Annotated in this window: 90 protein-coding genes; 63 read left to right on the forward strand and 27 right to left on the reverse strand. The window is 49.9% G+C overall.

The genetic code is table 11. From position 1 onward, the window contains the following. Nucleotides 1–264: 264 nt before the first annotated feature. From KNP78_RS12900 to KNP78_RS12910, 3 genes are all read right to left on the reverse strand, one after another. On the reverse strand, nt 265–450 hold the full coding sequence (locus tag KNP78_RS12900) for a hypothetical protein (RefSeq protein ID WP_214753760.1): 186 nt from the start codon (nt 448–450) through the stop codon (nt 265–267). A gap of 129 nt (nt 451–579) precedes the next feature. Further along, nucleotides 580–1560 carry an aldo/keto reductase gene (locus KNP78_RS12905; protein ID WP_214824672.1) on the reverse strand — a complete coding sequence of 327 codons (981 nt, stop codon included), beginning with the start codon at nt 1558–1560 and terminating at the stop codon, nt 580–582. A gap of 13 nt (nt 1561–1573) precedes the next feature. Beyond that, complete coding sequence (locus KNP78_RS12910) at nt 1574–1819, reverse strand: hypothetical protein (RefSeq protein ID WP_214824674.1); 246 nt, start codon at nt 1817–1819, stop codon at nt 1574–1576. Nucleotides 1820–1975: 156 nt separating this feature from the next. Between KNP78_RS12910 and KNP78_RS12915 the strand changes: the two genes are divergently transcribed. Both KNP78_RS12915 and KNP78_RS12920 read left to right on the forward strand, forming a co-directional pair. After that, nucleotides 1976–2857, forward strand: a complete 882-nt coding sequence (locus KNP78_RS12915; protein WP_021066189.1) for an AraC family transcriptional regulator — start codon at nt 1976–1978, stop codon at nt 2855–2857. Nucleotides 2858–3004: 147 nt separating this feature from the next. Continuing rightward, nucleotides 3005–3841 carry a Cof-type HAD-IIB family hydrolase gene (locus KNP78_RS12920; protein ID WP_214714409.1) on the forward strand — a complete coding sequence of 279 codons (837 nt, stop codon included), beginning with the start codon at nt 3005–3007 and terminating at the stop codon, nt 3839–3841. A gap of 22 nt (nt 3842–3863) precedes the next feature. Here the strand turns inward: KNP78_RS12920 and KNP78_RS12925 are convergent, their stop codons facing one another. Beyond that, nucleotides 3864–4298, reverse strand: coding sequence for an Rrf2 family transcriptional regulator (locus KNP78_RS12925; RefSeq protein WP_058764740.1), 435 nt, complete (start codon nt 4296–4298; stop codon nt 3864–3866). A 148-nt stretch (nt 4299–4446) separates the two neighbouring features. Between KNP78_RS12925 and KNP78_RS12930 the strand changes: the two genes are divergently transcribed. Then, complete coding sequence (locus KNP78_RS12930) at nt 4447–5307, forward strand: SDR family oxidoreductase (protein WP_214824682.1); 861 nt, start codon at nt 4447–4449, stop codon at nt 5305–5307. Nucleotides 5308–5464: 157 nt separating this feature from the next. Continuing rightward, on the forward strand, nt 5465–5641 hold the full coding sequence (locus tag KNP78_RS12935) for a hypothetical protein (protein WP_021066193.1): 177 nt from the start codon (nt 5465–5467) through the stop codon (nt 5639–5641). Nucleotides 5642–5676: 35 nt separating this feature from the next. Here the strand turns inward: KNP78_RS12935 and KNP78_RS12940 are convergent, their stop codons facing one another. Beyond that, entirely contained in the window at nt 5677–7203 is a 1527-nt protein-coding gene (locus KNP78_RS12940; protein WP_214824685.1) for a methyl-accepting chemotaxis protein, read from the reverse strand. A gap of 113 nt (nt 7204–7316) precedes the next feature. Continuing rightward, the gene (locus KNP78_RS12945) at nt 7317–7964 is read right to left on the reverse strand and encodes a TVP38/TMEM64 family protein (RefSeq protein ID WP_214824687.1); all 648 of its coding nucleotides are present in this window, start codon (nt 7962–7964) and stop codon (nt 7317–7319) included. A gap of 208 nt (nt 7965–8172) precedes the next feature. Here KNP78_RS12945 and KNP78_RS12950 point away from each other — a divergent pair, with 208 nt between their 5' ends. The 4 genes from KNP78_RS12950 to KNP78_RS12965 all read left to right on the forward strand — a co-directional run bounded on the left by KNP78_RS12950 (nt 8173) and on the right by KNP78_RS12965 (nt 12340). Continuing rightward, a complete protein-coding gene (locus KNP78_RS12950; protein ID WP_214824689.1) occupies nt 8173–9882 on the forward strand; it encodes a methyl-accepting chemotaxis protein in 1710 nt (569 codons plus the stop codon). A gap of 141 nt (nt 9883–10023) precedes the next feature. Further along, complete coding sequence (locus tag KNP78_RS12955; RefSeq protein ID WP_034779131.1) at nt 10024–10464, forward strand: hypothetical protein; 441 nt, start codon at nt 10024–10026, stop codon at nt 10462–10464. Next, nucleotides 10461–11681 (forward strand): ABC transporter permease, encoded by a 1221-nt coding sequence (locus tag KNP78_RS12960; protein WP_214824691.1) that lies wholly within the window; start codon nt 10461–10463, stop codon nt 11679–11681. Before KNP78_RS12955 ends, KNP78_RS12960 begins: the two co-directional genes overlap by 4 nt. Beyond that, nucleotides 11678–12340 (forward strand): ABC transporter ATP-binding protein, encoded by a 663-nt coding sequence (locus KNP78_RS12965; protein ID WP_214824693.1) that lies wholly within the window; start codon nt 11678–11680, stop codon nt 12338–12340. The genes KNP78_RS12960 and KNP78_RS12965 overlap by 4 nt, the downstream gene beginning before the upstream one ends. A gap of 53 nt (nt 12341–12393) precedes the next feature. On the opposite strand, the gene KNP78_RS12970 is transcribed toward KNP78_RS12965, so the two are convergent. After that, complete coding sequence (locus KNP78_RS12970; protein WP_214756153.1) at nt 12394–12816, reverse strand: DUF1801 domain-containing protein; 423 nt, start codon at nt 12814–12816, stop codon at nt 12394–12396. Next, entirely contained in the window at nt 12816–13172 is a 357-nt protein-coding gene (locus KNP78_RS12975) for a DUF2200 domain-containing protein (protein ID WP_029594746.1), read from the reverse strand. The genes KNP78_RS12970 and KNP78_RS12975 overlap by 1 nt, the downstream gene beginning before the upstream one ends. 142 nt (nt 13173–13314) lie before the next feature. Here KNP78_RS12975 and KNP78_RS12980 point away from each other — a divergent pair, with 142 nt between their 5' ends. Continuing rightward, nucleotides 13315–13767: a MarR family winged helix-turn-helix transcriptional regulator gene (locus tag KNP78_RS12980; protein WP_058764715.1), complete on the forward strand. Its 453-nt coding sequence runs from the start codon at nt 13315–13317 to the stop codon at nt 13765–13767. Between the two features lie 8 nt (nt 13768–13775). Continuing rightward, nucleotides 13776–14297 carry a spermidine/spermine N(1)-acetyltransferase gene (paiA, locus tag KNP78_RS12985; protein WP_214824869.1) on the forward strand — a complete coding sequence of 174 codons (522 nt, stop codon included), beginning with the start codon at nt 13776–13778 and terminating at the stop codon, nt 14295–14297. Here paiA and KNP78_RS12990 read toward each other — a convergent pair. Next, entirely contained in the window at nt 14272–14958 is a 687-nt protein-coding gene (locus tag KNP78_RS12990; protein ID WP_214824695.1) for a haloacid dehalogenase type II, read from the reverse strand. The genes paiA and KNP78_RS12990 overlap by 26 nt on opposite strands. 107 nt (nt 14959–15065) lie before the next feature. Here KNP78_RS12990 and KNP78_RS12995 point away from each other — a divergent pair, with 107 nt between their 5' ends. From KNP78_RS12995 to KNP78_RS13025, 7 genes are all read left to right on the forward strand, one after another. After that, on the forward strand, nt 15066–15662 hold the full coding sequence (locus tag KNP78_RS12995) for an FMN-binding negative transcriptional regulator (protein WP_214824697.1): 597 nt from the start codon (nt 15066–15068) through the stop codon (nt 15660–15662). Between the two features lie 226 nt (nt 15663–15888). Further along, nucleotides 15889–17022: an RNA-guided endonuclease TnpB family protein gene (locus KNP78_RS13000; RefSeq protein ID WP_214824699.1), complete on the forward strand. Its 1134-nt coding sequence runs from the start codon at nt 15889–15891 to the stop codon at nt 17020–17022. Nucleotides 17023–17087: 65 nt separating this feature from the next. Further along, nucleotides 17088–17996 carry a glycoside hydrolase family 32 protein gene (locus KNP78_RS15830; protein ID WP_214824701.1) on the forward strand — a complete coding sequence of 303 codons (909 nt, stop codon included), beginning with the start codon at nt 17088–17090 and terminating at the stop codon, nt 17994–17996. A gap of 161 nt (nt 17997–18157) precedes the next feature. Next, the gene (locus KNP78_RS13010) at nt 18158–18649 is read left to right on the forward strand and encodes a hypothetical protein (protein WP_214824704.1); all 492 of its coding nucleotides are present in this window, start codon (nt 18158–18160) and stop codon (nt 18647–18649) included. Nucleotides 18650–18817: 168 nt separating this feature from the next. Beyond that, a complete protein-coding gene (locus tag KNP78_RS13015; RefSeq protein WP_214824707.1) occupies nt 18818–19855 on the forward strand; it encodes an iron-siderophore ABC transporter substrate-binding protein in 1038 nt (345 codons plus the stop codon). A 10-nt stretch (nt 19856–19865) separates the two neighbouring features. Then, the gene (locus tag KNP78_RS13020; protein WP_371816335.1) at nt 19866–20879 is read left to right on the forward strand and encodes a FecCD family ABC transporter permease; all 1014 of its coding nucleotides are present in this window, start codon (nt 19866–19868) and stop codon (nt 20877–20879) included. Further along, nucleotides 20876–21907 carry a FecCD family ABC transporter permease gene (locus KNP78_RS13025; protein WP_029594756.1) on the forward strand — a complete coding sequence of 344 codons (1032 nt, stop codon included), beginning with the start codon at nt 20876–20878 and terminating at the stop codon, nt 21905–21907. The genes KNP78_RS13020 and KNP78_RS13025 overlap by 4 nt, the downstream gene beginning before the upstream one ends. A 46-nt stretch (nt 21908–21953) precedes the next feature. Here the strand turns inward: KNP78_RS13025 and KNP78_RS13030 are convergent, their stop codons facing one another. Beyond that, on the reverse strand, nt 21954–22703 hold the full coding sequence (locus tag KNP78_RS13030; RefSeq protein ID WP_058764679.1) for an SDR family oxidoreductase: 750 nt from the start codon (nt 22701–22703) through the stop codon (nt 21954–21956). Between the two features lie 138 nt (nt 22704–22841). Here KNP78_RS13030 and KNP78_RS13035 point away from each other — a divergent pair, with 138 nt between their 5' ends. Both KNP78_RS13035 and KNP78_RS13040 read left to right on the forward strand, forming a co-directional pair. Beyond that, nucleotides 22842–23399, forward strand: coding sequence for a TetR/AcrR family transcriptional regulator (locus KNP78_RS13035; protein ID WP_214824872.1), 558 nt, complete (start codon nt 22842–22844; stop codon nt 23397–23399). A gap of 122 nt (nt 23400–23521) precedes the next feature. Continuing rightward, nucleotides 23522–23920: a cytidine deaminase gene (locus tag KNP78_RS13040; protein ID WP_021066236.1), complete on the forward strand. Its 399-nt coding sequence runs from the start codon at nt 23522–23524 to the stop codon at nt 23918–23920. Nucleotides 23921–23956: 36 nt separating this feature from the next. Here KNP78_RS13040 and KNP78_RS13045 read toward each other — a convergent pair whose 3' ends face one another. Next, nucleotides 23957–24673, reverse strand: a complete 717-nt coding sequence (locus KNP78_RS13045) for a polysaccharide deacetylase family protein (RefSeq protein WP_214824710.1) — start codon at nt 24671–24673, stop codon at nt 23957–23959. Between the two features lie 129 nt (nt 24674–24802). Beyond that, nucleotides 24803–25561, reverse strand: a complete 759-nt coding sequence (locus KNP78_RS13050) for an MBL fold metallo-hydrolase (RefSeq protein ID WP_214824713.1) — start codon at nt 25559–25561, stop codon at nt 24803–24805. A gap of 118 nt (nt 25562–25679) precedes the next feature. Here KNP78_RS13050 and KNP78_RS13055 point away from each other — a divergent pair, with 118 nt between their 5' ends. After that, nucleotides 25680–26087 carry an Lrp/AsnC family transcriptional regulator gene (locus KNP78_RS13055; RefSeq protein ID WP_214753810.1) on the forward strand — a complete coding sequence of 136 codons (408 nt, stop codon included), beginning with the start codon at nt 25680–25682 and terminating at the stop codon, nt 26085–26087. A 38-nt stretch (nt 26088–26125) separates the two neighbouring features. On the opposite strand, the gene KNP78_RS13060 is transcribed toward KNP78_RS13055, so the two are convergent. Then, complete coding sequence (locus KNP78_RS13060; RefSeq protein ID WP_029594765.1) at nt 26126–26845, reverse strand: GntR family transcriptional regulator; 720 nt, start codon at nt 26843–26845, stop codon at nt 26126–26128. Nucleotides 26846–26991: 146 nt separating this feature from the next. Here KNP78_RS13060 and KNP78_RS13065 point away from each other — a divergent pair, with 146 nt between their 5' ends. Both KNP78_RS13065 and KNP78_RS13070 read left to right on the forward strand, forming a co-directional pair. Beyond that, nucleotides 26992–28341: a 6-phospho-alpha-glucosidase gene (locus KNP78_RS13065; RefSeq protein ID WP_214824716.1), complete on the forward strand. Its 1350-nt coding sequence runs from the start codon at nt 26992–26994 to the stop codon at nt 28339–28341. Nucleotides 28342–28412: 71 nt separating this feature from the next. After that, nucleotides 28413–29966, forward strand: a complete 1554-nt coding sequence (locus tag KNP78_RS13070; RefSeq protein WP_214824720.1) for a PTS transporter subunit EIIC — start codon at nt 28413–28415, stop codon at nt 29964–29966. Between the two features lie 51 nt (nt 29967–30017). Here KNP78_RS13070 and KNP78_RS13075 read toward each other — a convergent pair whose 3' ends face one another. Both KNP78_RS13075 and KNP78_RS13080 read right to left on the reverse strand, forming a co-directional pair. After that, on the reverse strand, nt 30018–30290 hold the full coding sequence (locus tag KNP78_RS13075) for a hypothetical protein (protein ID WP_214824724.1): 273 nt from the start codon (nt 30288–30290) through the stop codon (nt 30018–30020). Between the two features lie 84 nt (nt 30291–30374). After that, on the reverse strand, nt 30375–31265 hold the full coding sequence (locus KNP78_RS13080) for a helix-turn-helix transcriptional regulator (protein WP_251128557.1): 891 nt from the start codon (nt 31263–31265) through the stop codon (nt 30375–30377). Between the two features lie 75 nt (nt 31266–31340). On the opposite strand from KNP78_RS13080, the gene KNP78_RS13085 reads away from it, so the two are divergent. After that, the gene (locus KNP78_RS13085; RefSeq protein WP_214824736.1) at nt 31341–31859 is read left to right on the forward strand and encodes a dihydrofolate reductase family protein; all 519 of its coding nucleotides are present in this window, start codon (nt 31341–31343) and stop codon (nt 31857–31859) included. A 36-nt stretch (nt 31860–31895) separates the two neighbouring features. Here KNP78_RS13085 and gntK read toward each other — a convergent pair whose 3' ends face one another. The 3 genes from gntK to gnd (KNP78_RS13100) form a co-directional block, all read right to left on the reverse strand. Beyond that, nucleotides 31896–33395 carry a gluconokinase gene (gntK, locus tag KNP78_RS13090; protein WP_214824738.1) on the reverse strand — a complete coding sequence of 500 codons (1500 nt, stop codon included), beginning with the start codon at nt 33393–33395 and terminating at the stop codon, nt 31896–31898. Between the two features lie 17 nt (nt 33396–33412). Further along, nucleotides 33413–34756, reverse strand: coding sequence for a GntT/GntP/DsdX family permease (locus KNP78_RS13095; RefSeq protein WP_034779082.1), 1344 nt, complete (start codon nt 34754–34756; stop codon nt 33413–33415). Between the two features lie 84 nt (nt 34757–34840). After that, nucleotides 34841–35725 (reverse strand): phosphogluconate dehydrogenase (NAD(+)-dependent, decarboxylating), encoded by an 885-nt coding sequence (gene gnd / locus KNP78_RS13100; RefSeq protein ID WP_214824741.1) that lies wholly within the window; start codon nt 35723–35725, stop codon nt 34841–34843. Nucleotides 35726–35851: 126 nt separating this feature from the next. Here gnd (KNP78_RS13100) and KNP78_RS13105 point away from each other — a divergent pair, with 126 nt between their 5' ends. The 3 genes from KNP78_RS13105 (at nt 35852) to KNP78_RS13115 (ending at nt 38998) form a co-directional block, all read left to right on the forward strand. Then, nucleotides 35852–36700, forward strand: a complete 849-nt coding sequence (locus tag KNP78_RS13105; protein ID WP_034779080.1) for a MurR/RpiR family transcriptional regulator — start codon at nt 35852–35854, stop codon at nt 36698–36700. Nucleotides 36701–36962: 262 nt separating this feature from the next. Continuing rightward, entirely contained in the window at nt 36963–37346 is a 384-nt protein-coding gene (locus tag KNP78_RS13110; protein ID WP_034779079.1) for a hypothetical protein, read from the forward strand. A gap of 59 nt (nt 37347–37405) precedes the next feature. Continuing rightward, a complete protein-coding gene (locus KNP78_RS13115) occupies nt 37406–38998 on the forward strand; it encodes an FMN-binding glutamate synthase family protein (RefSeq protein WP_214824744.1) in 1593 nt (530 codons plus the stop codon). 6 nt (nt 38999–39004) lie between these two features. On the opposite strand, the gene KNP78_RS13120 is transcribed toward KNP78_RS13115, so the two are convergent. Both KNP78_RS13120 and KNP78_RS13125 read right to left on the reverse strand, forming a co-directional pair. Beyond that, nucleotides 39005–40204, reverse strand: coding sequence for an MDR family MFS transporter (locus KNP78_RS13120; protein WP_214796773.1), 1200 nt, complete (start codon nt 40202–40204; stop codon nt 39005–39007). 186 nt (nt 40205–40390) lie between these two features. Beyond that, nucleotides 40391–41377, reverse strand: coding sequence for a metallophosphoesterase family protein (locus KNP78_RS13125; RefSeq protein WP_214824747.1), 987 nt, complete (start codon nt 41375–41377; stop codon nt 40391–40393). Between the two features lie 121 nt (nt 41378–41498). Between KNP78_RS13125 and KNP78_RS13130 the strand changes: the two genes are divergently transcribed. Next, nucleotides 41499–42113: a flavodoxin family protein gene (locus KNP78_RS13130; RefSeq protein ID WP_214824750.1), complete on the forward strand. Its 615-nt coding sequence runs from the start codon at nt 41499–41501 to the stop codon at nt 42111–42113. Nucleotides 42114–42144: 31 nt separating this feature from the next. Here the strand turns inward: KNP78_RS13130 and KNP78_RS13135 are convergent, their stop codons facing one another. The 3 genes from KNP78_RS13135 to KNP78_RS13145 all read right to left on the reverse strand — a co-directional run bounded on the left by KNP78_RS13135 (nt 42145) and on the right by KNP78_RS13145 (nt 44154). Next, nucleotides 42145–42678, reverse strand: coding sequence for a hypothetical protein (locus KNP78_RS13135; RefSeq protein WP_214824753.1), 534 nt, complete (start codon nt 42676–42678; stop codon nt 42145–42147). 320 nt (nt 42679–42998) lie between these two features. After that, entirely contained in the window at nt 42999–43880 is an 882-nt protein-coding gene (gene gnd, locus KNP78_RS13140; protein WP_214824756.1) for a phosphogluconate dehydrogenase (NAD(+)-dependent, decarboxylating), read from the reverse strand. 61 nt (nt 43881–43941) lie between these two features. Beyond that, complete coding sequence (locus KNP78_RS13145; RefSeq protein ID WP_034779072.1) at nt 43942–44154, reverse strand: hypothetical protein; 213 nt, start codon at nt 44152–44154, stop codon at nt 43942–43944. A gap of 434 nt (nt 44155–44588) precedes the next feature. Between KNP78_RS13145 and KNP78_RS13150 the strand changes: the two genes are divergently transcribed. The 5 genes from KNP78_RS13150 (at nt 44589) to KNP78_RS13170 (ending at nt 49245) form a co-directional block, all read left to right on the forward strand. Beyond that, entirely contained in the window at nt 44589–45542 is a 954-nt protein-coding gene (locus tag KNP78_RS13150; protein ID WP_214824758.1) for an LCP family glycopolymer transferase, read from the forward strand. A 61-nt stretch (nt 45543–45603) separates the two neighbouring features. Then, nucleotides 45604–46458, forward strand: a complete 855-nt coding sequence (locus KNP78_RS13155) for a YihY/virulence factor BrkB family protein (RefSeq protein WP_371819215.1) — start codon at nt 45604–45606, stop codon at nt 46456–46458. 103 nt (nt 46459–46561) lie between these two features. Beyond that, nucleotides 46562–47485, forward strand: coding sequence for an LCP family glycopolymer transferase (locus KNP78_RS13160; RefSeq protein ID WP_214824760.1), 924 nt, complete (start codon nt 46562–46564; stop codon nt 47483–47485). An 84-nt stretch (nt 47486–47569) separates the two neighbouring features. Beyond that, entirely contained in the window at nt 47570–48769 is a 1200-nt protein-coding gene (locus KNP78_RS13165; protein ID WP_214824762.1) for an alpha-amylase family glycosyl hydrolase, read from the forward strand. Nucleotides 48770–48894: 125 nt separating this feature from the next. Further along, nucleotides 48895–49245: a hypothetical protein gene (locus tag KNP78_RS13170; RefSeq protein ID WP_214824764.1), complete on the forward strand. Its 351-nt coding sequence runs from the start codon at nt 48895–48897 to the stop codon at nt 49243–49245. 24 nt (nt 49246–49269) lie between these two features. Here the strand turns inward: KNP78_RS13170 and galE (KNP78_RS13175) are convergent, their stop codons facing one another. Both galE (KNP78_RS13175) and KNP78_RS13180 read right to left on the reverse strand, forming a co-directional pair. After that, nucleotides 49270–50286, reverse strand: coding sequence for a UDP-glucose 4-epimerase GalE (galE, locus tag KNP78_RS13175; protein WP_214824766.1), 1017 nt, complete (start codon nt 50284–50286; stop codon nt 49270–49272). A 32-nt stretch (nt 50287–50318) separates the two neighbouring features. After that, the gene (locus KNP78_RS13180) at nt 50319–51551 is read right to left on the reverse strand and encodes a hypothetical protein (protein ID WP_214824769.1); all 1233 of its coding nucleotides are present in this window, start codon (nt 51549–51551) and stop codon (nt 50319–50321) included. Between the two features lie 196 nt (nt 51552–51747). Between KNP78_RS13180 and KNP78_RS13185 the strand changes: the two genes are divergently transcribed. From KNP78_RS13185 to KNP78_RS13260, 16 genes are all read left to right on the forward strand, one after another. After that, nucleotides 51748–52473, forward strand: a complete 726-nt coding sequence (locus tag KNP78_RS13185; protein ID WP_214824772.1) for a YveK family protein — start codon at nt 51748–51750, stop codon at nt 52471–52473. Further along, nucleotides 52466–53182, forward strand: coding sequence for a CpsD/CapB family tyrosine-protein kinase (locus tag KNP78_RS13190; RefSeq protein WP_214824775.1), 717 nt, complete (start codon nt 52466–52468; stop codon nt 53180–53182). The genes KNP78_RS13185 and KNP78_RS13190 overlap by 8 nt, the downstream gene beginning before the upstream one ends. Nucleotides 53183–53196: 14 nt before the next feature. Continuing rightward, nucleotides 53197–53964 carry a tyrosine-protein phosphatase gene (locus KNP78_RS13195; protein ID WP_214824777.1) on the forward strand — a complete coding sequence of 256 codons (768 nt, stop codon included), beginning with the start codon at nt 53197–53199 and terminating at the stop codon, nt 53962–53964. Between the two features lie 218 nt (nt 53965–54182). Beyond that, nucleotides 54183–55079, forward strand: coding sequence for a UTP--glucose-1-phosphate uridylyltransferase GalU (galU, locus tag KNP78_RS13200; protein ID WP_214824780.1), 897 nt, complete (start codon nt 54183–54185; stop codon nt 55077–55079). 17 nt (nt 55080–55096) lie between these two features. Next, complete coding sequence (locus KNP78_RS13205) at nt 55097–55771, forward strand: sugar transferase (RefSeq protein ID WP_371819217.1); 675 nt, start codon at nt 55097–55099, stop codon at nt 55769–55771. A gap of 82 nt (nt 55772–55853) precedes the next feature. Further along, nucleotides 55854–56942 carry a glycosyltransferase family 4 protein gene (locus KNP78_RS13210; protein ID WP_214824783.1) on the forward strand — a complete coding sequence of 363 codons (1089 nt, stop codon included), beginning with the start codon at nt 55854–55856 and terminating at the stop codon, nt 56940–56942. Nucleotides 56943–56987: 45 nt separating this feature from the next. Further along, on the forward strand, nt 56988–58100 hold the full coding sequence (locus KNP78_RS13215) for a glycosyltransferase (protein ID WP_214824786.1): 1113 nt from the start codon (nt 56988–56990) through the stop codon (nt 58098–58100). A 436-nt stretch (nt 58101–58536) separates the two neighbouring features. Beyond that, complete coding sequence (locus tag KNP78_RS13220; RefSeq protein ID WP_214824789.1) at nt 58537–59409, forward strand: O-antigen ligase family protein; 873 nt, start codon at nt 58537–58539, stop codon at nt 59407–59409. 1 nt (nt 59410) lies between these two features. Beyond that, a complete protein-coding gene (locus tag KNP78_RS13225) occupies nt 59411–60325 on the forward strand; it encodes a glycosyltransferase (protein WP_214824791.1) in 915 nt (304 codons plus the stop codon). A gap of 49 nt (nt 60326–60374) precedes the next feature. Beyond that, complete coding sequence (locus tag KNP78_RS13230; protein ID WP_214824794.1) at nt 60375–61811, forward strand: MATE family efflux transporter; 1437 nt, start codon at nt 60375–60377, stop codon at nt 61809–61811. Nucleotides 61812–61863: 52 nt separating this feature from the next. Beyond that, complete coding sequence (rfbA, locus tag KNP78_RS13235; RefSeq protein WP_214824798.1) at nt 61864–62742, forward strand: glucose-1-phosphate thymidylyltransferase RfbA; 879 nt, start codon at nt 61864–61866, stop codon at nt 62740–62742. 17 nt (nt 62743–62759) lie between these two features. Continuing rightward, nucleotides 62760–63326 carry a dTDP-4-dehydrorhamnose 3,5-epimerase gene (rfbC, locus tag KNP78_RS13240; protein WP_214824801.1) on the forward strand — a complete coding sequence of 189 codons (567 nt, stop codon included), beginning with the start codon at nt 62760–62762 and terminating at the stop codon, nt 63324–63326. Further along, nucleotides 63323–64186 (forward strand): dTDP-4-dehydrorhamnose reductase, encoded by an 864-nt coding sequence (gene rfbD, locus KNP78_RS13245; RefSeq protein ID WP_214824804.1) that lies wholly within the window; start codon nt 63323–63325, stop codon nt 64184–64186. The genes rfbC and rfbD overlap by 4 nt, the downstream gene beginning before the upstream one ends. After that, nucleotides 64176–65171: a dTDP-glucose 4,6-dehydratase gene (rfbB, locus tag KNP78_RS13250; protein ID WP_214824806.1), complete on the forward strand. Its 996-nt coding sequence runs from the start codon at nt 64176–64178 to the stop codon at nt 65169–65171. Before rfbD ends, rfbB begins: the two co-directional genes overlap by 11 nt. Then, a complete protein-coding gene (locus KNP78_RS13255; protein WP_214824813.1) occupies nt 65168–66184 on the forward strand; it encodes an NAD-dependent epimerase in 1017 nt (338 codons plus the stop codon). Before rfbB ends, KNP78_RS13255 begins: the two co-directional genes overlap by 4 nt. A 22-nt stretch (nt 66185–66206) precedes the next feature. Beyond that, entirely contained in the window at nt 66207–67373 is a 1167-nt protein-coding gene (locus KNP78_RS13260; protein ID WP_214824815.1) for a nucleotide sugar dehydrogenase, read from the forward strand. A gap of 43 nt (nt 67374–67416) precedes the next feature. On the opposite strand, the gene KNP78_RS13265 is transcribed toward KNP78_RS13260, so the two are convergent. Both KNP78_RS13265 and KNP78_RS13270 read right to left on the reverse strand, forming a co-directional pair. Next, entirely contained in the window at nt 67417–68292 is an 876-nt protein-coding gene (locus tag KNP78_RS13265; protein ID WP_214824818.1) for a tyrosine-type recombinase/integrase, read from the reverse strand. A gap of 5 nt (nt 68293–68297) precedes the next feature. After that, on the reverse strand, nt 68298–68750 hold the full coding sequence (locus KNP78_RS13270) for a sigma factor (protein WP_214824822.1): 453 nt from the start codon (nt 68748–68750) through the stop codon (nt 68298–68300). 266 nt (nt 68751–69016) lie between these two features. Between KNP78_RS13270 and KNP78_RS13275 the strand changes: the two genes are divergently transcribed. The 15 genes from KNP78_RS13275 (at nt 69017) to KNP78_RS13345 (ending at nt 86853) form a co-directional block, all read left to right on the forward strand. Continuing rightward, complete coding sequence (locus KNP78_RS13275) at nt 69017–69880, forward strand: NAD-dependent epimerase/dehydratase family protein (RefSeq protein WP_214824825.1); 864 nt, start codon at nt 69017–69019, stop codon at nt 69878–69880. Nucleotides 69881–69963: 83 nt separating this feature from the next. Continuing rightward, a complete protein-coding gene (locus KNP78_RS13280; protein ID WP_214824827.1) occupies nt 69964–70902 on the forward strand; it encodes a hypothetical protein in 939 nt (312 codons plus the stop codon). A gap of 188 nt (nt 70903–71090) precedes the next feature. After that, nucleotides 71091–72242 (forward strand): ROK family transcriptional regulator, encoded by a 1152-nt coding sequence (locus tag KNP78_RS13285; protein ID WP_131472968.1) that lies wholly within the window; start codon nt 71091–71093, stop codon nt 72240–72242. A gap of 168 nt (nt 72243–72410) precedes the next feature. Further along, on the forward strand, nt 72411–72857 hold the full coding sequence (locus KNP78_RS13290; protein WP_214824828.1) for a hypothetical protein: 447 nt from the start codon (nt 72411–72413) through the stop codon (nt 72855–72857). A 19-nt stretch (nt 72858–72876) separates the two neighbouring features. Next, a complete protein-coding gene (locus KNP78_RS13295) occupies nt 72877–74178 on the forward strand; it encodes an ABC transporter substrate-binding protein (RefSeq protein ID WP_251128559.1) in 1302 nt (433 codons plus the stop codon). A gap of 66 nt (nt 74179–74244) precedes the next feature. Continuing rightward, on the forward strand, nt 74245–75198 hold the full coding sequence (locus tag KNP78_RS13300; RefSeq protein WP_214824840.1) for a carbohydrate ABC transporter permease: 954 nt from the start codon (nt 74245–74247) through the stop codon (nt 75196–75198). Between the two features lie 12 nt (nt 75199–75210). Beyond that, nucleotides 75211–75996 (forward strand): carbohydrate ABC transporter permease, encoded by a 786-nt coding sequence (locus KNP78_RS13305; protein ID WP_214824843.1) that lies wholly within the window; start codon nt 75211–75213, stop codon nt 75994–75996. An 18-nt stretch (nt 75997–76014) separates the two neighbouring features. After that, nucleotides 76015–78003 (forward strand): beta-galactosidase, encoded by a 1989-nt coding sequence (locus KNP78_RS13310; protein WP_214824846.1) that lies wholly within the window; start codon nt 76015–76017, stop codon nt 78001–78003. Beyond that, on the forward strand, nt 78000–80066 hold the full coding sequence (locus tag KNP78_RS13315) for an alpha-galactosidase (protein ID WP_214824848.1): 2067 nt from the start codon (nt 78000–78002) through the stop codon (nt 80064–80066). The genes KNP78_RS13310 and KNP78_RS13315 overlap by 4 nt, the downstream gene beginning before the upstream one ends. A gap of 31 nt (nt 80067–80097) precedes the next feature. Next, nucleotides 80098–81273, forward strand: coding sequence for a galactokinase (locus KNP78_RS13320; RefSeq protein ID WP_214824883.1), 1176 nt, complete (start codon nt 80098–80100; stop codon nt 81271–81273). Beyond that, complete coding sequence (gene galE, locus KNP78_RS13325; protein ID WP_214824849.1) at nt 81270–82277, forward strand: UDP-glucose 4-epimerase GalE; 1008 nt, start codon at nt 81270–81272, stop codon at nt 82275–82277. The genes KNP78_RS13320 and galE (KNP78_RS13325) overlap by 4 nt, the downstream gene beginning before the upstream one ends. Continuing rightward, a complete protein-coding gene (locus tag KNP78_RS13330; RefSeq protein ID WP_214824858.1) occupies nt 82274–83788 on the forward strand; it encodes a UDP-glucose--hexose-1-phosphate uridylyltransferase in 1515 nt (504 codons plus the stop codon). Before galE (KNP78_RS13325) ends, KNP78_RS13330 begins: the two co-directional genes overlap by 4 nt. A 14-nt stretch (nt 83789–83802) precedes the next feature. Next, nucleotides 83803–84774, forward strand: a complete 972-nt coding sequence (locus KNP78_RS13335; RefSeq protein WP_371819216.1) for an aldose epimerase family protein — start codon at nt 83803–83805, stop codon at nt 84772–84774. 167 nt (nt 84775–84941) lie between these two features. After that, nucleotides 84942–86324, forward strand: coding sequence for an AAA family ATPase (locus tag KNP78_RS13340; protein WP_214824863.1), 1383 nt, complete (start codon nt 84942–84944; stop codon nt 86322–86324). Continuing rightward, nucleotides 86314–86853: a hypothetical protein gene (locus KNP78_RS13345; protein WP_214824866.1), complete on the forward strand. Its 540-nt coding sequence runs from the start codon at nt 86314–86316 to the stop codon at nt 86851–86853. The genes KNP78_RS13340 and KNP78_RS13345 overlap by 11 nt, the downstream gene beginning before the upstream one ends. Nucleotides 86854–87252: the final 399 nt, after the last annotated feature.

Raw genomic sequence — 87252 nt, forward strand, 5'->3', positions numbered from 1 at the left:
GAAAAGGGGCTCGGGCAGAGCGCCTAAAGGCCCGAAAACGACAAAGTCACGTTTCAGTTCGCCTGAAACGTGACTTTGTCTACAATCTGAACCGAGGCGAGCGCCTCGGTTTAGTTTGTTGGCTAGACGTCCGGTTCATCTACATTCGAGATATGATTCACTTGAGAGGCTAGCACGTCTCCTTAGCGATTCGCTCAAGGTGGTCTCGTCTGTACAGAAATTAGTGCTCTTGAAAACGGATTGCTTTGTTCCAGTCCCGATTCCTCACTTTTTAGGCTTTTGGAATTGATTCAGAACGCCTTTGACTTTGTCCGCTAAAGAGTCGGAATGGCCGTCGTTGCGTTGATGAGTCGATTTGTCATCATTCATTTTCCCAGTTATTTCTTTCGCCTTGGCTGCAACTTGGTCAATGATGTGGTCATACTTACCGTTTTGTTTGTGATCAGACATAAGTCTAATTCCTCCTCGTATCAGGTCTTTATTAAAGTGTTAACCAATTTTGAAGAAGGATAAAATTTTAAGGTCGAAAGAACTTATTTTCACATATTGTTAGCTCGGAAAAAATCAAAGTGATATTGATCATAACGCACCGACGACCGCGTGTGGGATGTACGGTTCTTCGAGCGAGGCCATCTCTTCTTGTGTCAACGTGACGGCCAACGCACCGACCGCCTCGTCCAAATGACGCTGCTTCGTGGCACCGACGATTGGCGAGGTGACCGTGTCTTGTTGCAAGAGCCAGGCGAGAGCGACTTGTGTCCGGGTAATTCCCCGCGTCTCAGCGATGGCGGCGACCCGCTCGATGATGAGCCGGTCGGCGTCCATCGTCGCGTCATACTTCGAACGTTGAATCACGTCCGTCTCAGAGCGGTGGGTCACGGTCGACACGTCGCGTGTCAGGCGCCCCGAGGCGAGCGGACTGTACGGTGTGACCCCAATTTTCTCTTCCCGGCAGAGCGGCATCATTTCACGCTCTTCTTCCCGATAAATCAAGTTCAAATGGTTTTGCATCGACACGAACCGGGTCCAGTTGTTCCGTTCCGCCACGTGGAGCGCTTTTTGGAACTGCCAGGCGTACATTGCCGATGCACCGATATAGCGGGCCTTCCCGGATTTGACGACGTCATGGAGCGCCTCCATCGTCTCTTCGATCGGTGTGTCATAGTCCCAGCGGTGGATGATATACAGGTCGACGTAATCGGTGCCGAGCCGTTTCAAACTATGCTCGATTTCCGACAGAATCGCCTTCCGCGACAAGCCGCCGCCGTTCGGACCGTCGTGCATTCGACCGTGAACTTTTGTTGCGAGAACGATCTCGTCCCGGTTCGCATAATCCCGAAGCGCACGTCCGACGTATTCCTCGCTCGTGCCTTTCGAGTAGATGTTTGCCGTGTCAAAGAAGTTGATACCGAGGTCGAGTGCTTGTTTGATAATCGGACGGGTCGCCGCCTCATCGAGTACCCAGTCATGAATCCATCGGTTCGCGTCGCCAAAGCCCATACAGCCGAGACAGAGCCTTGAGACATCGAGTCCCGTATTGCCAAGTTTTACGTATTCCATGAAAATGCCTCCTTCAAAGTTGATACGTGGAGAGGAACCGTTCGAACTCATCCACGGTGCTGTCATCGTTGACGGTCAATCGTAATTCGGTATGGGTGCCGATCGGAAGCGCCAGCGCCTCGACAAGTGCCTCCGGCGTCGGTTCGAGTCGGAATGAATCGAGCCGAATCACCACGTTATGGGCAAGTGCGAAATGCGCACAACGGGTGAGCAATGTCGCGAAGCCGCGTTCGACCGCCACGTGATACGTCTTTTCCATGTCGATTCCCCTCCTTTGCCATCAGTATGACGCGGGAAGCAGGGCGAGCGTTAGCGCGTTCATGTCGTGTTTTTGCCTAATCCTCTCAACAGGTTGGACAGGGCTCGTCCAAGAAAACAATCTACCGTATACTGAAGGGGAGAATCCAGAGGGAGGGTGAACGACATCGAGACACGACTGCAACTGATTGACGTCATCACACGACACATACCGGGGGACGGGGTGCATCCGACGATCGTCCCGGCGATGACGTTCATTCATGAATCGATGGTGACCGAACCGATCACACGCGTCAATGAACCGTCATTTTGCCTAATCCTGCAGGGGGGGAAAGAGATGTTGTTCGGTGACGAACGGCTCGTCTACGAGGGCGGACATTACCTCGTTGCCTCGGTCGACTTGCCTGTGACGGGACAAGTGACGAAAGCGAGCGCAGACGTCCCATACGTGGCGTTGAAACTCGAGTTGACGATTGACGACTTGATCGATGCCGTCGGGCACGTCGAGCTGACTGAGCCGCGTGAACCGAAACGAGGCATGTATATCGCCGATGCCGACGAGGCGTTGTTCGATGTCGCGCTCCGTCTCGCCCGTCTCGTCGATACACCGGATCATGTGGCACTCGCGCCGCTTTATAAGCGCGAACTCCTGTATTGGGTGGCGCAAGGGTCGAACGGGGAGATGCTGCGGCAGTTGGCGTTCGAGGGGAGTCAGGCGTTCCGGATTAAGCGCGTCATCGACCACATCATCGCGAACTTCAACGAGACGATTCGGAGTGAAGAGTTGGCCCGCGTCGCCAATATGAGCGTCTCGACGCTCCACCGTCATTTCAAGGAAGTGACGGCGATGAGCCCGCTCCAATTCCAAAAACAGTTACGGCTCCAAGAGGCGAGACGGCTGTTGCTCATGCAGGCGACGGACGTGGGCGAGGCGGCGTTCCAAGTCGGCTACGAGAGTCAATCGCAGTTCAGCCGCGAGTATGCCCGGTTGTTCGGGCTGTCGCCACGGGCCGACGTGCGGCAACAACGACAGCTTTGACAAACGAAATGCGCGAGCGGTATGCTTGAGGGGAAAACGACATACATTAGGATTGTTACTGAATCATCAGGCAAAACCTAAACTGGGCGCACGTGTTGCGTCTGGTTTAGGTTTTTCTTGTGTTCAGGACAAAAAAAGGAGGATATTATGCGACACATCATCTTTCTAGACGTCGACGGCACGCTCGTCGATGACCACGGCAACATCCCGGAATCGGCAAAGGAGGCCGTCCGACAGGCGCGACAGAACGGCCATCTCGTCTTCTTGTCGACCGGGCGCTCGAAGGCGGAGCTGTTTTCGGACATTCTCGACGTCGGCTTTGACGGCATCATCGGGGCAGCCGGGGGCTACATCGAACTCGAGGAAGAAGTGTTGTACCATCAACAAGTCTCCGTCGATGATTTGAGCCACCTCATCTCCTTCTTTACGGAACACGGCATCGATTTCTATCTTGAGTCGAACGACGGCCTGTTCGCCGGCGGCAACGCTAAGGCACGGGTGGCGACGATGATTGACGAGTTGATGGCGAACAATCCGGAGGCGAGTGCGACAATCGAGCGCGGCTTGAAGCCGTTCCATGACGCGATGATGGAAGGGGTCGACCTCGTCCGTCCCGACGTGAACAAAATCTCGTTCCTCGGCTCATCCGTCCCGCTCGACGTCATCCAACAAGAGTTCGCATCCCGCTTCACCGTCATCCCGAGCACGGTCGCTGTATTCGGGGCTAACAGCGGGGAGCTCTCCATCCCGGGCGTCAACAAAGCGACGGCGATTGCGACGTTGCTCGAACATCTAGGTCTCGAGCGAGCGCAGACGTTCGCCTACGGGGACGGGTTGAACGACATCGAGATGCTCGAATACGTCAAGGTCGGTGTCGCCATGGGCAATGCCAAACCCGAGGTCAAGCGTGTCGCCGACGATGTGACGGACGCCTGTGACCAAGACGGGCTTGCGAATAGCTTCAAAAAGTATCGACTCATCTGAAAAAAAGCCAAGCAACCTCTCTTCAGGTTGCTTGGCTTTTCGTCGCGACATCGTTCACGACATCGGCGAGGGTCACATGCTTCAATACCGATTCCATCGCCGATTGGGCATGGATGAAAATCGGCTCGATCGTCGCTTGGATATGTTGGCCGACAGGACACGCCGGGTTCGGGTTGTCATGGATACTGAACAGCTCGTTCTCCTCGACGACACTGACAGCGCGATAGACGTCATAGAGCGAAATCTCGGTCAAGTCTTTCGTCAGTTTGGCTCCGGCGACGCCAGGCTTCACTTCAATCAAGTCGGCCTTCTTCAACATCGCCATGATTTTTCGGATCAAAGCCGGGTTCGTGTTGACACTGCCGGCCAAAAAGTCAGACGAGGTGACGCCGTCCTGATTGACCTCGATCAACGTCAAGATATGAATGCCGACCGCGAAACGGCTACTGATGGACATAGGCTACCACCTTTCTGCACAAGTCATGTAAGTGAATTGGTTACATCTTCAGTATAACAGGGAACAAACAATTGACAAACGAAGATGCTGTAACTATGATGATTACATGTAACCGATTTAATTACAGGTTAAAAGGAGGAAATGATTTATGAAATACTTAGTCACAGGTGCAACCGGGAAACTCGGTTCGAAAATTGTCGATGTGTTACTCAAGTCGGTACCCGCAAGTGAACTCGCGGTCAGCGTCCGCAATCCGGAGAAAGCGGAAGCACTGAAAGCGAAAGGTGTCGATGTGCGACACGGCGACTTCGACAAGCCTGATACGCTCGATGAAGCGTTCAAAGGTGTCGAACGATTGCTCATCATCTCGGCGGACGGGGACAACGACACGCGCATCCGTCAACATGCGAACGCTGTCGAGGCGGCCGAACGCGCAGGCGTATCGTTCATCGCCTATACGAGTCTCGCCGACGCGACAGACAGCCAAAACTTGATGGCCCCGCCACATGTCGAGACGGAAGGCGCAATCGAGCGGACGGGAATCCCTCACGCGTTCTTGCGCAACAACTGGTACTTAGAAAACGAACTTGGTAGCATTCAAGGAGTGCTTGCCGGCGCACCTTGGGTGACGGCAGCCCGTGACGGGAAGGTCGGTTGGGCGCTACAAGAAGATTACGCTGAAGCGATTGCGAACGTCCTGATGGCGGACGATTTCGAACAAGACATCTTCGAATTGTCAGGTCCGCTCTATACGCAAGCCGAACTCGTCGAGGCGCTCAGTGAAGTGCTCGGGCGTGAAGTGACCCTTCAAGAAGTGAGTACTGACGCTTATGCTGGCGTCATGCGCGGCGCCGGGGTGCCGGAAGGAGCGATTCCGATCGTCGTCGGCATTCAAGACAGCATCCGCAACGGCTCGCTCGAGGTCGAGTCGAATGATTTCGAGTTGGTGCTCGGTCGTCCGGTGACACCGCTCAAAGAGGCGCTTCAAAAGCTCGTATCAACGTTATAAACGATAATAGTGACGTCACGTTTTCGATGATTGAGAACGTGACGTTTTTTGATGAATATTAGTGATTTGTCTTCACATATTTGTGAACACGTCATCCCCATCCGTTATACTAACAATAAATGGATAATCATAGATGTACATAGGAAGGATCGATTACATGAAAAACATGATGTTCTTAATCGGCGTCGTCTTAGGATTAGGATTATTGTTCGGGCTGAGATATGAATTCAATGTCATCGGGGATACGGGCTTTAGAATCGCGGCCATCCTCATGCTCATATCGGTACTCATCATTCGGTCGACTGCAAAAATTTCATTCTTCAGCCATTCATAAAAACAGACCGCGAATCCACATTCGCGGTCTGTTTTTTAGTTCGCTCGGGCTTCGAGCTGACCGGTCACGTCTTCTAACGTGCTCGCGGTCGAGGCGAGGCGGTCCGACATGTGGCTCAACTCTTTTTGGATGGCGACTTGTTCTTCGGTCGCGGCGGCGACGTGCTGAATTTGTTGCTGCAGTTCGCTCGCCGCTCGTTTCGTCGTCGCAAGGCGCGCCTCGAGCGTCTCCATCTGAGACGTCACGCGTTGACGTGTCTCTTGAATCGAACTGATTTGACCGTCGATTTCAGAGACGTCTTCGGTCAGGCGATGGAACACGGCCGTCACATCGGCCGAGACGGTTTGACAGTTCTCGGTCGCGCGTTTGAATAACTGTGCCGAATCGCGGACGACGATCGTATCGTCCATCAGTCCACCGAGAACGCGGGTCATCTCGGCTGCATAATCTCGGGACTGGACGGCGAGCTTGCCGACCTCAGAAGCGACGACGGCGAAACCACGACCGGCATCACCCGCCCGTGCGGCTTCAATCGAGGCGTTCAAAGCCAGCATGTTCGTCTGGTCGCTGATTGTCTCGACGTGCTGCAGGATGGCTTGAATTTCGGTCGATCGGTTCGACATCGTCGTGACCACGCGTTCGAGTCGTTCCGATTCGCTAATGATTTCTTCGACTTTCGCCTCCATCCGTCGCATGTCGCCGTCCCCGGCGATGGCGTCGGCCGCAATCCGTGACGAAGCGGCAGCTGTTTGGGCCATCCGTTCTTGGATGAGCGCCGTGAGGGAGCGAATCGATTGAATCTCCTCGGCCCCGTGGTTCATCGACGTCTCTTGCTCGGTCGCGTGGGCGACGATCGGATCGACGGTGACGGCGATTTGTTCCCCGGACTGGAGCGACTGGTTGGCTGCCGTCTCGAGTTCGGTCGCATGTGTCTTCAATGTCATGACGAGTTGACTGGCGTCGGTGACGGCCTGCTGTAACAGACGGCGCGTCTCATCTTCCTGTACTTTGACACGCGACGACTCGAGGTTACGGAAGTGGATTTGCGCGATGAGCACGGCGCTCAGTAGGATGAGATAGATCGCATGGACGAGCAACAGGCTGAACGGATAATCCGCTGTTCCACAAATGATTTCAGGAACCAAGAAATATCCAGCGAGATGTTGCACGGCGAAGATGACCGTACTGTAGACGATCAAATCGATGCGGCGCATGAACGACAAAATCGCCAAGACGACGAAAATCGAGAAATGATATTCGACGAGCCCTTGCCCACCGGCGACGGTCGAGATGCTCGCGAACGTGAGCGTCAGCATCATCAAGTACGGGAAAAGATGTGGTTTTACGCGCTGGCTGACGACCATGGCGATCAATAGTACGATTGGGACTGCAAACAGGACCCATGTCGCGATGGGATATGCGTAGCCGACGGCACCGTTTCGGAGCACGGTGTACGTATAGGCAAAATCCGTGAAGCGGTGGAGCAGATGGACGATGACAGACGTCAAGACGATGACGAACGTGGTGACGAGCATCAATTGATTGCGTTTTTCAGAACTCATGCAGATTCCTCCTGATAATAGGTCGATATAGCTACTAGAGTATCGTCCGATTGGCACGAATGTTTATCGTTTTTACACGCCGAAGCAAAAAAAAGAGAAGCGGATGCGCTTCTCTAGTCTGACGTGAGCCCGAGCCACCGTTTGACGGGTTCCCGGAAATAATAAGTGACACCAATCAACGTGACGAAGACGAGGGCGGCGATGACGACCAAAGTGATGCTTCCCGAGGCGAGACTCGCTCCGAGAAAACTGTAGGCGAGTGTCCCGGGAATCATGCCTAGGACGGTCGCGAGGATAAACGACCGGAACCGGACCTTAGCAATTCCGCCCGCGTAACTGAGCAAATCGAAGCTGACGAGCGGGATGAGCCGCAAGACGAATACGTATAGGAAGCCGCGTTGCTCCATCTGTGTGAACAGCTTCTCCGACCACGGATAGCTCTCGACCTTGAGCACGGACCTGCCGAACAGTCGGGCCATGACGTAACCGGTCACGGCCGCCGCCGTCGCCCCGAACAAGATGTAGAGGACACCGGGCCAAACCCCGAAGGCGAGACCGGCCCCGAGTGACAGCACCGACGTCGGCAAGAAGATGATTGGTCCGATTGCATAGATGAGGAAAAAGACGACAGGACCCCACCAGCCGAACGACAGGACGCTGTCACGGACGTCAGACGGACGGAGTTCATAGTGGAAATGAGTGATGTAGAAGATACTCCCGAACACAATGAGCATGAGACTAAGTTTGAGCGGGCGTGGCACGGGAATCATTCCTTTCGTATCGATCAGTCTTTTATTTATCGTAGCGCATTTTTCGTCTGAATGAAGGTGAACCAGCTTACAAATCGGTGCCCAATGTGCGAATTAAGCGCTTGACCTATCAGAAAATGGAAACATAGGTCAACGCATGTGTAAAGTCACTTCATTTCAAGCCTCTTTCCTACGATAAATCAGGTAGGGAGGGATCATCGTGAAAAATTTGAAGATGTCTAAAAAACTGACAGTACTGATCAGCGTATTCATCGCGACACTCGTTCTCGTCGCAGCACTCAGCCACGTCTTCATGGGACGCATGGCCGATGCGGGAGAATCGATTTATGAAGATCGGTTATTGCCGATTCGCGCCCTCGGTCAAATCCGGACGGATAACCGTGCCTTGGACGGGTATTTGCTCGAATTGATGCTGACGACGGATGCGTCTCGAAATGAAGAACTAGAGGCAAGTATCGAGGAACGGCGTGACAGCATCGGGACGAACCTCGAACTGTTCAACGAGACGTTCGCCTCAACAGATGCCGAGATGCAAGGTCGAGTCGAAGACTTGAATGCCGAGATTGCAGCCTATCTCGAAGGGACCGAGCTCGTGCTTCAGCCGGTGCTTCGGAATGAGAACACGGCGGCCTATCGCGTCTATATGAGTGACTTGCGACCGGTCCGTCAAGACTTGGTCGAGACGGCAACGGTCGTCATGGACGGCATCAATCAAGAAGCCGAGACGGCAAGCACGACGATGCAGAACGAGCGGACGGAATCGGTCACGTTGTTCTGGGCGCTTGTCGCCATCGGGGCACTCATCTCAATCGGGCTCGGCGTCTACATCACGCGCCTCATCGTCCGTCCGGTCCGTGAGTTGAATGGACTCATGAGCCGTGCCGGAGCCGGTGATTTGACGGTCGACAGCACGTACACGTCGCGTGACGAGATTGGTTCGCTCGCCAACTCATTTAACGAGATGAAAGATAGTCTTCGCGACTTGATCGGCAATGTCACGGCGACAGCCGGTCGCGTCGCGACGTCATCGGACGATTTGAAATCGAACGTCGAAGAGACGACAAAAGCGACCGAGATGGTCGCCGTCACGATGGAAGAGATTGCATCCGGTTCGGTCCGTCAATTGACGCGTGTGAAGGAATCGAGCAGTACGCTCACCGAACTGACGAACGGGATTCATCACGTCTCGGACAGTGCCCAGCATATGACTGAACTGTCGGATGGGGCACTTCAAAAAGTCGGGACCGGCAACGAGTTGATTGAGACGCTCGAGTCCCAGCTTGAGGCGATGAACGAAAAAGTGAAGGCGTTGCAGACGGTCATCGGCCAACTCGACGTCCGCTCCCAAGAAATCGGCAGCATCACCGGTACGATCTCCGGGATCGCCGAACAGACGAACTTGCTCGCCTTAAACGCGGCCATCGAAGCGGCCCGGGCTGGCGACCACGGACGCGGGTTCGCTGTCGTAGCGTCGGAAGTGCGGAAGCTCGCCGAAGAATCGGCAATCGCGACGAAACGAATCTCTGGTTTGATTGGGGATACGCAGACAGAGACGAAACAAGCCGTCCAGACGATGCACGTCGTCGAGAGCGAGATGGGCCACAGCGTCACGAACGTCCAACAGGCGGGCGTCGCGTTCGAGGACATCAAGCGGGCGATCGAAGAAGTCGGTCAAAAAGTCGAGGAAGTGTCAGGCTCTGTCCAAGAGATGGCGGCCGGAGCGACCGAGATTTTACGATCAGTGAACGAGATTCAAGGCATTACGGAGACGACGGCGACCGACACCGAGAACACCTCGGCGGCGACGGAAGAACAGATGGCGTCGATGGAAGAGATTACGGCATCGGCCCAAGAGCTGTCGAACATGGCAGACGAGATGCGCCAAATGACAAAACGATTTAACGTGTAACGAACAGGCAGGTCGACAATCGACCTGTCTGTTTTTGCGTATGTCGTAAATTGAGCTAGCACATTATTTCCTTCCGTTCCCTTTTAAATATAAATTATGTAAAATTGGCTCGTGTTCATTCTCTATGGTAAGGGGTGGCTTATGAAATATTCGTTATTTAGATTGAGTGACGCGCTAGAGGCGTTTGCCATTTATCTCATGTGCTTTGCTTCAAATTTGGCATTGGTTTATGTGCAAACTTCGAACGTAGAAATTGCATCTCTTTTAGAGGCCTTTATAGACAGTATTGTAGACTATCGACTGATTATAAGTATTTCCCTTACATTTATGATGATTGTGTTTCATTATCAATTTCTAAATCGAAAGAAGACAGAAATATCCTGCCGCATCCTTGTAGGTGATACACGGGAAGGGATGGTCAAACGATACATTTTAAATAGTTTAACGATATTGATGATTAGCTTTGTAGCGTCGCTTTTATTCGGCTTTTATTTAAATGTGATTGTAACGAGCAATCTCTACTTAGTCTTTATTTTTACTATATACATACTAGTGAGTGCGGGGCAGGTGACGAACGAATGAAAATCTTACACTTTTTTATCACTAAAATATTTTTGAAGCGATGGATTTTGGTGCTGAGTACGGTCGCCTTGCTGTTTCTTGCCAACTCTCTTTCTTTTATTGCCGCGCGTTCCATTATTTCAACGTTTCAAGGTTATCAAGATATCGGTGTGTTTAATCAAGCAGGCAATTTCATTGCGAACCTAGACCCTGATCAGGAAGCGAAGTTTGATGGAATCGATGTCGAAGCTACACAAAAGCTATACGACTATTTAAACGACAACTATACATACGCTTTTCAAGCCGATGGGTTTGCCACTTCATTACCTAACGAACAGAACATGGAAGTGTCTGTCAGTTATATCAATGAAAAGGCGTATCAAATCAACCAATTAAATTTACCGCAAGGGAACCATTTGAAATTCGATTATCAATTGGACACCGACCAAATCTCGGTTTTAATAGGGGCCGGTCTGGCCTCGACATATCCTGTCGGTTCAACGATAAAAATGACAGATCCGGTCACCCAACAAGCGGTCAATTTAAACGTTCAAGGAGTTTTGGAGAAGAATACGCACCGGTCGAATTTCTATGCGCCCAATTCAAAGAACTATTTTAACTTTGCGATTCTCGTCCCCGTGAACGAACAATTTATTCAACGAGCGAACATTGACCTTCATGTGAACGGGTTGATGGATCTGGTGCTACTCGATTCGACAAAAGAGGAAGCCGCGGAATTGAACGAATACGTACAAGAAAATATAGGTCTGAAACTTAACTTTTTTAGTCAACAAGAAAACTTTGATTACTTTGAGGCGTATTATGCGAACTCGATAAAAATCATCTGTGCCATCACCTTCGTTCTGCTTGTCATCCTTGTTAGTCTAGCAACGTGGACCAGTTTGACGAGTGTTCGGTTGATGATTAAAGATTTTACACTCAACTTATTGGTCGGATTAAGTTATTCCAAACTGAGAACGATTTTTTATAGTTACTTCGGAATGTTGTTTACAGTGAATCTAGCCATGCTATTTGTGATTATCGCGTTCAATCGATACGGCTATTGGATTAGAAAAGATGCCATTTTTGCCACGTACGGGCTATTTGGTTTAATCAGTATGGATTGGTTTGCTTTACTGGTAGTTCTTTTAATCAATCTGATGATTGGGTTAACGATTGTGGAACTGACATTACGGAAAATAAAAAAGATTCCAATCTCGGTGGGGGTTTTAGAATGAATCGTATCATGAAGTTAGAAATCCAGAACAAAACGTTCAAACAGAAAGGTTTTTCAATCTTGAATGATTTTGAGTTGGAAGTTCAAACTGGGGAAAAAGTTTCGATCATCGGGGAGTCTGGGGTCGGAAAAACGTCGTTGCTTAATATTCTCGGGTTGCTCGATACACAATACGAAGGAAGCTACGAGCTGTTTGGTTCAGTGGTTAATGAGTTGTCACGAAACAAACTGGCAGAGTGGCGCAATCAAAAGATTGGGTTTGTGCTTCAAGATTCCGCGCTTATTCATTCGTTAACCATCGAGGATAATATCAAGTTACCTCTCATGTATGCCCACATCGAAAAAGACCGAAACGCTCAAGAACACTTTGAACGAATTGTTCAGAAGATCGGGATTGAGTCGATTTTGAAAAAGAAACCGCATGAGTGTTCGGGTGGCCAACGGTCTAGAGCTGTTTTTGCGAGAGCGATCATGATGAATCCCCAAATCATCTTATCAGATGAACCGACGGCGTCATTAGATTCAAAAAACAAAGAAAAAATCATCGATCTATTGTTTGAAATGAACAATGAATTTAATACGACTATTATCACCGTGACGCATGATTTAGATGTGGCTAATCGTCATGATCGGATTATCACGCTCGAAATGAATGAATGAGATATGTTCCATGCATGATGAAAGGCAGGTCGAATTGTTTCGACCTGCCTTTTTTAGCGTGATTCGTAAGCCGTAATCCATTGCTCCGGCGTCATCTTCGAGACGAGCTCGCCAATCAACTCGTACGGGATATGTTTGACGTTGCCGAAGCGGATACAGCTCTTGCCCATGCTCAATTTCGTCGGCACTTGGGCGGCGTATGACTCCTCGAACCAGCGGAGCAGTTCCGGGTCGCTATAGACGCCCATATGATACACGGCGACATGGTTCTTCTGGGCGATGACGCTCAAGAACGGGAGCGGGGTGCCCGGCGTGACGTGATACCCGGACGGATACGTCGATAGCGGGACGACATAATGGATGCCGTTCCCGTCGGTCGTCTTCTCGAACCCGGCCGGTAAGTTCGCATCGATGACGTCAATTAAACGGATGAAAGCGTCGAGCCGCTTGTCGTCGACGAGTGTCGTATAGTCCATCAGACGTCGCCTCCTCGTAAAATCTTCGCCATCGCCTTGCCTTTGGCCAGTTCATCGACGAGTTTGTCCAAATAGCGAATCTCGCGCATGAGCGGCTCCTCGACATTCTCGACGCGGACGCCGCAGACGACGCCTTTGATGAGGGCGCGGTCTTCGTTCATCTTGGGTGCGGCGGCGAAGAATGTGTCAAAGTCGACCTCGGCAGCGAGTTGGCGCTCGAGTCCGGCCTCGTCATAGCCCGTCAACCAGCGGATAATCGTATCGACTTCGTCTTTCGTCCGGCCTTTCCGTTCGGCTTTCGCGACGTAAAGCGGATAGACGCTCGCAAAGCTCGTCGTGTAAATGCGGTGTGCCATGAAATCCCCTCGTTTCGTGGAATGATACCTTCATTTTCTCACATAATCAAAGCCCATATCCAAAATACTTTTTGTTGCAAATGCAACTAAATCAATTATACTGAACGTAACGTATTGTAAATACAACAATCAGGAGGATTGTATGAGAGACCAGTTGCGTGAAATCGGGATGATTGCCCGTGCCCTCGACTCGATCAGCAATATCGAGTTCAAAGAGCTCGAGCTGACGAAAGGGCAATATTTATATTTGGTCCGGATTTGTGAGGAGCCGGGCATCATTCAAGAGAAGCTCGCCGAATTGATCAAAGTCGATCGGACGACGGCGGCGCGGGCGGTTCAAAAGTTGGAAACGAACGGGTTGATCACGAAGCAGGACGACCCGCACAACAAGAAAATCAAACGGCTCGTCCCGACTGAACGGGGCAAGGCGCTGTACCCGGTTATCATCCGCGAGCATGAGCATTCGACTAACGTCGCGCTCGCCGGGCTGAGCGACCAGGAAGCCGAGCAGCTGCTTCGGCTGTTGAAGCGGGTCCGCCACAATATCGAAGGGGACTGGGATGCCGTGAAAAAAGGGAAGAAACGAGACTACTAGGGGGAACAATCATGATCACCATCAAAGCTTGTACAATCGAAGACGTTGACGCACTTCGCACCATCAGCATCGAGACGTTCACGGAAACGTTCGAAGCGGAGAATGACCCGGCGCATTTGGCCGCGTATCTCGAGCGGGCGTACAACGTAGCGCAACTTAAAAAAGAGCTTTCGAATCCGGACTCACAGTTCTTCTTCGCCATGCTCGACGGGGAAGTGGCTGGTTACTTAAAAGTGAACGCCAACAACGCCCAGACCGAGGCCATGGGCGAAGAGGCGTTCGAACTCGAACGGATTTATGTGCGACGGAAGTTCCAAGGAAGCGGTGTCGGGAAGGCGCTGTACGACCAGGCTATCACGTGCGCAGGCGAACTGAACAAACGTGAGATTTGGCTTGGTGTGTGGGAACATAACCATAAGGCACTCGCCTTTTACCGAAAGCACGGCTTCGTCCAGACCGGGGCGCACACGTTTTATATGGGTGACGACGCTCAAGTCGATTTGCTTATGGCCAAGCCGCTTCGTCCGTGACCCATTCCAGTATGCCTGACAAGTCCTCGTAGACGGCGTCAGGGGCCAGGTCGGGCATATCGACCGGTTTGCCGTCGCGGTTGATCCAGGCGGTATGGAAGCCGAAGTTCTTCGCACCGGCGATATCCCATCCGTTCGAGGACAGGAACAGTACCTCGTCCCGCTTCAGCCCGCTTTTCTTGAACCAATACATGTAAGCGGCTGGTGACGGCTTGACTTGTTTGATGCCGTCGATGCTGACGAGTTCGTCGAACAGGTCGGTGAACCCGGCGTTTTGGATGAGTTCCGCGAGCATCGCGTCCGTCCCGTTCGAGAGAACGATAGTCTGTTTATGATGCAGCTGGTGCAAGACATCCGCGACCTCTTCATATGGCGAAAGATCGGCGTAAGTGGCGATCAAGACGTCCTCCGTCTCGGTCGTCCACGTCACTTCGGCCGCCGACAACGCATACCGGAGCGCGTCGCGCGTGACGACAGAGAAGTCCTCATAACGTCCCATGATGTGGCGAGTAAAGAAGTAGTCGAGCTGTTTCGTCCGCCATGCCTGGCTGATTTGGTCCCCTTTTCCGGGGAACTGTTCGTCACACGCTGTCTTGACGGAATGCACGTCGAACAAGGTCCCATATACATCGAACACGAATGCTTTAATCTGCGGTTTCATAAAATCCCTCCTGTATGATGTAGCGTCATCTACTCTTTACCCTAGTTGGCGTGAATTATACGGAATGGGCCAGTCAGTTGATGAACGAACAAGATAGGAGGAATACGATGTACGTCCCAAAACTTTACGCTGTGAACGATCCGAAAGAAGTGCACGCATTTCTAAAGGCCCATCCGTTTGGCACCATCGTCACGTATGATGGCCAAAAACCGATCGCGACGCACGTGCCACTCCGTTTCCATGAGGAAGAGGGCCGCGTCTGGTTCACGACACACATCGCCAAAAACAATCCACAGTGGCAAACGATTGAAGACCAGACCGTCCTCTTGATCGTCCAAGGCCCGGACGCCTATGTGTCGGCGTCGTGGTACGGACATGAGGACGTATCGACATGGAACTATCAGGCCGTCCATGCATACGGACAGGCCACCATTTTAAATGCGGACCAACTCGATGAAGACTTGGCTCGACTGCTTCAAGACCATGAAGGGGACCGGGAGCACGCCGTCGTCTGGGAGGAACTGTCCGAGTCGGTGCAACGGCAGAAATATGGCGTCGTCGGGTTCCGCATCGACATTTCGGAGATGCAGGCGGCGTTCAAGCTGAGTCAGAATCGAAACGAAACGGATTATAAGCGTATCGTCTCGGAACTCGAACAGGCAGGGTGTCCAATCGCGGATGTGATGCGGAAGAAGCGTCCTTGATTTCATTCATTTAACTAAATTTGGCGAGAATTCTCCCACCTCTGAGAGTCTCGGGCGAAGCCCAGCGTAGGTGGGAGATGAATCGCCTGGTCCCAGATCCTCGGGCTGCCCCTGTGACAGATATGACGAACGGAAGTTCGTGATTCTGTCAGATTTCCCTTCCCCCGTCGCGGGTATCGGATGAGGAAGGCGTTAATCACGATCATCGGCCGAGAGGAGGGGCGACATGCTGAAGGGCTACAAATACCGGCTCCACCCGACGGCGGCACAGGCCGAGTTCCTGGTCCGGACGATCGGCTGCGCCCGGTTCATCTACAACAAGCTGCTTGAGGACCGCATCGCCATCCACGAGGAGGCGAAGGCGAGCGGCGGGCCGAGGCAGAAACCGCCGACACCGGCCTCCTACAAGCCCCTGTTCCCGTTCCTCGCCGAGGCGGACAGCCTCGCGCTCGCGAACGCGAAGCTGCACCTCGACGCGGCGTTCACGAAGTTCTTCGCCGGGACGGCTGCCTTCCCGGTGTTCAAGTCGAGACGAAAATCGCGCGCGTCCTACACGACGAACAACCAGCACGGCACAATCCGCATCGAGGCGGGAAAGGTCCGTCTGCCGAAGGTCGGGTTCGTCCGCTTCACACAGCACCGAATCTTCGACGGCGAGATCCGCTCCGCGACCGTGTCGATGACGAAGACGGGCACGTTCTTCGTGTCGTTCCTCGTCGAGCAGGGCGACGAGCCATGGGTGCCGGCCGAGCACAAGGTCGGGATCGACCTCGGGTTGGAACACTTTGCCGTCATGACGAACGACGCTCTCGTCACGGAGAAGATCGCGAACCCGCGCCACCTGCGACAGGCCGAGGCACGGCTGAAACGGGCGCAGCGCGCGCTCTCCCGCAAGAAGCCCGGTAGCAGGAACCGCGAGAAGGCGCGGCTCCTGCTGGCGAAAAAGCATGAAAAGGTACGGAACCGACGGCACGACTTCCTCCACAAGCTGTCGCGACGCATCGTCGACGAGAACCAAGTCGTCGTGGTCGAGACGCTGAAGCCGAGGGAGATGATGCAGGACCGCCGCCTGGCGAAATCGATCGGGGACGTCGGATGGGGCGAGTTCGTCCGCCAACTAGAATATAAGGCTAGGCTCTATGGACGGACGCTGATCAAGGCCGACCCGTGGTTCGCCTCGACCCAAGTCTGTTCGGCCTGTGGCGAGAACGGCGGAAGGAAGGAGCTAGACGTCCGCGAGTGGACATGCGGCGCGTGCGGGGCATACCATGACCGCGACGTCAACGCGAGCCTCAACCTGTTGCGCCTCGCCGACCGAAACATCCCAGGGCAGGGACTGCCCGACGAGCTTGGTCCATAACCGTGGCTGGTAAGAGCACGGTCTTCCCAAGAAGCTCCCACTTCAAGTTGCGAAGCAACTAAGTGGTGAGTAGTTCACAGGAATGGCAGTATCTCGGCGTTCTCGGAGAAAGTGATGGGACGGAAGGCTACATGTGGGAGTGTCCTGTTTTCTTTGAACTCGACGGTGAGCATATCCTCTTATTTTCACCGCAAGGGATGAAACCAGAAGGGGACCGGTATCAGAACTTGTTCCAAACAGGTTGCGTGACCGGTTCGTTCGAATATGAAACGAACACGTTTGAGCGAGGTGATTTCCAAGAGCTCGACCACGATCATGATTTCTATGCCGTCCAGACGTTGCTCGATGACAAAGGGCGCCGCATCGCCATCGGCTGGATGGACATGTGGGAATCGGAGATGCCGACGAAAGAACATGGCTGGGCCGGGGCGTTGACGTTACCACGTGTCCTTTCACGGTCTGAGAACGGGCGCATCAAGATGGAGCCGGTCGAGGATCTGAAAGTCTTGTGTTCTAAATGGCTGGACGTCCAGTTGACGACGATTGAAGAGACTGAAATCGTCATGGATGTGGCGGGGGAGTTGCTTGAGCTAGAGGTTGAGTTCTCATTAAGTGATGTCACAGCAGATACGTTCGGTATCAAGTTACGTCGGAGTGAAGATGGCTCAGAAGAGACCGTCATCCGCTTCTCGCCTCAAACCCGCCAATTGACACTCGATCGAACGAAGTCAGGGACGGGCGTCGATGGAATCAGAACGGCTGAGGTCGACGTGGAAGGGGATGTGCTCCAGTTACGGATTTTCCTCGACCGGTTTTCGGTGGAAGTGTTCGCCGACGCTGGGACGACGGTGATGACAAGCCGGATCTATCCCGATCCGACGAGTCTTGGGTTATCGTTCTATGCCGAAGGTGGAAGTGTCAACGTCAAAACGTGCAACGTGTGGCAATTGAAAGATGTATGGACTGAACAATGAACTAAAGAACCGTGCCGATCTCATAAAGAGTAGGTACGGTTTTGTTATAAATATATACAATTGACCTTTCACAACAAAACGCTCTGTAAGTTGTGGTTAAATGGGTCGTATCATGAGTGTAGAACGCAAATTACTTATGAATTGAGCGGAGACAGATGAACATGAAACGATTGATAAGGTTACTAGGTTGGCTGATTGTCATTTTAGCGTTGTTTGAATTAACGACGGATTGGCCTGACCCACCAAACCCACCGATTGAACACACGTTTGAAGAACCGATTGTGTTTCCGTTTGAAATCACTCGGCGTTACACAGAAGTCGACATTCAAGTGCCGCATTACCTTCATAGTTTCGTGTTTCATTATGTAAACGAAGAGACGTCACAAGAGCTACATTATATTGTCGATAAAGTCGTCGATGAACCTGAAGACGTGGACGATCTTTCGTCATACGGGGACCAATACGAGCTCGCAGACGGGACGGCTGCTTTCTTTGATGAATCTGAATCGACGTCACAAGGGTTATGGTGGATTAACAAAAACGGTTTCACTGCAAGAATCATCTACTACCTCGATGGCAACTCCGTGGAACTCGACGACGAGACCCGCTTGCCGGTCCAACAACTGATCAACTTGGCCAATCAAACGTTATGAAATTAGCCCGCATCTTACCACTTGAGAGAAGAGGGCTTTTTTCTATTTTTCCTTAAATATCTTGAAGTTCAGATTGACAGCGCCACTCGATTCATCCTATACTCATAACTGATAATGATTATCAATGTCGGCGTAAAACGTTGTCATACAGAAAAAGGGGACTAGGACATGAACAGCTACAAGAAAATGCTACATATGTTCATCATCATGTCTGCTTTCGTGCTCGTGCTCGCAGGATGCGGCTCGAACAATGAAGATGCAGCCACGACAGATGAATCTGCTGAAACGGCAGAAGGCTATCCAATCACAATCAAACACGCGTTAGGCGAGACGGTCATCGACAAGAAGCCAGAACGCGTCGCAACGGTCGGTTGGTCGAACCAAGACGTGGCGCTCGCGCTTGACGTCGTACCAGTCGGTTTCTCGGCTGCGAACTACGGTGTCCAAGACGGCAGCGGCATGTTGCCGTGGACGGCTGACAAGTTGAAAGACCTCGGTGAAGAAAACCCGAACATCTACCAAGATACGGACGGTCTCGACTTCGAAGCGATCGCCGACTCACAGCCGGACGTCATTCTTGCTGCCTACTCAGGCATCACGCAAGAAGATTACGACACGTTGACAGAAATCGCACCGGTCGTCGCATACCAAGAGACGCCTTGGGTGTCATCATGGCAGGACACGGTTCGTTACGACTCAATGGCCATGGGCATGGAAGAAGAAGGCAAACAGTTGATTGAAGACACAGAGAAACTCATCGCCGACAAGGCAGCTGAAGTACCGGAGATGAAAGGGAAGAAAGCGGCATTCGTCGCGCTCAGCCCAGGCGATCTCTCGAAGTTCTACATCTATACGACTGGTGACCCACGCGGTGCCTTCATCGAAGAACTCGGCATGGAGTACCCTGAGAACATCACGAGCCAAATCAAAGATGAAAACAGCTTCTACCTCGAGCTCAGCTCAGAGAACGCTGACATCTTGAACGACGTCGACATCTTTGTCGCCTACGGGAACGAAGAGACGTTGAAAGCACTTCAAGCTGACCCGCTCTACAGCAAAGTGCCGGCCATCAAACGCGGTTCGGTCGTCATGATCGAAGATAACACGCCGCTCGCTGCTGCTGGGACACCATCACCACTCTCAATCGAATATACGATTGATGACTATGTGAAACTCGTGTCAGAAGCACTCGCGAAAGTCGAGTAATCAAATGAATATGCCGAAGAAGTTACACACGCCGAAACGGTTCGGGCTCCTCCTCGTAGGGTCGCTCGTCCTGCTCGTCGTCTGTATGCTCGCTTCGCTTGCTTTCGGCTCACGGACAGTCGGATGGGATGAACTGCTTGACGGTTTATTCCGTCCGGCTGTTCAGTCGTATGAAGCGGACATCGTCCGGCAGCGGGTCGTTCGGACGGTGTTCAGTTTCATGTGCGGGGCGGCACTCGGTGTCTCGGGCGCATTGATGCAGTCGGTGACGCGTAACCCGATCGCCGACCCGAGCATTCTCGGGGTCAACACGGGAGCGGCGCTGTTCGTCGTCGTCGGGATCGCCTTCTTCAATATCTCGACCGCGAGCGACTATATTTGGTTCGCGCTCGCCGGCGCGCTCTTGACGGCGGCGTTCGTGTTCGGGATCGGGTCGCTCGGGCGGGGCGGTTCGACGCCGCTCAAGCTCGTCTTGGCAGGCGCGGCGACGAGTGCGGCCTTGTCGTCACTCGTCATGGCCATCATGATTCCGCGCTCAAACGTCATGGACCAGTTCCGGTTCTGGCAAGTCGGTAGCGTCGGGGCCGGGACGATGGATTCGATTATGACGTTCCTGCCGTTCTTTATCGGCGGTATCGTCATCGCCATCTTGGCGGCACCGTCCCTCAACATCTTGGCGCTCGGGGAAGAGCTCGCCACGGGTCTCGGTGTCCGCATCGGCACGTTGAAAGGGATCGCCTCATTCGCAGGAGTCATCTTGTGCGGGGCGGCGACGGCACTGGCTGGACCAATCGGCTTTATCGGTCTCTTGGCGCCGCACCTCGTCCGCTTGGTCATCGGAGCGGATGAACGGTACATCATCCCGATGTCGGCACTGACGGGCGCGATTTTATTGACGTTCGCTGACGTGGCGGGGCGCTTGCTCGGCAGTCCCGGTGAACTCGAAGTCGGGATCGTCACGGCGTTCGTCGGGGCACCAATCTTGATCGCCTTGACGATGAAAGTGAAGGTGCGTGGCGTATGACGAACCAATCGATTCAACCCATCATCCATAACAGTCGCAAGCGTCGGCAACGGACCGTCTTCGTGACGCTCGTCTTGTTCGCGCTGGCCCTTACGTTGAGCGCGACGATGCTCATGCTCGGCAACACGATTTATCCGGTCGCAGACGTCATCCGTGTCTTGTTCGGGGAACAAGTACCGGGCGCCTCGTTCGCCGTCGGCACAATTCGTCTGCCGCGCATGCTCGCCGGCGTCTTCGCCGGACTTGCGTTCGGGATCGCCGGGACGGTGTTCCAGACGATGCTCCGTAACCCGCTCGCCAACCCGAACGTCATCGGCATCACGACCGGGTCGAGTGCGGCGGCCGTGTTCGGCATCGTCGTCTTACAGGCGAGCGATACGTTCGTCTCTATCATCTCGATTATCGGCGGGCTGTTGACCGTCCTCGCCATCTACTTCTTGTCGAAAGGCGCCGCCTTCTCAATCGGCCGGCTCGTCTTAGTCGGCATCGGGATTCAAGCGATGCTGACGGCGGTCATCAATTATCTGCTGCTCATCAGCCGCCAAAACGATGTCGGGACGGCGATGCGCTGGTTGAGCGGCAGCTTGAACGGGGTGAAGATGGAGACGCTCCCGCCGCTCATGATCGCGGTCGCGCTCTGTCTGCCGGTCATCCTCCGGCTCAGTCGACAGCTCCAGATTTTAGAGCTCGGGGAGATGACGGCGACGTCGCTCGGTGTCAAGACGAACCAGACGCGCGTGCTGCTCATTGTCGCCTCGGTGCTCATGCTCGCACTCGCGACGGCGACGACCGGACCGATTGCCTTCGTCGCGTTCCTGGCGGGACCAATCGCGAAGCGGCTCGTCGGGGACGGTCGTTCGACGATCATCCCGGCGGCACTCGTCGGGGTCATCTTGGTGCTCGCGGCCGATCTCATCGGTCAGTTTGCCTTCACGGCCCGCTACCCGGTCGGTGTCATCACCGGCATGGTCGGGGCGCCGTATTTGATTTATCTCTTGATCCGGATGAACCGGAGAGGGGAGCTATAACGAGAAATGAGCCATATCCGGCGTCGGATGTGGCTCATTTTTTGGTTTAGTAGGCGGTCCAACCGCCGTCGATGGCGACGACTTGACCGTTGATGAAACTCGATTCGTCCGAGCCGAGGAAGAGGGCGAGCTGAGCGATCTCTTCCGGTTGTCCGATGCGTGGGTTGATGGCCATCCCAAGTTGCTGGCGACCGAACCCGGCCTGGCTCATGTTCGTCATCGTCGAGCCGATGTTCGTCGCGACCGCGCCCGGTGCGATCCCGTTACAACGGATGTTTTGGTCGGCATACATGAACGCCGTGTTCTTCGTCAATCCGACGACGGCGTGTTTCGACGCCGTATAGGCCGCGCCGGCCCGAGCGCCGTACAAACCGCCGGCCGAGATGTTGTTGACGATGACGCCGTGCCCTTGCTTCGTGAACAAGTCGACGGCGATGCGCATCGATTTCATGACCGACACCGTGTTGACGGCGAAGATTTTCTCCCAACGTTCGTTCGAGATCTCACCGACGGGCTCCATCCCGTCCATGATGCCGGCGTTGTTGACGAGAATGTCGACTTGACCGAACGTCTTCACCGTCTCATCGAACAACTGCTGCAACGCTTCTTCAGACGTGACGTCCGTCTGAATGGCGAACGCTTCGCCCGAAATCCCTTCGACGACGGCCTGTGCCCCGTCGAGATTCATATCCGAGACGACGACGCGAGCTCCTTCTTTCGCGTAAAGCTCCGCGATCGCTTTCCCCATTCCTGATGCTGCACCTGTGACAATCGCCACTTTCCCCGATAACCGCATGACTGATTCCTCCTTTTATTGTACATGTGTTCAATAACTATTATAATGAACGATAGAAAGCGCTTACAATCATCAAAAAAGAGACGTTCTGTTGAGTAATCAACACTTTAGGCCATAACTGTTGAGAGGAATGTGCGAATCATGAAGTCCGACTTGCGTGTCATCAAAACAAAACGAGCGCTCCATGAGGCGCTCGTCGAATTATTGAGGAATCATTCGCTCGAACAAGTGACGATTTCAGCACTTTGTCGTGTGGCAAATGTCAATCGGGGCACGTTTTATTTGCATTATGCCCGGGTCGAGGACGTATTCGAGGAGTACTTCCAAGAAATCACCGCCGACCTCGCCAAGTCGTATGAGGAGCCGTATCGTCATGTGAAGTTGCTCAATCCGCGTGAGCTTGAACCGTCGACAATCCGCATCTTTCATCACGTCCAGACGTACGTCGACTTCTATCGCATCGTCTTCTCGAAAAATGTGCCGCTCGCGTACTATTACATGTTGTTCGACGAGGTGCGCAAGTTGCTCCTCCGCGACACGGCGGCGCACAAGCAAGACGAGATTGACCATGAGTTGTTCTGTTCGTATCAAGCGAACGCCATCGTCGGGATGATCATCCATTGGGCCGAACACGATTTTGCGGCCACCCCGGATGAGATGAACGAGCAGTTGGCGCGGATTTTGCGACTTAAGTGAAAGCGTCATCAAAAAGTCGTTGACTTCCCTGCCGATTGAAGTGTATGCTAAAAATCCTGCCCAAAAAAGAGAGGCCGGGAACTGGTATCAGTTCATTTCGAGTCAGAGAGGACAATGATCCCATGAACCAACAACAATTAGTCGAGCGTGCCCGCCAAGTGAAAGAGAACGCCTACTCGCCGTATTCAAACTTCCGCGTCGGAGCAGCGCTTCTCATGAAGGACGGTACGGTCATCGACGGCGTCAACGTCGAGAACGTCTCATTCGGTGCGACGAACTGTGCCGAGCGTACGGCCATCTTCACAGCGGTCGCGCAAGGCTATAAAAAAGGTGACTTCGAAGCCGTCGCGGTGTCAGGTGACACGGTCGACTTCTTGCCGCCATGCAGCATCTGCCGCCAAGTGCTCGTCGAGTTCGGCGACCCGGACTTTAAAGTATTGCTCACGAACGGCAACGCCGACGTGAAAGAAGTGACGCTGGAAGAGCTCGTCCCGCTCGCGTTCACAGAATTAGAGATGTAATAGTAATGCCCCGCATCCATCGATGCGGGGCATTCTTTATTGATTCGGTTCCCACGGATTGAAAAAGTTGTACGGGGGATGTACCCCTTCTAACGTCCGGAACTCATAATTGCGTTCTTTCGCATAGCGGATAATCGTATCGAGCGCTTGCGGTGTCATCGAGTGATCGTGTGCCAAGATGATCGAGGCGATATTCATCTCGAAATTCGCCTCGAGCCGATTGAACACACGTTGCTCAATCGGGGCGTTGTCTTTCTTATAAATATGATCGAGACTGCCGACGTTCCAGTCCCAAATCTCGAAACCGGCCGCATCCATCGCTTGCCAATGCGCAGGCGTCATCCCTGCGTCGCTACCGTAAATCGTGCGGGCCATGTTCGTATGGATGCCTGTCACTTCATATATGAGACGTTGCACGTTCTTCATTTGACGCACGGCCGTCATCGGCGACGCATAAAACTCCTCGCGCACGTGTGTCATCCCATGCAAGGCGATAAGATGGCCTTCAGCGACGATGCGTCGGATGAGGTGCTCATTCCCCTCGATGTTCTTCCCAAGGATGAAGAAGGTCGCCTTCACCCGATGCTTCTTCAAGACGTCGAGCAACGCTCCCGTCTTCCGATTCGGCCCGTCATCGAGCGTCAAATAGATGAGACTGCGGTCGTTATAGGCTTTCGGTTTCGGGATTGCCGCCTGAGACAGGGAGCTGATTAACAAAAAGATGGACATGAGCAAAATGACGCGTTTCTTCATTCTAACAAAACTCCCTCGAGGCAAATAACGGGTGACATGGCATCGGTATGAAGCATAGAATACCACAAAATGGATTCAAAGATGAAGCTAAAAACGGCCCTGACGTGAAAGGTCAGGGCCGTTATTTCGTTAGCGTGAAATCGTCTCGCCGTCTTCAGGAACGATGAGTCGATCGGCGAAGTTGTGTGATGCCGCATAAGCACGTAAGTCAGGACGCGATAACTTCCAATGATTGACCGCTTCCATATGGACCGCGATAATTGTCGCGGCTGGAGCCGCCTCATGCACATAGTGGACGTCCTCTTCGTTCATGACGAGCGACCCGCCTTCGACGAATTGGTTGTCCCCGGCGTTGACGACGATGACTGCTGGTTGATGCGTTTGAATCGTCTTGGCGACTTCGTCATACCAGACCGTGTCACCGGCGACATAGAGCGTCTGTTCCGTAGGGTGGGTGAAGACGACACCGCACACGAGACCGGCCATTTCTAAAATCGGACCGCGACCGTGCTCCCCGGCTGTCTTCGTGAGTCTGATTCCTTCGAATGCTGTCGTGTCGCTCAACACGGTCACGTTCGTGAAGCCGTCGCCTTCGATGACAGTCAAATCGTCCTCGTTTTGCACGAACAGCGGGATCGCTTTCGGCAGAACTTGTTTGGCGACCTCGTCGTAGTGGTCAAGGTGCAGGTGGGTCAAGATGACGGCGTCGATGCCTGTCAGGATGTCGTCGATCGCGATTGGCAGGTCGGCCAATGGATTAGCGTCTTGCCGTTCCGAGTTCGGGAACGGGGGATAGGCGCCTTTTTCCCCGAGGAACGGGTCGATGAGGAACGTTTTTCCGGCGTATTCAACGCGGAGTGTGGCATTACGGATCAGTTGCACGTGCATAGAAAAATCTCTCCTTTTAGCTATAATGTATGTACAGTCTAACAAGCAGCCGTCGTTTCATACATAACACGAATCAAGTGTTTGGACGGATTGGCTTGAATCGTGAAAGGAGTCACCTATGCTCGATCCAACAGACCGCCTCATCATCGAGGCGCTACAGGCGAACAGCCGGATAACGATGAAAGAACTCGGGGCACACGTGCACTTGACCGGGCAGGCGACGGCGACGCGCGTCAAGAAGCTCGAAGACCTCGGCATCATCGAAGGATATACGATTCGCGTGAACGAGGACAAGCTCGGGTTACCGGTTCACACGATGATCACCATCTTTACGTCGAGCACGTTCCACGACCCGTATCTCATGTTCCTCGAGGAGCACCGGCCGTACGTCCGCAATAACTACAAGGTGAGCGGGGACGGCTGTTACGTCTTGGAATGCCGCTTCCCGTCGAACCAAGAGCTGAACGCCTTTTTGGACGGGCTCAGCAAGTACGTCAATTATAAGTTGTCGATCGTCATTAACTGACGAAGGACCTGTGAATCGCTGTGATTCACAGGTCCTTTTTAATGTCTTCGTCCGGCGCGGATGATGAAGCGGTATTCTTCACTCTTGAAATACGTTTCTGTGAACTCAAACCGACTGCCATCCATAAGAAACGAATAGAGTTCGACTTTGAGTACGGGCGTTCGTTCACTCACTCCGAGCATCTCGGCAATCTCTTTTGTCGGGAGCACCGGGATGAACTCTTGAACGCTGTCCGCAATCTTGAACTGTTTGACTTCTTCGATATAGGCGTACTTCGATTGCGACATCACTTCGTACGTCAAGTCGGGGAACAGCTTTAGCGGCAAGTATGTGTCCTCGACGATGAGCGGTTCGCCGTCTGCGAATCGTTGGCGCCTCACGTAGAAGACGAGCTCGCCATCTTCGAGTTCGAGTGCCTCTCGCACTTTCTCACTCGGTGGTTGCAACGTGAAGGTGAGTACTTTGTTCGTCACTTCTTTCCCTTCTCGTTTCATGTCTTCCGTGAAGCTTTTTAATTCGTACATGTTGTGTTCAATCTTTTCGGACTGGACGTATGTGCCGCTGCCCTGTCGTTTCCATAAGAGACCTTCCTCTTGGAGCAATTTGACCGCCTGCCGGACAGTCACTCGACTGACGCTGAACTCTTCGACGAGTTGAGCCTCGGTCGGGATCGCCTCACCGGGCGCCCAAGTGCCGGACTCGATAAACGTGCGCATTTTGTGGGCGACTTGTTGGTAGAGCGGTGATTTTGCTTTCATGACTGACCCTCCGATTTCGACCTGAATTCATACTTCTAGTATACACAAAGTAAAACGTTTTCAAAAATATTGTTGACGTTTAAAATAATATGTATTAAATTTGTATTGTAATCAATAAGATATGTATTCGAAAGGGGAACGCACACATGAAACAAGGACAACGCCTCGTCGTCGTCGGTGGCGGCAGCACGTACACAATCGGTATGATTATGAGCTTGATTGAAGAGAAAGCTCACTTCCCACTACGTTCAATCACGTTTTACGATACGGATGGTGAGCGCCAGGAGCGTGTCGCCAAAGCGACTGAAATCATCTTGCGTGAGCATTACCCAGAGCTCGAGCTGTTCGAGTATACGACGGACAAAGAATACGCCTTCCGCGACAAGGACTTCTTCTTCGTTCAAATTCGAACGGGCGGCCTGGAGATGCGCGAGAAAGATGAACAGATTCCGCTCCGTCACGGCGTGGTTGGACAAGAGACGTGTGGACCGGGTGGGATGTCGTACGGGATGCGATCGATTGGGGACATGATTGATCTCGTCGCAGACATCCGCCAAGGCTCACCGGACGGTTGGATCTTAAATTATACGAACCCGGCCGCAATCGTCGCCGAGGCGTTGAAGCGTGCCTACCCGAATGACAAAAAGATTTTGAATATCTGTGACATGCCGGCCGCAATCATGGTGAGCTACGCGAAGATTCTTGGCAAAAAAATTTGGGATCTCGTGCCGGAATACTTCGGCCTCAACCACTTCGGTTGGTTCACAGGCATCTATGACAAAGAAGGCAACGAATTGACGGAAGACATCAAGCGCGCCATCTTAGAGGACGGGTTTATCCCAGAAGACTCAGAGATCGCAAACGACCCATCTTGGATCAAGACGTTCAAGCAAGTCGAGAAGATGCTCACCGACTTCCCGGAATACTTGCCGAACACGTACCTTCAGTATTATTTGTATCCGTCCGACATGGCGGAGAAGGAAGACGTAGAGAACACGCGGGCCCGTCAAGTCATCAACGGCCGCCAACAACGTGTCTTCTCGATGTGCGATCAAATCATCGCTGACGACTCGCTCGAGAACGTGCATCTTGAAGTCGACATCCACGGTTGCTACATGATTCGCGTCGCAGCGTCACTCGCCTACAACAATGGCGACATCTTCATCGTCATGGTGAAGAACGACGGCATCATCGCTAACTTGCCGGATGATGCGATGGTCGAAGTGCCGGCGATGCTCACGAACCGTGGACCGAAGCCGTTCGCTGTCGGACACATTCCTCGCTTCTACAAAGGGATGATTGAAGGACAGCTCGCCTACGAACAGCTCGTTGTCGACGCCTATTTCGAGAACAGCTATGAAAAGGCACTCCAGGCACTCACGCTCAACCGGACCGTCGTCGATGCGCCGGTCGCCCGTCAAATCCTTGACGATTTGATTAACGAGAACGAAAACTATTGGCCGGCCCTCAAACAACGGGAGACGGTCGCACGCTAAAGACGAAGGGGAGTTATTCCCCTTTGTTCGTTTTGTGAATTGATAACGCTTACACATGAGGAGTGAATCAAATGAGTCAATGGTTCGGGGTATTTCAAAAATTCGGGAAGGCGCTCATGGTACCAGTCGCGCTCTTGCCGGCGGCCGGTATTTTACTCGGTCTCGGCGCGGCGCTAACAGGTCCGCTTGCAGAAAGTTGGACGCTTTTACAGAACGGGACGGTCGAAGCGATCAGTGCCGGGATGCTTCAAATCGGGTTGAGTATCTTCGCCAACTTGCCAATCATCTTTGCGATTGGCGTCGCGGTTGGTCTGTCCGGCGGGTCGGGAATTGCGGCACTTGCCGCACTCGTCGGCTACGTCATCATGAACACGACGATTTCGATTGCCCTTGGGATCACACCGGAAATGGCGGCTGAGAGCGGGGAGTACGGCATGTTGCTCGGTATCCCGTCACTTGAGACGGGTGTGCTCGGTGGGATCGCGGTCGGCTTGCTTGCGGTCTGGGTGTATAAAAAATTCCACACGTTCAACCCGCCAGAGATGCTCGGCTTTTTCGCCGGAGATCGTTCGGTCGGTATCGTCATGGTATTCTTCTCCATCTTGCTCGGTTTCTTTATGATGCTCATTTGGCCGCCGATTCAGACCGGCCTCACAGCGATGGCGAATGTCATCGCGAGTGATGCGACGAATCCGGCTTACGTCGGGTTATACGGAATGCTCGAACGGTTATTGATTCCGACCGGATTACATCACATCTGGTACGCACCGTTCTTATGGACGTCACTTGGCGGCACGGCGACGGTTGGCGGTTCGATTGTGAGCGGGGACCAATATATTTTCCTCGCTCAAATCGCAGAAGGTGTCGACGTGACGGCCGGACGCTTTATGGCCGGCAAGTTCCCGATCGTCATGTTCGGTCTTCTTGGAGCGGCGTTCGCCATGTACCGTCAGGCCGACCCGGACAAGCGTCCCGTCGTGCGTGGCCTCTTGCTCGCAGCGGCAGGGACGGCGTTCTTGACCGGGATCACCGAACCGATTGAGTTCACGTTCTTATTCATTGCACCACTCCTTTACGTCGTGCATAGTGTGTTGACAGGGGTGTCGTTTGCGCTCATGTACGCTCTTGACGCCCATATCGGCTGGGCCGGTGGCTCGGGATTGATTGACTATGTCTTGGTGAATGTGTTGCCAGGGACGCCGCGCTGGTGGATGAACCTCGTCGTTGGGGCCGGATTCTTCTTCGTCTATTACGGCATCTTCACGTTCGCGATTAAAAAATGGAACTTGGCGACGCCGGGCCGAGGGGGACAAGAGACGAAACTGTTTACCCGCAAAGACTACAATGAAAAGAAATCAGGAAAGACATCAATCCAAACGACGGCACTTGCCATTCAAGAGGCGCTCGGTGGCCGTGACAACATCATCGACATCGATGCCTGTTTCACACGTCTTCGTGTCGAATTGAAAGATGTGTCCCAAATCGATGAGGACGAGTTGAAGGCACTCGGGGCAGCCGGGGTCGTGAAAGTGAAAAACAACATCCAGGCCATCTTTGGAGGACGCTCGGATTTGTACAAGAATGAGTTGCTCAAACTGCATAAAGAGATGGACCAAGCGAATTGAAAAAAGAGCTCAACCGATTTACGGTTGGGCTCTTTGTCCGAGATGAGAAGGTTAGTTCATAACCGACGAGGCACGATAAAATTGAGCGCCTTTGATAAGTGTCGATGTGACGAGACCGATGGCGAGCGGCAACGTGATGACGCCGATTCCTTGCTCGGTGACAATCATGTTGCCTTCCTCATAATAGCCTTTCAAGTAGAACAGCCCAGAACCAATCGTCTCGTTCAGCTCGAGCGTCGAGACGTTAAGGTACACCATGATAGCGAACAATGAGATGACACTGATTGAGATGAATAAGGACGAGAAAGAGAGTGGCTTGGTCATGAAAACGCTCCTTTACATGTAGCAATATGGACTCATATTACCATATAAAGACAATTCTTACATGAGGACAAAGCATCGATTTGATTAACGATACCGGTTCCATAACCGCTCCGCTTGCTCCCGCATCATCTCCCGCAGTTCAATCGGCTCCACGACCTCGACTTCCGCTCCAGCCGCGAGCAATTGCCGCGACAAGAACGAGAGCTCGGCTTCCGGCACGTCCCACTCATTCTTATCCCCGATATCGGGTAATACGTCTTCAAGCAAACGACGGCCGAGCGAGGTGATGTTGAGCCGAACGGTCACGCCGGTTCGTTCGTCACTCGCCTCGAGAAGCGTCACTAAGTCGTCCGCTTCGAACGTCTCATCGAGCAGGCGTATCGCTTCGATCCGGTCGATCCGATATTGGCGCAGCCCATACGGCGAGAGGCCGTACACATACCATTTCATATCGAGGAGCGCCATTCCGACCGGTGCGATCTTGAACGTGCGTAATCCTTTCGTCGTCGCGTATGTCATGTCGATGTTTCGCCGTTGCTCGACCGCTTGAAACACGTCTTTCGTGAACGGGGCCGATGGGACGGTCTTGTTCCCGAGCCAGAGGATGTTGTTTTCGAGCCGAGCGATTTTCGTCTCGAGGTCGTGCGGCAATTCGTTCACGTACCAGTCGGACAGCGTGTCCCGCATGTCTCCGAACGGCACGTCTGAAATTTGTTCCATCCATTTGAGGGTGAGGTAGAGCGCGACCGCTTCCTGTTCCCGGAGTTGGAGCGGTGGCAACAACCGGTTCGGCAACATCTCATAACCGCCACCCGTTCCGGGGACGCTCCAAATCGGATAGCCGAGCTCCTCGAGCGTCAGCATATCGCGCTGAATCGTCCGGATCGAGGCACCTGTCTCATTGGATAGCTCGTCCGCCGTGAACCGTCGCCCGCGATTCAACAATCGAATCAAGTGAAGATGTCGTTTTTTCATCTTATCCATTCCCGTCATGTTTTGTCGTGTTTATCGAGTAAGCTGAATGTATCACGAATCAAGGAGGAATTCATCATGGCAAACGTCGTCTTATATATCGCGACAAGTTTGGATGGAAAGATTGCGCGCACGAACGACCAACTCGATTGGTTGTTCGCGGTCGAGGGGGAAGGGGACAACGGCTACGCGGACTTCTTCCAAACGGTCGGCGCCGTCATCATGGGACGGAAGACGTATGAGGAAGTGCTCGTGCTCGAGCCGGACGGTTACCCGTACGACAAGATTCCGAACTATATTTTGACGCGTAACCCGGACCGGGAAGCTGAGCACGTCACATTCACGGATGAGCCGATCGAGCAGCTCGTCGAACGATTGAAGCAAGACGTCGACGGGGACATCTGGCTCGTTGGGGGAGGAGAGGTCATCAAGGCGGCGATGGAGCACGACTTGATCGACAGCTATGAGATTGCCATCGCCCCGGTCGTATTAGGAGAAGGGATTCCACTCTTCCCAGAAGGCACGAAAGAGACGAAGTTGAAACTGACGAGCCAACGCGCGTCCGGACAGTTCGTCATGGTGACGTATGAGCGGTAAACGAAAGACCAAGTTCGCAATGAACTTGGTCTTTTCTCATACATGCTTCCGTTGGAACGCGGCAATCGCTTCATACTCTTCCGCGAGATGACGAGAGAGTCGGATATAAATCGGCAGCAACTCCCGGTAAATCGTGGTCGCTTCATGATTTGGGGCATGCTCATGCGTCACTTGCGGCACGGCCGTGAAATCATCCACGTCGCCGAACGCATACTCCCCGAGCATGACCGCGCCGAGACACGAGCTCTCGTGGCTCTCCGGCACGACGACCGGCGTATCGAAAATGTCGGCCATCATCTGGCGCCACAGGCTCGACTGGGCGAAGCCGCCCGTCGCATGAATCCGGTTCGGTGCGCCCGTCAACTCGTCGAGCGCCAGCATGACCGTATACAAGTTGAAGATGACACCTTCTAACACGGAGCGGATGAAGTGCTCGCGCTTATGGTGGATACTCAAGCCGAAGAACGAACCGCGTGCGTTCGAGTCCCAGAGCGGGGCCCGTTCACCCATCAAGTACGGGTGGAACAACAGGCCGTCTGAGCCCGGTTTGACCGTCTCGGCGATGCGCGTCAACACATCATAGGCATCCATCCCGAGCCGTTTTGCCGTCTCGACCTCACTCGCCGCGAACTCGTCGCGGAGCCAGCGCAGGATGATGCCGCCGTTATTGACCGGTCCGCCGATGACCCAATGCTTGTCGGTCAAGGCATAACAGAAGATGCGTCCTTTCGGGTCCTCGACCGGTTCTCGGACGACCGTGCGAATGGCTCCACTCGTCCCGATTGTGACGGCGACGACACCTTGTTCGAACGCCCCAACACCGAGGTTCGACAACACCCCGTCGCTCGCCCCGATGACGAGTGGGAAGTCCCAACCGAGCGTCTCAACAACATCCGATTTAAGCGTTAAAATCTCCGTCGTCGGTACGAGTTCGGACAATTGCTCCGGTGTGACTCCGGAGACGTCGAGCGCCTCCGCATCCCAGTCGCAGTTTTTCAAATTGAACAGCCCTGTCGCCGAGGCGATCGAGTGGTCGATGACGAAACGCCCGGTCAAGCGATAGAAGACGTACTCTTTGATCGAGACGAACTTGGCCGCCTGCTGGAACACGTTTGGATGCTCGGCTTTCAGCCAACGCAGTTTCGACAGCGGCGCCATCGGATGGACCGGTGTGCCGGTGCGCATATGGAGCGCGCTCGCGTCGAAGTCGCGTTTGATCTCTTGCGTATACGGGTTGGCCCGGCTGTCGGCCCACGTGATGCTGTGGGTGAGCGGGCGACCTGACGCATCGAGCGCGATCAGGCTGTGCATCGCCGAGCTAAATGATGTGAAGCGGACCGGACCGTCGGCTCTGGCGCGGACGGCGGAAATCGCCTCGAGCACGGCCCCGTAGATGACGACCGGGTCTTGCTCGGCCGTCTCCGTGTCCGGGGTGAGGAGCGGGTACAACACGTTATGTACCGCGAGTTGTTGCTGGTTATGGAACAGGACGGCTTTTGTGCTCGTCGTCCCGATATCGACGCCAATCGTGTACATACACATCACTTCCTAACTTAAATAATGAACAAGCTGATCAAGAAGACGACCGCGAAGCCAGTCAATCCGATAATCGTTTCCATGACGGTCCACGACTTGAGCGTGTCTTTCACGTCAAGCCCGAAGTAGCGGTTGACGAGCCAGAACCCTGAGTCGTTGACGTGAGACAAGACGGTCGCACCAGAGGCGATCGCGATGACGATGAGGCCGAGCGCGGCACCGGTGATATTCTGGATTTCGAGAAGCGGCGTGATGAGTCCTGCCGCCGTGACCATCGAGACGGTCGCCGATCCTTGGGCGACACGGACGACGGTCGCAATCAAGAAGGCGAGCACGATCGCCGGAAGCGGTGACCCGGCCATCATTTCCCCGAGCACGTCACCGACACCTGAGTCGATCAATACTTGTTTGAACACGCCACCGGCACCGGTGACGAGGATGATAATCCCGGCCGGTTCGAGCGCTTTCGTCGCAATCTCTTGCACTTCGTCACGCGAGTAGCCGCGGCGTGTGCCGAGGAAGATGAACGTGAGCAACGTCGCGAGCGTCAAGGCGACGAACGGGTGACCCATGAACGTGAAGAACGTGCGGATGCTGTTGCCTTCTTCTAATAGGACGGCTGACAACGTGTTCGCGAGGATCAAGACGAGCGGAATCGAGATGAGCGAGACGATCATCTTGAAGCTCGGCAACTCTTTCGACGTGTCGATCTCTTCGAATTCCATATAGTCTGGAATGTTGACTTGAATCTTGTTCGCGATATATTTTCCGAAAACCGGACCGGCCAAAATCGCGGCCGGAATCCCAGCGATGACCCCAAACAAGATGACCCAGCCGAGCTCGGCCCCAATCAAGTTGGCGACGGCGATAGGACCTGGCGTCGGCGGGATGAAACTGTGCGTGACAGCGAGACCTGCAAGCAGCGGAATCCCGTAGTAGAGGAGCGAGCGGCCCGTCTTTTTGGCGAGACCGTAGACAATTGGTACGAGAATGATGAAACCGACGTCGAAGAAGACCGGCACGGCGACGATGAAGCCGGTGATGGCGAGCGCCCATTGCGCCTTGTCCTCGCCGAACTTATTGACGAGCGTCTGGGCGAGGCGTTCCGCGCCACCCGATACTTCTAACATCTTCCCGAACATGGCCCCGAGACCGACGACGACGGCGACGAAGCCGAGCGTACCGCCCATCCCGTTCTGAATCGAGGCGATGACGTCCCCGAGCGGCATGCCGGCCGCGATCCCGACGAGTAGACTGACGAGGAGAAGCGAGACGAACGCGTGGAGCTTCGTCCGCATGACCAAGAATAAGAGCAAGAAAATCCCTGCGACTGCGATAAGTATAAGCGTAGAGCCAGACATTATGTAGTTCCCCCTTTATTTTACGTGTAACCGTTTACAAATATTACCAAAGGAAAAGGCCACCCCTGACCTTTTCCTTGCGGGTTATTTCTTGACGACCGCGTGGCCTCCGAACTCGTTACGGAGTGCCGCGACGACTTTCCCGGAGAACGTGTCGTCCTCGAGCGAGCGATAGCGCATCATGAGCGACATGGCGATGACCGGGGCCGCTGCCTGCAACTCGAGCGCCGTCTCGACCGTCCATTTTCCTTCCCCTGAGGAATGCATGACGCCACGGATGTCGTCGAGTTTCGCGTCTTTCGAGAACGCGTTCTCAGTGAGTTCCATGAGCCATGAGCGGACGACCGATCCGTGGTTCCAGACACGGGCGACTTGCTCGTAATCGTAATCGAATGGGCTCTTCTCCAAGATGTCGAACCCTTCGGCGATCGCCTGCATCATGCCGTACTCGATGCCGTTGTGGATCATCTTCAAGAAGTGGCCGCTGCCGGCCGGTCCCGTGTACAAGTAGCCGTTCTCGACCGAGAGGTCTTTGAAGATCGGCTCGATCGTCGGCCAGGCGTCGGCGTCTCCGCCGACCATCGTGCAGGCGCCGTTGCGGGCGCCTTCCGTGCCCCCGCTCGTCCCGCAGTCGAAGAAGGCGATGCCTTTGGCGCTGAACTGTTCGGCGCGTGCGACCGACAGCTTGTAGTTCGAGTTTCCACCGTCGATGACGATGTCACCCGGCTCCAGTTTCTCAAGGAGTTCTGCCAGTACGGTCTCGGTGATGTCACCGGCCGGAACCATCGCCCAGACGACGCGTGGCGTCTCGAGCGAGTTGATGACGTCTTCGAGCGTTGGTACGATCTCAAACTTCGATGTCGCCTCGACGTTCCCGGCGTCCGTCCCGACGACCGTATGACCGTGGTCGCTCAAGTTGAGCGCCAAGTTGTATCCCATCTTGCCTAATCCAATCAAACCGATTTGCATATCGTCACCTCTAAATCGAATTTTTTTCCATCTCTCCACTATAATATCAAATTAAATTCGATTTTCAATAGAGATTGCGGAATTTTTTTCGAAAAGGTATCGTTAAAAGAAAAAAGGGTGAGACACATGGAATCGATGAACGGCCTGGCCCGGATTCGTGGGGCATATACGACACTGAGCAAGAAAGAGCAACGCATCGCCGACTATATCTTGAAACAGCCCGAACGCATCATCCACCATACGATCAACCAAGTCGCTGACGACCTCGACGTCGCCGAGTCGACCGTGTTCCGTTTCTGTCAGCGCGTTGGCTTCAAAGGTTATCAGGCGCTGAAGATTGCGCTCGCCACTGACGTCGTCGCGCCGCTCCAAGACATCCATGAAGACATCTCGAACGAAGACACGCCACATGAAATCGCCGAGAAGATATTCACTTCGAACGTGAAGACGCTCGAGGCGACCCGGCAAATCTTGGACGCGGCCTCGCTCGACAAGTCGGTCGCCCTGCTGTTGTCGGCCCGCCGCATCGAGTTCTTCGGGAGCGGCGGTTCGGCCGTCATCGCGCTCGACGCCTACCATAAGTTCGTCCGGAGCGGCCTGTTCGTCACGGCGAACCTCGAGTCGCACATGCAGCTCATGTCGGCGTCACAGCTGACGAAAGATGACGTCGCCGTCCTCATTTCGCACTCGGGTGCCTCGAAAGATACGCTCGACGTGGCGAAAGTATTGAACGAGCGCGGCGTGCCGACGATCGCCATCACGAACTATGCGAAGTCACCGCTCTCGAAGCTGTGTGACGTCGCCCTCTATACCGTGTCGCAAGAGACGGAGTTTCGCTCCGAGGCGCTCGCCTCGCGAATCGCCGAGCTCAGTCTAATCGACGCCTTGTTCACCGTCGTCATGATGCGGCGCGGGGAAGAAGGTAGAGAATCGCTCCAGAAGATGCGCGAAGCCATCTCGCTTCGACGCATGTGAAAAGACTGACCCTCGGGCCAGTCTTTTTCTTATTTGCGTGTCATTTGATGAACGCGTTTCTCGACCCGGCTCGGAGCATCTAAATTATGACGGAGCCTGTTGTCTTGTATATGCACAATCAATATGTATAAAAACCTGATTTTTGAAAAAGATTTACAGATACAAGTAGGGGTATGGGTATCACCTGAGGATTATAAAGTGCAAAAGGGTGGAATTAGTATAAACAGATTGATTTTCGTTTATACAGAGAGGAACGACCGATATGAATAACCTTAACTTCTTGACGACCGAGCACTACGACGTGTTCAAACAGTTGGCCCAGCGCCTCAAGAGTCCCGGAGACGTCAAGAAAGAGTATTTCTCCGCCCTTTATGTCATCGCCGGGAACGAACGGGTGCGAAACCTTCTCTTGCCGTACATGGACCTCGAGCAAGGCAAAATCAGCACGGCCACCATCATCGACGACAACACGTTCGAGAAACAAGACTTCATCCTCGTGAAACTCGTCATTCACTTGTACAACAATAAAGAATGGGTGCTCCCGACCGAGTTGATCAGTCTGCCGCAAGACGACTATCAACTCGCGATGCAGGCGATCACACTTTGTCGCGACGAGCAATTTGACGACGTCACCATACCAAAATAAGTTGACCTGTCCCGAATCGGTCGGGACGGGTTATTTGTCTAGTTGAAGGAGGCCACGCCATGTCCGTGAATACGACGATGCTCGCCATCGTGCTCGTCCTGATGGTATCGACGATTGCCGCCCCGTTCCTGTTCATCTTGTACCTTTGGCGGAAGGACCGCCACCAGCGCGAGCACTCCGTCCTCCGGAACTTCCCGATCCTCGGCAAGGTGCGTTACATCTTGGAGAAGGTCGGGCCTGAGATGCGCCAATACTTGTTCTTGAACGACAATGAGTCAAAACCGTTCTCCCGGAACGACTACGAGGCGGCCGTGATTTCCGGAAAATATAAGTCGCGCATCATCGGATTCGGCTCGGAACGGGACTTCGAAGGCGGCGGCTTCTGTCTTCAGAACGTGCTCTACCCGACGAACCGGGACGAGCTCCGCATCGACAACCGGGACACCGTGTCGACGCGGCTGTATCAAGTCGAGGAGGACAACCTGTTCACGCGGAAAGAGCGGATCGTCGAACGCGAGGTCGGTCCGTCCTTGTTGATGGAAGAAGACAGCATCGTCATCGGAAAACAGACGTGTCGGGAACCGTTCCGTGTCCGCGGCCTCGTCGGGCAATCCGCGATGAGTTTCGGCTCGCTCGGCGAGAATGCCATCACGGCGCTGTCGATCGGGCTCGGTCGGGCCAAAGGGACATGGATGAACACCGGGGAAGGTGGCCTGTCGGACCATCACTTGAAAGGCGAGGTCGACCTCATCTGTCAAATCGGGCCGGCCTTGTTCGGTGTCCGGACCGAGGACGGGGCATTCTCGGAAGTAGCGTTTAAAGCGAAGAGCGAGATTCCACAAGTACGCGCCTTCGAGTTGAAGCTCGCCCAAGGCGCGAAGACGAGGGGTGGCCATATCGAGGGCTCAAAAGTGACGGAAGAGATTGCCCGCATCCGGAGCGTCAAAGTCGGCGTGACGATCGACAGCCCGAACCGCTTCTCCGAGTTCAAGACGGACCGGGAACTGCTCGGCTTCATCGAGCGTTTGCGCGACATCGGCGGCAAACCCGTCGGCATCAAGCTTGTCGTCGGACGCCTCGCAGACGTCGAGGCGCTCATTCAAGAGATGGACTCATCGGGGAAACATCCTGACTTCATCACGGTCGACGGCGGGGAAGGCGGGACCGGGGCGACGTACCAAGAGCTCGCCGATACGGTCGGGCTGCCGTTGAAGGCCGCGCTCCCGTACGTGCATCGCTTACTAGTCGAACATGGGCTCCGTGACCGCGTCACCTTGTTCGCCTCCGGCAAGCTCGTGACGGCCGATAAGATTGCCGTCGCCCTGGCGCTCGGGGCCGATTGCGTCAATATCGCCCGCGGACTCATGTTCAACGTCGGTTGTATCCAGGCGCAAGTGTGCCATACGAACCGATGCCCGGTCGGCGTCGCGACGACCGACCCGAAACTGCAGCACGCCCTCGTCGTCGACGAGAAGAGTTTCCGCGTGACGAACTATATCATCTCGCTCCGGGAAGGACTCTACAACATGGCGGCCGCGGCCGGACTCGACACGCCGACGAAACTGTCGCTCGAACATGTCGCCTACAAGTACCCGGACGGTCGGGTGAAGCGGGGCGAAGAATTATTCGATGGACAGGCGAAAGACGGATGACCGCGGTCATCCGTCTTGTTGCGTAAGTCGTTGGAATAATTTCGAATACAGCGCCATCCCGACGAGCGCCGACAGCAAGATGAGCGTGAACACGGCGAGCGGGGAGACGAAGCCTGAAGCGAGCACCGTTACCGGCGCGAGGAACTTACCAATCGTGTTTTGGAGCGTATCAGCCGCGAGGTATTGTCCGCGTGATTCGGGAGGCGCATAGCGGCTGACGAAGCTCTGGCTGACCGGAGAGCGAATCAACTCGCCGAACGTGAACACGGTCGTGACGACGAGCAAGTACCAGACGTTCGACGAGAAGGCGACGAGGAACGTCCCGAAGCCGGCGAGGAATGTCGACAACAGGAAGACGCGTCGTTCATCCCACGCCCGGAACGCGCGCGTGACAGGAATGATGAAGACGACGAACAACAGGCCGTTATAGGCGACGAGCCAGCCGAACAGGACCGTGTTCGAGACATCGAATGTGGCCGGGGCCTGTTCGATCAAATAGACCGGTAAATACACGTCGAGCTGCATGATCGGAATCAGGGCGAACACTCCGGCGATCAAGTAGAGGCGGAAAAACGGATCGCGCAGGATCGTTGCATACGATTTTCCCTGGGTACGGAATGTCGTCGCGACTGTCTTTCCGGTCGAGCCCGGCCGTGTCTCATGGGTGAGCGCCGCGAGCAGCACCCCGTATCCGAATAGTACGAGGGCACAGCCGAGGAGCAGCGCCTGACGATGCTCGAAAAAAAGGACCGCCCCGAGGATGGGGCCGAGCACGGCTCCGATATTGTTCGACGCCATGAACGTCGCGAATACGTCACGTAGGTGCTCAGGCGGTACGAGATCGGCAACCATGGCCGAACTGGCAGGCTTGTAGATGGCGCCCATGAAGCCGATGCCGATATACGTGACATAGTCGACGATCGCGTTCGTCGAGAAGGCGAAACCGAGAAACAGGATACTTTGCGCGAACGTCCCGACGAGCATGACGGGACGGCGCCCGACCTGGTCGGCGAGCGATCCGCCTAATAAACTCCCGGCGAGGAGGAACAGCGGCGGCACGGCCATGAGCAGACCGGCCAGTTCGACGCCGAGCGTCTGGGCGAAATAGACGGTGATGAACGGGAAGTACATCCAAAACAACAGATTGAACAGCCCTTCGCCGAACAGGCGGACTTTCAAGTTGAGGTCCCAGCGGTATGTTTCCATGAATGTCCTCCTTCAGTAGGTCTGTCTTCACTGTACGGATTCAAGCCGAGAAAGAATAGACTTATGTTGCGTGATTTGCTACGCTAATAATAGAAGAAACGAATAAGAGAGCGCTTGTTTGCGCTGTCCCTTGAAACGAACATACGTTTGTGAAATGACCCCCGATGTAACCATCGGGGGTCATTTTTATTGCGTCGTCTTCGTCGCCTTGAAACTGCGGGCGAAAAATTCCTCGAATCGTTCATCGTCTTCCAGCAATGTTCGTCCGGTCATCGACAGCCGGCGTGTCGGAAAACCTGTCGATTGGCTCGGTGTGACGAAATAATCATTAGGATAGGCGGTCAACGTGGAGCGGACGAAATCGCGTAACACCGTTTCGTCCTCTTCAATCCATTGTTCCGACGAGCCCTCGAGATTGTCGCGCGTGAGCAAGATGCATGACCCGTCCCGGATGAACGGATTGAAACTGAGCCGTCGCGTCTCTGGACCTGTGAACGGTCGAAACTCGTGTGTGATCCCTGAAGGAGTGACCTCACCGATGACATAGCCGGTCGGCCACGCCTTGCCGCATCCGTCCCACACCGAGAAGACATGACCAGGATAGACGAGGTTGGCATCGCCACGTCGAGTGACCTCATAGCGATGATGATGACCGAGGGCGTAATAGCTGAACCCGAGCCGGGCGACGACGGATGTGGGGAACCGTTGTCGGTCCCCGTGACCGAGGAAGATGTTCGGATACGGGTCGTCTCGCATCGGCGTCCTTGCGACATCCTCTTTCAACCCGGTCTGGTTCGTCTCACAGCTGAGCCCATAAATCGCGGCGCCGAGCGCTTCATCGAAGACATACCCGGGTCGAAGGAAACTATGCACGTGCTTAATCTGACGCCAACGGTCGTGATAAGCGAGCCGATTGATATCATGGTCCCCGTATACCAAATAGACGGATGCACCGAGGGCGGTCCACGTCTTCAAATACGGGACGAAATCTTCCGGGTCGCTCACTTCGATGTCTCCGGCGATGAGCACTGCCTTGATGTTTTCATGTCGAATGACTTCCGCGATCTGGGCGAGCTTCTCGGCTTGGATGGCAAAACTCGTCCGTTCAGCCGTGATGGCGTTCCCGGTATGTCTCGCATGGTGTAAATCGGCAATATGAATGAAACGTGTCATTGGTAAGTCCTCCCGAATCTGGTCTATCCTAATTTTCCCATGTGAAGGCAAGCGTGTCGACGAGATTAATCTTTCTACGGGCCGGGAACATTAAACTGTTGATTACTTAAGGAGGGATTCGATGAAAGCCTTATTCTTGAACTGTTCATTAAAAGGCGGGGACACGACCTCGCATACGGAAGGATTGATGAAGGATATCATCCCGCACTTTGATGCGCTCGGGGTCGACTCGGAGATCGTCCGCGTCGTCGACTACAACGTCGCGTTCGGCGTGACCGAGGATGAAGGGGACGGGGATGCATGGCCCCAGATTTTTGAGAAAGTCAAAGCCGCCGACATCCTCATCATCGGGACACCGCTTTGGCTCGGCGAGAAGAGCAGCGTCGCGACGCAAGTCATCGAGCGGTTGTATGGGGGCAGCGCCTTGACGAACGACAAGGGCCAGGCCATCTACTACAACAAGGTCGGCGGTGTCGTCGTGACGGGGAATGAGGACGGGGCGAAGCATGCCTGTGCCTCAATCCTGTATGGTCTGTCGCATATCGGTTTTACCGTCCCCCCGAACGTCGACGCCTATTGGGTCGGCGAGGCCGGTCCCGGTGACTCGTATATCGATGCCGGGCGCGACAACGCCTTCACGAAAAAGAACGGCCGTGTCATGGCGTACAACTTGTACCATTTCGCGAACCTATTGAAGCAGACGCCGATCCCGGCCGAAGGCAATACAATGGAATGAGAAAGGCGGCCTCGGCCGCCTTTTTTGATGCTTATTCACCGAAGAATGGACGAGTGTCGCTTGGATGCACAGGTTTTCCGTAGCGTTTGATGCGTTTCTCGATCAACGTTTTCTGCTTCATCATATAATCGATGATGTGTTCAATGAAATGTTCGTCGACTAAGCAAGGCTCGAACCGGAGGACGTGTTGATAAGTATGCGGTCCGGCGCACAAAAAGCCAGGCGGTAACCAGGCTGTTTTCAAACGACTTATGTAATCCAATACGCGAATGACAAAATAAGCCTCGTCTACTTCCTGTTGATACATCATTTGGAACGATATCTCCCCACCATCGGGGAACGTGCGTGTTAATTTAAGTATGGTCATCGGTCCATACAACATCGTCTCTCCTTCGAATTGAAAACGATGATCTTGTTCACTGATGCGAAGCGCTTGGTCGGCGATTCGATTGAAGGTGTAATCGACATCTCGCCAATCGTTCGTCTGTTGGCGATAAAGGATTTCCCTTGTGGCTTTGTGTAGATTTTTCGAGACGCTTAACGGATATTCATGAAGTTTCAACATGTTTTTCCACTCCTTGTTCAACACAAGATATAGTGCTCCTTTCATCATAAGCTAATTTTAAAGGTTAGAATTTTACAGATTATAGTATATTTAAGAGGTTAATCGCTGTACTTTCCATTCGTAGTAACATTTTCCTTGAAAATTATAAAAGAGACATTTGTCACGCTAGAAAATATTGTGCAAAAAAACAGAAAGATTTCAGTCGACGTTGACTGAGATTTTTCTTTACAATCAAATCAGCGATTCAAACACAAAAAAGACGCTCGAAGGCGCCTTTAAAACAGTTGCTCACGATCAGAGCGAGTACTAGTTTGATCTCATTATTTTTTCTCCACCGCATGCCCGCCAAATTCATTCCGCAGAGCAGCGACGACTTTCCCAGAGAACGTGTCCTCTTCAAGCGAACGTTGCCGCATCATGAGCGACATCGCGATGACCGGTGCCGGTACCCCGTACTCGAGCGCCGTCTCGACTGTCCACTTGCCTTCCCCTGAGGCATGCATGACCCCTTTGATTTCGTCGAGCTTCGCGTCCTTATGGAACGCGCTCTCGGTCAGCTCCATCAGCCACGAGCGGACGACCGAGCCGTGGTTCCAGACGCGGGCGACTTGCTCGTGGTCATATTCGAACGGGCTCTTCTCGAGAATCTCGAACCCTTCGGCGATCGCCTGCATCATCCCGTACTCGATACCGTTATGGATCATCTTCAAGAAGTGACCACTGCCACTCGGTCCGGCGTACAAGTAGCCGTTATCCGTCGACACGTCGTGGAACAACTCCTCGATTTTGCCGAACGCCTCCAAATCCCCACCGATCATCGTACAGGCGCCGTGTCGCGCCCCTTCCATGCCGCCACTCGTTCCGACGTCAAAGAAGTAGATGAGCTTGTCTTTGAACTGCTCGGCTCGCCGCATCGACTCCTTATAGTTCGAGTTCCCGCCGTCGATGACGATATCCCCCGGAGACAAGAGCGCGTGCAGGTCGTTCAAGACGTGCTCGGTCACGTCGCCCGCCGGCACCATCACCCAGATGACGCGCGGTGCCTTCAGCCCTTCGACGACTTCTTCGAGCGACTGTTTCGTCTCGAACTGGCTCGTCGACACGTTGCCTGGGTCGTAGCCGAGCACATGGTGTCCACTGTCCGTCAAGTTGAGCGCCAAGTTCAACCCCATCTTCCCAAGTCCAATCATCCCTAATTCCATATCGGTTCACCCCGTTCGTTGTAGTGGTTTCCTTATAAGGGTTACCCGAAATGGATGGACTTCAAAAGAGGGGCTTCACTTCATCGATGCGGTAGGCGAGGATCGACCCGACCTTCACTTGCTTCCCGTCACTCAAGTTGACGAAGTCATTCAAAGGACTCGCGACCTTTAACGTCTTCTCGAATGTGGACGATGCCTCATGAATCGAACCTCCATACACGATAAACGAACAAAGCTCATTTTTCTCTAAAAAACACGTGACGACATAACGCATTTGCCGATTCCTCCGACCAGTTAATAGGTTTTTATTTACATTTACATTACGAATGAGTCAATTATTACAAAAAATCATCCGTTTGTCCCATAAAGGTTTTTAAATATAAGGAAACAGACCTAAAAAATTACACATTCGACGTATATTCGACATAAATCCAGTAAAGTTCTAACAGATAAATGGGACCTTATACATATGAGTGAAAAGTGAGAACGGTTTCAGTTGTACCAAGGCGTGGTACTCTTACAAAGGAATATCGGCAGAAGACTAAACTATTTATGAGGGAAACCCGATATTTAAAAACGAACGAATATTTCGACACTTGCCGACAAACATTTACCTTTTTTACAAATTTCTTAAAAGGTCGAAATTATTTGCATGATAAAATAAAACCTGGTCTTATTCATTAAAAGGTTCGAGAAAGGTGCTATGTCATGGAAGAGCAAAAGAAAAAGAGAGTCAAGAAACGCCGGAGAAAGAGTTCACCCGTAAAACGCATCGCGATCATCGCGGGAATCGTAGTAGGGCTGTTCCTGCTCATCGGAGTCGGGGTAGCTACATATCTATACAATCAAGTCGATTCGACCGTCGAACGGTTGAACGAGTCCACTGGGCTCAGCCCGGAGCGAATGCAACCGGAAACGATTGAAAACAAGAAGCCGATCTCGGTCCTTCTCCTCGGCGTCGACCGTCGTGCCGACGAGCAAGGTCGCAGCGACTCGATCATCGTCATGACGCTCAACCCGAACACGGATCAAAGCGCGATGCTCAGCATCCCGCGTGACACGAAGACGGAGATCGTCGGGAAAGACACATCTGACAAGATCAACCACGCTTACGCGTTCGGTGGAGCCGAGATGGCGCTCGACACGGTCGAGAACTTGCTCGACATCCCGATTGATTACGTGGCCGAAGTCGATATGAAAGGCTTCCAAGACACGGTCGACCTTCTCGGTGGCGTCAACGTGACGAACAATTTGGCGTTCACGTCAGGTGAGCATACGTTCGAACCGGGCGCACTCACGCTCAATGGCCCAGAAGCGCTCGCGTATACGCGCATGCGCTATGACGACCCAAGCGGGGATTTCGGTCGCCAGGAGCGCCAGCGTGACGTCATCACGGCCCTCGTCAATAAAGGCAAAGATGATTTCTCGATCTCGAAGTTCAACAATATGCTCGACGTGCTCGGCAACAACGCCAAGACGAACATGACGTTCAAAGACATCCGGACGCTCTCGAGCGACTATATGGCTGCTTTCAAAAACCAGGACGTCCTTCGCCTCGAAGGAACGGGCGGGAAAGAAAGCGACGGCATCTATTACTGGAACCCGGATGCTGCTTCACTCGAAGACGTGAAGTCGTATCTCGGACAATTGATGGAACAGTGACGTACCGCCTCATCCAATCGGATGAGGCGTTTTGATTTGTGCGATAATAAGAAGAAAAGGAGTGACCCGCGTGCTCGACCGCCTGATTCACCTCGTCATCGACGTCCGCCATCGGTTCAAGGACCACCATATTAACGATTACAGCGCGACGCTCGCGTTCTTTTGGTTTCTCGCCATCTTCCCGACGTTCGTCCTTTTGTTCGCCGTTATGGCGTGGTTCGGGATCGACGACGCCTTGTTGATCGAACAGATCGAGATTCTCATTCCGGGTTCGAGCGTGCGGGACATGCTGTCGATCGTCTATGACGTCAGCGGCAAGATCAACGCCGGTCTCGTCTCAATCGGTGCCATCATCGCCGTCTGGTCGGCATCGAACGGGACGGCCCGCCTCGTCAAGCTGACCGTGTTCGCCTACGGGGAGACGGAGGCTCGGAGCTACGTCGTCCGTCGTTTGATTGGTTTGCTCACGCTCATCGCCTTTAGCATCGGGGCCGTCATCTTGATTGTGTTCCATATTTTCGGCCGTGAGTTCGTCGAGCTCATGTACACGTGGTTCCCAATGCTCGAGGACTTCGACCGATTGGCGACTTTAGCGCGCTATACGTTATCGACCGTCATCCTTATCTTTGCGTTCTCGATGTTCTATAAGATCGCCCCGCAACAGCACGTCAAATTCACGGAGACGCTCCCCGGTGCCGTCTTCGCCGTCATCTCCTGGCAGCTGCTATCGACGGGTTATAGCGTCTATGTCGACCAGTTCTCGATGTTCGGGGACACGTACGGGACGATCGGCATCGTCATCTTGCTTCAAATTTGGCTCTACTTGACGGCGGCGACGATGCTGCTAGGGGCCGAAATAAACGCGGCCTGGCCCGACCACATGAGGCGTACCCGCTATAAGACACATTTCCCATGAAAATTGAAAAGATATGGTTAGCATTTTTTGACAACGTGCTATAATACAACACGTGAAGCGGGAATTATATCCATATCTAACGATTTTGAAAGCAGGTGCACGCATGGCGAGACATAAGAAGAAATCACGCTGGAAAAAAGTGTTGGCGATCACGCTCGGCGTTTTGACGGTCTTCCTCGTCGCCGGGGGCTTGTTCGTCTGGTCGATGTACCGAGACGTCAATGAGACGGTGACGAAAGTGAACGACAATTTGGAAATCAGCGAAGAACGGAAACAAGTCGAGACGATTGAACAGAAAGAATCGGTATCGGTGTTACTGCTCGGGATCGACCGCCGTGACGGGGAGCAGGGACGGAGTGACTCGATCATCGTCATGACGCTCAACCCGACGACGGACGAAGGGGCGATGCTCAGTATCCCACGCGATACGAAGACGGAGATTGTCGGACGCGGTACGAACGATAAAATCAACCACGCCTATGCGTTCGGCGGGGCCGGGATGGCGATGGATTCGGTGGAAGCGCTCTTGGATATCCCGATCGACTACGTCGTCGAGGCGGACATGGAGGCGTTCACCGAGGTCGTCGACGCGCTCGGTGGCATAACCGTAGAGAACAGTTTCGCGTTCTCGTCGGACGGCTACTCGTATCCGGTCGGACAGGTCGATTTGAACGGGGCCTCGGCATTGTCATACGCCCGTATGCGTTACGACGACCCGAACGGTGACTTCGGTCGGCAGGAGCGTCAACGCGCCGTCGTCGCGGCTATCGTCGAGAAGGGACGTTCTGACTTCTCGGTCGACAAAGTGACGAAGCTGCTCGATGTCGCCGGAAACCGGGCTAAGACAAACATCGAGTTCAACGAGCTTGTAGCGTTGTCGACGGACTATATGAAGGCGTTCCGTAATGCCAGCACGCTCCGCATCGAAGGCTCAGGCGGTCTGGAGTCAGACGGTATCTATTATTGGAATCCGGATTCGGCCTCGCTCGCCGACGTCCAAGCCGAGCTGCAGCGCTTGATGAACTAAGCCATTCCTCATGGGATGGCTTTTTTTTGCGTTTGAAAATCGTTTATCGGTGGGAGTGATAAAGAGACACTGAGGAGGGATATCATGCTTTGGGAAACTGTTGAACCGATCATCAATCGATTAGAGGACAACCACACATCAGAAGACTGGCAAGAACTATTCGCCAAGTGGGACGGCCATCATTGGCATGACGGGGAGAGTGTGAGCGAGAAGACGAGCGTGCTCATGATTGACGCGAACGCCGTTACGACAGACGGGAGTCCGGACTTGGACGCGCTCCATGACTTGTTGAAAGAACATGTCCAGGCGTCGATCAGCGACTTGTATCTCGTCTCGCTGTTCCCATATCCGGCCAAGCCGACCGATACGGCCATCAATCCGCGTATCCGGTTATACGAGGACCTCGGACGCTTCAAGCATGAGTTCGAGCTTATGTATGACACCGAGCCCGACGTCTATAACGAGCTACAGTTTAATTTACTCGAAGAGACGGACGCCTTCATCGAGCGGCTTGCCCAAGGCGCGACGAAGCTGCGTGTCCATGTCCAGTCGTTCCGCGGCATGTCCGAGGAAAGCATTCAACGCGTTGTCGAACTGTGGCACGCGGTGCTCCATCACTATAAACCACACGGCCAGTTGATTCTTGCCTATGAAGGAGACGTTCAGGCACTCGGCTCATACATCAGCGTCGCCGACGCCATCTGTCACTTCGACCTCGCCTCGCACACGATGCTCGCCTTCGCGCAAGGAGATGCCAAGAAGTTGTCCGATTGGGCGAACCGAATCGAGACACCAACGGACGGCAAGACGTATTTCAACTTCTTGTCGATCCACGAACGCGACCCGTTCGAGAAGAACTTGATCGATCCGAGTGTCGACATGATTCTCGCGGCTCACAGCATCTTGTTCTCGCTCCAAGGGATCCCTGCCGTCGATTACCGCACGCTGCTCGGTGTGCAGACACCGGTCGACCATGACGCGCTGATCCAAGAGCTGAAGACGGATCCGTATCGCCTGCAAGTGTTCTCCGGCATCATCAGCCAGTTGAACGTCAAACGGACGCACCCGGCGTTCTCACCGTATGCCGCACAGCGAATCGATACGTCCGACAAGCGCGTCTTTACGGTCGAGCGGAAGGGAGAAGGGGAGACGCTTATGCTGTATACGAACGTAAGCAATGAGCCGGTCACCGTGCAAGCGAGCGGGACAAACCTGTTCACAGGTGAACCGGTCGAGACGATCGACCTCGATGCGTATGGGTTTGTTTGGGTGAAATCTGAATAGGTCTTTTGATTCAAAAACGAATTATGTGAATTAGGTGTATTGACTCATGGTTCATTTGGTAGGAGAATGGATATAGAAGGAATTTCCATGACATAATCCTACATACACCTAAGGAGCGAATTCCGATGGATCAATCACTATTCATCTATCTCTTCAGCCTGACGCTACAATCGTTCTTGTATTGGATGTTTGCAACATTGTTCATCGCACTTGTTGGCTATGTCGTCCTGTATATCGTGAACCGTGAAGTGGCGGCCGAGTACCGGACACTATGGCGCAAAGGCTACTATTTGACGTTCGCAGCGTTCGTCTTGTTCGGCTTCATCGTCGGTGAGTTCACGTTCGACGCCGCGTGGGCGCTCGCCGGCATCGCCATCGTGATCGCTATCCTCGACTTCGGGGTGCTCGTCACACCAGGCAAAGAACCAGAAATTATTGAAGTCGACATGACAAAACGGCTGACCGAAGAACCGTAAAGGTTCTCGTGTCAGCCGTTTTTCTTATGCCCGATAACCGTTCGGGTTGTTCGATTGCCAATTCCAAGCGTCGCGGCACATGGCACGGACGTCATGTTTCGCTTCCCAGCCGAGTACACGTTTCGACTTCGATGGATCAGCGAAGCACATAGCGATATCGCCTGGGCGGCGCGGTGTCATTTGGTATGGAACAGCTTTTCCACTCTCTGCCTCGAAAGCATGGACGAGGTCGAGGACGCTATAGCCGGTCCCGGTCCCTAGGTTGAACGCTTCGGCACCGGTATGGTCCATGACGTAGTCGAGTGCCTTCAAGTGACCCTCGGCCAAGTCGACGACGTGGATGTAGTCACGGACACCGGTCCCGTCTGGTGTATCATAATCGTCACCGAACACGCTCAATTCGTTCAAACGTCCTACGGCGACTTGCGTGATATACGGCATCAAGTTGTTCGGGATGTCGAACGGGTCTTCACCGATTTGCCCCGATTCATGGGCGCCAATCGGATTGAAGTAACGTAGGAGCGCGATGCTCCATGACGGGTCGGCAACGGCGAGATCGCGCATGATGTCTTCAATCATCAGCTTTGTCCGGCCATATGGGTTCGTCGCACTGAGCGGGAACGACTCGTCGATCGGTGTCCGTTCCGGCATACCGTACACGGTTGCCGACGAACTGAAGACGATTCGTTTCACATCGAACGCGTTCATGACTTCAAGTAATACGATCGTACCGACAACGTTGTTCTCGTAGTAGCGAAGCGGTTCCGACACCGATTCACCGACGGCTTTCAGCCCGGCAAAGTGGATGACGGCATCAATCGTGTGCGTCAAAAAGATTTGTTCGAGCAATTCACGGTCGAGAATGTCACCGAGATAGAACGTGACCGATTTCCCGGTCAACGCTTCGACGCGATCGAGCGCCTCGCGGCGGCTATTCGACAAGTTGTCGACGACGATGACGTCGTGACCTGTTTCAAGTAACTGTAAGACAGTATGGGTACCGATATAGCCGGCACCGCCTGTGACTAAAATAGTATCCATATAAATGTCCCCTTCCAAAAATCCTCTATTGATTACTTCTCAGTTAAGCGCACCCGGGTCTGTCCGTTTGTGCCTTCAAATAAGCGGAGTGAATAGGTCTCACTCTCGTAAACTACTGCATCGTCCGTTTCGAGAACCGGTTCGCCGAGCGGGCTGAATACCTCGCGCGTCGTTTGCGTGTTCGTCCAGTCGATGGCGTGTACTTTGTCTTGTTGAATGACGAAGAAGCCACCGTTATAGAACGCATAGGCGTTCAACGCATCCGTCTCACGTCCGTACGGCGCGCCAATCGTCTCCGTGAGTGCCGCCTCATTCATGGCGAAGAAGTCAGGAATCGTTTCGCCGAGCCAATCATTGTTCAAGTTCGTGTTCACCCAGTCGAGCAAAGCACTGTCCGTCAAGTCGCGTGTCGGCCAGTCGGTCGTGACCGAATCGAGCGGAACCCATGCTGTCGTCCCATCCAAATTCACTTCAACGTGTTCATCTTGTTCCTTCAAAATCTCATAACGGTCGCCGATATCTCCTATATAGGTGACTGTCGTGCCGTTCGGTTCTGAGACAAGGTTGACATTCTTCGAGGCGAGCCAGACGTAGTTCGTTTCTGGCTCTTGGACGACCGGTTCAGGATCCGGCTTAGGTGTTTTCTCGACGACTTTGGCTTCTTGTTTTGGTTCTAACAAGTCCATTACATATGGATACCCGATATAGCCGCCTCCTATGAGTAAAGCGAGGAGGAAAAGGGCACCAATCCATTTGCCAGACTTACGTTTTGGTCGTGCCGGCTCAATCGTGCGTTGATACTTAGCTCGTTCGGCCCGCGACGGGACTGGGGCTTCTGGCAAATAACGTTGCTTTGGAGCGGGTGGTTTTTCTTTCGCTTTTGGAGCTTCAACTACTGTTGGTTCAGTAACAGGTACCGATACCTTGTCCGCAATTGTTGGTTCCTTTACGGTTGTCTTGTCAATCGGTGCGGATTTAAGAACGGTCGCCTCTTTATTCAAGACATCCTCATACATCTCAAGTAAAGACACATAGTATGGAAGAAACGTGGCATCTTTTTTGCCATCTTTGATCCAAGCAGCAAAGTCTGCCGCCGATTTTTCTTCGGTTGGGAGCGATGGCTCCGTCGTGCCGGTCAACTCTTCAAAGGACACGGTCAACGATTTTCCGTCCCCTAAATTTCGATTAATTACCTCTTGCAGGTTTGTACGTGTTGCCGCATTCGTGTCTGCGTACAACTGGAGTAGGCGCTCACTAACGTGCACTATTGTCTCCTCCTTTTGTTAAGTTCTTCCTAACAAAGTTTATCAGATTTACATACCAAAAAACCCAAATTTTAAAAAATGGGTCATCAACTGTGAGGATTTTTGCTATAATGTTTTGGTATTGGCATTGTTAAATATTATCTGCGGAATTTTTCCAGTAGTGAATTTTAGAGAACAGAGGAGAGAAAACACGAGCATGAAAGAAGAAACGATTTCCCTTGGAGAACTATTCTCCATCTTAAAACGGAGCAAATGGCTCATCGCAAGTTTAGCAATCATCGCGGCACTTATTGCCTTTTTACTTAGTTCGTTCGTGATTAGTCCGACATATGAGGCATCGACGCAAGTACTCGTTGCGCCGAAAGAGACACAGAACAACATGATTGATAGTAGCCAAGTTCAGTCGTCGGTCGCACTTGTAAACACATATCGGGTCATTATCCAAAGTCCGGCTATTTTAGAACCTGTTCAACAGAATGTGATTGGTGCTCCAGAGAATATCAGTAACTTAATCACAGTCAACAGTGAACAAAGCTCGCAGGTCATCAATATTAAAGTTCAACATACGAACCCGGTTCTAGCGGCGGATATCGCAAATGAGATCAGCACTGTGTTCGCAGAAGAAGTCAGCGAATTAATGAGTGGGGTAGACAACGTCAAGGTATTGTCTGACGCATCAGTTCCAATGTCGCCTGTCAAACCAAACATTTTACTGAACACTGCTATCGCCACAGTACTTGGATTAATGATTGGAGTTGCTATAGCGTTTCTTAAAGTTGTGTTGGATCGTCGTATTAAAACAGAGCAAGACGTCGAAAACATTTTGGAACTCCCGGTTCTCGGATCGATTCCTGTCATCGATAAAGTCGAAATGCGTCAACAACGTCAAGCTAACGTGAAAGGTGAAAAAGTCCATGTTTAAATTCGGAAAAAAGAAACATAAGCACATCCAATATGACAAAACAGGGCGTGAATTAATTACCCTTCTTAAACCAAAATCACCAATTTCGGAACAATACCGGACGATTCGGACTAACCTAGAGTTCACAGCAGTTGATGATGAGTTACAAACGATGGTTATTACCTCAGCATCGTCAGGAGAAGGGAAATCTACCACTTCGTCGAACCTTGCCGTTGTGTACGCACAACAAGGCAAGCGCGTTCTGTTAGTCGATTGCGATATGCGCCGTCCAACAGCTCACTTCACGTTCCGCCTTTCGAACGGGATTGGTCTTTCAACAGTGTTGGCTAAGAAGACAAGTGTTGAAAAGGCGACACATTCGACTCAAATCGAAAACCTCGATTTGATTGCGGCCGGCCCGATTCCACCAAACCCGTCAGAGCTGTTGTCTTCTAAAATGATGGATCGGGTTCTAGAAGAACTGAAAGCAAATTATGACGTCATCATTTTAGATGCGCCTCCAATGATGCAAGTGGCGGATACCCGTCTCTTGGCCCGTAAAGTGGATGGTGTCGTCCTAGTCGTAGGTTGCGATAAGTCAGACCGTCAAATGGTCGTCAAAGCAAAAGAACAGTTGACGCTCGCAGAAGCGCACATTCTTGGTGTCGTGTTGAATAAACGAGAACCACAAGGCAGCGACGATTATTACTACTATTACGCATACGAATAAAAGGAGAGCGTGCCATGATTGATATCCATTGTCACTTATTGCCGGCCGTTGATGACGGTCCGGAAACAGTCGAACAAGCGGTCGAGATGGCGAAACGCGCCGTAAGTGAAGGGGTGACCGCGATTGTGGTCACCCCCCACGCGTTTCATCCGCAGTTTGACACAAGCCAGCTTGATGTAGCGAATGCAGTCACAAGATTACAAAATGTTTTGCGACAAGAAGGAATTAACCTCGATTTGTATGCAGGACAAGAGATTCGAATCTTTGGAGACCTTGCGGAATCATTAGAGCAGGGTAAGGCGTTATCGCTTGCTGGGTCACGTTATGTCCTGGTAGAGTTCCCGAGTGACTCGGTTCCTGCCTATGCTGAACAATTATTCTTCGGACTTCAAACGGAAGGCTACACACCAGTCATCGCCCACCCTGAACGCAATAAAGAATTTGCGACCAACCCAAAACGATTAATGGACTTCGTCTCGTCCGGTGCGCTCTCTCAGATTACGACGAGTAGTTTGACAGGCGAATTTGGTCAGAACGTAAAGGAGTTGGCTTTTGCTTTCCTACGTAATGGATTGAGTCATTTGATTGCATCGGACGCTCATAGTACAGGTCGTCGAACTTTTTATTGGACTGAAGTCGAAAAGGTTGTTCGTGAAGAACTTGGTCAAGATAAGTGGGAAAGTTACTTAGTCAATTCGGAAGCAATTATGAAGGATGACTTCGTATTCATCGATCCGCCGACGTTACCGGTGAAGAATTGGCGAGGGAAATGGAAAAAATAATTCACTTATTACTAAAGACTAATTATTGACAAAGTATCTAAAAATATGATTTTTGTCGACAACTGTCGAACGATTTTAGGTTTAATTTACTCCCCTTATGTTTTTATATTAGGTCGAAAGTGATACCCTTAATTTATAATTTTGAAAGGATGTAAGTTACATCCTTTTTTCTATGAATCAGACAGATAATATATATTTATCCATAGAGGAGGAGTATCATGGCAAGTAAAATAGTGAAAAAAGCTGTGATTCCAGCTGCGGGTTTAGGAACGCGATTTTTACCGGCAACGAAAGCAATGCCGAAAGAAATGTTACCAATCGTCGACAAACCAACGATTCAGTACATTATTGAAGAGGCCGTTGAATCTGGAATTGAAGACATTTTAATTGTGACTGGTAAAGGTAAGCGAGCAATTGAAGATCACTTCGATTCAGTTCCAGAACTTGAACAGATTTTAATTGAAAAAGGTAAATCGGAGTTTTTAAAGTTAGTTGAAGAAACGACGAATATCAACATTCATTTTATCCGTCAGTCGAAGCCGATGGGGCTTGGACATGCTGTTTTGCAGGCAAAGGCATTTGTAGGAAATGAGCCTTTTGTCGTCATGCTTGGGGACGATATTGTTCAGGCAGAAATTCCTTGTACAAAACAATTGATTGAACAGTACGAGAAAACAGAGAGCTCGATTATCGGTGTTCAACCGGTTTCGCGTGATGTAACTCACCGTTACGGGATAGTTGATCCGCATGAGTCACTTGAAGGTGGTTTACATAAAGTTGATTCCTTTGTGGAAAAACCAGATCCAGGTACAGAACCATCGAATTTGGCCATTTTGGGTCGATATTTGTTTACTCCGCAAATATTTAATTTCTTAGAAACACAGGTCCCAGGAGCGGGTGGTGAAGTCCAATTGACAGATGCCATTACCCGTTTAAACGATAGTGAACGCGTGTACGCATATGAATTTGAAGGTAAGCGATACGACGTAGGTGAAAAATTAGGATTCATACGTACAACTTTAGAATTTGCACTTATGCGAAATGATCTTGCTGAAGACGTTAAAACGATGATGAAAGAGTTGTTAATCGATAGTGAAATGGGGGCAATGCAATGAATCTACCGAAAACTGAAATTGAGACTGGCCCTTTAGTACAAGAAGAAATTGATGTTGTGTACCCTATTAAACATGTTTCTACTTCGAAAGTAAGTGAATCTAATTCATCAAATGCTTTATATATGTTCTTTTTTAATATCTTTGAAATTCTTTTCGTGTTGTCGATATTATTAATCAGTCTCCCAATTTTTCTAGTAGTGTCATTATTAATAATTTTGGAGTCGTCAGGTCCGATTTTTTACAAGCAAAGTCGAGTTGGCGTAAATGGTAAAGAATTTAATATTTACAAATTTAGATCCATGTACGTGGATGCGGAAAAGTTTGGACCTCAATGGGCAAGTAAAGATGATAATAGAATTACCGTTGTAGGAAACTTTATCAGAAAAACAAGGATTGATGAACTTCCACAATTAATGAACATATTAAAAAGAGAAATGTCGTTAATAGGACCGAGACCAGAAAGAGCAATATTTATAAAAGAGTTTGTAAAAGAGTATCCAGAATTTGTGTTTAGAACATCGGTAAAACCAGGATTGACGGGATGGGCTCAAGTAAATGGTGGCTATGAATTAACGCCTAAAGAAAAGTTAGACAAAGATCTTTATTACATTGAAAATCGAAATATAAAATTGGATGCTTTTATTTTATTTTTAACCATCAAAGTAGTTATTACTGGTGAAGGTGCGCGATAAGTTAGTTACTAAAGCCCAGAAATCTTTTTTAGTTGAAATAAAGTTGAAGTGGATGAAAATTTAAGTGAGTGGAGTAGTAAAAATGAAAAAGATTTTGATATTATCTAATCATCATTCGTATACTTATAACTTTAGAAAAGAAATAATCAATGCATTTATAAGTGAAAATTACAAGGTCACTGTGGCGCAACCGTACGGTCCTAAAGTTGAGTACCTGAAGCAAATGGGTTGTGAATGTGTAGATATTCCGTTAGATAGAAGAGGTAAAAATATACTATCTGATTCTATTCTATTCGTAAGGTATTATAAACTTATAAAGAAAAATAAACCTGACATCGTAATATCCTATACGATTAAGCCTAATCTCTATGGAGGAATTTTATGCCGGTTTTTAGGTTTACCTCACATTCCAAATATTACAGGGTTAGGTACTGCTGTTGAAGAACAAAGTGTTTTACAAAAAGCTATATTGTTAGCATATAAATTTTCATTTCGAAACAGCAATGTGATTATGTTTCAAAATCAAGAGAATCTAAATTTTTTTAAGACATATAATATTGGATTAGGTAGAAAAAAATTGTTACCAGGATCAGGAGTAAATCTATCCGAATTCCAAGCGCTTGAATATCCAAGTGATGAAAAGATAAAATTTGTTTTTATCTCTCGAATTATGAAGGAAAAAGGAATTGAGCAGTTTCTAGATGCTGCAAAATCTATTAAAAATCAATTTCCAAATACGGAATTTCACATTTGCGGATCAAGTGATGATAATTATAAAGAAAAATTACATCAATTAAATGAAGATGGAATTATTATATATCATGGCTTGGTAGATGATGTGAAAGAAGTTTTATCTAAAATGCATTGTGTTGTCCACCCTAGTTACTATCCGGAAGGGATTTCTAACATTCTTTTAGAAAGCGCAGCAAGTGCGAAGCCACTTATTACCACCAATCGATCAGGTTGTCGTGAGGTTGTAGATCACGAGGGTTCTGGATATATTTGTAATACTAAGGATAGTAATGATTTAATTGAAAAAATTAAAAAATTTTTAGAACTAAATAATGTTGAAAGGAAAGTAATGGGGGAAAAAGGACGGATGAAAGTAGAAAGAGAGTTTGATAGAAATTTGGTCGTTGAATCTTATGTTGAAGAAATTAAAAAAATATAAAAGTTGAATATATAATTATTAATTTAGAATCGAGGCTATTTTCTGATGTCACTTCCAATCCGAGTTCTGCATGTTTTAGGAAAATTGAATCGAAATGGTGCAGAAACCATGATTATGAATATATATAGAGAAGTTGATCGAGATAAAATTCAGTTTGATTTTGTGATACACACTACTGAGAAATGTGATTATGATGATGAAATTATTTCTATGGGCGGGATTATTCACCGGATTACAAGATATAATGGATTAAATCATTTCGAGTATCGTAATCAATGGAAAGAAATTTTAAGTGTTAACAATTATAAATTAATACATGGTCATGTGAGAAGTACAGCTAGTATTTATATCCCCATTGCTAAAAAATATGGAATTAAAACTATTAGTCATAGCCATAGTATTTCTTCGGGAAAAGGTATATTAGGCGGAATAAAGAAAGTATTGCAGTACCCTGTTCGTTATCAAGCTGATTTTTTTATGGCCTGTTCTGATGAAGCAGCAACGTGGATGTTTGGTAAGAAAGTATTAAAACATAAAAACTACTATAAAATTAATAATGCTATTCACCTAAAAAAATTTATGTTTAATCCTTATGTTAGAACAGTCATGAGAACGAAAATGAATTTGGAAGGGAAATATGTGATAGGGCATGTTGGTAGATTCGAAAAAGAAAAAAATCACAGCAAGCTAATTCACATATTTAATGAATTCCATAAAATGGAACCTAATTCCGTTTTATTGCTTTTGGGAGAAGGCAGTCATTTCTTTTCGGTTAAAAAAATAGTGAAAAATCTAAACTTAGAAAATGTTGTTCTTTTTGCAGGGAATCAAAGTAATGTGAATGATTACTATCAATGTATGGACTTATTTCTATTTCCGTCTCTCTACGAAGGATTGGGTATGGTAGTAATTGAAGCACAAACTTCAGGTCTTGAATGTATTGTTTCAGAAAACATACCAAAAGAGGCTTACATTACGTCTTCGATTCATACTCAAAAAAACAGTAATCAAAATAAATTATGGATCGAAAAAATTTCAAGTCTAAGAAAAGAAAATAGTTCGAGAAAAGTTGATAATTATACTCTTGTTAAAGCGGCAGGTTATGACATTAAAGAGACTAGTTTGTTTTTAACAAATTTTTATGAAAAAAATTGTTAAAAACAGAATATATCTCTTAAGTTAAAAATTAAAAAGGTTTTATTTAATGGGGGATTACATGCTGTTATCTCTATATTTTTTTGTTATAGGATGGGTAAGTGTCTTAAGTCCACATGCGTGGATTTCTTTTCCTTTGGCAATTATTTTGCTATCAATAGTTATTAATTTCATTTATATAAGAGAAGGTGTATTGAGAGTAGGAAACTCAAAAGTTATCTATTCAATATCTCTGTTATTTTATTTCTTTGTCTTTCTAATAGTGTTGTCATTATTTATCCAACAGTTTTCTCATGGTTACGATATATTAGGCTTTGTTCATTCGATGAGATATCTGTCGGTGATTGTATTGTTTTATTTCACTCTATTGTTCTTAATTGAAGGAAAAAAAATGTCCATGAATAGTATTTACAAATACATTTCATGGGGCGTATTTTTCGTGTCAAGCTTTACAATTTTAGAATTTTTCGCTAAAAATTTATTGCAATTTGATTTTGATGCAATTTTTCCAAGAGCTACAGTATCTGAATTTGAAGCTACTTACGCAATTATGGGAGAACGATTTATCCGAGCGAGAGGAACTACAGAAGAATCTGGGCATCTTGCTTTGTACTTAGCAATGTTTTTACCTTTTGCTTATTATTATTTTGAGAAATATAAAATAGCATATAGATTTATGTTAATAGGCGTCATAGTCTTTGCACTTTTATTGACATTTAGTGCTATGGGGTTCGTAGAACTTATTATTCTCACAACTTTGCTTTTAATTTTTTCACTGTATTCAAATGGAAACAAAAAAATATTCATTTTGCTCGGATCATTAGTAATGATAGTAGCTTTAATATCTATCAGCATTTATAAAGAAATTGATTATTACTCTTTATTTGGTGGCATTTTTTCAAAAATCACTTTAGAAAATGCGACATTTTCTTATGATGGTTCTCGAACCCAGCGTTGGCTAAATGCATTTGAGCTTATAAGAGAAAAACCGTTTTTTGGGCATGGTAGTGGAATTGCATCAATACTATATGGTACAGGCAGCACCAGTTTCTATTTAGAAATACTGGTGGAATTCGGAATTATAGGATTAATGACTTTCTTTTTTATAACCTTGTTGCATTTAATTCTAGTTTTCAGACTGCAATCAAAAATAAAATATGTATATTTAACGTCCCTGATCATAGCGTTACTTCACTATTCAATAATATCCAATTATTGGTATCCGTGGTTGTGGACAATATTTGTACTCATAGTAATTGAATTCCTTAGGGAACAAAAAGAAATTAATAGTGTCGAAGAGAGGAAATATTAATTTGATAAAAATAGGTTTTATAATTTTAAATTACAATGATAGTGATACCACTATTAAACTTGTTGACAGCATAATGAATTATAAGATTATTGATAAAATAGTTGTAGTCGATAATTGCTCTACTGACGGTTCATTTGATAAGTTGCATCGTGAATATGGAATAAGTTGTGATGTGATTAAAACAGACTTTAATGGTGGATATGCTTATGGAAACAACTTTGGTTTTAAATATCTTGAGAATAATTATGATCCTGAAATTGTTTTTATAGCTAATCCAGATATTGAATTCTCTGAGGACTATATTAAACAAATTATTCTTCAATTTAAAAAAACTCCTCAATTTTCAATGTTGTCAGGTAGGTCAATAGAAACTAATGGTGAACTTTCAAATGGTTATTGGAATCCACCATCATATACTGAAAGTCTATTAAGTTCATTTTTAATATATAGATTAATAAATAAAGTAGTAGAAAAAGCTAAATCAAAATCAAAGCATAGCAACTTTTCAAGTTCTGAAGTTATTGAGGTTGGAGCAATTCAGGGTTCTTTTATAGCTGTTAGAGCTGAAATCTTTAGAGATATTGGATATATGGATGAAGGAACTTTTCTTTTCTATGAGGAGAATATTCTTGCGAAAAAAATGAAGAAAAAAGGGTATAAAACCGGTATTATGAATAATCTATACTACAAACATAATCATTCTGTAACTATAAAAAAGACAATGAAAGCATTACAAGTGTATAAGGTTCATCTGCAATCAAAACAATACTATGAAAAGAATTACAACTCTACATCGGGGATAAAAATATTTCTTTTAAACTGGGCTTCAAAATATTCTTTGCTTGAACAATTTGTGATGACACCTCTTAAAAATATATTTCGTATAAGGGAATTGAATAAAATTAATAAAAATTAAAGAAATCGATTTTATAAATGGCTTTAAAACATAAAGGATGAAATAAAAAATGAGAAATATTGAATTAAAAGCAAGTTCGATGAAAATGTTATCAAATATTTCTTACACAGTATTATCAAATATAATTACTTTATTAGTTTCTGCTTTAGGAGTTTTAGTAGTACCAAAACTTCTAAGCATAGAAGGATATGGTTACTGGCAACTATATCTTTTTTATGTAGCTTATGTAGGATTTACGCATCTAGGTTTAAATGATGGGATATATTTGAAATACGGTGGGAAGGACTATGAAGAACTTAACAAAAGAATATTCTCAACTAAATTTTATTTTCTAGTAATTTTACAGATTTTTTTTGTAAGTCTTATATATGTAATTACTAATTTTTACGTAAGTAACGACGAACGAAGATTCATTTGGTATTCAATTAGTAGCGCAATGTTATTCACTAATCTTACCTATATGCTTCTTTTTATATTACAAGCTACCAATAGGATTAAGGATTATGCAAAAGCTATAATTTTAGGGAAGCTCCTATTTTTAATATTTTTACTGATCCTTATATTTTTTGTCAACAATAAATCTTTTCAACATATAATACTTATAGATTTATTTAGTAAAGGATTAATGTTTTTTTACACAATATATTTATGTAGAGATATTGTTACTAGCAAAGTTACTTTGACAGTTAAAGTTATAAAGGAAGTATTAGATAATATTAAAATTGGCGCACTATTAATGTATTCAAATATCGCTAGTTTATTAATAATTGGAATTGTTAGATTTGGAATTGAAAAGAATTGGGATGTAGCTACTTTTGCAAAAGTTTCTCTAACTCTTTCTCTATCAAGTTTTCTAATGATTTTCATCAACACATTGAGTATAGTAATTTTTCCACTTTTGAGAAGGATTACTGAAAGAGAGTTAAAAAGTATTTATTTTGTAATTCGAGATTTTCTGATGATTATTTTATTGATCTTTTTGCTTATAACGTACCCTTTAATGAATATTTTTTCTATATGGCTACCAAAATATTCAGATGCAATTAAGTATATGGCGTTTTTGCTTCCAATTTGTATTTATGAAGGTAAGATGTCCCTACTAGTAAATACATATTTAAAAACCCTCCGGAAAGAAAAAGTCATGTTTAAAATCAATCTAATTTCTTTAATTTTTAGTGTGTGCCTTACTACAATTACTACTTTAGTTATTAAAGATTTGACTTTAGCTGTACTCTCTATAACAGTAATCTTTGCATTTAGAAGCATATTATCTGAAGTGGTTTTATCATCAATACTGAATGTGAGTATTGCAAAGGATATTATCTTAGAAACCTTTCTAGTGATAGTGTTTGTATCAATCACATGGTATTTAAACACTATTCCAGCATTGTCCATATACTTAATGTGTTTTTCGCTTTATTTGGTTATTAAAAAAACAAGCATTAAAAGTTCTTGGAAATCCGGGAAAAAAATGCTCCTGAAATAATTCGTTACAGATTATTTGATTTGAAAACTAATACATCAAGGAGGTTACAAAATTGAAAGGAATTGTTCTTGCAGGAGGGAGCGGTACTCGTCTTTATCCATTGACTATGGTTACTAGCAAACAACTACTACCGGTTTATGATAAACCAATGATATATTACCCACTCTCGACTTTAATGCTTGCTGGAATCAAGGAAATTTTGATCATTTCAACACCTGAAGACTTACCTAGATTTAAAAGTTTACTTGGAGACGGTTCTCAATTTGGCATCAATCTTTCTTATATGATTCAACCAAAACCTGATGGCCTTGCTCAAGCATTTATTCTAGGGGCAGAGTTCATAGGTAAGGATTCTGTGGCTATGGTGCTAGGAGACAATATTTATTATGGTAGTGGAATGCGAAATATTCTTCAAAGAGCTGCGCAGAAAACAGATGGAGCCACCGTCTTTGGTTATCGTGTCACTGATCCTGAGAGATTTGGCGTGGTTGAATTTAATGATGAGGGAAAAGTGATTAGTGTCGAAGAAAAACCTAAAATGCCTAAGTCAAACTATGCAATCACAGGATTATATTTCTACGATAATTCAGTTGTAGAAATTGCAAAAAACGTTCAACCATCTGAACGCGGTGAGTTAGAAATTACATCGATAAATGAAGCGTATTTAAATAAGGGAACCCTGACCGTTGAATTATTAGGCAGAGGTTTTACTTGGTTAGACACCGGTACTCATCAGAGTTTAGTAGAAGCGACGAACTTTGTTAAAACTGTTGAAGACCATCAAGGTGTTAAAATTGCAGCATTAGAAGAGATTGCTTTTTTAAATGGTTGGATTAATAAGGAACAGTTAGAGGAAGCAGGACGTTACTTAAGTAAAACTGGATATGGACAATATTTGTTGGAAGTGGCTGCTGGGAAAATAAGATACTGATAGAGGAGATATTTTCAATGAAAGTAACTGAAATTTTTTTGGACGGAGTCAAAATCCTTGAGCCTCAAGTGTTTGGAGATCACAGAGGCTGGTTTGTGGAAACTTTTAACTCAAGATTACTGAATGAATTAGGAATCGAGAACGACTTTATTCAAGACAATCATTCGTACTCCTCTCAAATCAATACACTTCGTGGTCTTCATTATCAACTCGCTCCTAAAGCCCAAACTAAACTTGTTAGATGTACGAAAGGTTCTATCTTTGACGTGGCTGTAGACATCCGTAAAAACAGTCCAACCTACGGCCAATGGTTTGGTATTGAGTTATCAGCTGAAAACAAGAAGCAACTGTTGGTCCCTAAAGGATTTGCACATGGTTTTTTAACTCTTACAGATGATGTCGAAGTCCAGTATAAGGTTGATGAATTATACTCTCCAGAGCATGATCGGGGAATTACTTGGAATGATTCATCTGTCAATATTCAATGGCCGACTAAAACAGACCCTATTCTTTCAGATAAAGATCAAAAAGCTTTGACACTAGAGCGGGCTGAAATTAACTTTATCTACGGAGAAAATTCATGAAGATTCTTGTTACAGGTTATAATGGACAACTTGGATATGACGTCGTACAAGAAGGAAGAAAACGTGGTTTGCATATGATTGGCAGTACGATTGAGGATCTAGATATTACTGATTCAAATCAAATCAATGAATATATAAATAACCTTAAACCTGATGCGGTGATTCACTGTGCAGCCTATACAGCGGTCGATCGTGCAGAAGAAGATCGTGAAAAAGCGTGGGATGTAAATGTAAATGGGACAAAATATTTAGCCGAAGCGGTAAAAGCTATCAATGCTAAATTTATGTACATTAGTACAGATTACGTTTATGAAGGCAATGGGGACGTTCCTTATACGGAAGATTCTAAAATATTCCCACAAAGTTATTACGGTCTTACAAAATACGAAGGTGAACGAGTGGTCCAAAATCTCTTAACGGATTCATTTATTGTGCGGATTTCATGGGTGTTTGGAATTAATGGTAATAACTTTATTAAAACAATGCTACGTTTAGGTGAAACGCATGATGAATTGAAAGTTGTTGCAGATCAAATTGGCTCACCGACCTATACATACGATCTATCTAAACTGCTGATTGATATGATTCAATCACAAAAGTATGGGATTTATCAAGCAACGAATGAAGGTTTTTGTAGCTGGGCAGATTTTGCTGAGAAGATATTTGACGTGGCTGGGTATTCCGTTAAGGTGAAAGGTATTACTTCTGAAGAGTATCCTACGTTAGCTGTGAGACCAAAGAACTCAAGAATGTCCAAAGAAAAATTGAGAGCAAATGGATTCGAGCCATTACCACATTGGGAACATGCACTTGCTCATTACGTAAATGAATTAAAACAAGAGGTGCAAAATGACAAATAAAAAAATCCTTATAACAGGGGGAGCCGGATTTATTGGCGGCAACTTTGTACATCATATGATTGCAAAGTATCCAGAGTATAAAATTTATAACTTGGATTTATTAACTTATGCGGGGGAATTAGCTAAACATAAGAGCTTAACCGATCACCCGAACTACAGTTTTATTCAAGCGGACATTGCTGATTATGAGACGGTCATGAGTATTTTTAAAAAAGAAAAGTTCGATTACGTTGTTCACTTTGCTGCTGAAAGCCATGTGGACCGCTCAATTACTGACCCAGGTGTTTTTGTAAAAACAAATGTAATGGGAACACAAGCTTTGTTAGACGCAGCAAAAGAAATTGGCATTGAGAAATTTGTTCACGTTTCAACTGACGAAGTTTATGGTGAACTTGATTTCGATCCCACTACATTCTTTACAGAAGAAACTCCACTTCAACCTAATAGTCCATACAGTGCTAGTAAAGCAGCAAGTGACTTTTTAGTTCGTTCGTATCATGAAACATTTGGATTGCCAATAAATATTACTCGTTGTTCAAACAACTACGGTCCGTATCATTTTCCTGAGAAATTGATTCCACTCACAATCTCTAGAATCTATAATAATCAGAATGTACCTGTATACGGGAATGGACAAAATATTAGAGATTGGTTGCATGTAGAAGATCACTGTAAGGCGATTGATTTAGTGTTGCACGAGGGGCTAAACGGTGAAGTTTATAACGTTGGTGGACATAATGAGAAAACTAACCTAGAAGTCGTTAAAACCATTATTAAACATCTTGAGAAAACTGAAGAGTTGATTGAATTTGTCGAAGATCGTCTAGGACATGATAAGCGATACGCAATCGATCCAAGTAAGCTTGAAGCGCTTGGTTGGAAACCAGAGCATAACTTTGATAGCGGTATTAAACATACGATTGAATGGTATCTTGATAATGAAGAATGGTGGAAACCATTGCTCAATGAAGGTGTAGAAGTATGAAGACGATATTAGTCACAGGTGCTGCTGGATTTATTGGCTCGTATGTAGTTGAAGCATTATCCAATGCTAATGTAGAAGTGATTGGGATTGACAATCTAAATAGCTATTATAGTGAACAATTGAAGGCAGATCGTTTAGCTAAGATTTCTCAGGTGCCTAATTTCACATTTAAAGATGTTGATATTTCAGATGCAAAAAATCTAAAGCAGTTATTTGAAACGTTTAAGCCTGACGTTGTAATCAATTTAGCTGCTCAAGCTGGTGTTCGATATTCGATTGAAAATCCTCAAGCCTATATGGACTCAAATATGCAAGGGTTTCTTAACATTCTAGAGGCATGTCGAAAACACCCTGTCGAACACTTAATTTATGCCTCATCAAGTTCCGTTTATGGAGGCAATAAAGTTGCACCATTCTCGACGAACCACAACGTAGATCATCCTGTCAGCTTATATGCTGCGACCAAAAAATCGAATGAACTGATGGCCCATACTTATAGCCATCTTTATGGGATTCCAACAACAGGGCTACGATTCTTTACTGTTTACGGTCCTTGGGGTCGTCCGGACATGGCTTACTTCTCATTTACGAAAGACATTATCGAAGGGAATCCAATTAAAGTATTTAATCACGGGAAAATGGAACGTGATTTCACTTATATCGATGACATCGTCGAAGGTATTATTAAACTAATTCCTAGTGCACCTAAGGCGAACCCAGAGTGGGACGAAGCGGTCGACTCAACGAGTGAAAGTTTTGCACCGTACAAAATCTACAATATCGGAAATAATAAACCGGTAACATTAATGCAGTTTATTAACACACTTGAACAAAAGATTGGTAAGGAAGCTGTAAAAGTATACATGGATATGCAACCAGGTGATGTTCATCGTACTTATGCGGACGTATCCGACCTTGTGCGTGACATTGAATTTCAACCAAACACATCAATCGACGAAGGTCTAGGTAAGTTTGTAGATTGGTATAAAGAATACTACAACGTAGAACTTTAAATACAGAATCAGGGGGAATATCATGCGAGTTACTGTAGCCGGTACTGGCTATGTCGGTCTTTCAATGGCAGTCTTGCTTGCACAACATAACGATGTGATTGCACTGGATATCATGAAAGACAAAGTCGACATGATTAACGCGAAACAGTCTCCAATCGTTGACACAGAAATTGAAGACTTCTTACAAAACAAAAAATTAAATTTAGTTGCGACAACAGACAATCTGACAGCGTTTAAAGATGCCGAATATGTTGTGATTGCAACTCCTACGGATTATGATCCAGTGCGTAACTACTTCAACACGCGTACGGTTGAGAGTGTCATCGCAACGGTTTTAGCAATTAATCCGGATGCAATCATGGTCATCAAATCGACTGTACCGGTTGGATATACGGATGAAGTCAAAGCAAAATTCGATACTGAAAACATCATCTTTTCACCAGAATTCTTGCGTGAAGGTCAAGCGTTGCATGATAATCTTTATCCATCACGTATCGTTGTGGGCGAGCAGTCTGAGCGTGCGGAAGTGTTCGCAAACTTGCTGAAAGATGCTGCCATCAAAGAAGATATTACGGTGTTGTTGACTGACTCAACTGAAGCGGAAGCCATCAAGTTGTTCTCGAACACATATTTGGCGATGCGTGTCGCGTTCTTTAATGAACTCGATACGTACGCAGAAGTTCGTGGTCTTGATTCGAAACAAATCATCGAGGGTGTTGGTCTCGATCCACGTATCGGCTCACACTACAATAATCCATCATTCGGTTATGGTGGTTACTGCTTGCCGAAAGACACGAAACAGCTTCTCGCGAACTATGAGGATGTCCCGAACAATATCATTGGGGCAATTGTAGACGCGAACCGTACACGTAAAGATTTTGTTGCTGAGTCCATCTTGAAGCAAAATCCAAAGCGTGTTGGGGTCTATCGTTTAACGATGAAGACGGATTCGGACAACTTCCGTGCCTCGTCAATTCAAGGAATCATGAAGCGCATCAAGGCGAAAGGTGTCGAAGTCGTCATCTATGAGCCGGTTCTAAAAGAAGAATCGTTCTACAATTCACCTGTCATTAATGACTTCGAGACGTTCAAAGAGACAGCTGACGTCATCGTCACGAACCGCTTACATCCAGAACTTGAAGATGTAGCAGATAAGGTGTATACACGCGATTTATACAGTCGTGACTAATCATATGGCAGCACGAGGAACTAATCCCCGTGCTGCCATATTTTCAATCTTCTAATTTGTCGACCGCGTCTCGAACTTCTTGATTCGTCACATGCAAATAGCGTTCGGTCGTCTGGATATGTTTATGGCCGAGCAATTGTCGGATCACCATTAGGCTGGCTCCGTTCCGGTAACATGAGGTGGCAAAACTATGACGCAACATATGAGTCGTCAAATGTACGTCAAAGTACTTCTCCGAAATGCTTTTTAAATCCTCGTTGACATAGTTGGCACGTACTTGTCGACCGCTCGGCATGAGAAACACGTAAGGTGAATTCGGGCACTTAGGGCGGTCTTTTTCGATATAATCTTTGAGCTCTTTCGCTAGACGGGATCTCATCGGAATGATGCGTTGCTTTTCACCTTTGCCTTTATTGACGTACAAGACGTTGTTCTCAAAGTCGAGGTGAGAAATTTCTAAATCAAGGATTTCGCTGATACGAAGGCCAGCGTCACCGCCCGCTAAATAGATGGCATATAACGTCGCATTTTTAGCCTGGTACAATACTAGATTTAACTGCTGTCGGGTGATGACGTTCGGTTTCTTTTGCACGCCGTCTTTCGTGATGATTTGGGCGAACGGATTATCCAATACCAATTTTTGTTGAACGGCAAACGTGAAGAGGGAACGTACTGACATAATATAGGCACGCACCGTACAATTCGATAGACCTTTCTCTTGGAGCGACAGTTTGTAAGGTAACGCATGTTCGAGGTAGGTCACGTCCTGCAAGTAGATAACATTACGTTGGGCAACGAAATTCTCGAATCGGCGCAACGTGTTTCGATACGTTTTAATAGTCGTTTTTGGCAATTCTCGACGAACAATTAAATCTTCCATATACAGCTCGATTGCATCTTGCAACAAAATGTTATCCATGTTAATCACTCCTTCATTTGGATGGCCTCTCGAAGTTCTCGTTGGACATCTGCCTTGTAGGCTCGAAGCCGGCTTGGCGAATAAGGCAGTGTCGATTCGGTCCCGTCGATGAGGTGACAAAGGAGCTCGAAGTGGCGAGGGGATAGCAACATCTTCTGTTCATCGAGCCAGTCGTGGAATCGGCGTTCGGACTCGATGCACGTTTCTGGGATTCTTTCAGCTGCGACTTCGTGCTTCAAATGACGCGCGTTCTTTTGTTGGTGGTTGAGTATGGCTCCCCGGATGCGTTGGAAGCAGTACGTCTTCGATAAAGTACATCCGCGGTTCAAAGCTTCCCATAATGCGATCCGGGCGATTTGGGCACAGTCCTCCTGTTCGTTAGGGTGGATGGATAAGTGGCGAATGACATAATGAATCATCGGTTCCCACTCTCGAATCTGTTCGTCAATCGTGTTCATCAAGTTGCTCTTTCCTGAGCGCTCGGTGTGATTCCTAGGTAAGACCGAGTATAATCGTTGTTCTTCCCGATGCACCAACGGCCTTGTGCGAATGAAATAGAGGGGATTATCTCCTCGAAGACGCAATGATAAAGAGAGGAGCCTTAGAGGCAAGGGATACCAACATCCAAAAAGGTAAAGAACAACGATTATTCCCCGTCCAAGGCGAATAAATTAGTTATAGATTATAGAAAATACATAGTTAAGTTTATGGAGGAGGGCTATACATGAAAAAAATATTAATCACTGGAGCAAATAGCTACGTCGGTAATGCGTTCAAACAATGGATTGAGGCGAATCATTCCAATGTCGTTCAAGTCGATACGGTAGGAATGCGAAACGGGGAATGGAAAAACATCTCGTTCGATGGATACGATGCGATTTTACATGCTGCAGGGATTGCTCACGTCTCGACGGACAAGAGCATGGAGGACTTATATTATAAAGTGAACACAGATTTGACGGCTGAGGTTGGTGAGAAGGCGAAGCTTGAAGGTGTGAAACAGTTCATCTTCCTCAGCAGCATGATCGTGTACGGAGATGCTTCGAATGCTCAAATGATTACCCGAGATACATTACCGAAGCCGACGAACTTCTATGGGAACAGCAAGCTTCAAGCCGAGAAGAGACTTGAAGCGATTGCGGATCGAGATTTCCTCGTCGCGAATGTCCGTCCGCCGATGATTTATGGAAAAGGATCAAAAGGGAACTACATCAAGCTGGCTGGTTTGTCGAAGAAGATCCCGTTTTTCCCCAGCTATCAAAATCAGCGGAGTATGATCCACATTGATAACCTGTCCGAGTTTTTGGCGCAAATCATTCTTCATGAGGAAAAGGGTACATTTCATCCGCAAAACAAAGAGTACGTCTGTACGTCAGAGCTCGTCTCGACCATCGGATCTGTACATGGGAATAAGGTCAGAGGGCTGGGCTTGTTCAACGGTGTCATTCGTCAACTCGTGAACCGTAACGTGACCATTAATAAACTGTTCGGTGACTTCGCATATGCAAAAGATCTGTCGACGTATGCACATGACTACCATGTGCGTGATTTTAAAAATAGTATCGTTGCAACAGAACAATCCGACTAAATACGGCTTATGATAATTATTTGGCGGATTATAAAATAAAGTATTATTACTAAATCGAAAATATAGCCTCGGAGGAATTTATCTTGAAAAAATCTATTTTAATTGTTATTTGTCTCATTATCTTTTTAAGCGGATGTAGTGATAACGAGGTCACATATACATCAGTCAAGGAAGAGGTAATTGAATTAGGAGAAAGTAGTTTTGATTACAAATTGACTAAATTTGAATATGAAAAAAATGAAAATACATTGGCGGTGGAATACGATACAAATTTACCTGAAAATACAACGGTTTTGATAGGAATTACCCCTTGGTTTCCTGATACTTGGGGAGATGAATTTAATTCCTATTTCAACTACGGTAGACGTCTCACGAAAGATGGAGAAACTAAGGTTCAACAAGGGAAAATATCTTATGCCTTCACAAATAATGATTTTGAAATGTTCAAAGCACCTTCGGCCACTTATTCGCTGAGAGTAATTGTACCTTTGTCTGATATAAAAAATCCGAAAATCTTAGAACAAATTCAGGACGAAGAAGATTTTGAACAAATATATCCCAAAGCGAAGGATGATAAAGAAAAGAGCTATTATTTATTTATTGACCGGGAACAAGAAACAGAAAAGTATATTTATTGGTATGACGAAAGTATTGAATTAACAAGTGGCCACACTTTAGCGGAAATAGATGATTCATATGTGTCGATTCCTTATCGAGAACTCTTGAAAAATCCGAGGAAATTCGAAGGTGAACTCGTGGAATTTAATGGGGAGGTTCTTGAAATCCATGAAACAAGCAGCAATGCTTACGATAGGATTGGCTATGACTCTTATCTAAGATTAGATATTGGAGATGATCAGGTTATTTATGTTGACCACTATAGTTTTGTTGGCATGAAAGAAGTATATAAAGGTGACTTTATTAAAGTGCAAGGAAAGATAACAGGAAGTGAGACATATACGTCTGTTGCAGGATACAAGATTACAGTCCCATCAATGGAGGCCGTTACATATTTCAAGTAACAAATGATACATGAACTTTCAAAATCATAATAATAGGTCATAGTCTACTGAATCTCTTCTTTTTTGAAATAAGCTGTTTTATATTGTCTTCGAGACTGATAAATATTGAATCAGATTTCTTACATCGTAATAGCGCTTTCCCCGACATGCTATACTAATAAAAAAGCAAAGAAATGGGTGGAACAGTTATGGGGAAGACGACACCACGGAACTCGAAATGGATGCGGACGTATAACCGCTCGCTCATCCTCCGGCTCATCCGGCTCCATCAGCCAGTGTCCCGGGTCGAGCTCGCCAAGGCGACGAGTTTGACGAAGCCGACGATCTCGAACATCGTCAACGAACTGAAAGAAGAAGGGCTGATCAACGAGCGCGAGCTCGGCGTCTCGAGCGGGGGACGGCGACCGATCATGCTCGAACTCGCAGCCAGCGACCGTTTCGTCATCGGTATCGACGCGACGCAACGGCGTTTGCACGGCGTCGTCACGAACATCCATGGGGAGATGTTAGGTGAGGCGTGGCATGACGAGCGGTTCGATACGAACGAGGAGTTCATCGAGGCCATCGTGACGCTATACATAGAACTGGCCGGCAAAGCCCAGGGTGATGTCATCGGGCTCGGCGTGTCCGTCCACGGGATGGTCGAGGCGGGGAATGGGATCGTCCTGTTCGCGCCGCGGTTCCACTTGCATGACATCCCGCTCAAGCAAGAACTCGAACAACGCCTGAACCAAAACGTCTTCGTCGAGAACGACGTGCGGACACTCGCCCTCGGCGAACTCTATTTCGGCGAGGCGATCGGCATCGACGAGTTCTTCTACGTCTACGCCGGGTACGGGATTGGGGGCGCCTACGTCCACGGCGGCGAATTGATTGACGGAGAACACCATATCGCCGGGGAAATCGGCCATATGCGGATCATGCTCGACGGGCCGATCTGCTCGTGCGGCAACCGTGGCTGCCTTGAGGCTGTCGCGGGGGAGCGGGCCATCTTGAACGAGGCTCGGCAGCTGAACCACGAGCTCAATTTGAATGACCTGCGGGACGCCGTCGGGACGAACGTCGACATCCAGCAGCTGTACGAGCGGGCCGGGGAGTATATCGGCATCGCGACGCTCAACATGATCCACTTGCTCAACCCGAACCGGATCCTGCTCGGGGGGCCGCTGTTCAACTACGCGCCGAACGTCGTCGCCAACATCCAGGAACGGGTCGCCCAGACGGCGCTGACGATGGATGCGCGTCAGACGGATATCCGTGTCGTCCCGTGGAATGCGAACCATGGCGCGCTCGGTGCGGCCGCCTTGATCACGAACCAATTGTTTGGTGAAATCCAATGATTCAATCGCTCTCACCTCGAGGGCGATTTTTTTGTGTCGAAAAATAATTTCAATGAAACCGTTTACAAGTCTAAAATGGATATGCTATAGTCTGTTTGTAGTTAGATAATAAATTTAATTTACTAAGTAAGGGGTGACACTCTCAAACGGGAAAGTGGAGGGGTAGACATGGACATAGAGACACCATTGCTGAAAGACAAGTTTCACGATATATTCGGTCGCTACGGCGCGACAAGGCTGTTCACACGGGACGGTTCAACGTTTAATGAATTGGAAGCGTTCTCAAAAGCGGACGGCGTCGTCGTCACCCGCTCACGGCGGGATGGCATCTTCCGGCTCTACGACGAGGAGGCCCGCGACATTCGGCTGTTCCGCGTCTCGGACTTGAACGGGGCCCGCACGAACGACTTCGACGGACTGTTCGAGATGCTTCTATGGCGGTTGAAGCAACAGGACGCATTGCCGTTCGGGGCCGACCTGTACGTCGTCGGATCGTACATAGACGACCATTGGCAGTTTGATTTGGAATTGATCGCATACACACTCACCCGGCTCGGGGATCAACCGATGCCAGACCACTTGATTCGGGAGCTTTGCCTCAAGCTGGTCGCATAACATTCAAAGGAGAATGAACATGAAGAAAACGACAATCGCACTCGCATCATCGGTACTCGTCTTGTCATCACTGCTCGCTGCTTGCGGCGGCAAGGAAGAGGCGGCCGCGACGACGGAAGACGGCAAGCCGGTCATCAACTGGTGGGGATGGGCGCCACAACCAGAGGTCGGAGAAGCCATGGCCAAGGCGTTCAACGAGTCGCAAGACGACTACGTCGTCAAGTTCAAACGTCTCGAGGACTATGAACAGCAGCTCCAAGTCGCCATGCTCGGCGGCGACGGCCCGGATGTCATCGGCCTCAAGGAACCGATGATCCCGCAATACAAGGATCGCCTCGTCCCGGCGAAAGACTATATGGACAAAGCGGCCGGCGCGGGCTGGAAAGAAAAGTTGATCGAGCTCGGCGTCGAACAGACGACAGTCGACGGCGAACAGATGGCGGTACCGGTCGGGTTCACAGGTCAAGCCTACCTCATGTACAACAAGACGATGCTCGACAAATACGGCGTGACACCGCCGAAGACGTATGACGAGACGATCGCGGCGATCGACAAAATCAACGCCTCGGGCGACAAGGTCATCCCGATGCAGCTCGGCGCGAAAGACGCCTGGGTCGGCACCGACGTCTTCAACGTCTTGAGCCACCAGGTCGCACCAGGGTACATCCAAAAGGTACTCGCGGGCGAAGCGAAGTGGACGGACAAAGAGATGGTCGAGACGGCTGAACTTTGGCAGCAACTGTTCGAAGACAAAGTGTTCCAAGAAGGGGCTTTGGGTCTCGCGACATACATGGACGGCATGAACAACTTCTTCGACAAGAAAGCGGCGATGTGGGTCATCGGCTCATGGGAAGCCCACTCGATGACGACGGTCGAGAAGCGTGACAAGTGGAACAACTTCGAAGACGAGATCGGTTTCGTCCCGCTCCCGAACCTCGCGGGCGGCACAGAACAACCGGTCATCGCCTCGATCGACATGGCGCTCGGCGTCAACAAAGAGTCGAAACAACAAGACGGCGCGGCCGCCTTCATCGCCTACATGACGCAAGGCGAAGGCCAAGCGCTCTACATGGAGAAGTTCGAGATGGCTCCGGCCGTCAAGGACATCGAAGTCGCGTACGAGGACAAATTCACGTCTGATGTGGAACGCGAGTCGTACAAAATCTTGAACGAGACGGTGAAGAACGCCGTCGCGGGCCGCGGTATCCGTGACCCGAAAGTATACGACACGCTCGGCAAAGAACTTCAAAATATCGCCGGCGGTCAAGACGCGAAAGAAGCGCTCGCGCGCATCCAAGCCATCGCTGATCAAGGTAAATAATCGAACGAGCGCCAGTGGCCAGCCTGACTGGCGCTCGATTTTTTGATAGGAAAGTGAGGGAACCTTATGCAACACGCAACCGAGTTACCGGAAGAACAGCCGAAGCTGTCGGCGGTCCCGCCGCAACGACCGGATTCGACGAAAAAGAAAGCGCAGCTGAAGAAGAACTTGATCGGATGGGCGTTCGTCGCCCCGACCGTCCTGTTCGTCATCGCCTTCATCTATTACGGCATCTTCTATAACGCCTATCACTCCCTGTTCTCGTGGGACGGCATCTCGTTCGAGAAGACGTACATCGGCTTCGAGAACTTCGGTCGCATGTTCAGTGACCCGGAATTTTATAACGCGCTCAAGAACACGGGCATCTTCACCGTCTTGACCGTGACGATTCAAGCCGGGCTCGGGCTCGTCTTGGCGTATTTGCTCCACACGAAAGGGGTTGGCCGCACGTTCTTCAAGTCGGTGTTCTTCTTCCCGGTCGTGTTGAGCCCGGTCGTATTGGGCGCCGCGTTCTCACAAATCTTCGACTTCCAGTTCGGCTATATCAATGAATTCCTCCGGATGATCGGTCTCGGTGCGTTCGAACAGAACTGGCTCGGTGACCAGGACGTCGCCTTGTACGCCATCATCTTGATCAACATCTTCCAATGGACGGGTTCGTCGATGATCATGTACTACATGGCGATGCTCGCCATCGAGCGTGAAGTGTTCGAGGCGGCCAATATCGACGGCGCCGGCTTCTGGCGCACGCTCTGGAGCGTCGTGTTCCCGAACTTGAAAGGGACGACGTTCACGCTGACGATTCTCGGGGTCATCGGCGGACTGAAGACGTTCGATATCGTCTGGATCTCGACGCAAGGCGGACCGGGTAACTCGACCGAGGTCATCTCGACGTACTTGTTCCGCAAATCGATGTTGCACCAAGAGGTCGGCTACGCCAGTGCCGTCGCCATCATCTTGCTGATCATCGCGCTTAGCATCACGTACTTCCAGACACGCGTACAGAAGAAAATGGACTGAGGAGGGATACCCATGGAAATCCAAACGAAAAAAGGAAGATGGCTCACCAATCTTGGCTTGTCGCTCATGGCAATCATTTGGTTGTTCCCAATCTTCGTCATGTTCAAAGAGAGCTTACGGGTCAACGGCTTCAGTAACTATATCGCGACGTTACAGAACCCGAACTTCCCTCAGTTCGTCTTCAACAGTTTCATCGTCGCGTTCTTTATGATTCTCATCTCGATCTCGTTCCTCGCCTTCGCGGCGTTCGGCTTCTCGAAGCTCGAGTTCGCAGGGAAACGGTTACTCTTCAACCTCGTCTTGGCCGGGCTCATGTTGCCGGTCGCGTCGCTCATCGTGCCGCTCTTCTTCACGCTGCGCAACCTTGACGGCTTGAACAGTTACTGGGGCTTGATCGGCGCCGAGGTGGCGTTCTTCCTTCCGTTCGGACTCATGCTCATCAAGAGCTACTTCGACGAGCTGCCGAACGAGCTGATGGAAGCGGCCCACATCGACGGGGCGACGACGTTCCAAATCTTCTATAAGATCATGATGCCGCTCGCCAAGCCGGCACTTGCGACGGCGACGATTTATGCGTTCCTCAACTCGTGGAACGAGTATTTGATGGTCCTCACGTTCATGACGGATCCGGCCTATCAGACGGTGACGATGGCCCCGACGTTCTTCACGGAAGCGCTCGGTGGTGACCCAGGTAAACTATACGCCTCGCTCGTGTTAATCAGCTTGCCGACGATGGTGTTCTATATCTTCTTCCAACGCTTCTTACAGAAAGGCATGACTTCGGGAGCGGTCAAATAATCGATTGAGGTGAATCAAATGTATGTAGGTGTAGATTATTATCCAGAACAGACGGACCGCGCCCTGTGGGACGAGGACGTCCGCTTGATGAAAGAGCTTGGTGTCAACGTGATCCGCATGGCAGAGTTCGCGTGGACGATGATGGAGCCGGCCGACGGCGAGTTCGACTTCTCATTTTGGGACGAGGTCGTCGAAACGTTCGGCAAGGACTTCGACGTCATCCTCGGCACGCCGACGGCGACGCCACCGGCCTGGTTGATCGAGAAGTATCCGGACATCTTGCCGGTGACGGCGGAAGGGGTGCGCATCAGTTTCGGAGCCCGCCGCCACTATACGGTCAACAGTCCGGTATACCGCGAGTATTGCGAGCGCATCACGCGCAAGATGGCGGAGCGTTACGGGAAACATCCGGCCGTCATCGGCTGGCAGACCGACAACGAGTACGGCCACGAGAAATCGGACCGCTCGTACGGAGACGTCGACCAAGTCGCGTTCCAAGCCTGGCTACAAGACCGCTATGAGACGCTCGACGCGTTGAACGCGGCCTGGGGGACCGTCTTCTGGAGCCATACATACTCGGCATGGAGTCAGATTCCGGTCCCTCGTACCGTGTTCCAAGAGCACAACCCGTCGCTCCTCGTCGACTTCGACCGCTTCTGTTCGGACGCGTACCGTTCGTTCAACAAGCTCCAAGTCGACACGCTCCGGCCGCTCATCCATGACGACGCGTTCATCACGCATAACCTTGTCTATAACGACATGGCGATCAACCAGCAACAGATGGCCCAAGACCTCGATTACGTCTCGTTTGACAATTATCCGGTCTGGGGCGGGTTGCCGGAGCCGAACCGATTCGAGAAGACGGCACACGATCATGACTTGTGTCGCTCGTCAAAACAAGGCAAAGGCTTCTGGGTGATGGAACAGCTCAGTGGCGCGCAAGGCTGGAGCCGAATCGGCTACTTGCCGCGACCGGGCCACATCCGTCTGTGGACGCATCAGGCCGTCGCCCGCGGCGCCGAAGCCATCGTCTATTTCCGTTTCCGGGCCGCCCATTTCGGGACCGAGGAGTTCTGCCACGGCATCATCGATCACGACGGCAAGCCGAAACGGAAGTTCGATGAAGTGCAAGGCGTCATGAAAGAGCTCTCGACGCATGGAGATATGATCAACGCGGCTGAATATAAGGCCGATGTCGCCGTCTACTTCGACCAAGAGAACCTATGGGCGTGGACGCACCAACCGCACTCGGACGCGTTCAACTTCAAACAGGAGTTCGTCCGCTTCTACGGGGCGGCCGTCCGCCAAGGCGTCAACACGGATATCGTCTTCCCAGGCGACGCGCTCGACCGCTATAAACTCGTCGTCGTGCCACTCTATTTCCTCGGAAATGACACGTTCGATGCCTCACTCATCGACTATATCGAGAACGGCGGCCACGTCATCTTCACGTACCGGACGGGCGTCAAAGACCCAATCAACCGCTGTCACTTCGATACGCTCCCAGGCAAATTCGCGAAATACGTCGGCATCGAGATCGATGAGTACGAGAGCTTACAAGCGGTCCAGTCGAACCAGGTCAGACTCGGTGACTATGTGTCCGAGGCGAACATCTGGTGCGATTTGATCACGCCGAAAGGCGCCGACGTGCTGGCGACGTATGAGCAGGCGTTCTATAAAGGGACGGCCGCCGTCACACGCCACACGTACAAAGGCGACGTGACGTATATCGGCTCATCGGTCGACGATGCGATGCTCGATGTGATTTACAATGAGGCGCTCACACGCGCCGGCATCGATGCCAACCGCCTCCCGGACGATGTCGAGAAAGTCGACCGCCACGGCGATGGATACGTCATTCGCTTCTACATGAACCATTCGACGGACGTGCCGTCTACGGTCGACGTGTTAGGCGACTGGCAAACGCTCGAGGGGGATGCAGTGTCGGGCACGCTCGAGCTCAATCCGCTCGATGTCGTTATCTTGAAGCAGGAGGTGGAGGCATGATTTACCGCTTCGACAACCGTTTTGTGATTGAAGGAACGAACCTCGCTTACGTGTTCGATGTCGATGCACGCGGACGACTCGTCCATCAATACCTCGGTGGCCGGCTCCTTGAGTCGGATTATGCCGAGTTGCCGGACGCACGCATTTTGCATTCGTCATTCGAGACACCGGAAGGCGTCACCGCGTACGAGTTCGCCTCGTTCGGCGACCTCGTCTATACGGAACCGACGTTGAAGAGCCGCACCGAAAGTGAACGGCTGCACGCCTTCACGTTCGAAGACGCGCGCATCGATGGCGACACGCTCGAGATCGACTTGCTCGATTCGATTCAACAGTTGACCGTGACGCTACACTTCAAGGTGTATGCGGCGTACGACATGATCGAACGCAAGATGACGATTCAGACAGGCGAGACGGTGACGCTCGAGAGCGCACAGTCGTTCAGCCTCGGCTTGACGGAACGCAAGCTTCGCCTCAGTCATTTCAGTGGGGCGTGGACGAGCGAGTTCCAGCTCCAGCAAGGCGAGTTGCTACCAGGTAAGAAGACGATCGAGAGCCGCCGTGGTTTGACGAGCCACCAAAGCAATCCGTGGTTCGCGCTCGACCAATCGGCGACGGAAGAAAACGGCGAGGTCATCTACGGCTTCCTCGGTCACTCCGGCAACTGGGCAATCCACTTCGAACGCGATCAGTTCGGCTTCACGCAAGTGACAGGCGGACTCAACCCGTTCGACTTCGCGAAGAGACTTGAAGCGGGTGAATCGTTCACGACACCGACCGGCTATATCGGTTACACGCAACAGGGTTTTGGCGGCATGAGCCGGAACGCACACGATTTCGAGCGCGACGTCATCATGCCGGAACGGACGCGCGAGACGCTCCGGCCTGTCTTGTATAACTCGTGGGAGGCGACGTATTTTGACGTCAGCGAGGACGGGCAGAAACGGCTCGTCGATGAGGCAGCCGCGATCGGCTGCGAGCTGTTCGTCGTGGACGACGGCTGGTTCGGCGAACGGAACTCGGACGCGGCCGGTCTCGGGGATTGGCACGTCAACACGACGAAGTTCCCGAACGGGCTCGAGCCGCTCATCCGCTATGTCGAGGACAAAGGCCTCCAGTTCGGCCTCTGGGTCGAACCGGAGATGGTCAACCCGGATTCGGATTTGTACCGGGCGCATCCCGATTGGATTTACCAGACGGGCGGCCGCCCATCGACGACGTCGCGCAACCAGTTCGTATTGAACTTGGCGCTCCCGGAAGTCGAGGCGCACGTGACCGGTCTATTGGACGAGCTGCTATCGAAGCATGCGATTCGCTATATCAAGTGGGACATGAACCGGGCCTTCTCGGAGCCGGACAGCCCGCAATTACGTGACGCGAAAGAGCTGTGGCTCCGCCACACGGAAGCCGTCTATCGCATCCTCGACACGCTCCGCGACAAACATCCAGACGTCGCCTTCGAGTCATGTGCCGGTGGCGGGGGACGGATCGACCTCGGTGTGCTCACGCGTGTCGAACAAGTCTGGACGAGCGACAATACCGACGCGCTCGACCGGCTCGAGATTCAGGAAGGCTTCTCATACGCCTATAACGCCAAGATGATGAGCTGCTGGGTGACGGACGCGCCGAACTGGCTGAACGGCCGCTTGCTCCCGCTCAGGTTTAGGTTCGTCAGCGCGATGCAAGGCACGCTCGGCATCGGCGGCAACCTGCTCGAATGGAGCAAGGAAGAGCTTGTTGAGGCGGCACAATGGATCAAGACATACAAGTCGATCCGCCCGCTCGTTCAGCACGGTACGAGCTATCGCCTTGCCTCGCTCAAGACGGACGGGGTACATGCGATGGGCTATACGGACGGTGAGGATTATGTCGTCCTCGTCAACGCCGACCGTCGTCATTACGGTAAGAACCGATTGCGCGTCAAACTCGCCGGGCTCGACCCGGAGCGCGTCTACGTTTACGACGACCGACGCGTGAGCGGACGCTATTTGATGGAACAAGGCCTCACACTCACACAACAACAGGACTATGACGCGTATTGCCTGGTCATCCACCCGGCATGAGCAAAGAAAGGGATGGAGTCGTATGCTTTCAATTGATTCAGCACACCTGAACGAACAGTTCGAGACCGTGTTCTCGGCAATCCCCGAGCGAAGCTTCTTCGCACCGGGCCGCATCAACTTGATCGGCGAACACACCGATTACAACGGAGGACACGTCTTCCCATGTGCCATCACGTTCGGCACGTACGGGCTCGTCCGGAAGCGTGAGGATGAACTGATCCGCGTCTACTCGCTCAACTTCGAGGACGTCGGTGTCGTTATGTTCCCGTTGACGGACGGAACGTATGAGACGCAGCATGACTGGGCGAACTACGTCAAAGGCGTCGTCGCGCTCCTACGCGCGGACGGGCACGCGGTCGGAGGATTTGATTTCCTCCTCGCCGGCAATATCCCGAACGGCGCCGGCTTGTCATCGTCGGCCTCGCTCGAACTCGTGACGGCGCTCATGATCAATGAGGTGTACGGACTCGGTCTCGAACGGATTGACCTCGTCCATCTCGGACAGCGCGTCGAGAACGACTTCATCGGCGTCAACAGTGGCATCATGGACCAGTTCGCCATCGGGATGGGAAAGGCGGACCACGCCATCCTGCTCGACTGCGACACGCTCCATCACGATTACGCGCCGATCAAGCTCGACGGCTATGACATCTTGATCATGAACACGAACAAACGCCGTGAACTAGCCGATTCGAAATATAACGAACGCCGCACCGAGTGCGACACGGCACTCGGCTTGCTGCAACAGCATTTCGATGTCGCCTCACTCGGGCAATTATCGGTCGAGACGTTCGAGACGGTGGCGGACGAGCTCCCGGAGACGCTCCGGAAGCGGGCCCGCCACGCCATCTCGGAGAACGAGCGGACGAAGCTCGCCTTCACCGCGCTAGAGGACGGACGACTCGACGCGTTCGGTCAATTGATGAATGACTCGCATGCGTCACTGAAAGATGATTACGAAGTGACGGGCCGCGAGCTCGACACGCTCGTCGCCGCGACGCAAAGTTGCGATGGCGTCATCGGCAGCCGGATGACAGGCGCCGGCTTTGGCGGCTGCGCCATCGCCATCGTCGACAAGACGGCAACGGAGGCGGTCATGCAGGCCGTGTCGACCGTGTATGAAGCAGAGATCGGCTACGCACCGACATTTTATATCGCGTCCGTCGGGGACGGCGCGCGTGAACTCGTAGAGGAGGAAGTGAAATGAGTGTACTCGTCGTCGGAGGGGCCGGTTATATCGGCTCCCATGCAGTCCGCGCCTTGCTTGCGCGCGGGGAAGATGTCATCGTGATCGACAACCTTCAGACCGGCCATATCGAGTCGGTGCCGAAACAAGTCCGGTTCTATGACGGGGATATCCGCGACCGTGCCTTCATGGATCGGACGTTCGCGAACGAATCGATCACCGAGGTGCTCCATTTCGCGGCCAACTCGCTCGTCGGTGAGTCGATGGATGAGCCTTTGAAGTATTACGACAACAACGTCTTCGGGACACAAGTGTTGCTCGAGACGATGCGCAAACACGGCGTGACCCGAATCGTCTTCTCCTCGACGGCCGCGACATATGGCGACCAAGACGAGATGCCAATCCGCGAGACGGCCGCGACGAACCCGACGAACACGTACGGGGCGACGAAGCTTGCCATGGAGACGATGATGAAATGGTGCGACCGCGCCTTCGGTATCCGTTTCGTCGCGCTCCGTTACTTCAACGTCGCCGGTGCCGACCCGACCGGTGAAATCGGTGAGGACCATATGCCGGAGACGCATCTGATCCCGCTCGTGCTCGAAGTGGCGAACGGGAAGCGTGACGCCATCACCGTGTTCGGCGACGATTATGAGACGCCGGACGGGACATGCATCCGCGATTACATTCACGTGCAAGACCTCGTCGACGCCCACGTGCGCGCGCTCGACTATTTGAAACAGGGCGGCGCGAGCGACGTGTTCAATCTCGGAACGGAAACGGGGCTATCGGTGCTCGAAATCATCGAGGCGGCCCGTCGCGTGACAGGACATGCCATCCCGGTGCAGATGGGCGTCCGCCGTGCCGGTGACCCGGCGATGCTGATCGCGTCACCGGACAAGGCAAGGCAAGTGCTCGGCTGGATACCGGAACGGTCGACGGTCGATGTCATTCTCGCCGACGCCTGGAACTGGCACAAGCATCATCCAGAAGGCTATAAACATGTCGAAGGGGTGAGACGATGATCGAATCAACGATTGAAGCGCTCGTCGAGGCGGCGATTCGGGAGGAACTGATCACGGAACAGGACCGCATTTATTCACGTAACCGTGTCCTCGCCCGAATCAATCAGCTCGATTTCACGAAACCGACGTTCGTCCCGCACGACTCGATCCCGAACTTGCTCGAGACGTTGACGGAGTATGCGGTCGAACGCGGGCTCGTCGACGACTTGCTCGAAGAGAAGGACCGGTTCATGGCCGAGGTCATGGACGTGTTCGTCTCGAAACCGTCCGAGGTGACGCGCACGTTCAACATGCTCCGGGAGACGGACGTTCAGGCGGCGACGGATTTCTTCTATAAGATGAGTCAAGCCTCGAACTATATCCAGACGAAACGGATTGCCAACAACATCACGTACAAGGCACCGACCCGCTACGGCACGCTCGATATCACCATCAACTTGTCGAAGCCGGAGAAGGACCCGCGCGAGATAGCCCGGGCTCGCCTGCAACCGACGCCGGAGACGAACTATCCGAAAGGGTTGCTCGCGATTGAAAACGAGGGCTACGGCGGCCACTTGAAACATCCGGCCCGGGCCAACCATCGCATCATCCCGCTCACACTCGGCGGACAGGCATGGTCGTTCCAATACTCGCCCTATCTCTACTACAATGAGCACTCGATTTTGTTGTCGAATGAAGTGCGGGACATGGTCATCGACAGGGGCGCGTTCGAACGACTGCTCGACTTCGTGTCACAGTTCCCGCATTACTTCGCTGGGTCAAACGCGGACTTGCCGATCGTTGGTGGATCGATTTTGACGCACGACCATTACCAGGCCGGCCGCTACCGGTTTGCGATGGATGATGCCAAGGTCGTCTCGACGTATCGCTCGGACCGTTACGACCAAGTCGAAATCGAGACGCTGTATTGGCCGCTCTCGGTCGTCCGGCTCCGTTCACGCCAGAAAGAGCAGCTCGTCATGTTGGCGAATCAGTTGCTCGGTCACTGGCGCGAGTATGCCGACGGTGATATCGTCCCGTATTCAGGTGACACCTGTCACAATACGGTGACACCGATCGCGCGCCGGCGTGACGGACGTTATGAGCTCGACCTCGTCCTTCGCAACAACCGGACGAGTGACGAGCATCCGGACGGCATCTTCCATCCACACGCCGACGTCCACCACATCAAACGCGAGAATATCGGCTTGATTGAAGTGATGGGGCTCGCCGTATTGCCGGCACGATTGAAGACCGAACTCGAACAAGTCGTCCGCTATGTGGCCGGTGAAGACGTCGAAGTGGCGGACATGCACCGTGCTTGGGCGGATGAGTTGAAGGCGAAAGAAGGCGACGCGAAGACGATTGTCGACCAGGCCGTCGTCGACAAGTTTGTCAAAGGGCTCGAGGACGCGGGCGTGTTCAAACAGACGATGGAAGGACAGGAACGTTTTAGCACGTTCATGGCTTCGTTTCTCAGCCACGTCGATAAAGTGGAGTACGGAGCGACGACTACGGGAATGAACAGGTAAACTAGTTGAAGTAGGTGAGCCAGTTGAGAGAAGCAACGATTGAAAACAAGAACGGTATGCGCTTGTCGGCCATTTCATATGGGTGTGCCATGACCGAGTTGACGGCACCGGACCGTGACGGGAACATGGACTCTGTCATTTTGAAATATGGCAGTCTCGAGCAATACCTCGAGAACCCGGTCTATCTCGGTTCTGTCGTCGGACGGATTGCCGGTCGGATCCGCAATGCGGAGATTGATGGTGTGGCCTTGACCCCAAGCGAGGCCCCGCATCATATCCACGGTGGAGACGACGGCATCACGTCCCGACATTGGGCCATGGACGTCGAGGGGCAAGCGATTACGTTTACTTATCTAAGTCCGGATGGGGAAGAAGGGTATCCCGGTAACGTCACGTTCAAGGTCGTCTATGAGTTGACGGACGACAATGAGCTCGTCGTCACGATGACGGCCCAGACGGACAAGCGGACGTGGGTCAACTTGAATCATCATAACTATTTCAATCTCGGCGGTCGGCCAACGATTCATGATCACGTGTTGACGCTACCGGCCGACCGCGTCGCGAAGCTTGATGAGGAGTCACTGCCGACAGGCGAGTTGCTTGAAGTGGAGGCGACCCCGTTCGACTTTCGTGACGGGAAGCCAGTCGGTGAGGCGATTAAGTCGGAGGACGAGGCTATCGTGAAGGCTGGAGGACTTGATCACCCGTTCATCTTGAAGGACGGGGTGACCCGGTTGCACGATCCGGTGAGCGGACGCGTCATGGACGTCGAGACGAATCAACCGGTCATGGTCGTCTATACGGCCAACTTCCTCAGTGAAGAGACACCGGTCACGCTCGAAGGACGGCAGAAACATAGTGCAATCTGTTTAGAAGCGCAAGCGTTCCCAGACGCACCAAATCATCCAGACATCGCCACATCGATTGAACTGAAACCGGAGGAGTTGTATCACTCGAGGACGGTTTATCGGTTTGGGGTGGAGTGAAATGTGAAACTCACTATGAGGATACATAGTGAGTTTTTATATTTTACAATTTCATTATGAATTAAGATGACGGTGTGCAATAATTTGGTTAAGTAAACTTCAAAAAGGTGATGATGATTTAAATTGGTGACTAAGCCTTCAGACAAAACGATTAGGAGAATATACTTATGAAAATCGAAATTAACCATATTGGACTAATTGAAACTGCAAAAATTAGCGTTAACTCAATTACTGTGATTGCTGGAAATAATAACACAGGGAAAAGCACCGTCGGTAAAGTATTATATTCAGTAGCTACAGGTTTGAACTTGTTAGAACCATTAAAAATTCTGAAGGAAAAGGCAGAAACAATTGCAATTCGACTTCGCCGATTAAATAGAATCATTCCTGTTGATGTTGAAAATGATCAACGTATTTCTGAGTTATACGTTTATCTTATCTCTGAAGCATATTTAGAAGATAATGATATATTTTTGAAAGATGATTTCTCTGTTTCTGCTGGAATTGAGTTAAAGCGAGATGGGAAAAATATTATGGAAAATGAGTTTGATTGGGCTGTTCGTTCAAAAATCGAGGATTTAGTCACTAATGTGTTATTAGAAAATTTAGAGTACGAAAAAGTTATCCTTGATTGGAAAAATGATTTATTAGAGGTTCTGGAGAAGTCAATTAACGACGACAATTTTAAATCGAATATTATGCAAAAAGTATTCGACGTTGAGTTTTCACAACAGATTACTAATATTAATTTTTCAGAGTCTGATGCTTGTATTTCAATCCAAGAATTGAATCAAAAAGAAATAAGGTTGATTTTTACTAATCACAAACTAAGAACTGATTTAAGTCAGGTCAATACTAATCGTAATTTTTCAAAAGCAATCTACATAGATGATCCATTTATTTTAGATGACACTTATTCCTCGGGGATTTTAAGAAGGAGAGGACCATCTATTTCTCACCAAGGGCTCGTCCGCGAACTTCTTATACCCAAAGCATCATTAATAGATGAAAATCTTTTTGCTTTAGATGAACGTGAGGAAAAGATTGATCGCTTATTTTCTCAAATTTTTAACGATGGAAAACTAGTCTATAAAGGTCGTTCTCTTTATTACGAAGAAAATGAAGGCGCACCATTGATAAACTTTAAAAACTTGTCTACCGGAATGAAATCCTTCTCGATTCTTTATATGTTGATTCAGTCAAATAGCTTTGATGAATGTGAATATATAATTTTAGATGAACCAGAGATTCATTTACATCCGGATTGGCAATTAAAATATGCGGAACTTATTGTACTGGTTTCGAAATCGTTTAATCTAAAGCTTATTATCACCTCTCACAGTCCATATTTTATTGAAGCAATTGAATTATATTCAAAAAAACATGATTATTTTGATGATGTAAAATTTTATCGAACAGTACAAAATGAAAAATCGATGAATTATACTATTCAAGATGTTACAAGTGAACTAAATGTCCTTTATCAAGATTTAGCTAAGGCTTTTTATAGCTTAGAAGAATTGCGAGATGAAGTCACCCATGAGAAATGAACGTCTTGATACACTTAAACTTAGACTTCGAAGCGATTTTGCTATTAGTACTATTAGTGAATGTTCACTAGATGACGCTCAGTCTGTCACTCTCGTTTCGGATACTGATCTTCCGGTCTACAATTTCGATTCAATAGTTCAGAATATTACTACTCAATTTGGCCGCTTTCTAACACCTAGCTCGTTAGATAGTCTATTTGTTGAAAATGGACAGATGACATTTGTTGAATTTAAAAATATGGAATGGAGAAACATAAAACTATCAGATGTCCAACTAAAAATTCATGAGTCTATTACGTTACTTAAAATGAAGTATGGATTAAAAGATGAAGATTTTCATGGAACGACTGTATACATAGTACATCGTCCAAATCCGGATGTACCAGCTACGCATCGACATCACCATAGTTTAAACATCCCTGGAAAGTTTAAATTTATTGAAGCTTCATTACAAATTAGGGTTATTCGTTATATGGCAGATGATTTTCAGGTGCAACTAGCTTTAAAGAAAACATTGCCTTTTAGGTAGTACACATAAAAAGAAAAGCATAATTTTTTAGAGTGGCATCTGTGTAAGCAGCTATCTCAACCATGACGAACAAATCGACGAAAGTAACTGGAAATTTCGAGAAGGGGTCGATGGTGTCGACCACGTACAATGGACGGACATTAATAAGACCGCAAAAGTGGATTTAAAAGGGAGCTATAAGATGTCTATTCACGTCAAAAAGCGGGAATAATAGTGACCGTGAAGAGGGAGCAAAACACACATTAGGAACTTAAAAAAGAACTAAATTAGTGAATTAATGTAGCACAACAAAACACCTGAAGGTTCGGCTGTGTATTTTGCAATACAAATGTGCACAATAATGCAACGAAAAGTACAGAACTTTGCCAGCTGGGTTTTAGTGTTTCGACAACGCATGCG

It is taken from the genome of Exiguobacterium sp. s28 (assembly GCF_018618135.1).
Taxonomy (GTDB): Bacteria; Bacillota; Bacilli; order Exiguobacteriales; family Exiguobacteriaceae; genus Exiguobacterium; species Exiguobacterium mexicanum_A.

Excerpts from the sequence above, each read along its gene's own strand:
- KNP78_RS12900 (WP_214753760.1), bottom strand. The coding sequence starts at position 450 with ATGTCTGATCACAAACAAAACGGTAAGTATGACCACATCATTGACCAA.
- KNP78_RS12905 (WP_214824672.1), bottom strand. The coding sequence starts at position 1,560 with ATGGAATACGTAAAACTTGGCAATACGGGACTCGATGTCTCAAGGCTC.
- KNP78_RS12910 (WP_214824674.1), bottom strand. The coding sequence starts at position 1,819 with ATGGAAAAGACGTATCACGTGGCGGTCGAACGCGGCTTCGCGACATTG.
- KNP78_RS12920 (WP_214714409.1), top strand. The coding sequence starts at position 3,005 with ATGCGACACATCATCTTTCTAGACGTCGACGGCACGCTCGTCGATGAC.
- KNP78_RS12925 (WP_058764740.1), bottom strand. The coding sequence starts at position 4,298 with ATGTCCATCAGTAGCCGTTTCGCGGTCGGCATTCATATCTTGACGTTG.
- KNP78_RS12930 (WP_214824682.1), top strand. The coding sequence starts at position 4,447 with ATGAAATACTTAGTCACAGGTGCAACCGGGAAACTCGGTTCGAAAATT.
- KNP78_RS12935 (WP_021066193.1), top strand. The coding sequence starts at position 5,465 with ATGAAAAACATGATGTTCTTAATCGGCGTCGTCTTAGGATTAGGATTA.
- KNP78_RS12940 (WP_214824685.1), bottom strand. The coding sequence starts at position 7,203 with ATGAGTTCTGAAAAACGCAATCAATTGATGCTCGTCACCACGTTCGTC.
- KNP78_RS12955 (WP_034779131.1), top strand. The coding sequence starts at position 10,024 with ATGAAATATTCGTTATTTAGATTGAGTGACGCGCTAGAGGCGTTTGCC.
- KNP78_RS12960 (WP_214824691.1), top strand. The coding sequence starts at position 10,461 with ATGAAAATCTTACACTTTTTTATCACTAAAATATTTTTGAAGCGATGG.
- KNP78_RS12965 (WP_214824693.1), top strand. The coding sequence starts at position 11,678 with ATGAATCGTATCATGAAGTTAGAAATCCAGAACAAAACGTTCAAACAG.
- KNP78_RS12970 (WP_214756153.1), bottom strand. The coding sequence starts at position 12,816 with ATGGACTATACGACACTCGTCGACGACAAGCGGCTCGACGCTTTCATC.
- KNP78_RS12975 (WP_029594746.1), bottom strand. The coding sequence starts at position 13,172 with ATGGCACACCGCATTTACACGACGAGCTTTGCGAGCGTCTATCCGCTT.
- KNP78_RS12980 (WP_058764715.1), top strand. The coding sequence starts at position 13,315 with ATGAGAGACCAGTTGCGTGAAATCGGGATGATTGCCCGTGCCCTCGAC.
- KNP78_RS12990 (WP_214824695.1), bottom strand. The coding sequence starts at position 14,958 with ATGAAACCGCAGATTAAAGCATTCGTGTTCGATGTATATGGGACCTTG.
- KNP78_RS12995 (WP_214824697.1), top strand. The coding sequence starts at position 15,066 with ATGTACGTCCCAAAACTTTACGCTGTGAACGATCCGAAAGAAGTGCAC.
- KNP78_RS13000 (WP_214824699.1), top strand. The coding sequence starts at position 15,889 with ATGCTGAAGGGCTACAAATACCGGCTCCACCCGACGGCGGCACAGGCC.
- KNP78_RS13010 (WP_214824704.1), top strand. The coding sequence starts at position 18,158 with ATGAAACGATTGATAAGGTTACTAGGTTGGCTGATTGTCATTTTAGCG.
- KNP78_RS13015 (WP_214824707.1), top strand. The coding sequence starts at position 18,818 with ATGAACAGCTACAAGAAAATGCTACATATGTTCATCATCATGTCTGCT.
- KNP78_RS13020 (WP_371816335.1), top strand. The coding sequence starts at position 19,866 with ATGCCGAAGAAGTTACACACGCCGAAACGGTTCGGGCTCCTCCTCGTA.
- KNP78_RS13025 (WP_029594756.1), top strand. The coding sequence starts at position 20,876 with ATGACGAACCAATCGATTCAACCCATCATCCATAACAGTCGCAAGCGT.
- KNP78_RS13030 (WP_058764679.1), bottom strand. The coding sequence starts at position 22,703 with ATGCGGTTATCGGGGAAAGTGGCGATTGTCACAGGTGCAGCATCAGGA.
- KNP78_RS13040 (WP_021066236.1), top strand. The coding sequence starts at position 23,522 with ATGAACCAACAACAATTAGTCGAGCGTGCCCGCCAAGTGAAAGAGAAC.
- KNP78_RS13045 (WP_214824710.1), bottom strand. The coding sequence starts at position 24,673 with ATGAAGAAACGCGTCATTTTGCTCATGTCCATCTTTTTGTTAATCAGC.
- KNP78_RS13050 (WP_214824713.1), bottom strand. The coding sequence starts at position 25,561 with ATGCACGTGCAACTGATCCGTAATGCCACACTCCGCGTTGAATACGCC.
- KNP78_RS13055 (WP_214753810.1), top strand. The coding sequence starts at position 25,680 with ATGCTCGATCCAACAGACCGCCTCATCATCGAGGCGCTACAGGCGAAC.
- KNP78_RS13060 (WP_029594765.1), bottom strand. The coding sequence starts at position 26,845 with ATGAAAGCAAAATCACCGCTCTACCAACAAGTCGCCCACAAAATGCGC.
- KNP78_RS13065 (WP_214824716.1), top strand. The coding sequence starts at position 26,992 with ATGAAACAAGGACAACGCCTCGTCGTCGTCGGTGGCGGCAGCACGTAC.
- KNP78_RS13070 (WP_214824720.1), top strand. The coding sequence starts at position 28,413 with ATGAGTCAATGGTTCGGGGTATTTCAAAAATTCGGGAAGGCGCTCATG.
- KNP78_RS13075 (WP_214824724.1), bottom strand. The coding sequence starts at position 30,290 with ATGACCAAGCCACTCTCTTTCTCGTCCTTATTCATCTCAATCAGTGTC.
- KNP78_RS13080 (WP_251128557.1), bottom strand. The coding sequence starts at position 31,265 with ATGAAAAAACGACATCTTCACTTGATTCGATTGTTGAATCGCGGGCGA.
- KNP78_RS13085 (WP_214824736.1), top strand. The coding sequence starts at position 31,341 with ATGGCAAACGTCGTCTTATATATCGCGACAAGTTTGGATGGAAAGATT.
- gntK (WP_214824738.1), bottom strand. The coding sequence starts at position 33,395 with ATGTACACGATTGGCGTCGATATCGGGACGACGAGCACAAAAGCCGTC.
- KNP78_RS13095 (WP_034779082.1), bottom strand. The coding sequence starts at position 34,756 with ATGTCTGGCTCTACGCTTATACTTATCGCAGTCGCAGGGATTTTCTTG.
- gnd (WP_214824741.1), bottom strand. The coding sequence starts at position 35,725 with ATGCAAATCGGTTTGATTGGATTAGGCAAGATGGGATACAACTTGGCG.
- KNP78_RS13105 (WP_034779080.1), top strand. The coding sequence starts at position 35,852 with ATGGAATCGATGAACGGCCTGGCCCGGATTCGTGGGGCATATACGACA.
- KNP78_RS13110 (WP_034779079.1), top strand. The coding sequence starts at position 36,963 with ATGAATAACCTTAACTTCTTGACGACCGAGCACTACGACGTGTTCAAA.
- KNP78_RS13115 (WP_214824744.1), top strand. The coding sequence starts at position 37,406 with ATGTCCGTGAATACGACGATGCTCGCCATCGTGCTCGTCCTGATGGTA.
- KNP78_RS13120 (WP_214796773.1), bottom strand. The coding sequence starts at position 40,204 with ATGGAAACATACCGCTGGGACCTCAACTTGAAAGTCCGCCTGTTCGGC.
- KNP78_RS13125 (WP_214824747.1), bottom strand. The coding sequence starts at position 41,377 with ATGACACGTTTCATTCATATTGCCGATTTACACCATGCGAGACATACC.
- KNP78_RS13130 (WP_214824750.1), top strand. The coding sequence starts at position 41,499 with ATGAAAGCCTTATTCTTGAACTGTTCATTAAAAGGCGGGGACACGACC.
- KNP78_RS13135 (WP_214824753.1), bottom strand. The coding sequence starts at position 42,678 with ATGTTGAAACTTCATGAATATCCGTTAAGCGTCTCGAAAAATCTACAC.
- gnd (WP_214824756.1), bottom strand. The coding sequence starts at position 43,880 with ATGGAATTAGGGATGATTGGACTTGGGAAGATGGGGTTGAACTTGGCG.
- KNP78_RS13145 (WP_034779072.1), bottom strand. The coding sequence starts at position 44,154 with ATGCGTTATGTCGTCACGTGTTTTTTAGAGAAAAATGAGCTTTGTTCG.
- KNP78_RS13150 (WP_214824758.1), top strand. The coding sequence starts at position 44,589 with ATGGAAGAGCAAAAGAAAAAGAGAGTCAAGAAACGCCGGAGAAAGAGT.
- KNP78_RS13160 (WP_214824760.1), top strand. The coding sequence starts at position 46,562 with ATGGCGAGACATAAGAAGAAATCACGCTGGAAAAAAGTGTTGGCGATC.
- KNP78_RS13165 (WP_214824762.1), top strand. The coding sequence starts at position 47,570 with ATGCTTTGGGAAACTGTTGAACCGATCATCAATCGATTAGAGGACAAC.
- KNP78_RS13170 (WP_214824764.1), top strand. The coding sequence starts at position 48,895 with ATGGATCAATCACTATTCATCTATCTCTTCAGCCTGACGCTACAATCG.
- galE (WP_214824766.1), bottom strand. The coding sequence starts at position 50,286 with ATGGATACTATTTTAGTCACAGGCGGTGCCGGCTATATCGGTACCCAT.
- KNP78_RS13185 (WP_214824772.1), top strand. The coding sequence starts at position 51,748 with ATGAAAGAAGAAACGATTTCCCTTGGAGAACTATTCTCCATCTTAAAA.
- KNP78_RS13190 (WP_214824775.1), top strand. The coding sequence starts at position 52,466 with ATGTTTAAATTCGGAAAAAAGAAACATAAGCACATCCAATATGACAAA.
- KNP78_RS13195 (WP_214824777.1), top strand. The coding sequence starts at position 53,197 with ATGATTGATATCCATTGTCACTTATTGCCGGCCGTTGATGACGGTCCG.
- galU (WP_214824780.1), top strand. The coding sequence starts at position 54,183 with ATGGCAAGTAAAATAGTGAAAAAAGCTGTGATTCCAGCTGCGGGTTTA.
- KNP78_RS13210 (WP_214824783.1), top strand. The coding sequence starts at position 55,854 with ATGAAAAAGATTTTGATATTATCTAATCATCATTCGTATACTTATAAC.
- KNP78_RS13215 (WP_214824786.1), top strand. The coding sequence starts at position 56,988 with ATGTCACTTCCAATCCGAGTTCTGCATGTTTTAGGAAAATTGAATCGA.
- KNP78_RS13230 (WP_214824794.1), top strand. The coding sequence starts at position 60,375 with ATGAGAAATATTGAATTAAAAGCAAGTTCGATGAAAATGTTATCAAAT.
- rfbC (WP_214824801.1), top strand. The coding sequence starts at position 62,760 with ATGAAAGTAACTGAAATTTTTTTGGACGGAGTCAAAATCCTTGAGCCT.
- rfbD (WP_214824804.1), top strand. The coding sequence starts at position 63,323 with ATGAAGATTCTTGTTACAGGTTATAATGGACAACTTGGATATGACGTC.
- rfbB (WP_214824806.1), top strand. The coding sequence starts at position 64,176 with ATGACAAATAAAAAAATCCTTATAACAGGGGGAGCCGGATTTATTGGC.
- KNP78_RS13255 (WP_214824813.1), top strand. The coding sequence starts at position 65,168 with ATGAAGACGATATTAGTCACAGGTGCTGCTGGATTTATTGGCTCGTAT.
- KNP78_RS13260 (WP_214824815.1), top strand. The coding sequence starts at position 66,207 with ATGCGAGTTACTGTAGCCGGTACTGGCTATGTCGGTCTTTCAATGGCA.
- KNP78_RS13265 (WP_214824818.1), bottom strand. The coding sequence starts at position 68,292 with ATGGATAACATTTTGTTGCAAGATGCAATCGAGCTGTATATGGAAGAT.
- KNP78_RS13270 (WP_214824822.1), bottom strand. The coding sequence starts at position 68,750 with ATGAACACGATTGACGAACAGATTCGAGAGTGGGAACCGATGATTCAT.
- KNP78_RS13275 (WP_214824825.1), top strand. The coding sequence starts at position 69,017 with ATGAAAAAAATATTAATCACTGGAGCAAATAGCTACGTCGGTAATGCG.
- KNP78_RS13285 (WP_131472968.1), top strand. The coding sequence starts at position 71,091 with ATGGGGAAGACGACACCACGGAACTCGAAATGGATGCGGACGTATAAC.
- KNP78_RS13290 (WP_214824828.1), top strand. The coding sequence starts at position 72,411 with ATGGACATAGAGACACCATTGCTGAAAGACAAGTTTCACGATATATTC.
- KNP78_RS13295 (WP_251128559.1), top strand. The coding sequence starts at position 72,877 with ATGAAGAAAACGACAATCGCACTCGCATCATCGGTACTCGTCTTGTCA.
- KNP78_RS13300 (WP_214824840.1), top strand. The coding sequence starts at position 74,245 with ATGCAACACGCAACCGAGTTACCGGAAGAACAGCCGAAGCTGTCGGCG.
- KNP78_RS13305 (WP_214824843.1), top strand. The coding sequence starts at position 75,211 with ATGGAAATCCAAACGAAAAAAGGAAGATGGCTCACCAATCTTGGCTTG.
- KNP78_RS13310 (WP_214824846.1), top strand. The coding sequence starts at position 76,015 with ATGTATGTAGGTGTAGATTATTATCCAGAACAGACGGACCGCGCCCTG.
- KNP78_RS13315 (WP_214824848.1), top strand. The coding sequence starts at position 78,000 with ATGATTTACCGCTTCGACAACCGTTTTGTGATTGAAGGAACGAACCTC.
- galE (WP_214824849.1), top strand. The coding sequence starts at position 81,270 with ATGAGTGTACTCGTCGTCGGAGGGGCCGGTTATATCGGCTCCCATGCA.
- KNP78_RS13330 (WP_214824858.1), top strand. The coding sequence starts at position 82,274 with ATGATCGAATCAACGATTGAAGCGCTCGTCGAGGCGGCGATTCGGGAG.
- KNP78_RS13340 (WP_214824863.1), top strand. The coding sequence starts at position 84,942 with ATGAAAATCGAAATTAACCATATTGGACTAATTGAAACTGCAAAAATT.
- KNP78_RS13345 (WP_214824866.1), top strand. The coding sequence starts at position 86,314 with ATGAGAAATGAACGTCTTGATACACTTAAACTTAGACTTCGAAGCGAT.